The sequence below is a fragment of the Pseudomonas sp. S3_G06 genome, from assembly GCF_054667565.1.
The window spans coordinates 349,347-463,741 of the sequence record NZ_CP162738.1; the positions used below are offsets into that span (position 1 = coordinate 349,347).

Annotated in this window: 104 protein-coding genes, 1 tRNA gene and 1 pseudogene (2 of these 106 cut by a window edge); 65 read left to right on the forward strand and 41 right to left on the reverse strand. The window is 58.9% G+C overall.

Annotated elements, in window-relative coordinates:
• The 8 genes from ftsW to lpxC all read left to right on the forward strand — a co-directional run.
• A protein-coding gene (gene ftsW / locus AB4N47_RS01645) for a putative lipid II flippase FtsW (RefSeq protein WP_016773276.1) crosses the window boundary here: on the forward strand, positions 1–521 show its final stretch. The gene continues 697 nt to the left of window position 1, outside the view; 521 of the gene's 1,218 nt are visible here — the last part of the coding sequence; the start codon falls outside the window, past its left edge; it ends in the stop codon at positions 519–521.
• The gene (murG, locus tag AB4N47_RS01650; RefSeq protein ID WP_122611820.1) at positions 511–1,581 is read left to right on the forward strand and encodes an undecaprenyldiphospho-muramoylpentapeptide beta-N-acetylglucosaminyltransferase; all 1,071 of its coding nucleotides are present in this window, start codon (positions 511–513) and stop codon (positions 1,579–1,581) included. Before ftsW ends, murG begins: the two co-directional genes overlap by 11 nt.
• Positions 1,574–3,034: a UDP-N-acetylmuramate--L-alanine ligase gene (gene murC, locus AB4N47_RS01655; protein ID WP_024014243.1), complete on the forward strand. Its 1,461-nt coding sequence runs from the start codon at positions 1,574–1,576 to the stop codon at positions 3,032–3,034. The genes murG and murC overlap by 8 nt, the downstream gene beginning before the upstream one ends.
• Positions 3,031–4,005, forward strand: a complete 975-nt coding sequence (locus AB4N47_RS01660) for a D-alanine--D-alanine ligase (RefSeq protein ID WP_016773280.1) — start codon at positions 3,031–3,033, stop codon at positions 4,003–4,005. Before murC ends, AB4N47_RS01660 begins: the two co-directional genes overlap by 4 nt.
• 4 nt (positions 4,006–4,009) lie before the next feature.
• Entirely contained in the window at positions 4,010–4,876 is an 867-nt protein-coding gene (locus tag AB4N47_RS01665; RefSeq protein WP_039761388.1) for a cell division protein FtsQ/DivIB, read from the forward strand.
• 15 nt (positions 4,877–4,891) lie between these two features.
• Positions 4,892–6,151 (forward strand): cell division protein FtsA, encoded by a 1,260-nt coding sequence (gene ftsA, locus AB4N47_RS01670; RefSeq protein WP_016773282.1) that lies wholly within the window; start codon positions 4,892–4,894, stop codon positions 6,149–6,151.
• A 103-nt stretch (positions 6,152–6,254) separates the two neighbouring features.
• Positions 6,255–7,451, forward strand: coding sequence for a cell division protein FtsZ (gene ftsZ / locus AB4N47_RS01675; protein WP_016773283.1), 1,197 nt, complete (start codon positions 6,255–6,257; stop codon positions 7,449–7,451).
• Positions 7,452–7,563: 112 nt separating this feature from the next.
• On the forward strand, positions 7,564–8,475 hold the full coding sequence (gene lpxC / locus AB4N47_RS01680) for a UDP-3-O-acyl-N-acetylglucosamine deacetylase (RefSeq protein ID WP_007916984.1): 912 nt from the start codon (positions 7,564–7,566) through the stop codon (positions 8,473–8,475).
• 148 nt (positions 8,476–8,623) lie between these two features.
• Here lpxC and AB4N47_RS01685 read toward each other — a convergent pair whose 3' ends face one another.
• From AB4N47_RS01685 to AB4N47_RS01715, 7 genes are all read right to left on the reverse strand, one after another.
• A complete protein-coding gene (locus AB4N47_RS01685) occupies positions 8,624–10,132 on the reverse strand; it encodes a sensor domain-containing diguanylate cyclase (protein WP_341639451.1) in 1,509 nt (502 codons plus the stop codon).
• A 181-nt stretch (positions 10,133–10,313) separates the two neighbouring features.
• A complete protein-coding gene (locus AB4N47_RS01690) occupies positions 10,314–11,630 on the reverse strand; it encodes an OprD family porin (RefSeq protein WP_341638837.1) in 1,317 nt (438 codons plus the stop codon).
• A gap of 195 nt (positions 11,631–11,825) precedes the next feature.
• Positions 11,826–12,047 carry a hypothetical protein gene (locus AB4N47_RS01695; RefSeq protein WP_016773285.1) on the reverse strand — a complete coding sequence of 74 codons (222 nt, stop codon included), beginning with the start codon at positions 12,045–12,047 and terminating at the stop codon, positions 11,826–11,828.
• 299 nt (positions 12,048–12,346) lie between these two features.
• Entirely contained in the window at positions 12,347–13,711 is a 1,365-nt protein-coding gene (locus AB4N47_RS01700) for a heavy metal sensor histidine kinase (RefSeq protein ID WP_341638838.1), read from the reverse strand.
• On the reverse strand, positions 13,701–14,378 hold the full coding sequence (locus AB4N47_RS01705) for a heavy metal response regulator transcription factor (RefSeq protein ID WP_016773287.1): 678 nt from the start codon (positions 14,376–14,378) through the stop codon (positions 13,701–13,703). Before AB4N47_RS01705 ends, AB4N47_RS01700 begins: the two co-directional genes overlap by 11 nt.
• Positions 14,379–14,385: 7 nt before the next feature.
• Positions 14,386–17,499, reverse strand: a complete 3,114-nt coding sequence (locus AB4N47_RS01710) for a multidrug efflux RND transporter permease subunit (RefSeq protein ID WP_341638839.1) — start codon at positions 17,497–17,499, stop codon at positions 14,386–14,388.
• Positions 17,496–18,656 carry an efflux RND transporter periplasmic adaptor subunit gene (locus tag AB4N47_RS01715; protein ID WP_341638840.1) on the reverse strand — a complete coding sequence of 387 codons (1,161 nt, stop codon included), beginning with the start codon at positions 18,654–18,656 and terminating at the stop codon, positions 17,496–17,498. The genes AB4N47_RS01710 and AB4N47_RS01715 overlap by 4 nt, the downstream gene beginning before the upstream one ends.
• A 409-nt stretch (positions 18,657–19,065) precedes the next feature.
• Between AB4N47_RS01715 and AB4N47_RS01720 the strand changes: the two genes are divergently transcribed.
• Complete coding sequence (locus AB4N47_RS01720; RefSeq protein ID WP_016773292.1) at positions 19,066–19,305, forward strand: hypothetical protein; 240 nt, start codon at positions 19,066–19,068, stop codon at positions 19,303–19,305.
• Positions 19,306–19,433: 128 nt separating this feature from the next.
• Here the strand turns inward: AB4N47_RS01720 and AB4N47_RS01725 are convergent, their stop codons facing one another.
• From AB4N47_RS01725 to norR, 5 genes are all read right to left on the reverse strand, one after another.
• Complete coding sequence (locus AB4N47_RS01725) at positions 19,434–20,183, reverse strand: YkgJ family cysteine cluster protein (protein ID WP_341638841.1); 750 nt, start codon at positions 20,181–20,183, stop codon at positions 19,434–19,436.
• Positions 20,184–20,266: 83 nt separating this feature from the next.
• Positions 20,267–20,593 carry a hypothetical protein gene (locus tag AB4N47_RS01730; RefSeq protein ID WP_341638842.1) on the reverse strand — a complete coding sequence of 109 codons (327 nt, stop codon included), beginning with the start codon at positions 20,591–20,593 and terminating at the stop codon, positions 20,267–20,269.
• Positions 20,594–20,746: 153 nt separating this feature from the next.
• Positions 20,747–21,229 (reverse strand): GNAT family N-acetyltransferase, encoded by a 483-nt coding sequence (locus AB4N47_RS01735; protein ID WP_341638843.1) that lies wholly within the window; start codon positions 21,227–21,229, stop codon positions 20,747–20,749.
• A gap of 3 nt (positions 21,230–21,232) precedes the next feature.
• Positions 21,233–22,135, reverse strand: a complete 903-nt coding sequence (locus AB4N47_RS01740; protein ID WP_016773296.1) for a chemotaxis protein CheV — start codon at positions 22,133–22,135, stop codon at positions 21,233–21,235.
• Between the two features lie 229 nt (positions 22,136–22,364).
• On the reverse strand, positions 22,365–23,924 hold the full coding sequence (gene norR, locus AB4N47_RS01745) for a nitric oxide reductase transcriptional regulator NorR (RefSeq protein WP_341638844.1): 1,560 nt from the start codon (positions 23,922–23,924) through the stop codon (positions 22,365–22,367).
• 163 nt (positions 23,925–24,087) lie between these two features.
• Here norR and hmpA point away from each other — a divergent pair, with 163 nt between their 5' ends.
• The 10 genes from hmpA to AB4N47_RS01795 all read left to right on the forward strand — a co-directional run bounded on the left by hmpA (position 24,088) and on the right by AB4N47_RS01795 (position 33,113).
• The gene (hmpA, locus tag AB4N47_RS01750) at positions 24,088–25,269 is read left to right on the forward strand and encodes an NO-inducible flavohemoprotein (RefSeq protein WP_341638845.1); all 1,182 of its coding nucleotides are present in this window, start codon (positions 24,088–24,090) and stop codon (positions 25,267–25,269) included.
• 222 nt (positions 25,270–25,491) lie between these two features.
• Positions 25,492–26,001, forward strand: a complete 510-nt coding sequence (locus tag AB4N47_RS01755) for a disulfide bond formation protein B (RefSeq protein WP_016773299.1) — start codon at positions 25,492–25,494, stop codon at positions 25,999–26,001.
• A gap of 827 nt (positions 26,002–26,828) precedes the next feature.
• Complete coding sequence (gene cyoA, locus AB4N47_RS01760; protein ID WP_024014231.1) at positions 26,829–27,770, forward strand: ubiquinol oxidase subunit II; 942 nt, start codon at positions 26,829–26,831, stop codon at positions 27,768–27,770.
• Between the two features lie 3 nt (positions 27,771–27,773).
• Entirely contained in the window at positions 27,774–29,804 is a 2,031-nt protein-coding gene (cyoB, locus tag AB4N47_RS01765) for a cytochrome o ubiquinol oxidase subunit I (RefSeq protein ID WP_039761405.1), read from the forward strand.
• A 3-nt stretch (positions 29,805–29,807) separates the two neighbouring features.
• A complete protein-coding gene (gene cyoC, locus AB4N47_RS01770) occupies positions 29,808–30,431 on the forward strand; it encodes a cytochrome o ubiquinol oxidase subunit III (RefSeq protein ID WP_016773303.1) in 624 nt (207 codons plus the stop codon).
• Complete coding sequence (cyoD, locus tag AB4N47_RS01775; protein WP_011335842.1) at positions 30,431–30,766, forward strand: cytochrome o ubiquinol oxidase subunit IV; 336 nt, start codon at positions 30,431–30,433, stop codon at positions 30,764–30,766. The genes cyoC and cyoD overlap by 1 nt, the downstream gene beginning before the upstream one ends.
• A gap of 10 nt (positions 30,767–30,776) precedes the next feature.
• A complete protein-coding gene (gene cyoE, locus AB4N47_RS01780; protein ID WP_016773305.1) occupies positions 30,777–31,664 on the forward strand; it encodes a heme o synthase in 888 nt (295 codons plus the stop codon).
• A 115-nt stretch (positions 31,665–31,779) separates the two neighbouring features.
• Positions 31,780–32,124 (forward strand): toxin, encoded by a 345-nt coding sequence (locus AB4N47_RS01785; protein WP_130888210.1) that lies wholly within the window; start codon positions 31,780–31,782, stop codon positions 32,122–32,124.
• On the forward strand, positions 32,121–32,435 hold the full coding sequence (locus AB4N47_RS01790) for a helix-turn-helix domain-containing protein (protein ID WP_041479944.1): 315 nt from the start codon (positions 32,121–32,123) through the stop codon (positions 32,433–32,435). The genes AB4N47_RS01785 and AB4N47_RS01790 overlap by 4 nt, the downstream gene beginning before the upstream one ends.
• 186 nt (positions 32,436–32,621) lie before the next feature.
• Positions 32,622–33,113 carry a RidA family protein gene (locus AB4N47_RS01795; RefSeq protein WP_341638846.1) on the forward strand — a complete coding sequence of 164 codons (492 nt, stop codon included), beginning with the start codon at positions 32,622–32,624 and terminating at the stop codon, positions 33,111–33,113.
• A 70-nt stretch (positions 33,114–33,183) separates the two neighbouring features.
• Here AB4N47_RS01795 and AB4N47_RS01800 read toward each other — a convergent pair whose 3' ends face one another.
• The 3 genes from AB4N47_RS01800 to AB4N47_RS01810 all read right to left on the reverse strand — a co-directional run bounded on the left by AB4N47_RS01800 (position 33,184) and on the right by AB4N47_RS01810 (position 35,382).
• Positions 33,184–33,885: a hypothetical protein gene (locus tag AB4N47_RS01800; protein ID WP_016773307.1), complete on the reverse strand. Its 702-nt coding sequence runs from the start codon at positions 33,883–33,885 to the stop codon at positions 33,184–33,186.
• Positions 33,886–34,018: 133 nt separating this feature from the next.
• The gene (locus AB4N47_RS01805) at positions 34,019–34,423 is read right to left on the reverse strand and encodes a GNAT family N-acetyltransferase (RefSeq protein ID WP_341638847.1); all 405 of its coding nucleotides are present in this window, start codon (positions 34,421–34,423) and stop codon (positions 34,019–34,021) included.
• A gap of 38 nt (positions 34,424–34,461) precedes the next feature.
• On the reverse strand, positions 34,462–35,382 hold the full coding sequence (locus AB4N47_RS01810; RefSeq protein WP_122611838.1) for a LysR family transcriptional regulator: 921 nt from the start codon (positions 35,380–35,382) through the stop codon (positions 34,462–34,464).
• A gap of 102 nt (positions 35,383–35,484) precedes the next feature.
• Here AB4N47_RS01810 and AB4N47_RS01815 point away from each other — a divergent pair, with 102 nt between their 5' ends.
• Positions 35,485–36,666: an aspartate aminotransferase family protein gene (locus tag AB4N47_RS01815; protein WP_341638848.1), complete on the forward strand. Its 1,182-nt coding sequence runs from the start codon at positions 35,485–35,487 to the stop codon at positions 36,664–36,666.
• Here AB4N47_RS01815 and AB4N47_RS01820 read toward each other — a convergent pair whose 3' ends face one another.
• The 4 genes from AB4N47_RS01820 to AB4N47_RS01835 all read right to left on the reverse strand — a co-directional run bounded on the left by AB4N47_RS01820 (position 36,667) and on the right by AB4N47_RS01835 (position 40,222).
• The gene (locus tag AB4N47_RS01820; RefSeq protein WP_016770565.1) at positions 36,667–36,858 is read right to left on the reverse strand and encodes a type II toxin-antitoxin system Phd/YefM family antitoxin; all 192 of its coding nucleotides are present in this window, start codon (positions 36,856–36,858) and stop codon (positions 36,667–36,669) included.
• A gap of 169 nt (positions 36,859–37,027) precedes the next feature.
• Positions 37,028–38,947, reverse strand: a complete 1,920-nt coding sequence (locus tag AB4N47_RS01825) for an alkaline phosphatase D family protein (RefSeq protein WP_341638849.1) — start codon at positions 38,945–38,947, stop codon at positions 37,028–37,030.
• A 71-nt stretch (positions 38,948–39,018) separates the two neighbouring features.
• On the reverse strand, positions 39,019–39,756 hold the full coding sequence (locus AB4N47_RS01830; RefSeq protein ID WP_341638850.1) for a hypothetical protein: 738 nt from the start codon (positions 39,754–39,756) through the stop codon (positions 39,019–39,021).
• Positions 39,757–39,856: 100 nt separating this feature from the next.
• The gene (locus tag AB4N47_RS01835; RefSeq protein ID WP_041479936.1) at positions 39,857–40,222 is read right to left on the reverse strand and encodes a hypothetical protein; all 366 of its coding nucleotides are present in this window, start codon (positions 40,220–40,222) and stop codon (positions 39,857–39,859) included.
• Between the two features lie 115 nt (positions 40,223–40,337).
• Between AB4N47_RS01835 and AB4N47_RS01840 the strand changes: the two genes are divergently transcribed.
• Positions 40,338–41,087 carry a hypothetical protein gene (locus tag AB4N47_RS01840; protein ID WP_122699551.1) on the forward strand — a complete coding sequence of 250 codons (750 nt, stop codon included), beginning with the start codon at positions 40,338–40,340 and terminating at the stop codon, positions 41,085–41,087.
• Between the two features lie 35 nt (positions 41,088–41,122).
• On the opposite strand, the gene AB4N47_RS01845 is transcribed toward AB4N47_RS01840, so the two are convergent.
• The gene (locus tag AB4N47_RS01845; RefSeq protein WP_016773313.1) at positions 41,123–41,452 is read right to left on the reverse strand and encodes a hypothetical protein; all 330 of its coding nucleotides are present in this window, start codon (positions 41,450–41,452) and stop codon (positions 41,123–41,125) included.
• Between the two features lie 221 nt (positions 41,453–41,673).
• On the opposite strand from AB4N47_RS01845, the gene AB4N47_RS01850 reads away from it, so the two are divergent.
• The 3 genes and pseudogenes from AB4N47_RS01850 to AB4N47_RS01860 all read left to right on the forward strand — a co-directional run bounded on the left by AB4N47_RS01850 (position 41,674) and on the right by AB4N47_RS01860 (position 42,636).
• A complete protein-coding gene (locus AB4N47_RS01850) occupies positions 41,674–41,892 on the forward strand; it encodes a DUF6429 family protein (protein ID WP_341638851.1) in 219 nt (72 codons plus the stop codon).
• 200 nt (positions 41,893–42,092) lie between these two features.
• Positions 42,093–42,212, forward strand: a pseudogene (locus tag AB4N47_RS01855) (PAAR domain-containing protein); the annotation flags it as partial.
• Positions 42,213–42,279: 67 nt separating this feature from the next.
• Positions 42,280–42,636, forward strand: coding sequence for a DUF7079 family protein (locus AB4N47_RS01860; protein WP_122611845.1), 357 nt, complete (start codon positions 42,280–42,282; stop codon positions 42,634–42,636).
• A gap of 458 nt (positions 42,637–43,094) precedes the next feature.
• On the opposite strand, the gene AB4N47_RS01865 is transcribed toward AB4N47_RS01860, so the two are convergent.
• On the reverse strand, positions 43,095–43,505 hold the full coding sequence (locus AB4N47_RS01865) for a response regulator (protein WP_336353726.1): 411 nt from the start codon (positions 43,503–43,505) through the stop codon (positions 43,095–43,097).
• Between the two features lie 1,228 nt (positions 43,506–44,733).
• Here AB4N47_RS01865 and AB4N47_RS01870 point away from each other — a divergent pair.
• On the forward strand, positions 44,734–45,912 hold the full coding sequence (locus AB4N47_RS01870) for a GNAT family N-acetyltransferase (RefSeq protein ID WP_460154389.1): 1,179 nt from the start codon (positions 44,734–44,736) through the stop codon (positions 45,910–45,912).
• A gap of 397 nt (positions 45,913–46,309) precedes the next feature.
• On the forward strand, positions 46,310–47,728 hold the full coding sequence (locus tag AB4N47_RS01875) for a DUF4062 domain-containing protein (protein WP_460154390.1): 1,419 nt from the start codon (positions 46,310–46,312) through the stop codon (positions 47,726–47,728).
• Positions 47,729–47,878: 150 nt separating this feature from the next.
• On the opposite strand, the gene AB4N47_RS01880 is transcribed toward AB4N47_RS01875, so the two are convergent.
• From AB4N47_RS01880 to AB4N47_RS01925, 10 genes are all read right to left on the reverse strand, one after another.
• Complete coding sequence (locus tag AB4N47_RS01880) at positions 47,879–50,158, reverse strand: GGDEF domain-containing protein (protein WP_460154391.1); 2,280 nt, start codon at positions 50,156–50,158, stop codon at positions 47,879–47,881.
• A 930-nt stretch (positions 50,159–51,088) separates the two neighbouring features.
• The gene (locus tag AB4N47_RS01885) at positions 51,089–51,454 is read right to left on the reverse strand and encodes a histone-like nucleoid-structuring protein, MvaT/MvaU family (protein ID WP_460154392.1); all 366 of its coding nucleotides are present in this window, start codon (positions 51,452–51,454) and stop codon (positions 51,089–51,091) included.
• 307 nt (positions 51,455–51,761) lie between these two features.
• The gene (locus tag AB4N47_RS01890; protein ID WP_460154393.1) at positions 51,762–52,643 is read right to left on the reverse strand and encodes a hypothetical protein; all 882 of its coding nucleotides are present in this window, start codon (positions 52,641–52,643) and stop codon (positions 51,762–51,764) included.
• Positions 52,644–52,732: 89 nt separating this feature from the next.
• Positions 52,733–55,639 carry a DUF927 domain-containing protein gene (locus AB4N47_RS01895; protein WP_460154394.1) on the reverse strand — a complete coding sequence of 969 codons (2,907 nt, stop codon included), beginning with the start codon at positions 55,637–55,639 and terminating at the stop codon, positions 52,733–52,735.
• On the reverse strand, positions 55,636–55,920 hold the full coding sequence (locus tag AB4N47_RS01900) for a hypothetical protein (RefSeq protein WP_460154395.1): 285 nt from the start codon (positions 55,918–55,920) through the stop codon (positions 55,636–55,638). The genes AB4N47_RS01895 and AB4N47_RS01900 overlap by 4 nt, the downstream gene beginning before the upstream one ends.
• Positions 55,921–56,448: 528 nt before the next feature.
• On the reverse strand, positions 56,449–56,754 hold the full coding sequence (locus AB4N47_RS01905; protein ID WP_201136657.1) for a hypothetical protein: 306 nt from the start codon (positions 56,752–56,754) through the stop codon (positions 56,449–56,451).
• Entirely contained in the window at positions 56,751–57,032 is a 282-nt protein-coding gene (locus tag AB4N47_RS01910; RefSeq protein ID WP_460154396.1) for a helix-turn-helix transcriptional regulator, read from the reverse strand. The genes AB4N47_RS01905 and AB4N47_RS01910 overlap by 4 nt, the downstream gene beginning before the upstream one ends.
• 100 nt (positions 57,033–57,132) lie before the next feature.
• Entirely contained in the window at positions 57,133–57,972 is an 840-nt protein-coding gene (locus tag AB4N47_RS01915; RefSeq protein WP_460154397.1) for a hypothetical protein, read from the reverse strand.
• A gap of 280 nt (positions 57,973–58,252) precedes the next feature.
• Positions 58,253–59,494: a tyrosine-type recombinase/integrase gene (locus AB4N47_RS01920; RefSeq protein WP_460154398.1), complete on the reverse strand. Its 1,242-nt coding sequence runs from the start codon at positions 59,492–59,494 to the stop codon at positions 58,253–58,255.
• Positions 59,495–59,658: 164 nt separating this feature from the next.
• A tRNA-Leu gene (locus AB4N47_RS01925) sits at positions 59,659–59,743 on the reverse strand.
• Positions 59,744–59,851: 108 nt separating this feature from the next.
• Between AB4N47_RS01925 and queA the strand changes: the two genes are divergently transcribed.
• From queA to AB4N47_RS01955, 6 genes are all read left to right on the forward strand, one after another.
• On the forward strand, positions 59,852–60,916 hold the full coding sequence (gene queA, locus AB4N47_RS01930) for a tRNA preQ1(34) S-adenosylmethionine ribosyltransferase-isomerase QueA (protein ID WP_016773315.1): 1,065 nt from the start codon (positions 59,852–59,854) through the stop codon (positions 60,914–60,916).
• Positions 60,917–60,930: 14 nt separating this feature from the next.
• Positions 60,931–62,046 (forward strand): tRNA guanosine(34) transglycosylase Tgt, encoded by a 1,116-nt coding sequence (gene tgt, locus AB4N47_RS01935; protein ID WP_160768392.1) that lies wholly within the window; start codon positions 60,931–60,933, stop codon positions 62,044–62,046.
• Positions 62,047–62,089: 43 nt separating this feature from the next.
• Positions 62,090–62,428 carry a preprotein translocase subunit YajC gene (yajC, locus tag AB4N47_RS01940; protein ID WP_016773317.1) on the forward strand — a complete coding sequence of 113 codons (339 nt, stop codon included), beginning with the start codon at positions 62,090–62,092 and terminating at the stop codon, positions 62,426–62,428.
• A gap of 65 nt (positions 62,429–62,493) precedes the next feature.
• On the forward strand, positions 62,494–64,362 hold the full coding sequence (secD, locus tag AB4N47_RS01945) for a protein translocase subunit SecD (protein WP_460154399.1): 1,869 nt from the start codon (positions 62,494–62,496) through the stop codon (positions 64,360–64,362).
• Between the two features lie 9 nt (positions 64,363–64,371).
• Entirely contained in the window at positions 64,372–65,286 is a 915-nt protein-coding gene (gene secF, locus AB4N47_RS01950; RefSeq protein WP_110603668.1) for a protein translocase subunit SecF, read from the forward strand.
• Between the two features lie 122 nt (positions 65,287–65,408).
• Complete coding sequence (locus AB4N47_RS01955) at positions 65,409–65,957, forward strand: glycine zipper 2TM domain-containing protein (protein WP_007916907.1); 549 nt, start codon at positions 65,409–65,411, stop codon at positions 65,955–65,957.
• 240 nt (positions 65,958–66,197) lie between these two features.
• Here AB4N47_RS01955 and suhB read toward each other — a convergent pair whose 3' ends face one another.
• Positions 66,198–67,016, reverse strand: a complete 819-nt coding sequence (gene suhB, locus AB4N47_RS01960) for a type III secretion system regulator SuhB (protein WP_016773320.1) — start codon at positions 67,014–67,016, stop codon at positions 66,198–66,200.
• Positions 67,017–67,161: 145 nt separating this feature from the next.
• Here suhB and trmJ point away from each other — a divergent pair, with 145 nt between their 5' ends.
• The 21 genes from trmJ to AB4N47_RS02065 all read left to right on the forward strand — a co-directional run bounded on the left by trmJ (position 67,162) and on the right by AB4N47_RS02065 (position 85,975).
• Complete coding sequence (gene trmJ / locus AB4N47_RS01965) at positions 67,162–67,932, forward strand: tRNA (cytosine(32)/uridine(32)-2'-O)-methyltransferase TrmJ (protein WP_341638852.1); 771 nt, start codon at positions 67,162–67,164, stop codon at positions 67,930–67,932.
• Between the two features lie 3 nt (positions 67,933–67,935).
• On the forward strand, positions 67,936–68,712 hold the full coding sequence (gene cysE, locus AB4N47_RS01970) for a serine O-acetyltransferase (RefSeq protein ID WP_130911731.1): 777 nt from the start codon (positions 67,936–67,938) through the stop codon (positions 68,710–68,712).
• Positions 68,713–68,952: 240 nt separating this feature from the next.
• Complete coding sequence (gene iscR, locus AB4N47_RS01975; protein WP_016773323.1) at positions 68,953–69,444, forward strand: Fe-S cluster assembly transcriptional regulator IscR; 492 nt, start codon at positions 68,953–68,955, stop codon at positions 69,442–69,444.
• 50 nt (positions 69,445–69,494) lie between these two features.
• Positions 69,495–70,709, forward strand: a complete 1,215-nt coding sequence (locus AB4N47_RS01980; protein ID WP_016773324.1) for an IscS subfamily cysteine desulfurase — start codon at positions 69,495–69,497, stop codon at positions 70,707–70,709.
• Positions 70,710–70,809: 100 nt separating this feature from the next.
• A complete protein-coding gene (iscU, locus tag AB4N47_RS01985; RefSeq protein WP_003227907.1) occupies positions 70,810–71,196 on the forward strand; it encodes a Fe-S cluster assembly scaffold IscU in 387 nt (128 codons plus the stop codon).
• A gap of 34 nt (positions 71,197–71,230) precedes the next feature.
• Positions 71,231–71,554 carry an iron-sulfur cluster assembly protein IscA gene (gene iscA, locus AB4N47_RS01990; RefSeq protein ID WP_003227904.1) on the forward strand — a complete coding sequence of 108 codons (324 nt, stop codon included), beginning with the start codon at positions 71,231–71,233 and terminating at the stop codon, positions 71,552–71,554.
• An 8-nt stretch (positions 71,555–71,562) separates the two neighbouring features.
• The gene (hscB, locus tag AB4N47_RS01995) at positions 71,563–72,084 is read left to right on the forward strand and encodes a co-chaperone HscB (protein WP_016773325.1); all 522 of its coding nucleotides are present in this window, start codon (positions 71,563–71,565) and stop codon (positions 72,082–72,084) included.
• Between the two features lie 50 nt (positions 72,085–72,134).
• Positions 72,135–74,000 (forward strand): Fe-S protein assembly chaperone HscA, encoded by a 1,866-nt coding sequence (gene hscA / locus AB4N47_RS02000; protein WP_073473310.1) that lies wholly within the window; start codon positions 72,135–72,137, stop codon positions 73,998–74,000.
• The gene (fdx, locus tag AB4N47_RS02005; RefSeq protein WP_016773327.1) at positions 74,000–74,341 is read left to right on the forward strand and encodes an ISC system 2Fe-2S type ferredoxin; all 342 of its coding nucleotides are present in this window, start codon (positions 74,000–74,002) and stop codon (positions 74,339–74,341) included. Before hscA ends, fdx begins: the two co-directional genes overlap by 1 nt.
• Positions 74,342–74,355: 14 nt before the next feature.
• Positions 74,356–74,556 carry a Fe-S cluster assembly protein IscX gene (gene iscX / locus AB4N47_RS02010; RefSeq protein ID WP_016773328.1) on the forward strand — a complete coding sequence of 67 codons (201 nt, stop codon included), beginning with the start codon at positions 74,356–74,358 and terminating at the stop codon, positions 74,554–74,556.
• Positions 74,557–74,643: 87 nt separating this feature from the next.
• Positions 74,644–75,069 carry a nucleoside-diphosphate kinase gene (gene ndk, locus AB4N47_RS02015; RefSeq protein ID WP_024014216.1) on the forward strand — a complete coding sequence of 142 codons (426 nt, stop codon included), beginning with the start codon at positions 74,644–74,646 and terminating at the stop codon, positions 75,067–75,069.
• A 28-nt stretch (positions 75,070–75,097) separates the two neighbouring features.
• Complete coding sequence (gene rlmN / locus AB4N47_RS02020) at positions 75,098–76,246, forward strand: dual-specificity RNA methyltransferase RlmN (protein ID WP_024014215.1); 1,149 nt, start codon at positions 75,098–75,100, stop codon at positions 76,244–76,246.
• 12 nt (positions 76,247–76,258) lie between these two features.
• Positions 76,259–77,017 carry a type IV pilus biogenesis/stability protein PilW gene (gene pilW / locus AB4N47_RS02025; protein ID WP_341638853.1) on the forward strand — a complete coding sequence of 253 codons (759 nt, stop codon included), beginning with the start codon at positions 76,259–76,261 and terminating at the stop codon, positions 77,015–77,017.
• The gene (locus AB4N47_RS02030; RefSeq protein ID WP_341638854.1) at positions 77,017–78,036 is read left to right on the forward strand and encodes a RodZ family helix-turn-helix domain-containing protein; all 1,020 of its coding nucleotides are present in this window, start codon (positions 77,017–77,019) and stop codon (positions 78,034–78,036) included. The genes pilW and AB4N47_RS02030 overlap by 1 nt, the downstream gene beginning before the upstream one ends.
• Positions 78,037–78,039: 3 nt before the next feature.
• On the forward strand, positions 78,040–79,149 hold the full coding sequence (ispG, locus tag AB4N47_RS02035; protein ID WP_016773332.1) for a flavodoxin-dependent (E)-4-hydroxy-3-methylbut-2-enyl-diphosphate synthase: 1,110 nt from the start codon (positions 78,040–78,042) through the stop codon (positions 79,147–79,149).
• Positions 79,150–79,171: 22 nt separating this feature from the next.
• Positions 79,172–80,461: a histidine--tRNA ligase gene (gene hisS, locus AB4N47_RS02040; protein ID WP_016773333.1), complete on the forward strand. Its 1,290-nt coding sequence runs from the start codon at positions 79,172–79,174 to the stop codon at positions 80,459–80,461.
• A 41-nt stretch (positions 80,462–80,502) separates the two neighbouring features.
• The gene (locus AB4N47_RS02045; RefSeq protein ID WP_016773334.1) at positions 80,503–81,144 is read left to right on the forward strand and encodes a tetratricopeptide repeat protein; all 642 of its coding nucleotides are present in this window, start codon (positions 80,503–80,505) and stop codon (positions 81,142–81,144) included.
• Positions 81,137–82,288, forward strand: coding sequence for an outer membrane protein assembly factor BamB (gene bamB, locus AB4N47_RS02050; protein WP_341638855.1), 1,152 nt, complete (start codon positions 81,137–81,139; stop codon positions 82,286–82,288). The genes AB4N47_RS02045 and bamB overlap by 8 nt, the downstream gene beginning before the upstream one ends.
• Positions 82,289–82,423: 135 nt before the next feature.
• Positions 82,424–83,896: a ribosome biogenesis GTPase Der gene (der, locus tag AB4N47_RS02055; protein ID WP_024014210.1), complete on the forward strand. Its 1,473-nt coding sequence runs from the start codon at positions 82,424–82,426 to the stop codon at positions 83,894–83,896.
• Positions 83,897–84,047: 151 nt separating this feature from the next.
• Entirely contained in the window at positions 84,048–85,196 is a 1,149-nt protein-coding gene (locus tag AB4N47_RS02060; protein ID WP_460154400.1) for a pyridoxal phosphate-dependent aminotransferase, read from the forward strand.
• The gene (locus AB4N47_RS02065; protein ID WP_341638857.1) at positions 85,184–85,975 is read left to right on the forward strand and encodes an amidohydrolase; all 792 of its coding nucleotides are present in this window, start codon (positions 85,184–85,186) and stop codon (positions 85,973–85,975) included. The genes AB4N47_RS02060 and AB4N47_RS02065 overlap by 13 nt, the downstream gene beginning before the upstream one ends.
• Positions 85,976–86,151: 176 nt before the next feature.
• On the opposite strand, the gene leuA is transcribed toward AB4N47_RS02065, so the two are convergent.
• From leuA to xseA, 3 genes are all read right to left on the reverse strand, one after another.
• Positions 86,152–87,831: a 2-isopropylmalate synthase gene (gene leuA / locus AB4N47_RS02070; protein WP_133338429.1), complete on the reverse strand. Its 1,680-nt coding sequence runs from the start codon at positions 87,829–87,831 to the stop codon at positions 86,152–86,154.
• Positions 87,832–88,295: 464 nt separating this feature from the next.
• Entirely contained in the window at positions 88,296–89,117 is an 822-nt protein-coding gene (locus tag AB4N47_RS02075; RefSeq protein WP_217878787.1) for a peptidoglycan DD-metalloendopeptidase family protein, read from the reverse strand.
• A gap of 3 nt (positions 89,118–89,120) precedes the next feature.
• Complete coding sequence (xseA, locus tag AB4N47_RS02080; protein WP_024014206.1) at positions 89,121–90,500, reverse strand: exodeoxyribonuclease VII large subunit; 1,380 nt, start codon at positions 90,498–90,500, stop codon at positions 89,121–89,123.
• Between the two features lie 187 nt (positions 90,501–90,687).
• Here xseA and AB4N47_RS02085 point away from each other — a divergent pair, with 187 nt between their 5' ends.
• The 4 genes from AB4N47_RS02085 (at position 90,688) to guaA (ending at position 95,417) form a co-directional block, all read left to right on the forward strand.
• Entirely contained in the window at positions 90,688–91,455 is a 768-nt protein-coding gene (locus tag AB4N47_RS02085; RefSeq protein WP_341638858.1) for a sulfite exporter TauE/SafE family protein, read from the forward strand.
• Positions 91,456–91,590: 135 nt separating this feature from the next.
• A complete protein-coding gene (locus tag AB4N47_RS02090) occupies positions 91,591–92,139 on the forward strand; it encodes a hypothetical protein (RefSeq protein ID WP_016773342.1) in 549 nt (182 codons plus the stop codon).
• Between the two features lie 105 nt (positions 92,140–92,244).
• Positions 92,245–93,714 carry an IMP dehydrogenase gene (gene guaB, locus AB4N47_RS02095; RefSeq protein WP_341638859.1) on the forward strand — a complete coding sequence of 490 codons (1,470 nt, stop codon included), beginning with the start codon at positions 92,245–92,247 and terminating at the stop codon, positions 93,712–93,714.
• Between the two features lie 125 nt (positions 93,715–93,839).
• A complete protein-coding gene (guaA, locus tag AB4N47_RS02100; protein ID WP_016773344.1) occupies positions 93,840–95,417 on the forward strand; it encodes a glutamine-hydrolyzing GMP synthase in 1,578 nt (525 codons plus the stop codon).
• Positions 95,418–95,494: 77 nt separating this feature from the next.
• On the opposite strand, the gene AB4N47_RS02105 is transcribed toward guaA, so the two are convergent.
• Positions 95,495–98,623, reverse strand: coding sequence for a membrane-targeted effector domain-containing toxin (locus AB4N47_RS02105; protein ID WP_341638860.1), 3,129 nt, complete (start codon positions 98,621–98,623; stop codon positions 95,495–95,497).
• Between the two features lie 101 nt (positions 98,624–98,724).
• Positions 98,725–99,429, reverse strand: coding sequence for a trehalose operon repressor (treR, locus tag AB4N47_RS02110; protein ID WP_110647051.1), 705 nt, complete (start codon positions 99,427–99,429; stop codon positions 98,725–98,727).
• A 235-nt stretch (positions 99,430–99,664) separates the two neighbouring features.
• Between treR and treP the strand changes: the two genes are divergently transcribed.
• The 7 genes from treP (at position 99,665) to tadA (ending at position 109,065) form a co-directional block, all read left to right on the forward strand.
• A complete protein-coding gene (treP, locus tag AB4N47_RS02115) occupies positions 99,665–101,107 on the forward strand; it encodes a PTS system trehalose-specific EIIBC component (protein ID WP_460154401.1) in 1,443 nt (480 codons plus the stop codon).
• Positions 101,108–101,223: 116 nt separating this feature from the next.
• Entirely contained in the window at positions 101,224–102,870 is a 1,647-nt protein-coding gene (treC, locus tag AB4N47_RS02120; protein WP_122507793.1) for an alpha,alpha-phosphotrehalase, read from the forward strand.
• 107 nt (positions 102,871–102,977) lie between these two features.
• Positions 102,978–104,201 (forward strand): maltoporin, encoded by a 1,224-nt coding sequence (locus AB4N47_RS02125; protein ID WP_341638861.1) that lies wholly within the window; start codon positions 102,978–102,980, stop codon positions 104,199–104,201.
• Positions 104,202–104,251: 50 nt separating this feature from the next.
• Entirely contained in the window at positions 104,252–106,780 is a 2,529-nt protein-coding gene (ptsP, locus tag AB4N47_RS02130; protein WP_341638862.1) for a phosphoenolpyruvate--protein phosphotransferase, read from the forward strand.
• A 2-nt stretch (positions 106,781–106,782) separates the two neighbouring features.
• A complete protein-coding gene (locus tag AB4N47_RS02135) occupies positions 106,783–107,073 on the forward strand; it encodes a PTS transporter subunit EIIB (RefSeq protein ID WP_024014197.1) in 291 nt (96 codons plus the stop codon).
• A 118-nt stretch (positions 107,074–107,191) separates the two neighbouring features.
• On the forward strand, positions 107,192–108,568 hold the full coding sequence (locus AB4N47_RS02140; protein WP_341638863.1) for a multicopper oxidase family protein: 1,377 nt from the start codon (positions 107,192–107,194) through the stop codon (positions 108,566–108,568).
• Positions 108,568–109,065 carry a tRNA adenosine(34) deaminase TadA gene (gene tadA, locus AB4N47_RS02145; protein ID WP_341638864.1) on the forward strand — a complete coding sequence of 166 codons (498 nt, stop codon included), beginning with the start codon at positions 108,568–108,570 and terminating at the stop codon, positions 109,063–109,065. Before AB4N47_RS02140 ends, tadA begins: the two co-directional genes overlap by 1 nt.
• Before the next feature lie 131 nt (positions 109,066–109,196).
• Here tadA and cmoB read toward each other — a convergent pair whose 3' ends face one another.
• The 4 genes from cmoB to lon all read right to left on the reverse strand — a co-directional run bounded on the left by cmoB (position 109,197) and on the right by lon (position 114,126).
• On the reverse strand, positions 109,197–110,153 hold the full coding sequence (cmoB, locus tag AB4N47_RS02150; protein WP_122507787.1) for a tRNA 5-methoxyuridine(34)/uridine 5-oxyacetic acid(34) synthase CmoB: 957 nt from the start codon (positions 110,151–110,153) through the stop codon (positions 109,197–109,199).
• Positions 110,150–110,893, reverse strand: coding sequence for a carboxy-S-adenosyl-L-methionine synthase CmoA (gene cmoA, locus AB4N47_RS02155; protein ID WP_341638865.1), 744 nt, complete (start codon positions 110,891–110,893; stop codon positions 110,150–110,152). Before cmoA ends, cmoB begins: the two co-directional genes overlap by 4 nt.
• 208 nt (positions 110,894–111,101) lie before the next feature.
• Positions 111,102–111,494, reverse strand: coding sequence for a protease inhibitor I42 family protein (locus tag AB4N47_RS02160; protein WP_071173473.1), 393 nt, complete (start codon positions 111,492–111,494; stop codon positions 111,102–111,104).
• Between the two features lie 217 nt (positions 111,495–111,711).
• Positions 111,712–114,126, reverse strand: a complete 2,415-nt coding sequence (gene lon / locus AB4N47_RS02165; protein ID WP_024014191.1) for an endopeptidase La — start codon at positions 114,124–114,126, stop codon at positions 111,712–111,714.
• A 248-nt stretch (positions 114,127–114,374) separates the two neighbouring features.
• Between lon and AB4N47_RS02170 the strand changes: the two genes are divergently transcribed.
• Positions 114,375–114,395: the 5' portion of an ATP-binding protein gene (locus AB4N47_RS02170; protein WP_217865324.1), read on the forward strand. 1,149 nt of this gene lie beyond the right edge of the window; the window shows 21 of its 1,170 coding nt (coding positions 1–21); its start codon is at positions 114,375–114,377; the stop codon falls past the right edge of the window.

The window sequence follows — 114,395 nt, forward strand, 5'->3', positions numbered from 1 at the left end:
CATGGGCCGACCAGTTCGGCGCCGGTTATCAGTTGTCGCAGGCCTTGATCGCGTTTGGTCGCGGCGAGTGGCTGGGCGTCGGCCTGGGCAACAGCGTGCAGAAGCAGTTCTACCTGCCGGAAGCGCATACCGACTTCGTGTTCTCGGTACTCGCCGAAGAACTCGGTGCGGTCGGTTCGCTCTGCACCGTCGCGCTGTTCGTGTTCGTGTGTATTCGCGGCATGTACATCGGCTTGTGGGCGGAGAAGGCCAAGCAGTTCTTTGCCGCTTACGTGGCTTACGGCTTGTCCTTCCTGTGGATTGGTCAGTTCCTGATCAACATCGGCGTGAACGTCGGCCTGCTGCCAACCAAGGGTCTGACCTTGCCGTTCCTCAGTTACGGCGGCAGCTCGCTGGTGATCTGCTGCGCCTGTCTGGGGCTGTTGCTGCGCATCGAATGGGAGAGTCGAACCCACCTGGGCAGCGAAGAGATGGAATTCCAGGAGAGCGACTTCGCCGAGGAGCCGACTCATGGGCGCTAACGTATTGATCATGGCCGGCGGTACCGGCGGCCACGTGTTTCCGGCGCTGGCCTGTGCCCGCGAGTTTCAGGCGCGCGGCTACACCGTGCACTGGCTCGGCACGCCACGCGGGATCGAAAATGAACTGGTTCCGGCGGCAGGGCTTGAACTGCACCGGATCAACGCCAGCGGTCTGCGCGGCAAGGGCAAGCTGTCGCTGCTCAAGGCGCCGCTGATGCTGCTGAAATCGGTGTGGCAGGCGCGGGCGATCATGCGCCGTCTGAAGCCGGTGTGCGTGGTTGGCTTTGGCGGATATGTGACCGGCCCAGGTGGTCTTGCCGCGAAACTGGCTGGCGTGCCGGTGATCGTTCACGAGCAGAACGCTGTCGCCGGCACCGCCAATCGGTTGCTGGTGCCGTTCGCCGCCCGAGTGTGTGAAGCGTTCCCCGACACCTTTACTCTGTCGGACAGCCGCCGTACCACCGGTAATCCGGTGCGCAGCGAGCTGTTCCTCGAAACATCGCGACCGGCGCTGGCCGGGCGCAAAGCGCGTTTGCTGATCCTTGGCGGCAGCCTGGGCGCAGAACCGTTGAACAAATTGCTGCCTGAAGCCCTGGCCCAAGTCGCTGCCGACCTGCGCCCGGAAGTGTTTCATCAGGCCGGCAAAAATCACGATGAAGTGACTGCCGAGCGTTACCGCGCCGTGGGTGTGGAAGCGCAGGTGCAGCCGTTCATCAAAGACATGGCCCAGGCCTATGGCTGGGCTGACCTGGTGGTGTGCCGCGCCGGTGCGTTGACCATCAGTGAGCTGGCGGCCGCCGGTCTGCCCTCGATGCTGGTGCCTTTGCCCCACGCGATCGACGATCACCAGACCCGCAACGCCGATTATTTGGCCCGCGAAGGCGCTGCCTTCCTGATGCCGCAAAGAACGACTGGTGCCGCGGATCTTGCCGCGCGCCTGACAGAGGTCTTAATGCAACCGCAACGACTTGAAGCAATGGCCCAAGCGGCCCGCCGACTGGCCAAACCCGATGCCACCCGTAGCGTGGTCGATACCTGTCTGGAGGTGGCCCATGGTTGAGAATCAGAAAGCCATGCCACAACCGGAAATGCGCCGCATCCGTCGCATCCACTTCGTCGGCATCGGCGGCGTGGGCATGTGCGGCATTGCTGAAGTGTTGCTGAACCTGGGCTACCAAGTCTCCGGTTCCGACCTGAAGGCGTCGCCGGTCACCGAGCGTCTGGAAACCTTCGGCGCGCAGATCTTCATCGGTCACCGTGCCGAGAACGCCGCTACCGCCGACGTGCTGGTGGTGTCGAGCGCAGTGAACACGTCCAACCCGGAAGTGGCGACTGCCCTTGAGCGCCGCATCCCCGTAGTGCCGCGTGCAGAAATGCTCGCCGAGCTGATGCGCTATCGCCACGGCATCGCCGTCGCCGGTACCCATGGCAAAACCACCACCACCAGCCTGATCGCTTCGGTGTTCGCGGCCGGTGGTCTGGACCCGACATTCGTGATTGGTGGTCGCCTGAATGCGGCGGGCACCAATGCCCAGCTCGGCACCAGCCGTTACCTGATCGCCGAAGCCGACGAAAGCGATGCGAGTTTCCTGCATCTGCAGCCGCTGGTGGCCGTGGTCACCAACATCGACGCCGACCACATGGCGACCTACGACGGTGACTTCAACAAACTGAAGAAAACCTTCGTCGAATTCCTGCACAACCTGCCGTTCTACGGTCTGGCGGTGATGTGCCTGGACGATCCGGTGGTGCGCGAAATCCTGCCGCTGGTGAAACGTCCGACCGTGACCTACGGCTTCAGCGAAGACGCCGACGTACGCGCAATCAATGTCCGTCAGCAGGGCATGCAGACCTTCTTCACCGTGCTGCGCCCGGATCGCGAGCCGCTGGATGTGTCGGTGAACATGCCCGGCAACCACAACGTGCTCAACTCGCTGGCGACCATCTGCATCGCCACCGACGAAGGCGTCAGCGATGAAGCCATCGTTCAGGGCCTGTCAGGCTTCCAGGGTGTTGGTCGACGTTTCCAGGTCTACGGCGAACTGCCGGTGGATGGCGGCAACGTGATGCTGGTCGACGACTACGGTCACCACCCGACCGAAGTCGCTGCCGTGATCAAAGCCGTGCGCGGTGGCTGGCCGGAGCGTCGTCTGGTGATGGTCTACCAGCCGCACCGCTACAGCCGCACCCGTGATTTGTACGACGACTTCGTCAACGTACTGGCCGACGCCAACGTGCTGCTGCTGATGGAAGTCTATCCGGCCGGCGAAGAGCCGATCCCGGGCGCCGACAGCCGCAAGCTGTGCAACAGCATCCGCCAGCGCGGTCAGCTCGACCCGATCTACATCGAGCGTGGCGTTGACCTGGCGCCGTTGGTCAAGCCGCTGCTGCGCGCCGGCGACATTCTGCTGTGCCAGGGCGCGGGTGATATCGGCGGTCTCGCGCCGAAGCTGTTGAAAAGTGAATTGTTCGCCGGCGCCGTGGCGGCGCCGGTCGAGGGGAAGTTGAAATGACTGCTGCCTACGCCAAGCTGTTCTCCACCATCGCGCCGAAAGACTTCGGCCGCGTCGCCGTGCTCTTCGGCGGCCTGAGTGCCGAGCGTGAGGTTTCGCTGAAATCCGGCAACGCCGTGCTCGAAGCGCTGCAAAGCGCTGGCGTCGACGCGTTCGGCATCGATGTGGGCGAAGACTTCCTGCAGCGTCTGCTCAGCGAAAAGATCGACCGCGCGTTCATCATTCTCCACGGTCGCGGCGGGGAAGACGGCAGCATGCAGGGCCTGCTCGAGTGCGCCGGTATCCCTTACACCGGCAGCGGCATTCTTGCTTCCGCACTGGCGATGGACAAGCTGCGCACCAAGCAGGTCTGGCACAGCCTCGGGATTCCGACGCCGCGTCACGCCGTGCTGTGCAGCGAAGCCGATTGTATTTCCGCAGCGACGGAACTGGGCTTGCCTTTGATCGTCAAACCGGCGCATGAAGGTTCAAGTATCGGGATGGCCAAAGTGAATTCTGCGTCCGAGTTGATCGACGCATGGAAAGCGGCCAGTACCTACGATTCGCAAGTGTTGGTCGAGCAATGGATTCAAGGTCCGGAGTTCACCATCGCCACCCTGCGTGACCAGGTGTTGCCTCCAATCGCCCTGGGTACACCGCACACATTTTACGACTACGACGCCAAGTACATCGCCAACGATACCCAGTACCGCATTCCGTGCGGACTGGACGCGGCCAAGGAACAGGAACTCATGGAACTCACGGCCAAGGCCTGTGAGGCGCTGGGTATCGCCGGTTGGGGCCGGGCGGACGTGATGCAGGACGCCGACGGGCAGTTCTGGTTCCTCGAAGTCAATACCGCACCGGGCATGACCGATCACAGCCTGGTGCCGATGGCGGCGCGGGCTGCCGGTCTGGATTTCCAGCAACTGGTTCTGGCCATTCTGGCCGCCAGCGTTGAAGACGCAGGCGCAACAGAGGCGCGAGGTTAAGACCATGCAAGGCGCTCATCTCAGACATCAGCCACCCGCACCCGGCCGCAAGCCGGTGCCGCGGGGTGCCAGCCGAATGGTGGCGAAAGAGCCGATGTCCGCGCGCCTGCCGAAAGCCAATTTCAGCTTTCTGAAAAGCCTGTTCTGGCCGGTGCTGCTGGTGGCGCTGGGCTTTGGTACTTACGAAGGCGCGCAGCGTTTGCTGCCGTACGCTGACCGGCCGATCAGCAAGATCGCGGTGCAGGGCGACTTGAGCTACATCAGCCAGCAGGCGGTGCAGCAGCGGATCGCGCCGTTCGTGGCGTCGAGCTTCTTCACCATCGACCTCGCCGGTATGCGTACCGAGCTCGAGCAGATGCCCTGGATCGCCCACGCCGAAGTGCGTCGGGTGTGGCCGGATCAGGTGGTGATCCGCCTCGAAGAACAATTGCCGGTGGCGCGTTGGGGCGACGAGTCGTTGCTCAACAACCAGGGCCAGGCGTTCACGCCCAAGGAACTGGCGAATTACGAACACCTGCCGCAGCTGTTCGGCCCACAACGGGCTCAGCAGCAGGTGATGCAGCAGTATCAGGTGCTGAGCCAGATGCTGCGGCCGCTGGGTTTTTCGATTGCACGCCTGGAATTGCGTGAACGCGGCAGCTGGTTCCTGACCACCGGTGCCGGCAGTTCCGGCCCCGGCATCGAGTTGCTGCTGGGACGCGGCAACCTGGTGGAAAAGATGCGCCGCTTCATCGCCATCTATGACAAGACGCTGAAAGAGCAGATTACGAACATTGCGCGCATCGATCTGCGCTACGCCAACGGCCTCGCTGTTGGCTGGCGGGAACCCGTAGCGCCGACGACAGCCCAACCCGCTGTCGCAAAGAATTAAGAAGAGGCAGGACCCATGGCAAACGTGCAAAGCGGCAAAATGATCGTCGGTCTGGATATCGGCACCTCCAAAGTGGTGGCGCTGGTAGGCGAGGTCGCGGACGACGGCCAGCTGGAAATCGTCGGGATCGGCACGCATCCGTCCCGCGGCCTGAAGAAGGGCGTGGTGGTCAACATCGAATCCACCGTGCAGTCGATCCAGCGCGCGATCGAAGAAGCCCAGCTGATGGCCGGCTGCCGCATTCACTCGGCGTTCGTCGGCGTGGCTGGCAATCACATCCGCAGCCTGAACTCCCACGGCATCGTCGCGATCCGTGATCGCGAAGTCAGCTCGGCGGACCTTGAGCGTGTACTCGACGCCGCCCAGGCCGTGGCGATCCCGGCTGACCAGCGCGTGCTGCACACCCTGCCGCAGGATTACGTGATCGATAACCAGGAAGGCGTGCGTGAGCCATTGGGCATGTCCGGCGTGCGTCTGGAAGCCAAGGTTCACGTGGTCACCTGCGCCGTCAACGCTGCTCAGAACATTGAAAAATGCGTGCGTCGCTGCGGTCTGGAAATCGACGACATCATTCTCGAGCAACTGGCCTCGGCCTACTCGGTGCTGACCGACGACGAGAAAGAACTGGGCGTGTGCCTGGTCGACATCGGCGGCGGCACCACCGACATCGCGATCTTCACTGAAGGCGCGATCCGTCACACCGCGGTGATCCCGATTGCCGGTGATCAAGTGACCAACGACATCGCCATGGCGTTGCGCACCCCGACCCAGTACGCCGAAGAGATCAAGATCCGTTACGCCTGCGCCCTGGCCAAACTGGCCGGTGCCGGCGAAACCATCAAGGTGCCGAGCGTTGGCGACCGTCCACCGCGTGAGCTGTCGCGTCAGGCCCTGGCCGAAGTGGTCGAGCCGCGTTACGACGAACTGTTCACCCTGATCCAGGCCGAGCTGCGTCGCAGCGGCTACGAAGACCTGATCCCGGCGGGCATCGTGCTCACCGGCGGTACCTCGAAAATGGAAGGCGCCACTGAACTGGCCGAAGAGATCTTCCACATGCCGGTGCGCCTTGGTGTGCCGCATGGCGTGAAAGGTCTGGATGACGTGGTGCGCAACCCGATTTATTCCACTGGCGTCGGTTTGTTGATGTACGGCCTGCAGAAGCAGTCCGACGGAGTTTCGTTCTCCGGCATCGGCAGCCGCGACAGCTACAGCAGCGAAGAGCCTCAGGCGCCGCTGCTGGACCGACTGAAAAAGTGGGTTCAGGGCAATTTTTAAAAGCAGCCTGGAGCGACAAGCTTCAAGCGGCAAGCAACTGCAGTAGATACACCGCTACAAACAGCAGTAGGCGAAAAAACTAGAGAATGTAAGGAGAGGGAAAATGTTCGAACTCGTAGACAACATCCCCGCAAGCCCGGTAATCAAAGTTATCGGTGTCGGCGGTGGCGGCGGCAACGCAGTCAATCACATGGTCAAGAGCAACATCGAAGGCGTTGAGTTCATCTGCGCCAACACCGATGCTCAAGCGCTGAAAAACATCGGCGCGCGGACCATCCTGCAACTGGGCACCGGCGTGACCAAGGGCCTGGGTGCCGGCGCCAATCCTGAAGTCGGCCGTCAAGCCGCTCTGGAAGACCGCGAGCGCATCGCTGAAGTGCTGGCCGGCACCAACATGGTGTTCATCACCACCGGCATGGGCGGCGGTACCGGTACCGGTGCAGCGCCGATCATCGCCGAAGTGGCCAAGGAAATGGGCATCCTGACCGTTGCGGTCGTGACCCGTCCGTTCCCGTTCGAAGGCCGCAAGCGTATGCAGATCGCCGACGAAGGCATCCGCATGCTTTCGGAAAGCGTCGACTCGCTGATCACCATTCCGAACGAAAAACTGCTGACCATCCTCGGTAAAGACGCAAGCCTGCTGTCGGCTTTCGCCAAGGCTGACGATGTACTGGCCGGTGCCGTTCGCGGTATCTCCGACATCATCAAGCGTCCGGGCATGATCAACGTCGACTTCGCCGACGTGCGCACCGTGATGAGCGAAATGGGCATGGCGATGATGGGCACTGGCTGCGCCAGCGGTCCGAACCGTGCACGTGAAGCCACCGAAGCGGCAATCCGCAACCCGCTGCTGGAAGACGTCAACCTGCAAGGCGCGCGCGGCATTCTGGTGAACATCACCGCCGGTCCTGACCTGTCCCTGGGTGAGTATTCCGACGTGGGTTCGATCATCGAAGCCTTTGCTTCCGAGCACGCGATGGTCAAGGTCGGTACTGTTATCGATCCGGACATGCGCGACGAGCTGCACGTAACCGTGGTTGCCACCGGTCTGGGCGCGAAAATCGAGAAGCCTGTAAAGGTCATCGACAACACCGTTCACACCTCGATGGCTTCGGCGCAGGTGCAACAACCGGCTCCGGCCCGTCAGGAGCAGCCAGCGGTGAACTACCGTGATCTGGACCGTCCGACCGTCATGCGCAACCAGGCCCAGGCCGGTGCCGCGGCTGCCGCGAAGATGAATCCGCAGGATGACCTGGATTACCTGGACATTCCGGCCTTCCTGCGTCGTCAGGCCGATTGATGGAATGTATCAGGGCTATGAAGGTGATTGGTGTTCAGCAAAGGCATGGTCTGCTATCATCGCCAGCCTTTGTTGATACCAGTTCGCAATTTGCGCTGAAGCGGCCCAAGCCATGATTAAACAACGCACACTGAAAAATATTATCCGTGCCACAGGTGTAGGCCTGCATTCCGGCGAGAAGGTCTATCTGACCCTCAAGCCTGCGCCTGTCGACACTGGCATTGTGTTTTGTCGCGCTGACCTCGACCCTGTGGTGCAGATTCCTGCCCGCGCGGAAAACGTCGGTGAAACCACTATGTCGACGACGCTGATCAATGGCGACGTCAAAGTGGACACGGTAGAGCACTTGCTCTCGGCCATGGCTGGCCTGGGCATCGATAACGCCTACGTCGAGCTCTCCGCGTCCGAAGTCCCGATCATGGATGGCAGCGCTGGACCCTTCGTATTCCTGATTCAATCGGCAGGCCTGGAAGAACAGGACGCCGCCAAGAAATTCATCCGCATCCTGCGTGAAGTGACAGTGGAAGATGGCGACAAGCGCGCCACTTTCGTCCCTTTCGAAGGCTTCAAGGTGAGCTTCGAGATCGATTTCGATCACCCGGTATTCCGGGACCGCACCCAGAGTGCAAGCGTGGATTTTTCCAGCACTTCGTTCGTAAAAGAAGTCAGCCGCGCTCGTACCTTTGGTTTCATGAGTGACATCGAGTACCTGCGCAAGCACAACCTCGCACTCGGCGGCAGCGTGGAAAACGCGATCGTGGTCGACGCTGATGGCGTGTTGAACGAAGACGGTCTTCGTTATGAAGACGAATTCGTCAAACACAAGATCCTCGACGCGATTGGCGACCTGTACCTGCTGGGCAACAGCCTGATTGGTGAGTTCAAAGGCTTCAAGTCCGGTCATGCACTGAACAATCAGCTGCTGCGCAAATTGATTGAGCAGACAGACGCTTGGGAAGTGGTGACGTTCGAAGACGCCAGCACCGCACCAATCTCTTACATGCGCCCGGTTGCGGCGGTGTAAGTAAAAAACCTCTCTAGTTTTTTGAAGGCCATCCTCGGATGGCCTTTTTTTATGCCCTTTCAAAAGCAAAAGATCGCAGCCTTCGGCAGCTCCTACAGGGGAACGCATTCCATATGTAGGAGCTGCCGAAGGCTGCGATCTTTTGACTTTAAACTGGCACTACAACGCGATTACGCCCGCCTTCCTTGGCCTGATACAGCGCTTTGTCCGCCGCAAACAGCAGCTGCTCCAGGGTCATCTCGCTCGCCGATGTCCACGTAGCAATGCCGATACTCACGGTCATCGCCCGCTCAGCGCCTTCAACCCAGGGCAAGTTTTCCACAGCCTGGCGAATCTGCTCGGCGATCTGCTGCGCCCCGGCGCTGTCGGTCTCGGCGAGAATCACCGAAAACTCTTCACCGCCATACCGCGCGACCAGATCCGCCGGGCGTCGCACGTTCGCCGTGATCACTTTGGCCAGTTCACGCAAGACCTGATCCCCAGCCTGATGGCCATGGCGATCATTGAAGGCCTTGAAGTGGTCGGCATCGATCATCATCACCGACAGCGGCTGGCCCGAGCGCTGGGCGCGGAACCATTCGTGGCGCAGGGTCTGATCGAGCATGCGCCGGTTGGCTACTCCGGTCAGATCATCGGTGGCAGCCAGTTGCGCCAGTTCGCGTTCGGCGCGATGGCGCAAACGCAGTTCCCGAGCGAGCAGCCAGGTCAGCCACAACAGCCCCAGGCACAACACGCCGGTGGCGCCGCTGATCAGGATCGCCGTGCGCCGCCAGGTGCCGAACACCTCCTCGCTGGACAGCGCCACCATCACCGTCAACGGCAGGTTGCCGACCCGCGAGTAGGTGTAGAGCCGCCGTTGTTTATCCATGGTCGAGGTACTGGTGAAACTGCCGCTGCCATCGCGGTCGTTGAGAATCCGCACGACGTTGGGCCGGTTGCCGAAACTCTTGCCGACCGAATCGCTCTGCAGATACGGCTTCTGCGCGAGCAGCACGCCATCGCTGTTGATGATGTTCAACGTGCTGTCGGTGCCGATGTCGAGGCTTTTGAACAGGTCGTCGAAGTAGTCGAGTTTCAGCGACGCCACCGCCACGCCGAGAAATCCGCCGGTCTGGGAGGAGATGCGTCGGCTGAAGCTGATGCGCCACTGATCGGCCTCTTCGCAATCGCAGCGGGTCTTGAACGGGCGGCTGATGAACATGCCGATGTCGCGGTTGAATGCGTGGGCGAGAAAATAATCGCGGTCGGCGAAATTGCCCGGTTTCGCTTCGATGCGCGAGAAGTCGGCGATCACCTCGCCATGCTTGTCGAGCAGCAGGATGTCGCCCTTGAAGCGCGCGGTGGCAGAGCGATCGAACAGCGCCAGATGACGGATCTGCGGCGAGACGTTCTGCAGGTCGTCACGCTGAGCGGCGGCGATCAGCCCTTGCAGCGTCAGGTCGTACAGCTCGACGGTGCGCAGCACATCGGCGTCGATCAATTGCGCGATGGTCGTGGCGCGGCGCGTGGCGACTTCCTGCGCACTGGCGTACTCGCGGATCAGCAGGAAGGTGACGATGCACACCATCGCAATCACGGTCAGCAGGCTGCCGAGGATCAGCAGGCGCTCGGGGCGACCGGTAAGGCCTGTGATGGAAGGCGTGCGGCTGGTGATCATGATGGGGGTTCGGGTTGGGGGATTCTAACAAGCGTAGTTGCACTATGAGCCTGCTCACACCTGTAGGAGCTGCCGAAGGCTGCGATCTTTTGATTTTCAAGAGCAAGATCAAAAGATCGCAGCCTTCGGCAGCTCCTACCAATAGGTTCAATGTTGATTGGGCTTCAGCCTGGTAGCGATCTTAGAAGACGTTGACCGGGTAGTCGATGATCACGCGGTATTCATCTGTATCCGAATCAATCGCGCCGTAGCCGTTGCCGCCCCGGTTGGTGGCCCATTGCAGGCGCACCGCGAGATCCTTGGCCTGGCCGCTTTGTACGACGTACTGCAAATCGATGTCGCGTTCCCAATGCTTGGCGTTGCGGCCATCGGCGCTGTACCAGCTCGAATAGCCTGCGCTGTTAGGGTCGGCTTTGGTCAGGTCGACCGTGCCGCGCGAGTAGGACAGCGCCGAAGTCAGGCCGGGCATGCCGACACCGGTGAAGTCATAGGCGTACTTGAGCTTCCAGGAGCGTTCGTTCGGGCCGTTGAAGTCCGAATACTGCTGCGAGTTGTCCAGATAAACGCTGTCGCCCTGGCTGATGTAGTCGAACGGCGTGTTGCCGTTGACCCGCTGATACGCGGCAGTGACGCTGTGGTTGCCGATGCCGACGGTGAGATGCGTGCTCCAGGTGTTGTTGTCGATGTTGCCCAGCAGCGCATCACCGGAGTCTTGCGTGTGATAGAAGTGCACGCCCGGGTTGAGGCTGACCAGATCGTTCAGTTGCCAGGTGTAGTCGAGGTCGTAGTAGTACTGGTTCCAGATGTCCTTGAGCTCGGACGCGTAAAGGCTGCTGGTCAGGCCCTCAACGCCGCTCCAGGCCACACCGGCCCAGTTCAGGTGCTGGCTTTCGTCGCCGTCGGCGAGGGTGCCGTATGACGTCCCGATGCGGGTATGACCACTCTGGTTATAGGGTTTGGTGAAACTGGCCTGGCCACCTTCGATCAGCCAGCCGTCGAAGCTGTGGTTGCTCAGGCTGATGCCACGGAAGGTCTGCGGCAGCATCCGCGTGTCACCGCCGGCGATGACCGGGTTGGTGAGGAACAGATCACCGGCCTTCAACTCGGTATCGAAGGCGCGCAGCTTCAACGTCCCGCCTGCGGTGGAGAACGAGCCCGGCGCTTTGCCGTTGCCATCGCTGATCGGCAGGATGCTCGAACCGTCGGTACCGCCACCACCGTCGAGTTTCAAGCCGAGCATGGCGTGGGCATCGAAGCCGAAGCCGACCGTGCCTTCGGTGTAGCCAGACTGGAACACGCCGAGAAAACCCTGACCCCACTCGATATTGTCGTCGGCCTTCTGCAAGCGGTTGCGATTCATGTAGTAGTTGCGGGCGTTGAGGTTGAGGCTCGAGCCTGCGACGAAGCCCTGTTGGGCAGACTCATCGGCGTGGACAGCGGGGGCAATCGTTGCGGCAATTGCAATGAACAGCGGGGTGAGGCGGGCAGGGTAAAACACGTGCGGTGGAGCTCCTTGGGTCAGCGGGCCGCTCTGGTTCTTGAGCGGCTTGATGTTTCTTGTTGTTACAGACGCGCCAGACGACTTTCAGACCACAACGAAAAAAAGGCCGCTGAATGGCAGCGGCCTGGAGTGACGACGGTTGAACGGGAAGAGCCAAACAACCGCGTCGAGGGAAACCTTTCGCGGTGAGACTCAGCTGTCTTTCTCGAGCGCTTGAGCCTGGGAAGTAGCGGCCTGCGGGGATTGCGTCGCGTCTTGAGCCTTGGCCATCACTTCGGCCTGATGCTGATCGAATGCCTGCGCACGAGCGACGTTGTGCGCCACGAACGCTTGCGATTCTTCAGCCATCGCCATCGGCGACAGAATCAATGAGGACAAAACGAATGCGCTGGCAATACCCATACTGTTGGACATCTTGAAAACCTTCTCGCTTGGCGAGTGCTGTTTGGTGCGGGCAAAGATAAGGTTGCCGGCAGTCGGGAAACAGCGTGATTTTCATAAATGACTGTTACAGCAAAAGCAAAGATCGGCACGGGTAACAACCCGCTCTGTGCGTGATGGTGGCCTGCGGTGAGGGGATTTATCCCCGTTGGGCTGCGAAGCGGCCCCAAGAATTCCAGCCTCAAAGATTCTTGGACCTTGTGCACAGGATTTGCGACTGCTGCGCAGCCGAGCGGGGATAAATCCCCTCGCCACAGGGCTTGGCTGAGCATTCAGACCGGGAGGTTGATGCCGAAGGTGTTCATCCCCCGATCACTGCGCACAAACACATCTCCGCCATGCATCAGCGCAATCGCCTTGACGATGGCCAGCCCCAGCCCGTGGTTATTGCCGCTGTTGCTACGCGAGGCATCAACCCGATAAAACCGCTCGAACAACCTCGGCAGATGCTCGCTGGCAATCGGCGTCCCGGGATTGGCCACGCCAATGCTCACCTGATGTTCTTCAACTTCGATGCGCACTTCGATCACTTGACCCGGTTCGGTGTGCTGCACCGCATTGCTGAGCAAATTGATCAACGCCCGGCGCAAATGCGCGACCTCGATCTGCACCTGCGCATCGCCGCTGACCTGCACTTCAACCCGCGCGTCTTCAAGGATGAAATCCAGATAGTCCAGCGTCGTCGCCACTTCATCAGCCAATGACGTCGAGGTCAGTTTGGTCGCCTTGTTGCCCTGATCGGCGCTGGCCAGAAACAGCATGTCGTTGATGATCGAGCGCAGCCGTTCCAGCTCTTCGAGGTTCGATTGCAGCACTTCGAAATAGTGTTCGGCCGAGCGCCCGCGAGTCAGCGCGACCTGGGTCTGGCCGATCAGGTTGGTCAGCGGCGAACGCAGTTCATGGGCGACGTCGGCGTTGAACGATTCCAGCCGTGAATAGGCCAGTTCTACCCGTTCCAGGGTCGAGTTGAACGACTCGACAAACTGTTCCAGTTCCGGCGGCAGCGGCGACAGGCGCAAGCGTCCGGCGCGCAGTGGTGGGGCCAGACGCTGGGCTTCCTGCGATAGTTTGATCAACGGCTTCAGACCGATTCTTGCGACCCAATAGCCCAATGCAGAGGCCAGCAGCACCCCGACAATCGCCAGACTGATCAGGGCGATGAGCAAGTGATGCTGGGTCTGATGCAGCGTCTCGGTGTCGATGCCGATCATGAAACGCAACGGCGGGCGCTGATCCTTGGCGGGGAACTGACTGACCAGCACTTTCAGTGGGTAGGGTTGATCGGGCAGTTGCAGATCGTGCATGCCCAACGGGCCATTGATGGCGGCACGAATCTGCGGGGTGAGATTGCCGTATTCGTAGCGCGGATCACCGCTGCTGATCCAGAAGCTGATGCGCTTGTCTTCCTCACCGAGCAGTTTGAGCTTGTTGTTGATCTTCACCCAATGCTCCGGCGTGCCGTAACGCCCGACGGTGGATTCGAGCACGCTGTACCGCGCATCCAGCTCGGCTTCGGGCAACAATCCCAAGCCCTTGTCGACCTGCTGATACAGCGCGCCGCCAATCAGCAGAAACACCAATAGCGCCACCAGCGTGAACATGCCGCTCAGGCGCAAGGCGATCGAGTTACTGGACACCACGGCTCTCCAGCACATAACCCATACCGCGAATGGTGTGCAGCAGCTTTTCGTTGAACGGCCCGTCGAGCTTGGCGCGCAGGCGTTTGATCGCGACTTCGACGACGTTGGCGTCACTGTCGAAATTGATGTCCCAGACCATTTCCGCGATTGCGGTCTTCGAAAGGATTTCGCCCTGGCGACGGGCGAGCACGCTGAGCAGGGAAAACTCTTTCGCGGTCAGATCCAGGCGCGTGCCGGCGCGGGTGGCCTTGCGGCTGATCAGGTCGATCCACAGGTCGGCGATGGTCACTTGCACCGGCTCATGGCCGCCGCTGCGGCGGGTCAGCGCTTGCAGGCGGGCGACCAGTTCGAGAAAGGAAAACGGTTTGCCGAGGTAATCGTCGGCGCCGTCGCGCAGGCCCTTGATGCGGTCTTCGACGCGCTCGCGGGCGGTGAGCATGATCACCGGGGTCTGCTTGCGCGCACGCAATGCGCGCAGTACGCCGAAGCCATCGAGCCCCGGCAGCATGACGTCGAGGACGATCACGGCGTAGTCGCATTCCAGCGCCAGATGCAGGCCTTCGACACCGTCGCGGGCAAGGTCGACGGTGTAGCCCTGTTCGGTCAGGCCTCGGTGCAGATAGTCCGCGGTTTTTTCTTCGTCTTCGATAATCAGAACGCGCATGACCGCCTCAGTCTGTGGTCGCCAGTGCCGTTGCGGGCGTTGGGGCTGGTGGGTGTGAGTGCCGGTGAAACAGCCGCTCGAGCCATAAGTATATGACCGGCGTGGTGAACAGCGTCAGCATCTGGCTGACCAGCAAACCGCCGACCACGGCAATGCCCAACGGCTGGCGCAGTTCAGCGCCGGTGCCGTAACCGAGCATCAGCGGCAACGCACCGAGCAGGGCGGCGAGGGTGGTCATGATGATCGGCCGGAACCGGGTGATGCACGCTTCGAAAATCGCCTCCTGCGGCGTCAAACCACGCTGGCGCTGCGCCTCGAGCGCGAAGTCGATCATCAGAATGCCGTTCTTCTTGACGATACCGATCAGCAGCACCAGGCCGATCAACGCCATGATCGAAAAGTCCTGGCCGCAGATCCACAGCATGATCACCGCGCCGAGGCCTGCCGCCGGCAGGGTCGAAATGATCGTCAGCGGATGCACGAAGCTTTCATAAAGCACGCCGAGAATGATGTACACCGCCACCAGCGCCGCCAGAATCAGCCACGGCTGGCTGGCCAGCGAACTCTGGAACGCCTGCGCTGCACCCTGGAAATTGCCGCTGATCGCGGTGGGCATGCCGATCTCGGCCTTGGCCTGGTTGAGCTGAATCACCGCATCGCCCAATGCCACGCCAGGGGCGAGGTTGAATGACATGTTGGCGGCGGGGAACATGCCGTCGTGAGCAATCGACAGCGGGCCGATGGTTGGCGCGTCAAACCTTGCCAGCGCCGACAGCGGCACCATCTCGCCGCTCAGTGGCGAGCGCAGGTAGAAATAGTTGAGGCTTTCGGCCTTGCCGCGCTGTTTGGTATCCAGTTCCAGAATCACGTTGTACTGGTTGACCTGGGTCTGGAATTCATTGATCTGCCGTTGGCCGAATGCATCGTACAGCGCCTCGTCGACATCGCTGGCGGTCAGGCCGAAACGCGCGGCGGCGCTGCGGTCGATGCTGATGTGAGTGATGCTGCCGCCCAGTTGCAGGTCATTGGATATGTCGCGGAATGCCGGATTGCTGCGCAGTTTTTCGGTCAGGCGCTGGGTCCAGGTGGCGAGGGTCGCGCCGTCGTTGCTCTTGAGTACGTATTGGTACTGCGCACGGCTGGGGCCGGAGCTTAGGTTGATGTCCTGCCCGGCGCGCAGATACAGGACGATGCCGGGGACTTTCATCAGTTGCGGGCGGATGCGGTCGATGAACTGGCTGGCGCTGACATCGCGATCGCCACGTTTTTTCAGGGCGATCCAGAAGCGCCCGTTGGCGATGGTCTGGTTGCTGCCGGAAACCCCGACCGAGTGCGAGAACGCCTGCACCGCCGGATCGGCTGCAACGATTTCGGCCATCGCCAAGTGTTTTTTCACCATGTCGCCGTAGGAGATATCCGCAGCGGCTTCGGTGGTGCCGAGGACAAAACCGGTGTCCTGCACCGGAAAGAAACCCTTGGGAATAAAGATGTAACCGGCAACAGCCAGCGCCAAAGATAAGCCGAACACACCAATCATCAATTTCTGATGATCGAGGGCGCGGCGCAGGCCCTTTTCGTACCAGCCGAGCAGGCGTTCGCTGAAACCGGGTTTGGCGTTGGCGTGATGTACCGGCTTACGCATAAACAGCGCGGCAAGGGTTGGCGCCAGGGTCAGCGACACCACCACGGAAATCATGATCGTCGAAGTCGCGGTCAGGGCGAATTCCTTGAACAGCCGCCCGACTACACCGCCCATGAACAGCAGCGGAATGAACGCCGCCACCAGTGAGAAACTGATCGAAACGACGGTGAAGCCAATCTCGCCGGCCCCCTTGATCGCCGCCTCGCGCATGTCATCGCCGGCCTCGAGATGGCGATGGATGTTTTCCACCACCACGATCGCATCGTCCACGACGAAGCCGACCGCGACGACGATCGCCACCAGCGTCAGGTTGTTCAGGCTGAAGCCGAGGATGTACATCAGGGCGAAACTGGCGATCAGCGAGACGCCGAGCACCGCCGAAACAATCAGCGTCGCCGATAACTGCCGCAGGAACAGCGCCATCACCGCGACCACCAGCAGGATCGCGATCAGCAAAGTGATTTCCACCTCATGCAGCGAGGCGCGAATGGTCTGCGTGCGGTCAATCAGGGTTTTCACCTGCACCGAGGCCGGCAGCATCGCTTCGAGGCCGGGCAGGGCGGCCTGAATGCGGTCGACGGTTTCAACAATGTTGGCGCCGGGCTGGCGGAAAATCACCAGATTCACGCCGGGGCGATCTCCGGCCCACGCCTGCACGTAGGCATCTTCCGCACCGTTGACGACTTTGGCGACATCGCGCAGGTGAACCGGGGCGCCATCCTTGTAGGAAACGATGAGCTCGCTGTAGTCCTCGGGGTGGAACAGCTGGTCGTTGGTCGACAGCGTCGAGATGCTCGATTCGCCGTACAGCGCACCTTTGGCCAGATTAAGACTGGTTTGCTGGATCGCCAGCCGAATGTCGGCCAGCGTCAGGCCGATGGCCGCGAGTTTGTCCGCCGAGGCTTGTACGCGAATCGCCGGGCGTTGCTGACCGGTGATGTTGATCTGGCCGACGCCGTCGACCTGACTGATCTGACGCGAGAGCAGGGTTTCCACCAGGTCGCTGAGTTCGGTGCCGGGCATCTGTGTCGAGCTGACACTGAGGATCAGCACCGGGCTGTCGGCCGGGTTAACCTTCTTCCACGTTGGCAGCGTCGGCATGTCTTTGGGCAACTTACCGGCGGCGGTGTTGATTGCCGCCTGTACTTCCTGAGCGGCGGTGTCGATGCTTTTATCGAGGGTAAATTGCAGGGTCAGCAGAGTTGAGCCCAGCGCGCTGCTGGAGGTCATCTGGGTCATGCCGGGGATGGCGCTGAATTGCACCTCCAGCGGCGTCGCCACCGAGGACGCCATGGTGTCGGGACTGGCGCCGGGTAACTGCGCCGACACTTGAATCGTAGGAAATTCCGCTTCCGGCAGTGGCGCAATCGGCAAACGCGGGAAGGCAATTACGCCGACCAGTACCAGAGCGAACGTCAGCAAAATCGTCGCCACCGGGTGATCGATGCACCAGGTCGAGATGCCCTTGTGCGAGTTCATGGCTTCGGCTCCGCCTGCACCACTTGCGCTGGCTCGCTCATGACTTGCACGCTCGAGCCCGGTTTGAGTCGCGACTGGCCGTCGGTCACCAGCACGTCACCAGCGTTGACACCTTTGATGATGTCCTGGCCGCTGCCCTGATAAACCATTTGCACCGGCACCGCCTCGACCTTGTCGTCCTTCACGCGGTAAACAAAGTGTTGTTCGAGGCCACGCTGTACGACGGTGGGCGGAACCACCAGCGCATCTTTATCCACAGCGGTCTGAATTTTTACCGTCACCAGCAAACCCGGCCAGAGCTTCTGGCTGGCATTGGCGAATTCGGCCTTGGCGCGGATGGTGCCAGTGTTGGCGTTGATCTGATTGTCGATCAGGGTCAGCTGACCTTCGCCGAGCAGATTGCCGGTTTCGCCATCAGTATCGGCTCCGATGTAGGCCTTGACCGGGGCGCGTTGCGGATCGCTGATCAGACTCTGCAGGGTCGGCAGCATCTGCTGCGGCAGGGAGAACTCGACGGCGATCGGGTCGATCTGCGTGACGGTGAACAGGCCCTGGGTGTCGGTCATGCGCAGGAAGTTGCCTTCATCGACCGTACGAATACCGACGCGCCCGGTGACCGGGGAGCGAATCTGCGTGTAGGACAGTTGCACCTGCGCCGCATCGATCGAGGCCTGATTGCCTTGCGCGGTGGCTTTGAGCTGATTGACCAAGGCCTGTTGCTGGTCGAAGGTCTGTTTCGATACGCCGTCATCGACGCTGAGCAGTTTGTAGCGCTTGAGATTGACCAGCGCGACCTGCAACTGCGCCTGACTCTCCCCCAACTGCGCCCGGGCCTGATCGAGGCTGGCGCGGATCGAGCGGTCGTCGATGGTCGCGAGCAGGTCGCCTGCTTTGACCACTTGACCTTCCTTGACCAAGATCTTCGTCAGGATCCCGTCGATCTGCGGGCGCACCACCACGCTGTGCAGCGACAGCACCGAGCCGATGCCGCTGGTGTAACGCGGCACGTCTTTGGCGCTGACCGTTACGACGCGTACCGGGATGGCGGTCGGACTGGCCAGTTTGGTCGGCGCTGGCTTGAGCGCGAACCACAGGCCGGCGGCTGCCAGCAGAATCAGGAGAGTGGCCAGCAGGATTTTAGTTTTCTGGATGGACATGCGCGGCGCCGAAGTCTGGAGTTTGGGCAGATTGACCAGTTATAAACCGGTCAGGCGGTCGGCAGGGTGACGGCTGGCTGTCAGGATTGTCAGTTTCGTTTGGATAGATGGGGAGTAGCAATGTGCGGCGATGGTCTTGTGTTGGATTCGCCCCTCACCCCAGCCCTCTCCCCAAGGAGAGGGAGCCGATTTGTGGGCTTTTCGAACCTGAGTTCGACTCGGTATCCCGTGTCGGCGAACCTCGAGTAAACACCTCGGTCTGTCCCCTCTCCCTCGGGAGTGGGTTAGGGTGAGGGGAAAACCGTTCAGCGCATCGCGCAAATCTTCAGATGCCGAGCCAGAGCGCACAGGTATACTGCGCGCCTTTGCGGCTCACTGATCGGGCCGACTTTTTGTTCCCGGAGCTTTTATGACTTCCCCGACCCAACCGCCGGTTGACGACGCTGTGAGCGACGTCCCGGCTGAAGTGGCTGACGCCAGCGAAACCAAGGCCGAGATTCCGGCGTTCAAGTTCCCGTTCAAGCCGGGCGAGCTGGCTTCGGCGAAAGGCTCGAATCAGCCGTGGTACAAGAATGGCGCGAAGAATGGCCATACCAAAACCCCGGGCATGGCGCCGCCGGGTACGCGTCGGTCGATGGGCAAGCGCTGACATCGGAAAGTGATGGTGGCGGCCTCTTCGCGAGCAGGCTCGCTCCCACATTGGATTTGTGTAGAACCCAAACCTGTGGGAGCGAGCCTGCTCGCGAAAGCGACAGCCGCTACAGCACAAATATCAGATCAAGCCGCGCGCAATGAAATGAACGCATAAGTCTGCGCCGGTTCCGTCACTACTTGCCCGCCCGCAGCCAGCACTTGCCCGGCGACATCATCGCCGGACAAATGAAACAGCCATTCACTGGTTCGCGCCGCCAGCGGTTGCGCGCTCACCTGGTCGATCACTGCCGCAAAGGCATCCATGTTCGGCAAGTACGCGGTGAACCCGTCGCCCTTGAGCGCCGTGGTGCGAATCCCCAACGTTGCGCAGATCGCATCTTTGAGTTTGATGTCATCCCGATCCGCCTGACGCGAACGCTGGATCAGCTCAACCAGTTCCCGATCAACCAACTCACCGCCCACAATCAGCTCCGGCCCCTGCTCCCAGGACTCTGGCGGGCAATCCTTGGCAGCTGGATTGAGCGGGATGTGCGGATTGATTTCCGCCGGGTAAATCCGGCACACCAGCGGGCGCCGCTCGTAGATTCGGCAGCGCTTGTCGTCGTCAAGATTCCGGCAGGGGCCGACGTTGTAGGCGGCAAAGGTGATCGCCACATGAGCATCGGCAGTGCCACTGCGGACCACTGCCGAACGGCGCTCGGCATGTTCGCGCTGCTGCGCCGGCAGGCCCAGGCCATTGCCGAGAAACGCCTCGACCAGCACGATCACCTGACCGCCATCCGCCGCCCACATGCGGGCCTCGGCGAGCGTCAGCGGGACATGGTGATCGGTACAGCATTTGCCGCAACCTACGCAGGAAAACGTCGTATTCATTGAGCGATCTGTCTTCAATCAGGGTGTGAAACGACGGCAGAAAACCATCGCACAGAACCGGATCGAAGCAAGGACTGCGCCACTCAGTGGGTTTTCGTGACCGGGCGAATCGCATCCCACTCGGTGACGTACGCGGTTTTCGACTGTTTGTTGTACAGGCACAGCTCGCTGCCTTGCTGGCCTTTCATGTGTTTTTGCGGGTATTGGCCTTGCAGCAGAACGGCGGTGTAACCGACGCGGTCGTCGAATTGCGCAGGTGTGCCGACCGGTTTGACGTTTTTCAGACCGCTGGCCTTGGTGCAACTGGCGAGCACGGTCTTGTCGTAAGCGGCCCAGGCGTCGGGGCTGGAGGCGTGGGCCTGGGAGGCCAGGGCGGTGAGGCTGAGCAGGGCCAGGGTGAAGGCTTTCATGGTTGGGCATCCTTGGTTATGGCCAAGGTTTGAGTCTGCCTGAAGAGTTTTGTTGCCTGGGGCACCGCTAAAAGATCGCAGCCTTCGGCAGCTCCTACATGGAAATGCGGTTTCCTGTAGGAGCTGCCGGAGGCTGCGATCTTTTGACTTTGATCAGTCCGGCACCAATTCCCGGCGGACCACATACATCCCGACACTCTCATACAACCGCCGCGCCCGCAGGTTGTCCTCCAGAACCCGCAAATCGACAAACCCCTCGCCTCGCTGTTGAAAGACGCTGAAGGCATGCAGCAACAACGCCCGCCCAAGGCCCCGGCCCTGCATTCGTGGATGCACCACCAGACTCTTGATATACGCACTGGTCCAGCACTGCGCCACGCCCACCACGCCCTCGGCATCGCAGGCCACGAAACACAATGCTGGATCGTATTCAGGGTCGCTGGCAAAGCGCTGACGCCAGTCGTGCAGTGACGGCACTCGACCGCCACCTTCCAGCTGTCCGAGCTGCATCAGCTGATGCACTGCCGGCGCCAGCTCCTCGCGGTAGACGGACAACTCAATCCCCTCCGGCCACTGCGCATCCGGCAGAACCCCACTCAAGTCGCGGCGCAGCAGAAAGCAAAAAGTCTCGGCCAAGACTCAGTGCCCGTTGGCCGCGACGTGCTTGGCGGCTTCGATCAGGCGTTGGGTCAGCTCCGGTGAGGAGAACTTGGTCAGCACCGCATTGGCACCGGCCAGCCGGGCCTTTTCACTGTTCATCGCGCTGTCGAGGGAGGTGTGCAGCAGCACGTACAGGTGAGCAAAGTCCGGGGTCTCGCGCAGGGTTCGGGTGAAGGCGTAGCCGTCCATTTCCGACATTTCGATGTCGGAGACGATCAGGTTGATCTGCTGCGCGGTGCCTTGCAGGTCGAGCAGGCAGTCGATGGCTTCCTTGGCACTGCGCGCGGTGTGGCATTGCAGGCCCAGATTGCGCAGGGTGTGCACCGATTGCTGCAGGGCCACCTGGCTGTCGTCGACCACCAGAATGCGCGCGTTGCCGAGCACTTCGGCGTCTTCCATGGTCAGGTCGGTGGGCGCCATTTCGATCTGCGCCGGGGCGATGCTGTGGATGACTTTTTCGATATCCAGCACCTGCACCAGCGTACCGTCCACCGAGGTCACGCCGGTGATGTAGGCGCGCGAGCCGCCGGAGCCGAACGGTGGCGGCTTGATGTCGGTGGTCAGGCAATGGACGATCTTGCTCACCGCCTGCACATGCAGACCCTGCTTGGAACGGCTGACATCGGTGACGATCAGGCAGCCACCGTTGGGATCTTCCAGCGGCCGCTCGCCGATCGCGCGGCTGAGGTCGATCACCGACAGCGATGCACCGCGCAGGGAGGCGATGCCTTTGACGTGCGGGTGCGACTCCGGCAGCTTGGTCAGCGGCGGGCAGGGGATGATTTCACTGACTTTCAGCAGGTTGATCGCCATCAGCTTGCCGCTGCGCAAGGTAAACAGCAGAAGCGAAAGTGAATCTGCGCGGGCTTTGGTGGAGGACATAAGAACCTTCTGTGGGGCGAGAGTGTAAATCGCCAGAAACCTTTGATGCCGTGTTATCGGCGTCAGAAGGTTGGGCTTTAGCTCAGTTGTTGGCTGGACAAAAAACATCTGTGGCGAGGGGATTCATCCCCGTTGGGTCGCGTAGCGGCCGCAAAAGACGGGACCGCTGCGCAGTCCAACGGGGATAAATCCCCTCGCCACAGGTCATCAAGCAAGCTACATGGCGCGGTTATTTCATGCCCAAACGCTTGGCCATCCGCCCAAGATTCGCCCGATCCACCCCCAACTCCCGCGCCGCACTCGCCCAGTTATCCTGGTGACGCTCCAGCGCTGCAATGATCAGGCGCCGCTGAAACTCATCGGTGGCACTGCGCAGATCCCCGCTGATTATCGGCAGCACGTTGACCAAGTCAGGGTTGGCAGGCGCAATCACGTTATCCACAACCTCACGGGGCAAATCCAGATCCGCCGCGCTCAGACTCAAAATCTTCGGCCGCACTTTGCAGTTACCCAGCGCCTTCAGCGCACTGCGCCCGATCAAATGCTCCAGCTCCCGGACATTCCCCGGCCAGGTGTAGGCCAGCAGCGCTTCCTGAGCATCACTGTTCAAACGCAGGCTATTGAGGCCCATGCGCGAGCGGTTCTGCTCGAGAAAGAAACCACTGAGCAGCAACACGTCGCGCCCGCGATCGCGTAGGGCCGGCACCCGCAGCGGGTACACGCTCAAGCGGTGATAAAAGTCGGCACGGTAGCGACCGCTGCGCACTTCTTCGGCCAGATCGCGATTGGTCGCGGCAATCAGACGCACGTCGACCTGGTGCTCCTTGTCCGAGCCCAGGCGCTGCAATTGACCGCTCTGCAATACGCGCAGCAACTTCGCCTGGACTGTCAGCGACAGCTCGCCGACTTCATCAAGAAACAGCGTGCCGCCATTGGCCAGTTCGAACTTGCCACGCCGGTCGCTGGTGGCGCCGGTGAAGGCGCCGCGCACGTGGCCGAACAGTTCGCTTTCCACCAGCGTGTCGGGCAGGGCGGCGCAATTGAGGCTGATGATCGGTTTGTCGGCGCGCGCGGAGGCGGCGTGGATGGCCTGGGCGACCAGTTCTTTACCGACGCCGGTTTCGCCGGTGATCAGAACAGTCAGATCACTGCCGCCGACCAGATTGATTTCTTCCACCAAACGTTTATGCGCCTTGCTCTGGCCGATCATTTCGCGGTGCTGCTGACCGCTGGCCTGACGGTAGACCTCGGCGCGCTGATGCTCGTCTTCGGCGCGGGTGGCTAGACGTTCGATGCGTTCGGCGGCGTTGACCGTGGCCGAGGCGAGGCTGGCGAAGGCTTGCAGGGCGTCGAGTTCGATCGGCTCGAAACGCTCCGGGTCCAGTGCGTCGAGGGTGATCAGGCCCCAGAGTTTTTCATCGACGAATAAAGGACAGCCGAGGCAGTCGTGAACTTCAAGATGATCGTCGAGGCCATCGACCAAACCGTCGTAAGGATCGGGCAAGTCGCTGTCGGCAGCGAAGCGCGTCGGCCCGGCGCCGGCCAGCAGGATTTCAAAACGCGGATGCTCGCTGACCTTGAAGCGCCGGCCGAGGGTGTCGGTACTCAAGCCATCCACCGCCAGCGGCACCAATGATTCGCCATCCAGACGCAACAACGCGGCGGCATCGCAGGGCAACAAGGCGCGCATGGCCTCGAGCAAACGCCGATAGCGCTCACCTTCGGGCAGTTCGCGGGAGAGGTCGGCGACCAGAGGCAGCAGGGCGGTAAGCAAGGATTTGGCGGTCATGGGTATGTAGTCAAAGAGACAAGGTGTAGTCGCGATGACTATACGTTCATTTGTGTCTAAATGACTACTAATGCCTCAAGTCGTTGAATTTAATGGATTAATTAGTTGGCACGAAAGCTGATATGCCTAAGGCAATCTTTCAAGAAAGCGCAGGAGTCACCTTATGCTTAGCGTCCAGGATCGTGCCATCATCAAATCCACCGTGCCTCTGCTGGAAAGCGGCGGCGAGGCGTTGATCACGCATTTCTACCGCATGATGCTCTCCGAATACCCGCAAGTGCGCCCGCTGTTCAACCAAGCGCATCAGGCCAGTGGCGATCAGCCGCGTGCCTTGGCCAACGGCGTGCTGATGTACGCCCGGCACATCGATCAGCTCGACCAGTTGGGCGATCTGGTGGCGAAGATCATCAACAAACACGTCGCCCTGCAGATTCTGCCGGAGCATTACCCGATCGTCGGCACCTGCCTGCTGCGCGCCATTTCCGAAGTGCTCGGCGAAGAGATCGCCACGCCTGAGGTGATGAGTGCCTGGGGCGCTGCGTACGGGCAACTGGCCGACATCCTGATCGGCGCCGAAACCGCGATCTATGACCAGAAGGAACACGCTGTCGGCGGCTGGCGCGGTGCGCGGGAATTCATCGTCGCAGCGAAGGTGCAGGAGAGCGCCGAAATCACCTCGTTCTACTTCGAACCAGCAGACAAAGGGCAGATTCTTGCGGCCGAACCGGGTCAGTACATCGGCATGAAGCTGACCCTAGACGGCGAAGAAATCCGTCGCAACTATTCGCTCTCGGCACTGGCCAATAACGGTCAGTACCGCATCAGCGTCAAGCGTGAACCGAATGGCCGCGCATCCAACTACCTGCATGATCAACTGCACGTCGGCTCAAGCATCCAACTGTTCCCGCCGTCGGGCGAATTCACCCTGGCGGCCAGCGACAAACCACTGGTGCTGATCAGTGGCGGCGTCGGTATCACCCCGACGCTGGCGATGCTGGAAGCCGCGCTGGCCACCGAACGTCCTGTGCACTTTATCCACTGCGCACGCAATGGCAGCGTCCACGCATTCCGTGACTGGGTCGATGGGCTGGCGGCGCGTCATCCGCAACTCAAGCGCTTCTATTGCTACGCCGAAGAAGATGGCGTCAGCCCGGCGGCGGACAAGGTTGGCCTGCTCAACGAAGAACTGCTCGGCGAGTGGCTGCCGGCGCAGCGTGATGTCGATGCGTACTTCCTCGGGCCTAAAGGGTTCATGGGCGCGATCAAGCGGCATCTGAAAGCGTTGGGCGTTCCGGAGAAACAGAGCCGTTACGAGTTCTTCGGCCCGGCTGCTGCTCTCGAGTGAGCTGAAACCGAGTTGTCTCGTTCGCGAGCAGGCTCGCTCCCACCGGATTTGCGTTCGACGCAGTTCCATTGTGGGAGCGAGCCTGCTCGCGAATCTTCTGCGCGCCGCAAAGCCATGTTGGTTAATCATTCCTTAACCGCTCTATCGTTTATTGCCCCGGTGTAGACTTGCGACAATTTCAGCCGCCGGCCGGCTGGACCATGGACTTACAAAGGAAAGGCAATGAGCGAGGAAACGATGCGGTTGGGGCGTGAGCGGCGCTATCTGGTGTTGCTGGGGATCATCTGCCTGGCGTTGATCGGCGGCGCACTTTACATGCAGGTCGTGCTCGGCGAAGCACCTTGCCCACTGTGCATTCTGCAGCGCTATGCATTGTTGCTGATTGCACTGTTCGCCTTTATCGGTGCGGGCATGCGCAGCCGTCGCAGCATCACCGTGTTCGAGACGCTGGTGGTGATCTGTGCGATCGCCGGGGCTGGTGTGGCCGGGCATCACGTCTATACGCAGTTCTATCCGGCGGTGAGCTGTGGCGTCGATGTGCTGCAGCCGATTGTCGATGATCTGCCGCTGGCGAAGATCTTCCCGCTGGGCTTCCAGGTTGACGGTTTCTGCTCGACGCCGTATCCGCCGATCCTCGGCCTGTCGCTCGCGCAATGGGCGCTGGTGGCGTTCGTGCTGGTGGTCATTCTGGTGCCGTTGCTGACCTCGCGTAATCGAAAAGCGCTGCGCTGAGTCAACTTCTCGGCAGAGCTGCCGATAAACAAAACGCCCCGGTTTTCGCTGCTGAAAATCGGGGCGTTTTGCATTTCAGAGCGTTTGTGAAAACACCGTGACGAACGGCAATGAAGCGTGCGGCAAATGTGCGACATGTTGTCACACAGGGGCTGTCGCAGGGACTCGGGATGCGGCGGATTGGCCGCCTGTTACATAAAAACATTGGCCAGTTTTAGTGTTTTCGGGCTTGAGCACGGACGTACTAGAGCAGGCAGTTTTAACAGGCGCCGGCAGATGGGCGAAGCCCTTGGAACATCGGGCTTTGCGCCGCTCCAGCGTTTGTAGATCGGGTGCAGAGCTGTCTGATTTGAGGCGGTTACGCTGGCGGATTTTGCCGCTTTTATTGAGAAACGCTTTCGATAACTTGCGCAACTTTTGCAAAAATGGCGATGGATTGTTGCTCTGAGTGATAAAAATTATTTCGGGATAAGACATGGTGTATAGGGCGCTACCTATCTACAATCGCCCGCACTGAATTCCCGACGCTGTTCAGCCTTTATCAAGGAACTGATCAGGAGGTCGGGTGTCGAGCGAGCCGCGAGGTTTTCGAGACACCCTGGTGTCGGTGCCTTTCCAATTTTCCGCACCAAATGGAATTGGTCTGTAACAAGGCCTTTGACCACGAATTCGAATAAGAACTGAACGCTGTCCCAAGGTTTTGTCGAGCGTGTGACGCGCGACGGGCGGCCCTTATTCAATCCAAAGAAAATGCCAACCCTTGGCAGGGTGAAGTGTTGGCGATCAAAACCCAACTGCATTGCGCAAGCTGCTTTAGAGGTCGTGAGATGAGTAAAAACAGGTACCCCAGATTACTAGGCCTAGTGCCGCTGCTCGGCACGTTGTTGCTGGGAGGCTGCAACATGACCTTGCTCAATCCAACGGGCCAGGTCGGCCTGGAACAGCGCAACCTGATCATCACCGCCACGCTGCTGATGCTGTTGGTCGTCGTGCCGGTCATCGTCATGACCTTCCTGTTTGCCTGGAAGTACCGCGCTTCGAACAAGAACGCCGTGTACACGCCGAAGTGGTCGCACTCGACCAAGATCGAAGTGGCCGTATGGACCATCCCGGTGCTGATCATCATCGCCCTGGGCTACATCACTTACATCTCGACTCACGAGCTGGACCCGTATCGTCCGATCGAGTCTGACGTCAAGCCTGTGACCATCGAAGTCGTCGCGCTGGACTGGAAGTGGCTGTTCATCTACCCGGAACAAGGCATTGCCACGGTCAACAAGATCGTGTTCCCGGCGCACACGCCAATCAACTTCAAGATCACCTCCGATGCCGTGATGAACTCGTTCTTCATCCCGGGCCTGGGCGGCCAGATCTACGCGATGGCGGGCATGCAGACCAAGCTGCACCTGATCGCTGACCGCAACGCTGAAATGGACGGTATCTCCGCCAACTACAGCGGTGCCGGTTTCACCGGTATGAAATTCAAGGCTATCTCCACCACTCAGGAAGATTTCGACGCCTGGGTAAGTGAAGTCAAGAAGTCGCCTAAACAGCTTGATCAGGCTGAATACGCGGCCCTGGCCAAACCGAGCCAGAACAACCCAGTCGAACTCTACTCGTCGGTCACGCCGAACCAGTTCCAGATCATCGTCGACAAGTACGAAGGTATGAAGCCGGGCAAGCCGCTGAAGCACGAGAAGAAAGAGAAAGAAGTGGCGGCCACGGATATTGACGCGGGTTCGCATTCAGCTGCCGGGGCAGAGGAGTAAACGATGTTTGGTAAATTAAGTTGGGAAGCAGTCCCATTCCACGAGCCGATCGTGATGGTGACCATCGCCATGATCGCCCTCGGTGGTCTGGCGCTGTTCGCTGCGATCACTTACTTCAAGAAGTGGACGTACCTGTGGACCGAGTGGCTGACTTCGGTCGACCACAAGAAAATCGGCGTGATGTACATCATCGTCGCCATGGTCATGCTGCTGCGCGGCTTTGCCGATGCGATCATGATGCGTACCCAGCTGGCCATGGCCACCGAGGGTTCGCCTGGCTACCTGCCACCTGAACACTATGACCAGATCTTCACCGCTCACGGTGTGATCATGATCATCTTCATGGCGATGCCATTCTTCACCGGCCTGATGAACCTTGCAGTGCCGCTGCAGATCGGCGCGCGTGACGTTGCGTTCCCGTTCCTGAACTCCCTGAGCTTCTGGCTGCTGGTGTCCGGCGTTGTGCTGATCAACCTGTCGCTGGGTATAGGTGAATTCGCCAAGACCGGTTGGGTTGCGTATCCGCCGCTGTCGGGTCTGCAATACAGTCCTGGCGTGGGTATGGATTACTACATCTGGGCGCTACAGCTATCCGGATTGGGTACGACGTTAACCGGGGTCAACTTCCTCGCGACCGTACTGAAGATGCGTACCCCTGGCATGAAACTGATGGACATGCCGATCTTCACCTGGACCTGCACCTGGGCAAACGTTCTGATCGTGGCTTCCTTCCCGATCCTGACCGCTACCCTGGCACTGCTGACCCTTGACCGTTACATGGATTTCCACATTTTCACCAATGAACTTGGTGGCAATCCGATGATGTACGTCAACCTGTTCTGGGCGTGGGGCCACCCTGAGGTTTACATCCTGATCCTGCCGGCCTTCGGCATCTTCTCGGAAGTGATCTCGGCCTTCACCGGCAAGAAACTGTTCGGCCACCACTCGATGATCTACGCCTCGGGCGCGATCTCGGTACTGGGCTTCATGGTCTGGCTGCACCACTTCTTCACCATGGGTTCGGGTGCGAGCGTCAACGCCTTCTTCGGTCTGGCGACGATGCTGATTTCCATCCCGACGGGTGTGAAGCTGTTCAACTGGCTGTTCACCATCTACCAGGGCCGTCTGCGCTTCACCAGCCAGGTAATGTGGACTCTGGGCTTCATGGTGACCTTCGCCATCGGCGGCATGACCGGCGTACTGCTGGCCATCCCGGGTGCTGACTTCGTGCTGCACAACAGCCTGTTCGTGATCGCGCACTTCCACAACGTGATCATCGGCGGTGCGGTATTCGGTTACATCGCTGGCTTCGCGTTCTACTTCCCGAAAGCGTTCGGCTTCAAGCTGCACGAAGGCTGGGGTAAAGCAGCGTTCTGGTTCTGGATCTCGGGCTTCTTCGTCGCGTTCATGCCGCTCTATGCACTGGGCTTCATGGGCATGACCCGTCGTCTGAACGCTACCACCAACCCTGAGTGGGTACCGTACCTTTACGTTGCCATGTTCGGTGCGGTGATGATTGCTGCCGGTATCGCCTGCCAACTGATTCAGCTGTACGTCAGTGTGCGTGACCGCAACAAGCCAGAGAACGTTTGCGATCACGGTGACCCGTGGAATGCACACACCCTGGAATGGTCGACCTCGTCGCCACCACCGTTCTACAACTTCGCTGTGCTGCCTAAGGCTGACTGCATCGACCCGTTCACCGAAGCCAAGGAAAACGGTACTGCGTACCAGCGTCCGGCCAAGTACGAGCCGATCCACATGCCGAACAACACCGCCACTGGCGTGGTGATGGGCGCGCTGTTGACCGTCTTCGGTTTCGCGATGATCTGGCACATCTGGTGGCTGGCGATCGCGAGCCTGGTGGGCACCGTCGTTTACTTCGTGATCCACGCTGCACGTGACGACCAGGGCTATATGGTTCCGGTTGAAACGATCGAGCGTATCGAAGCCGAGCAGCACAAGCGTCTGGTCGCGGCAGGGAAAATCCCGGCCAATGCCACCCGTGTTGAAACCTCGTTGGAACAGGCTTAAACCATGTCGAACTTAGTGACCAATGTTGGACACGCCCATGGTGACCATGGGCACGATGACCATCACCACGACTCGGGCGAGATGACCGTATACGGTTTCTGGCTCTACCTGATGACCGACTGCATTCTGTTTGCGTCGATCTTCGCGGTGTACGCAGTACTGGTAAACAACGTTGCCGGTGGCCCGTCGGGCCACGACATCTTCGAACTGCCATACGTGCTGGGCGAAACCGCTCTGCTGTTGTTCAGTTCGATCACCTACGGCTTCGCCATGCTGGCGTTGTACAAGGGCAAGAAGCAGGCAGTCCTGGGCTGGTTGTTCATGACCTTCCTGCTCGGCGCGGGCTTCATCGCCATGGAGATCAACGAGTTCCACCTGCTGATCTCCGAGGGCTTCGGTCCTAGCCGTTCGGGCTTCCTGTCGGCGTTCTTCACCCTGGTCGGTACCCACGGTCTGCACGTTTCGGCCGGTCTGATCTGGATGGGCATCATGATGTATCAGGTCAACAAGCATGGCCTGACGTCGACCAACAAGACCCGTCTGAGCTGCCTGAGCCTGTTCTGGCACTTCCTGGACGTGGTCTGGATCTGCGTCTTCACCGTTGTTTACCTGATGGGGACTCTGTAATGGCTAACGCACACTCCCATGACAGCCACGATGCTGGCCACGGCAGCGTCAAGTCGTACGCCATCGGCTTCATCCTGTCGGTAATCCTGACCGTCATTCCGTTCGGTCTGGTGATGTACCCGACCCTGCCGAAGTCGACGACGCTGGCAATCGTTCTGCTGTTCGCAGTGATCCAGGTGATCGTTCACCTGTATTACTTCCTGCATCTGGACCGTTCCATTGCACAGCGTAACAACGTGATCGCATTCGTCTTTACGGCGATCGTGATCGTGCTGCTGGTTGGCCTGTCGCTGTGGATCATGTTCAGCATCCACACGTACATGATGGCGAAGTGAGGTAGACCCGATGTCGCTCAAGCACTTTATCCAAATCACCAAACCGGGGATCATTTTCGGTAACGTGCTTTCTGTGGCAGGCGGGTTCTTCCTGGCCTCGAAAGGGCATGTCGATCTGGCGGTGTTTCTGGCCGCCATGATCGGTACTTCCCTGGTCGTGGCCTCCGGTTGCGTGTTCAACAACTGCATCGACCGCGACATCGACCTGAAGATGGAACGCACCAAGAACCGTGTGCTGGTCCAGGGCCTCATCTCCCTGAAACTGGCCCTGGTTTACGCGACCATTCTGGGTGTTCTCGGCGTTGCCTTGTTGTACAAGGTGGCCAACCCGTTGGCTGCCTTGTTCGCAGTAATCGGCTTCATCATCTACGTCGGCTTCTACAGCCTGTACCTCAAGCGCAAGTCGGTTCACGGCACGCTGGTGGGCAGTCTGTCGGGCGCCATGCCGCCAGTGATCGGTTACGTTGCCGTGACCAACAGCTTCGACATGGCCGCACTGACCCTGCTGGTGATGTTCAGCCTGTGGCAGATGCCGCATTCCTACGCCATCGCGATCTTCCGTTTCAACGATTACCTGGCCGCATCGATTCCGGTGCTGCCAGTGAAACGCGGCATTCAAGTGGCGAAGAAGCACATCCTGCTCTACATCCTGGCGTTCCTCGTGGCGACCTTGATGCTGACCTTCAGCGGCTACGCCGGCATGAGCTACCTCGCCGTCGCCGCCGCCATGGGCATGTACTGGCTGTACATGGCCTGGACCGGCTACAAGGCAGTCGATGACACCGTCTGGGCACGCAAGCTGTTCGTGTTCTCGATCTTCACCATCACTGCGTTGAGCGTCATGATGTCCCTGGACTTCAAGGTGCCGACAGAGCTGTTGCTGACGTACGCGCCGTAAGGTTTGCAAGCTTCAGAAAAAACCCCGCACGTTGAGAGATGTGCGGGGTTTTTTGTTTATTCGAGCAGCAATTTGTTGATAGGCTATCTATAGTCAAGCTGCTTATAGTTTGACTATGCGAACAATCTTTTTTGAAACCACGATATTTACCACAAGCGTTGGCCGCTATCTGACGGACGACGAATATCGAACAATGCAGAACTACCTTCAGAGCAATCCGCTTGCGGGCGATGTAATGCCTCGAACGGGTGGCTTCCGTAAGCTGCGCTGGGCTGATTCTCGCCGTGGCAAGGGAAGACGGGGCGGCTTGCGGGTTCTCTACTATTGGCTTATGAATGATGGTCAGTTCTGGATGTTCGCCATTTACGACAAAGATGAGGTTGAGAAGCTGACTGCCGAGCAGGAGAGGGCACTCAGGACAGCCATTGATAAAGAGTTGAAAAAACGAGGTACCCCATGAAAAAACGCGACCTGTTTGCAGAGTTAATGCAGGGCGTTGATGAGATGGCGGCTCAACGCGAGGGCAAGATCACACTGCGCAATACAGTGCTTGAGGACAAGCCTGTACCTGAAGTGGGCGCACAGGAAATTGTGGCTCTTCGAGAAAAACTGCATATGTCTCAAGCTGTTTTTGCCAGTCGAATCAGGACAAGTCCAAACACCCTTCGAAATTGGGAGCAGGAAAAGTCGAAGCCCAATGCTCAAGCAGCCTTATTGATACGACTGGTTGAAAAATTTCCAGATATGGTTGAGCGCTTGAACACTGTTTGAGCGCCGCTGAAGATCAGCTTGTGGTCCGGGGCATCCGAAGGTTTGGGGCTTTTTGTTCCATCTACGCTGGTTGCACAACTTACGCAAACACCCTAGATTTGGATCCAACCCCGACAGTAGTAGCTCCACGCCATCCCCCGGTGGTCGACTGTCCTAACCCGTGCATTGATCAAAAGGCTGGGCGCAATGACCGAACGGATGACCTGCGATGAGCGCTTTATCGCCCTGGCCGAAGAACTCAACTACGACATCTATGGCGAGAACACCGCCGGTGGCAATTACGCGCCGCTGATCCGTCATCACGATGAGCTGTACATCAGCGGCATGGTGCCGCGGGTCAATGGCAAGATCCTGTATCCCGGTCGCGTGGGGCTGGAATTGAACCTCAAGGATGCGCAAGCCGCGGCGAGCATCAGCGCCATGCGTTGCCTGGCGCTGATTGTCGATGCGGTCGGTTCGCTGGACAAGATTCGCGCGTTGTTGCGTGTCACGGTGTATGTGAAGTCGACTGCTGACTTTGTCGACCTGAGCGAAGTGGCCAACGGCGCTTCGGACGTGTTCAGCCATGTGCTGGGCGATGCCGGACGGCATACGCGCACGACCATCGGCGTGTATCAGTTGCCGAAGAATGCGGCGGTTGAAGTGGACATGATTGCGGCGTTGCATCCTTCGGCTTGAGGTTCCCGCCTCAAACAAAAAGCCCCGCCTGATCAATCAGCGCGGGGCTTTTTCACAAGTGCTTGGCAGATTACTGCGCCGCGATGCTGTAACCATCAAACGCCGTTTGCTGCTGCAGGGCGGTGATGATGTTTTTGCGGTTCACCGCCTGTTCCGTACCGGCGTTATCGACGAAGGTTTCGCTCTCCAGCTCGGCTTCATCGCCTTCACCGACGAAGGTGAAACCGAGGAATTCCAGTGCCTCACGATCAACATTCAGACGCGAACGCGGCGTGCGCATTGGCAGGGTCACGCTGGCGCCGTCCTTGCTGATGGTGAAGATTTCCACTTCTTTCTTCTTCGCAGCTTTGCTCTTGCCGCCGCTCGGATTGCTGATCGCCTGATGGGTCTGATTCAGCACCTTCAGCGCCAGACCATAAACGATTTCCTGAAACGCCGGATCGTCCTTGAAGCTGGACAGAATGCGCCCGATCGAGAACTTGCTGCTCAGGTCTTCCAGCGCGGCGATGTCGGCTGCCTCGGCGTCTTTCAGGCGCTTGAGTTCGCCCATCAGCTCGTACGCCTTGTCGTCATCAAAACTGTCATGCGCCTGACGGATCGCCGCACGCAATTCGCGGATCTGGTCGCTCTCGCGGGTCGACTGGAACGCGTCGAGGACCATCTCGCTGATGATTTTGGCTTGAGGCAGGTGTTGTGAAAGATTGATGGAGTTTTCGTATTCCGCTTTGGACGACTGGGTGACTACGGATTCAGCGGTGTTGAAATCGGACATTGAAATTTCACTACTTTTTAACTTGAGTTGAGGCGAGAAAGCACGAGGTCTTTTTCAGGCCGACTAATTTAGGGGAGCGGGGCGGCGTTGTCACGGAGCAACGGTCTGGTGGTCGGGATTTTTCCACTGCGCGCTATTTGCGGCGCTGACGTTCCATGGCAATCACGGACTTCTCGAAGCCCAGGCCGGCGAAAAAAGCTTCAGCGCCTTCGCGTCCAGCGCGCAGCACCCAGGTGATGTCCGGGTTGTCACCCATGACGTACTCCACCAGTGCCCGCCCGATTCCTTTGCGCCGATGCTGGTCATCGACCACCACCATAGACAGATAGCCGTTGGAGACCTCATCGGTAATTGCTCGAGCGAAACCGACAATTTGCTCGCCCAAGAGCGCAACAGCTGTACGCTGCGAATTGTGAATCAAGCGAGCAAAAGATTCGGCATCGCCAATGCGATGGCCCCAGCCATGCTGGCTGAGAAACAGCCTCGCCGATTCTGTTTCGCCGGGATGCAAGTCGCGCACGGTAAGGCTGTCGTTCATGGGATATTCAAGTCCTTATCAATTTCCATCGTGATTGATTACGGCCGGCCGACGTCAGGTTTCCCCCAAGTACGCATCGCAAACTCGACAAACCGTCTCAGCTTGGGCAATCGATAGCGATCCTGCGCATACAACAGATGCATCGGCCTGCTCGGCGGTTGGTAGTCCGTCATTACCCTGACCAGTTTGCCGTCGCGCAGATCCTGCTCCACCAGCGCGTCGGGCAGCATCATGATGCCCATGCCGTTGCGCGCCGCCTGGTGCAGACCGGCGGAGCTGTTGATCAGCATCGGCCCGCTGACGTCGACGAGGACTTCACCTTCCGGGCCGCTCAGACGCCAGCGTTTTTCCACCGATTGCCAGTCATCCCCAGCCGGGTAGGCGAAGGACAGGCAATCGTGTTGCTGCAAATCCTGTGGCGTGTGCGGCATGCCGCGCCGCGCGATGTAGTCGGGGGAGGCGCAGACCGTCAGGGTGTAGTCGATCAGGGGGCGGGCGATCAGGTTGGATTGGTCGAAATTGCCCAGGCGGAATGCGACATCGAGGCCGTTCTCCAGCAGATCCGGACGGCTGTTGGTCAGTACCACGTCGAGCTTCACTTGCGGATACAGCAAGGAGTATTCGCTGAGGGCCGGGGTCAGTCGTTCGACGCCGAAGGTCAGTGGCGCAGTGATACGCAGCAAGCCGCGCGGCTCGTCCGACGCTTGTTCGGCAAGGCGTTCGGAGTCGGCCACCAGGCCGAGCACTTCCAGGCAGCGCTGATAATAGACGCTGCCGAATTCGGTCAGGCGCTGGCGGCGCGTGGTGCGTTGCAGCAGTTGCACGCCGAGCCGTTGCTCCAGCGCGCGCAGATGATTGCCCACCATCGTCGTCGACATTTCGCACTTCGCAGCGGCGGCCGTCATGCTCCCGGTTTCGACCACTTTGACGTAGACGCCCATCGACTGAAACAAATCCATTATCAAGCTCGGCTTTTAAATGATTGAAGTTTTTCCGGGTTTATCCAGCTCAGGTGGCTAACCATACTGCAAAAACACCGACCTGCAATGGAGTTTCACGTCATGACCGCCGCCCTGATGAACACCTACCAACCACTGGCCCTGAGTTTCACCAAGGGCCTGGGCACGCGCCTGTGGGATCAGGCGGGGCGCGAATATCTGGACGCTGTTGCCGGTGTGGCAGTGACCAATGTCGGCCACTCGCATCCGCGCATCGTCGCGGCGATCAGCGAGCAAGCGGGGCTGCTGCTGCACACCTCAAACCTGTACAGCATCGACTGGCAACTACAGCTGGCCAAACGGCTGACGGCGTTGTCGGGGATGGAGCGCGCGTTTTTCAACAACTCCGGCGCTGAAGCGAACGAGACGGCACTGAAACTGGCGCGCCTGTACGGCTGGCGCAAAGGCGTCGAGCAGCCGCTGGTGGTGGTCATGGCCAACGCTTTCCATGGCCGCACCCTCGGCACGCTGTCTGCCAGCGATGGCCCGGCAGTGCGCCTGGGATTCAACGAACTGCCGGGGGACTTCGTCAAAGTGCCGTTCGGCGATCTCGCCGCGCTGGAGCAAATACAGCGCAAACACGGCGCGCGCATCGGGGCGATTCTGGTCGAACCGATCCAGGGCGAAGGTGGCGTACAAGTCGCACCGCCGGGTTATCTCAAAGCCCTGCGCGACCTGTGCAATCGCCACGCGTGGCTGCTGATGCTCGATGAAATCCAGACCGGCATCGGCCGCACCGGGCAATGGTTCGCCTGTCAACACGAAGGCATCGTGCCCGACGTCATGACCCTGGCCAAAGGCCTCGGCAATGGCGTGCCGATTGGCGCCTGCCTGGCCCGTGGCCGCGCGGCGGACCTGTTTACCCCAGGCAGCCACGGCAGCACCTTCGGCGGCAATCCACTGGCCTGCCGGGTCGGCTGCACGGTGCTGGACATCATCGAGGAACAAGGTTTGCTGGAGAATGCGCGGGTGCAGGGCGCACGGCTGCTGGAACGCTTGCGCGCCGAATTGGCAGACAACCCGAACGTGCTGGCAATCCGGGGGCAGGGCCTGATGATCGGCATCGAGCTGAAACAACCGGTGCGCGACCTGCCGCTGATCGCTGCGCGGGATCACGGCTTGTTGATCAACGTGACTCGTGGCAAGACCATCAGGTTGCTGCCGCCGTTGACGATTGATGAGCGCGAGGTGGGGATGATTGTCAGAGGGGTCGGGCGGACGTTGTCGTCAGCCCTATCTGCATAATCACTGCTGCGGAGTGTCTGGTAAGGACAGCGAATTGACTGTCCGCAAAAGTGACTCATAGTCAGTCAGACCTATCATCACAACCGGTTCGGCACCGCGCCTGGTAATCAGCAACGGTTCGCGATCATTGGTTGCTTGGTCCATCGACAAGGCCAGGTGAGCTGTGGTTTTGCTGAAGGTGATGGTTTGCATGATGTGGGCCTGCGAGTGGTTGGTACACAGCGAGGTCGACTGTGATTGCGCCCAGTATCACTTAAGCACTTCGGAGACGTTTCCGAGAGGCTTGTAATCCTTATCTGCTGTAATTGTCAGCAGGTGGAGTGCCCGTTGCCGGGCCCTCCACCTATACTCAGATCTGGTTTCAGTCTGGCCCATCTCCCAACTCCGGCGCCAGCATTCTCGTCTTCTCCGCCCCATTCGAGTTGTGCTGAACAATCTCGCTCGGCTGCCCCTGTTCATTGAAAAACACCTGTCCGATCCCCGCCGAATTCCACAGCCGCTCCCCGGCCTCGGCATGTTCCGGCGTATATGGGACGATGCGCATCAAGCGGCGTTTGGTGAACCAGTTCAGCGGCGAGCGCGGTGAGTAGAGCCAGCGGTTGAGGCGGTCGAACCATTCCAGCAGCGTCGGTGGGAATTCGTTCTTGATGCCGCTGCTGGTGATCTGCCAGATCCGTGGGCCGGCCTTGCGGTGGCGGATCAGGACTTCGTAGACGAAGGAATAATGCACATCGCCGGACAGCACCACGTAGTTTCCGGGTGTGCGCGAGTGTCGGAAAATGTTCAGGATCACCTGTGCCGCGCCGCGATGGGCCATCCAGTTTTCCGCGTCGACCAGCAGCGGATAACCGCACCAGCTGAACACCTTTTGCACGGTTTCAATCAGCTTCACGCCAAAGATCGGCGCCGGCGACACGATGATTGCCGAAGGGTGATCGAGCAGTTCCTGTTGCAGTTCGCTCAAGGCTTCCCAGTCGAGCAGGCCCGACGGTTGCTTGAGCGCCATCTCGCTGCGCCAGCGCCGGGTGCGCGTGTCGATCACCACCAGTGCCGGACTGCTCGGCAATACGAAATGCCACTGCTGAAAACGCAGCAACTGATCAATCAGATTGTCCTGCACTGGCATGTCCAGATAGCCGTCATCACCGCTGGCGCTCAGTTGCGCGGTCTGTTCCAGCATTCCTTTGAAAGCGTCCGGATTGTTGCCCCAGCCCTGACACAACAGATAAGCAATCAGCGCATTGCCAATGATGCGTTTGGAGAACGGATGGCCGTAGGCCGTTTCCTCCCATTGCGCTGAGAGATTCCAGTCATCGGTGATGTCGTGATCATCGAAAATCATCAGGCTCGGCAGATGCGCCAGTGCCCGCGCGACGTTGCCCAGGCCAGCCTTGAAGGCATCGATGCGCGTCTGCTCGAGGTTGTAGCGCTTGCGGCGTTCCGGCGTCAGCGTCGGCGCGCTCGGATTGATCAGCGACCACGGCGTCGGCGACCACACCAGCATATACATGGCCATGACTTCGGCGAATGTCACCAGGTGATTGTCGGCGCTACTGCTGGTGAAAATCGGCTTACGCGCGCCACCGAAAAATCGCTCGCGCAAGGTCTCGTTGCTCTCCAGCGCCGGTAACAAATCCGCACGGTGGTAGTAGCTGGCCGGGTGCTCATAGAGCTTGGCGCTGTCGCTGACCACGGCACCGTCAAGGTGCTCATCGAACAGACCCAGACGCTCGATCAAGGCATGAATCGCCCGCAGCATCGGCCCGGCGACGTCGTCGGCATAGACCTGATCACCACTCATCATCAGCAGCGCCGGGCGCCGTTGCGCATCGGTTTCGTCGGCCAGCAATTGATCGACGCAGAGCAAACCGTCGGTTGCCGGATGATGCGGCTTGCGGCAGGAGCCGTGGAGCAATTGATCGATCCGCGAACGCACGACGAGGTTCGCGCAGGTAGCGCCGGGGTAAAGCAGATGAGGCGCCCACTCAGCCATACCGATGGCGTCATCGATCAGCAGGTCGTAAGCGATAAACGTGTCGCAGGGCAGGGCGCATTCAAGTTGGACGTCGATCAGATGCACGAACGCATGACGGCCTACGGCAATGACCGTGCATTTCGCTGAGTCGAGCGGGATATCTCCTACACCTTGCAGGCGCAAGGTCAGCGTCAGTTTACGCGAGCCCACCAGCCACAGCACCACGCGCGTCGGCTCCAGCCGCCGCAGCAGCGGGCCGGCCAGTACAGGAGGCAGCGAGGTGAGGTCATCAGGTGTTGAAAACATCGAGGGCAAAGCTCAAGGCGCACAGGCCGGCGATGATAGCGCAGCCGGCGCCTTGATCCCTTAAATCAGCCTTAAGAGTCGGCTTTTTGCAGTTTCAGCGCCAGCAAACGCCATTCCCCGGCCGTCGCGTCAACTCTCGGCAGCTCTTGCACAGAGCAATCGAAACGGTAGGTGACATCGTCGCCATTCATGTTGCGCGCGGTGACGCTGTTGCTGAAGCTGTAGACCTGATCCTTGTAGCGATGGCTGACCAGCGCTTTGCTGTCGGCAAAACGCGCCGACGCGGGATAGCGCAGGGTGCTGGTGACAAACGGGCTGCACATGACATACGCGATCATCGACTTGTCGGCCTGTGCGTCGCCGCGCAACTTCTTGTTCAGCGCGGCCAGGGCCATGCGACCCTCGTAGTCGCTTTGATTCAGCACCGTCTGTACCGCCATTGATTTCGGCGCTCGGCTGACGTTATTCGGCAACAGTGCGGAGTCCGGGGGGGAAGGCTTGTCGTCCGCTTCGATGGCAGCAAAAACCGGCGCATCTTTCAGTTCAGTGGCGGGCGTGACTGCCTCGGCTTCAGGCAACACAGAGGTCGACTCGACGACTGGCGTGTTTTGCGCCTGCGCCGCCTCGTGATCGAACGACGAGGGAAACAGCGAGAACGTGATCGACAACATCACCAGCCCGACAATGAACCCACCCGCTGCGCCAACGATGTTGCCGTAGAAAATGTTCCAGCTGCCGCGGTTCTTCACCACCCAGCGCCACATGAAACCCCAGACAGCAACGAACGCCAGAAGACGCAAAAACTCCATTTGATCCTTTCCTTACCTTTCAACAATCCAAGCGCGGCGCGAGACGATCAGCGAGCCCCGACGATGCGCGGCAAGATAGCAAAATAGACGCGCCGTCCGGCTACGGCTGCGGAAAATAATTCGCCGCCAGAAAAATCAACGTGACCATGCCTGCGGCAACGCCACAGACCCCCGCGAGCAGTTGACGTGCAACCGGATGCGCCGGCTGTCGACGCTTGGCGATCCACAACCACACACCCGCCAGAACGCCCGCGCTGGTCATGAACACCACCAGGCTGTTATGCAGTCCCGGCGCTGCCATGGTGGTGCCGAACAGCCCGTCATAAAGCAGTGTGAAGACAATGCCCGCCACCACAGCGCTACCCGCTCCGGCGAGGTTTGCCAACAACAGATTCCAATGCCCGCGCTGTCGCACCACCCAGAACCACATTGCCGCCATGACCACCAAACACAACACAGCATCCATCGGATTTCTTTCCTTGCCACGAAACAGAGGCGACAACTTGGTCGCCTGTTGAGAGTGGACGGCACGATAGCAAAATAGTAGCGTCGCGCCATGCCTTCTCTGTAATGGACTACCCATGTTTTCCACAACTCGTTTGCTGCAACTGCTCGGCGCTCTCACCCTTGCCATCTCCATTACCCCAGCCTTCTGCTTCGCGAAAGAACACCCGCAAGCCAGCTGGAATTACTACCTCGCCAATTGCCAGCGGATGCAGGAGACAATCGCCGACGTCCAGAGCGGTCGCGTCTCCGCTGCCTATGCAGCCACGTCGGGCCTGCAAGACAGCCTCGCCTCCATGAACGAGCGCCGCCTCAACCTGCTACCGCAACACCTCGACTCCAGCGAGTATGCCCACTGCGAAAACGTCGCCGCCCACGCCGAGGCAACCCTGGCCCAAGGCAAAGCCGAGTTCGCCGCGCAAATGCAACGGGGTGTGGAGGAGGGCCGTATTGCGCACCAGAACTCCCCCGCCTACCAACGTGCCCGTTCCCTCGGCTACAGCGACGTCGGCGACATCTCCTTCCTGAAACTGCACGAAGACACCGACGGCGAAGCCCGCCTGAAAACCATGCTCATCACCGTCGACGAAATCTGCGGCCAATACTTCCGCGCCACGCAATACGTGAAGCCCTATGTGATCTACACGGTGCGACCGTCGGATGGCGGCTGTGGCGAAGTGAAGCGTGTTGCGATAGTTGGCGGCGGGCAACCAGAGAAGGGCGACTACATCGATCCCAATGGTGAGTTTCAATACATGGGCTGGAAACAACTGGTTGGCGCTGACGGCTTTCCAACGGATATTCGAGTACTGAAAGCGCGTCGCTGATCGGACGAGATAGCGGCATGGCTGTAGCGCGGCACTCAAAGAATGTCGCGCAAATACCCCTTCAGCGCGAGCAGCGGCTGACCCAGCTGCTCCACCGACCGCGCCTGAGCCAACTCCGCCGACAACTTGCGCAACTCCCGCCCCAACGGCTTCTCGACCCCACCCAAGGCATCCAGCGCCAGGTTCAGGCATTCGTTCATCTTGAACTGAATGGCCTCGACATCGCCGCGTTTCACCAGTAGCTCGAAAACATCTTTCTGGTAATCGCCCATGACCATGTCATCGCGCAGGATCGGGCTCAGGCCTTCTTCTTCGTAGGCGAGTTTGAGGGAGAAGAGGGCGACGGTTTCCAGTGAGGTTTCCATGGGGATGTCTGTCAGTGAAGTGAAGGGTTTGAAACCAATGCGCGAAACGCCAGAGGAAGTTTGACGTGCGGGCGTGATTATACGGGCGGGGATCGCATGCGAGGCAACCAGCAATCGGGCATCTAAAACCTACAAACTCGCGCAGCATTGACATCCACTTTGATACGACGCTTTGATTACTAACACTGAACATCAGCGGAGTGACCATCATGGAATACGACATGAAACTGATCGACGACGCCGTCCTTGCTCTCCTGGCAGCCTATAGCTCCGACGACGGCAATGCGTGGAAGGGCTATGACTTCGAGATCATGAACCGCTTGCACGAGCAGGGTTTGATCAGTAATCCGGTTAACAGGAACAAGTCGATATGGTTGACGAAGGAAGGGGTGGAGCGGGGGCGGGAGATTGCTGAGCGGATGTTTGCAGTCAAGGAGTAGGGAGGAGCCGCGTCCCATTCTGAAACTTGAGTTGATGGCAAGGTAGAAAACGCCAGCGAAGTACCAACCGCGTTAACCCAAGCAACAGGTAGCGCGGTCTGGTGATCGAGCACTTTTTTGAATGATCGGATGCGGCCGTCCAGGCTGAATTTCGTGATAGGTTTACCTCTCGAAAAGGATTTTTTTGACAGGAGTCATCCATGGCTAACCCAGCCGCTCGTAAAAGCGATCCCTCCAGCTGTCCTGTTCCAGGGCACGGAACGAACCCCATCGCGACAGGTTCGCCCGACGTGTTCTTCGATGGTTTGCCCGCAGCTCGCCTGCCGGTGGTATTGCAGGCGAAGCGGTAGCGAGTTCACTGGATGAAGAGTTAGAGGAGCTCACACATTGGGATATCTTCTGACCGAGCCACAACTGACAAAAGTTAGAGCCGCTCTTTCCGAGCCATTCAATGATTTTCCCGTGGAATATGATTATTTGGCGAATAAGGTGAGAGGTGTCGACCCTGAAATCCTTTACTCAATTCTTTATTCAGAGGTCGCGCCGGTGTGCTTTACCAATCTCGTTGCACCTGTGCCTCCGATATGGACGGGTTTCGACCCCGACATACTGAGAGAGTCGATTGAGGAAAGGCTGGCAGCTAGAGAGCGAAACTGGTTTCGTCGCCAGTTCGATAAAGTGCTGGTTCGTTGGTTGAAGTACCACTACGCGTACATCTGGGAGGAAATCGAAAGTAGGCTTTGAGCTCGAACTAGCCGGGATCAGGCGATTATGACAGGGCGTTTGGCAAAACCTGCGGCACGTAACCGATCCGGCCAGTTCCCCAGCGTCAGGACATGGAGTCAGAGCAATTACTGCAGGTTCGATTGAGGTTTTTTGATGGGCTTGTTGCCCTAGACGGTTGGGCATTAGGCTAGCCGGTGGCGCGTTGGCCCCGGCGCCGCAAGAGTGAAAAGCTGGTTGCCCTGATTGTTTTGGAAAAAAGACAAAAACAACCCTCCACTTTCCACCAGACGAAAAAAAAGGCCCTGCTTTCGCAAGACCTTTTTCTCTGTGTTGGTGCCCCGAGGGAGACTCGCTTGTTCCAGATATCCTGTGGTCTGTAGAGGATTCCGAAAGTTTGGGATACAAGCTGGGATACACGGTGTGCTCTGTTAGCCTTCTCATCCTTTCGCCGGGCTGTATCGACGACTGATTGCGACCTAAAGTTTCTGTATAGGGAAGTCGGGTTGTAGCAAATCAGCTATCGAAACCAAGAGCTCATCGATCGTCCACGGTTTCTGAAGGTAGACCGTAGGAGCAGACACTGTTGCAGGCAATAGTTCGTAACCGGACATCAATAATGTTTTGACGAACGGCCACTTTTCTCTGACCAGTCGAATAAGCTCCATCCCGTTGAGCTGCCCCGGCACGCCGTAGTCAGCGATCACAAGGCAGCAGTGCTTGCTTGATTGCAAGAGATACACCAGCGCGTCATCGGCTGACTCAAACGTGACGGCCTCCGCGCCTAACTCCTCCACGATGTGTTGGGTAATCCTACGCAGAGTCGGATCGTCCTCGATGATCAATATCTCACCATCGATTCGTCTCATTCCTTCCCAGTTTGCGATCATAGATGGCCTTATCATCGCCTTAGGCGGACGAACGTGAAGGTGAAGTCTAGCGCCAAACTGCCTCGCTTGTTTTCCGAACTTTTGGCAACGAGCAAAACGGGTCCGGATCGCCTGGCGATTGAAAAATAGCCGGGGGCCCCTGGCGATATTGAGTAGACACGGGGTCGGAAACCCGCGGGACTTCGTTAGTGGAAGGTTTTCAAAGTTACTGAAATTTCAGTCATTGAAATCGAAAGAATTCTGCTGAAAAGAGGCCATCGTTACCGCATTGGTAACGATGGCCTTTTGTGTCGATGATTATGGACACCTTGGGCCGTCAACCGAGTCAACCTGTCAACCAATGGAGAAACATCAGCCACTACCAAGGTCGCGCGGGTTTTGTGCCCCGTGTCATTCAGAAATGCTCAGGGTCCCCGGCGACCTCCCATCATCTTGCGCAATTGCACTGGTGAACTGTGTGTTCACCCGGTTTACCTGTTCACTAAGCTGGGCACCTGTCCGCTAACAAAGTCCGGCGGGTTTCCGACCCCGTGTCTCAATGAAGACCTGCGGGGCCCCTTGGCTGACCGCAGGAGATGCACCTGAAGTTCGCTGGAGGGATTGATGCTACCGGGGAGCGGGGCTAGTATCTATTGAAAATGCGGTGTAACTGGTGTAACTGGTGTAACGAGAATTTATAACCTATTGTATTTATTGAATATTATTGGTGTTACATCGATTTGGCACACCTGTTTTCAAGCGTGTAACTGAGTCAAGTGGTGTAACCGTTTCAGGTGAGTACATTAGGGAAGACGAGAATATGTAGCAAGCTGAAGGCAGGGCGCTCCAACTGGCTGACCGCCCGTTTGTAGTGGTAGCCATCGGAAATCATCTGGCATCAGGCCGTCAGTTGTATCAGCAATTTGCATGCAGTCTCAAAAGATTGCTATCGGCCAAATACAGCCATTCGTCGTAGTCAGTTCTACGCCACACAGCCAACACAGGCCACAGCTCCTCTTGGGGTGAAGGGCTTACCGGTACTCTGCCGGTGTACTTACTCGCCCGTCAGTTCCCCCCGATTTGTTATTTGCCACATCAAGCTCTGCGATTTCTATACCCGGTTATGATCAAGGCATTAGACCTCAACAGTGAGCACCTCAATGATCGAGCAAGCATCAGAGATACCATCGCCAGCATACTTTCGCGCTGTTTGCCTAGACGGGGCGCCAGCGGCAGCATTGGAGCTCCTATGACCGGCGAAGAGTCCAGCGAAATGCTGGAAGGCCTGTTTGAATTGGTCAAAGAGATCCGATCGGCGCCCACACCTAGAACTCGGCTTTCACTCTACGAAACGAAAATGCTTCGGGACAAAGGCGTGACGATCACTGACCTTGGCGACTACGCACTGTTGACCGAAGGCCGCAATTACGGACGGATCGAGCGTTACATCGAATGGCTCGCCGAACAGGCGGATATCCCTGCCCGCAGTCTGCTGTACAGGCCGCAGCACATCGGTGATGACACGTGCGGCTTCTTCGGTTTCCAAGTGACTGACGCAGTTGGCTTACTCATTTACATGGAACAGCTAGGAATTATGGTCTCCGCCGCGTTGTTGGTGGATGAACTTCTTCCAGGGCTTGAGGTGCGAACGCTGCTCACAGAAGCCGAGCATTCGATTCTGACCTACAAGCTGTGGACTGGCAGGCGGCTTATGGTCATCAGGTCAACTGCCAAGCGCGTTCCGGGCTCCGAATCGGTGGAGACCTTCCGAAGTCCTGCGGGGTACCGCTACAAGATGGTTAGGCAGGACGGTCAAGCCCTATCCTTGGAAGTGAGGGGGCCCAAGCACCGCCAGCTCAAACAGGAAAGCATTGAGTGTGACTACTGCGGCTTGTCATATCTTTCCAACACGCCGGCGGAGACAAGGATACATCGGCAAGTCCATCGCCGAGCCGCACAATTGCTGGATCCAGTTCCGAACACCAGATTCGCCAAACGTCTGGCAGAGACAGATCAGCCCATAATTGTCGACTCCAAGGCTCCCATGTGGATGCAAAAGGAGATGTACCGACGTGCTGTCAAATTCAAGCGCGAATTCCGGTACGACTTCGTTCAATGGGCCGGGGACGATGTAAACCCGGTAAAACTTGGCTGGCATGGACACTTGTTCCCGGCCGGACCAGACGGCACCATCGCTGGTGCATGTGCATTCTCGAATGAGCATCCAGGGCCGGGCGGCGTAGAGTGGACGCTTGCGTGGGTATGGGTCGCACCCAAATACCGGGGGCAAGGACTGCTTAAAGCGCATTGGTCTGGCTTCGTAGAGCGGTACGGAAATTTCTTCATCGAACCCCCACTGTCCGAAGCCATGCAGGGATTTGTCCGTTCGCACGGTACTGAGAGCCAAATAGCACTTCTAGACGCGTAGGCTAGTTTGAGGAGTAACTGACTTCGCCGGACGGGCAAGTGCTCCCACAGACCAAAGTGCGTTTGAGGCCCTAAAGCCAACGGCCCATACCGGCCAGAAGCGGCCCTTCGTGCCCGGCATCACATGCATCAATCGGCCGCTAGCGAAGATTGTGCAGTTGTCCGAGTGCTGCCGTCTGCCTAATGGCTGTGCAGGTCGCTGGCACAATTGGAATCGCTCTCTGGAAGCATTCGTCGAAATTAAAACTATAATCTGTAGCCAATTTAGATTGGTTACAGATTATTCGAAAGATTAGAAACGAATGAAACGAACCTATCCACGCTCCGAATCATTGGATACTCTGTCAACAAAACAAGCCGATGATGGCACCTAACTCGCTTCTTCAAAAGGATATCGTGTGGCAAGCCTAAAGGTTTTTATATCGTCAACCTGCTACGACCTCCACTCCTTGAGAGGGCAGTTGCGAAGCGTGATGTTAGGGTTTGGTCATGAGCCTATTATGAGTGATCAAGCTGAAGTTATTTTTGACCCCCAAGTTCATACTCATACCAGCTGTCTTCGAGAAGTGAAAAACTGTGACGTAGTCGTTCTCGTTGTGGGCTCTCGGTTCGGCGGAACCATCATCCCCAAAGCACTCGAGCAAATAGATCTTGAAAAAATCAATGACATGAGTCGGTCGGATAGATTCGGGGAGGGCGGATACAAAATCTCAATAACTCAAGCGGAAATTTTACAAGCTATACAGCATGGGATTCCCGTATTTGCTTTTGTTGATTCAGGGATAATGAGGGATCATTTGACCTATGAGAAAAACAAAAACAAAGACATAATTAAAGAGATTGAATTTTCATCGATAGATAAGCCAGAAACGGCCGCTTATATATTTGAATTCATAAATTTCTTACGTTTACGGAATGAGAATAACAGTATTTTTGAGTTTTCAAGATTCGAAGATATTGAAATGCAGTTAAAAAAACAATGGTCGGGTCTTTTTCAAAGATTGCTGAGCGAGCAGCGTTTAAAAACAACCGATGGAAGAAGCCTTGACTTGCTAAGTAGTCAAATCGCGGATCTGAAAGCCGCCGTGCTCGGCTCTATCTCTAGTGGTGAACTGAAAGAAACTGCGAAAGGCGCTATCCGCTTTCGCACCCTTGTGGACTTTACCTATAGTCTGATAAACGAAATAGCCCCTGAAAAATTTGACACTCTAATTAAGTCTACCGACTCGCTGAAGCAGATATTGTCTGAACTGGGAATTGCAAATTTTGTTCAGCCGGATCGCACTAGGGATAGATATTCAGCTAGCAGTTCTATTCTTATTAATGCAAATGGCACGTATTTCAGAGTAAGAATCCCTTTGCATCGAATTTATCGACTTCAGGAAGAATGGAATGACTTTAAGGAGTTGGGGGAGGAGGCAAAATCCGCGATCATTAATGCAATACTTGACAGTCGCGCTGGAAGGCCGGCATCACTTATCACGCATTTTAATGAGCCTTATATTGAGGATAGCTCCGAACCATCTGATGGCGTAGTTGAAGTTCGTGATGAAGAGGTATCTTTTCTAGAGTACATTGACACCCAACAAGCTCGAAAACACCAAATTCATAGTTTATTGATGGCGTTTATTGATTCTGATCCTGTTATGTCGAAACTCAATTTGGAAATACAAGTCAGAGCGGAAGAAGTTCTTGTTGTTAAAAGAACGGGTGAGGAGGAGATGAGATTTACATTTCCTTATAAAGCAAATCGTGGAGCTGACACCTCCTCTGTTGTAGGTTCCATAATAAGTCGAATGAAAGTCGCCATTTTATAATGTTAAGCTAGCTTTTTCCTTAGTTCGTCAAGAGCGATTGGCTAAGGGCACTCTAAAATTCATGAAGGCGAAAATCAGTCTGATAGGCTTTCGGCCTGAAGCATGCCCCTCTTAGAGAGAGGGGCGGGCAGAATATATACGAATAAAACATTAAGGCATTGAAAGCGCTTCGAGGATATTTTGAGTGACGTATTCAAGTACGTCTGGCATCTCTAGTGCGATGGGAGCCATAGCAATGAAGCGTTCATGATTGTATGAGTGATATCCGTTTAGTTTAGCTGTCGCCAAAAGAGAAGCATAGGACATGTAGCCGTAAGAGTGCACACTTCTAGCTTTTTCAACCTCTTCATCTGTAAGAGTGTTGAGTACCTCAAGGCCAACCTCAACTTCATGTAGCGCGTAGGCGGCAGTGCCAACATTCGTTTTATATATATAGTCACCCGGAGACATTTTCGTAGCGGTTAGATAGTGCTTTAATGCCCTTTGTCGATCACCTAGGCCGCTCGAAATTAGCCCTCCATGATTATAAACATCGGCGAGTTTTACTCCAAAGCTAATTAGTTTTTCAAAGTCGGCGTAAGCTATTTCATAAGAGCGTGTTTCTCTGAGTGCACTAAAAACCTGGCCAGGTGTTCGCGTATTGAAATGCCTCACTTTCAATTCCGGATCCCTCCCCAGCTCTGATGATGCGAAACGAGCCAGCTCTATGGTGTGCACAGGATCTAATGTCACGTCTTTTTTTGCAAACAAACTCAGATCTTCATTGCAAAAAACTCCACCGAGAACGCCCAACTCCGGAAGCTCATCTGCAAGCTTATCAACAAAGTCATTTATAGACTCTTCGTTGTAGCTTTTTTCTGTTCCTACTACGCATATTGACGATCTATCCAAAACTTCAACATTGCGAGAGCTTTGAAACTCAGTTTGTGCAGCACGGTAGAGTCTGGCCAAAGCATTGTTTAATGATGCTGTTCCATATTTCCTTAAGTATTCAGGCTCCCGTGTAAAGCGCACAACAAGGGCGTAAGGTTTATTGGTTTCCGGGTTGGATTTCAAGAAGTCTTGGATTGCCTCTGCTCCGCCGGTACGCAAATTATCATTAATTACTGGGAAGTACCTAGATGAGTTTGGAAGTAGATGGCCAATGCTTCCCGCAGGGATAGCTTCCAAAATTGATCCAACCTCAAGGCTAACATTTAAATCGTCAATTGAATCGATGGAGGCGAAAGAGATTTCAGGCTGGCAGTCAAAAACCACAATTCTGGCGCTTTCAACTCGGGGATACGTTCCTAAGGTTCGAGTGGTGCGACCATCGTTCACTGAAAACTTTTTATAACCTGAAAATTTCGGGTTGAAAACTTTGAACTCTTGCCCTGTTGAAACTCCTACATTGGACCCTATGTCAATGGCTATCACGCCAGTATTTAAATCTTGTTCTATAACTCGGCCGCACGAGGAAAGTATCTCGTCATAAAATATCGCTTGATTTCGACCTGCGGCTTTAGCCCGATATAGCGCGGTATCGGCTCGGTCAAGTAAAGCTGCAGAGGGGTCTGATGCAGAGTCTGATGAGGGGGAGTGGCTATGTAACGCCACTCCAATGCTAGTGGTAACGGTTCTGTCTTGTGTTTGAGGAAGATTAAGGGCTGTAGTATCGCTACTTTCGGATAGCCAATCCCACTCTTTCTGGGTAGGAAGTACTTCTTCGGAAATACTAGACCTAAATTCATCCGCCCAAATTTTGAATTGCTCCTTAGTGGCGTTCGCACTAACCAAGATCAAAAATTCTTCTCCGGACGGATGCCCTACATATATATTTGGGTCGTATGAGGAGATGCTCTCAATTTTGAGGGCGGTTTCCTCTAGTCTTTTGCCAAATGTTTTCAGTACTTGGTCTCCATATAGGTGCCCCCAAGTGTCGTTAACCTGTTTGAAATAGTCTATATCTAATGCCATTACAGCAAGTTTTCTTGGGTGTTTGCTTTCTTGTGCTGCTACATAAGATGAAGGTAGCTCTGATATCTTTTGCATTTCAGCTATCAATGTGTTTCTAAAAGCATCTTTGGCAAGTAAGTGTGTGAGCGGGTGGTGTGACACCTTGTACGCATTCGAAGCACTCTCATGAATTCTTTCAATTCGTGCTCTATATTTTCGTCTTTTTTCTATTTGTGGTGATTTTGCAAATGTTAGAGACACGGTTACATTTGTGTCGGCCAAATGGAACCAAGCTGTCAAGCTGTTAGGTGCATGATAAGAAACTAACTCGGTCTTGGACCTCTCCAAGGCTGGCACCTCAGTGGACTCGGCGGGCTTGGAAGTGAATATGTTTATCCAACTTTTATTTTTGCTAAAGTGAAGCTCGCACTCACAGTCATCACGAAACTCGAATATTAGCTCATCATAAAAGATTCTAAGTTTGTCAATTTTCATATGGCCACATTAGTTTTTGTTGGATAATACGCAACCACAGAGTGCGCGGTGAATTCAGCAACTGTCCTGTCTGATTTACTCAGAGGCTGAAACGGAGGCATCGGTCAGCTCGTATAGTCATGATTTGAGGGGTGGGCACGGCCTTGAAAAGCCGGCTTGTTAAATTGCACCTTAATGCTATAGAGATTAGCCCTGTTTTGCCGCTAAGGAAGGAGCGTATTGACGAGTAGTAACTCCCACACGTCGTAGGTTTAATATTTAATCGCTCACGTACCCGCGAGGCGATGTATTCCCGAATAAGGTTTTTCCCGGTTAGAAGCTCGAACAAAACCGAGAGGCTTTCACACGTGGCCTGCAGAGTGTTGTCCGGTTTCCCATTGAATCGGCCAACCGACGCAGTTACCAATTTCGTCATGGTGCGTTCCTTATCGTCAAACTCTAAGCAATCCTTGGAACAAAACGCCATCATACTATCTGAATTTCACTATCACTCCAGGCCAAAATGATTGCGCTTTCAAGCGAGACTTGCCTGTGTGGTTTGGTCGATAGAAGAGGTTCGTGAAGAACGGTTATCAGCCGATCTGTGCTCCGGGTCAAATTCCAGGTTATGCCAGTCACGCAGAGGGCGTCGCCAAGGCTGCAACGGTTGTTAAATACTTAGGCTGGATCCGCGCAGCCTTAGGAGGGGGAACATCCTGTAAGAAGGTCAAGCAGTCTAGGCATCAGGCAACATAGAAGCCTGTGAAAAGATCAAAAACACCGAGGGCGGTAGCTTCATTGGTAGAGTGGCCGGTGGTGGTGCTACAGACGTGGTTATGCAGCGGAGCGCCATAGTGCTGCTTTCCAGCACGACCGTGCTGTTGTAGGTAAACCAGGAATACTAAAATGACAAAAAGGGCCCTTCTGGACCCTTTTTCAGATGCAACGACCTTACTTTTTCAACCAGCTTTCAACCTCATCGGAACCGTGCTTGCTTTTCCATTCCTTCAGCGTCTTGTGATTACCGCCTTTGGTTTCGACCACTTCGCCAGTGTGAGGGTTTTTATACGTCTTCAGCTCGCGAGGTTTACGCGTGCCTGGCGCCTGAACATGAGCTTTGCCGCGTGCGCTGCTCTGTGGGTCTAGTAGGTTGATGATGTGCTTGAGGCTGAAACCGTACTGGGAGAGCAATTCACGAAGCTTGGTTTCAAATTCGATTTCTTTTTTCAGTGCACCGTCGCTCTTCAGAGCTTCCAGCGCCTGAAGCTGTTCGGCCAAGTGTTTTTCTAGCTGACGGTATTCGGCAAGTTTTGACATTATTGCTTCCTTATTTATTTTTGAAGATATCTATCTGAATAGCATTGCAGCATAGAGTTCAGGTTACTTTCGACCTTTTAACTGGCTTTCGATGAGGCTCATTTCGTTCTTGATTAAGTTGACGGTTAGTGTCTGGACTTTAGAAGCTTTGCCGGCTTTGATATCCACGACCTTCATTAGCGCCGTCAAATAACTTTTGCGCGCTTTCAGGGTGTCAGTCCAGCTGGCGATGTTTTGTATGGGTGTAAACATGATTTATTTAATCCGAGGGTCACTAACCAGCCCGCGTCGGCGGGCTATTTCGGGGTCATGCTGCCAGCAAATCTTCCAATGAAATATCACGGGCTGCAGCGGCCAGTTCTGAGTTATCAAGGTCCGAATGAAAAGGGCCGAATCGAGGTACATCCAGCTTGGAGAAACCGTATCCCGAGCCCCCCTTTTGGTAGCTCACGGCAATTATCCGTGCGCCTATAGCTATGAGTTGATCTGTAACGGCATTCCACTCTTCGTCTAACGTAAGCCCTACTGCGCTCAGGGCCGCGTTTTTCGCTTCGTTTGCTCGCTGCTTGGCGTTTGAGATTTGCGTTTCAAGGGAGTCAAGTTCCGCCTGTAAAGCCACGAGGATGAGCTCCTGCCTTCTAACGTGCTCATCTGTGGTTGCGAGTTGCTTGGCCGCCTTCTGAATTTCGCCGTTGGCAGCTTTCTCGCCTTCGCTGTCGCCACTGGCGAGACTTCTGGCATACAGACTCGCAGCGTCTCTTTCTGCTTGCTGCGCTTTTTCCAGGGATTGCTCCGCATCCGTCTGAATCGTCAGAAGGCGCTCATTCAAGTGCGACTGTGTCCGTTGCAACGCTTCAACCTCAGCAGCAGTTTCGGACATGGCTTGGATCGACTTCGTTTTGATCTCGTCAACCTGCTCCATGCGTTCCAAATACGCGATCTTTGTTTCAGTGCGTTCAAGCTCGTATGGGATAGCTCGCAAGCGGCTGTTGGCAGATGATAGCCGCTCCATAGCTTCACGCCCCTCAGGGCTTCCTATCATGTTGCCGTTCGGGCTGTAGTTGCTGGGGGCGTTGCGCCACTCGGCCTCCAGAACAGGAAGACTGTTTTCGATAGTTTCGCGCTCAGCGACCAGAGCGGCTCGTTGCTGTTTCAATTCATTCATTTTCATTTTCATTTTCATTTTCATGTTCATGGTCCTTGATGAGTTTTGATTACATTGATCTGGCTGGCGAGGCCGGGAGTGCGCCGGCGTTACCTCGATCAGCTGAGATGCCCTCAGGCAGCCCGAGCCTCGCTGTCATCCGTTCCCGGAATAGCCTTCACGATGTAGCAGCGCTGTTGGCCTAAGCCGGGCAATCGCACCAGACTTGATGCCTTGCCGTCGCTGCTCGGCTCCAGCACACCGCGTTGCAAGAGTTCCTTGTTTACTGCGGTAAGGTTCATGCCCCGGAAGATCTCCGAGCGCCAAGCCTCGGTCAGCACGTAGTAGGTATTTGTGGTGTGCAGGGTGTCGCCCATGCCGTGCTCCAGCGTCTTGCGAAAGCCGAGGCGGTCGATCGTGCGCGGGCCGTGTTCGTCGATCTTGGCTGCAGTCGATTCCCAGCGGGTGAAGCGGCTTTCGCCGAAGCGCTCAATGAACTGTCGCAGCCTCGCCGATATTGCATCGCCCTCGAAATTACCGGCGCCGCCACGTTCGTTTAGCCAAGCACTCAGGCACACGCGAGCGGCCGTGGTGGCGGTCCCGTCCGGCCAGCCGGTGATACCCATGGCGGTGGCCAGCTCGCCTGCGGCTGCCGCGAGACCGAAACGCGCGGCAGCACGGTGCGCCTGCCCACTCGCGGATGCAGGAAGCGATTTAGCAATAAAGCTTTCCAGCGTGCGGCGCAGGATCGCCGCCCAGCCGTGGCGTCTGCCGGGTTCGCACAGCGCCGTCAGAAATGCAGTGAGCGGGGTGCCGTAGTATTTCGCTACGCGGGCTTTGAGCGCATCGGAGAGCGCTGCCGCATCCTCGAAACCGTTGAGCGTGTCGAACATACCGAGGCCTTTGCTCGCATCGGCCGGAACGGCGAGCATGCGCACCTCCATGCCCGCTTTCAGTTCCTTGTTGGCTTCGGCCATGTGCTGCGCCAAAGTCTTCTCGCCTGTGGAGAGGAACAGCAGGCGCCACTCTTGTACCTGTCGGCCTGCTTGGCCTCGGTCATTGGCGCGAGCCTTCCCCGTGCCGTTGCCGAGCATGTAGACCGTTTCGCCAATGATGCGTGGATCACACATGCCGATTTCATCCAGTACCAGGAGTCCATCAGAATGCGCGGCAGCGATGGACTCCAGCGCGTTGTCAGTCGAGCGCCACGAACGCACCAAGCGCGGTCCGCCATAGATCGAGGTGGCAACTTGCAGGTGAGTGGTCTTGCCGCCGGAGCTGTCGCCGTATAGGTGGAAGCCGCCCGACTCATGGCCGAGCATGTGTAGCAGCGGACCCGCGAACGCCACCCCGACGACAAAAGCTAGGCGATGATTGCCAACGCACAGTGCGCCGATCTGCTGTTGCCATTGTTCGAGCGTGCCCGCTTCGCTGATCGGTGGAAGCTGTGCACCGGCGTCATAGAAGTGCAGATGTTCGCTGTGCGTGCCAACCTGGTGCTCGGGCAGGAGAAAGGCGCTGTCATGCCAGCCTAAACGAGTGACCAGACGCGCGCGTTGTGCACTGTCGAAACCACCGAGGTAACTCTGCAGGTCGTTACGTGCGTTGCGTCCCGAACGACTGCCGGCGAGGCGCAAACCCATGTCTACCAATGGACCGAGCACGTCCTTGCCGAAGTCACCGGTCATGGTGCGCGCCGGGATGTTCCAGCGCTTTTTGGTGCCATCGGGATCGTCGAACTCGACCAGCAAGCCCCAGTTGTGTCCCTTCTCGTCACGGGTGCGGGCGAGAATGGCCAGAGGCGAACACACCGGGCGTGCCTCTCCATCATCACCTGCATAAAACACGCCCTCGGACGTCAGGCGAAAGCCACCCGGCATCAGATCGTTTTTCGATTTGGTAGGGCGTTTTGCCGCTGCTTTAGGCTTCGCTTCTGGCTCGGATTCAACTGGAGCAGCAACCACCTTCTGCTCGATCACGCCGAACAGCTCGCCGCTGCTTTCCAGTTCGGCGAAGTGGGCGGCTGTCCAGCCTTTGGCGAGGGCATCGGCGGCATCATCACCGTCATCCCATTGACCACCTTTGGCAAACGCGGCGCGGTCATTCTTCAGCGTGGGCTTGCGTTTGAACACGTCCAGCGCGACGACCCGAACCGAGCCGGCGCCGATATCGCGTAGCTTCTCGGCAACGGTGGCCATGCAGGTTTTGCCGCTATCGTCGTTGTCCGGCCACAACACAACATCGCGGCCTTGGAGCGGCGTCAGGTCGGCTTTGTGCCATGAGTTGGAACCGTTCGGCCAGCAGGTGGCCACGTAGTCCGGCAACAGCTCGCAGGCCGCATCGGCCGCTTTCTCGCCTTCGCACAGAATTACAGGTGCATCACCGCGCTGGGCCAGTTCATCAAGGCGCAGCAGCGGGCGCGGATCCGCGAGACCCTGCCAGCGCCATTGTTTGTTTTGGCTGTCGGCGCGCTGACACCACGTCAGGGGTGCAAAGACCTTCTTCGGCTCGCCGTCTTCATCGGCGCCGAGGTCGAAGCGATACAGCGCCATGAGGGGCTGACCCTGCGCGTCGCGATAGATCCATATATTGGACGGAACACCATGATCCCGGTGTTTAGCCGGACACTTGTTCATAGCCTCTGTCGGGATCGGCAGGATCGCATTCCATGTCGGCGCCTTGGGCTTGCTCGGTGCGGCCTTCGTCTTGGCGGCGCCGGGCGCAACGTTCAGCCAGCCCGCCAGCTTGTTGCAAGCTTCGACATCGGTGCCGCCTTCTAGATAGCGCACCAGATCGATCAGGTCGCCGCCCTTGTCGCTCGTGGCGAAGTCGGCCCAAGTGCCCTTGCTCAAATTGACCTTGAGCGATCCGGCGCGCTTGTCGCTGCGGGTTGGATTTGGTGCGGTATATTCCTTGCCGCCGTCCACGCGCTTGCCATTGGGCAGCCAGTGCGACAAGACACGATCAATGTCTTTCAGAGCAGCGGCTTTTACGTCAGCAAAGCTCGGGCGCTTCACGGAGTTGTTCTGGCGGTGGTTCATAGCGCACCGCCTTTCTGCGCAGCAGGCGTCGAGGTGTTGTCACCGTGCATGGCGAGCGTCTTGATCAGCCCGAGGGTGCCGCGCACATCCCAGAGGACGGCGGCAATGATGTGATTGGCAAGGCGCGAGGATTCGTTTTCGAAGTGATCTTCAAGCAGGGTCAGCACTGAGTCAGCACGGTCGATGGCACAGGTGATAGCGTCGATCGGTACGCCGGCTTCTGCTTTTGGATTCACGCAAAGCAGGTCTTCAGGCAGCGAGAAACTCAGGGCGTTGTTCATTGGGCGCCACCTGCGATTTCGAGTGCGCGGGCTTTGGCCATGTGAGCGTTGTAACGGGAGAGACGTGTAGCGAGGCTGGAGTTCGCGTGTAAAGCGGCGAGAGCCATTGCACGGTGTGCAGCGGCGCGAATTTTGGGCGGATTGAGTGCAGGCATGGGTGACGCTCCAAGTTTGAGGATGGAGCTGCCACTGATCGTCGCCAAACGATTTAAGGTGGCAGCTGTGCGCAGGTTGGCGAACCGGGAACTTGGAACCCGGCAGACCCGAAGGTCTCCCACGCACAGCTGCCATAACACGAAACGGCGGGCACAAAAAAAGCGCCTGCTGTCGGTTGGGGCGCCTGTGCGCCAAGTATCTCGGGTCGCCAAACCCGGTCGCTGAATTTGCAGCGACGATCAGAGAGTAACGTCCGTTTTTCCAAAGTGCAACTGCGCTGATGGCTTGCGGTTTTTTCAGGTGCGGCATAAATTGTTCGTGCATGTAGATTGACCTCAACGCCTCCGGATCGCCCCCGGAGGCGTTTTCATTTCAGGCATGGGCTTCCCAGCGCAGGGAGAGAAGGGGCAGAAATCCGCCGCTGAGCATGGAGCGGGCGTCTTCGTAAGCGTCAACCTGCTGGCCTTCGTCGACGACAACGGCCCCGGTCTTTTCGCAGTGGAGGGAGAGGGCGCACCAGGTGCCGTCGGCCCAGCTGAGCACGCTGACAACGCGACCTTGCCTGTCCTGCTGGCTGCGGTAGCGTTCAAGACGCTGCATGATGCGAGACGAGAAACCGATCCGACGCAACACGGAAAAGGGGTGCATCAAAGCGTTGTTTGCAGTCTTGTGGCTCATGCAGCCACCTGATCACGTGCCTCGATGCGGCTGCGCGCCCACGCTTGAACTTCGGAAAGGACCCAGGCGACAGGGGCGCCGCGTGCGTTGCTGTTGCTCAGTTTGACGGGCTGCGGAAAGCCGCAGTCGGTGCGCTGCATCAGTTTGTAGATGGTCGAACGCTTCATCCCCACGATGCTTTCCACTTCCCGCATGCGGATTAAGGTTGAAGCGGCATCAAAAAGTGAGGCGGCGTTGGCGGGAGTATTGCGGGGAAAATCGGTGACAGAGGTGTTCATAGGTATTGCTCTCGATTGATTTGGACAACGAGAGCAATGGTCTAGAAATTGGTCGGCGGTGAGCAGTTCACTTCCATTTGAAATGAAATTGAAATATCGGTCACACCACAAAATTGCGCTTGAGGATTCCTTCCACGCTTTTGCGGGTTAGCGCTTTTTCTGTTTCCATTGTCACCCACTCAGCGCGCTGTTTGAGTGGTTTGGACACCTCCCGTTCCAGCCAGGCGTGAACCGCCGTGGTCACGTTTCGCCGTGACATTCCGCTAGACACGTAGTGTCGACCTTGCCTAATGATTGCTGTATCCCGTGCGCCTATTTCTTCGTTACGCTCTATTCCGCTGATGATGCCCCCCTTAGTGCGGATAGCGTTCTCGATTGCCCTGTAAGCGATTGGGGTCAGCTCGTCACTGATCAAGCAGGGTAGGGATGTTATGGGCTCCAAAAACAGCACGTACTGGTCCAATGCCTCAATACGTTCGTTAGGATCGACCTGTCTTTCCACAACCTGACAATAAAGGTCCCACGGCCAATCCGTCGGAGGCTCGGCAACATGCGACCAAGCCTCTTGTTCGGTGGAGCGCATCCAATCAGCTAAGGCGCTCAGCGCTTTTACTGCGCAGGCCATGACGTAGGCTGCATATGCCTCGCGTTCCGAGGCTGAATGACACTTGCTGTATTGGCGAACCCAATGAGCGAGACGGTTTTTTTTGTCGGTTGAGGCGTACTGAAAAATAGCCTCCTCATGCATCGTTGTCTGGATGCACATGCTGCTCATGTCGCTGCTAATGTCGCCGGTCTGGATGCGAATGCAGCACTGATTGATCAGATCGCACACGTCAGTGATCTGTTCATTGCAGAACTCGTAGAGTGGCTGCTCTGAGAGATATTGGATCAGGCCAGCGGTTAGCGCCGAGTGCAAGATCGGGTGGGTATCAATCATGCGAATGGCTCTCGACGTGCAACGCGCTGTCCCGCGCCCTGCGGGTTGGAAGCGTAGCCAGCGAGCTTTGCGCCATGGGCAAGTGTTAGGGAGTGTCTGCCCGTAGCAGGCAAGGGGCGTGATGTAGCGTTACACAATCGGCGTGCGTTACATCGAGTGTGCGGAATGGCGTGCTGGAGTGTAACGGGATTGAAAGCCAATGAATCCGGGGGGTTGGCCGGCATCGTTACACGAGTAACACTTGTTACACGGATTTTGAAGGTGGTATGGATAAGTGCATTCATACCGATCTTCCAAATTGTCCCTTGATCACCTTTTCGCTTGCCAACGCATCAAGGTGATCTGCATACCACTGCATCATCTTCACCCGGTGCTCAAGGTATTGAGCCTTGTTGTATACCCCGGATATTCCCTCTTCTTTGTGAGCAAGCTGCGCTTCGACATGCTCTTTCGGCCAGCCGTGTTCCCTGAGCAGAGTGCTGGCGGTGTGACGAGTACCATGACCAACCAAGCGACCTTTGTAACCAACCGTCGCGAAGACTTTATTGATGGTGTTTTCGCTAATCGTTGGATTCTTAGCGCCCACACCAGGGAACAGCCAGCGACTACGACCTGTGAGGCTATGAAGTTCTTTGAGAGCGGAAAGCGCTTGCTTAGGGAGTGGACACACAAAGTCTCTTCGCATCTTCATCTTGGCGGCAGGTGTCGTCCATAGCGCTTTATCAAGGTCGAACTCTTTCCATTCAGCTAACCGAACCATGCCCGGTCTAGATGCGGTCCAGATACAGAGCCATGCTGCAGTCCGGGCCGTCAGCCTGCTGGGAGTGTTTTTGAGTGCTCGAAGGAATTCTGCCAACTCAGGCTCAAGCAAATGAGGATGCTGCTGAGTCTTCGGGGCTTGGGCTGCAATATCTCGTAGGCGACTGCCCGGATCGTTTTCCGTGAGGCCCAAACCGATGGCTCGCCCGAATATCTGATTGATCCAAGTGCGACACTTTTCCGCCACGTTGTGTGCGTCCCGGGCTTCGATGGATGCTTGGAGTTCCGCGCAATCGGTACGGGTGATTTCGTCTAGAGGCTTATCTCCCAGTGCCGGGAGTATGTCTTTGTCGAGGTAGGTGCGGATTTTATTGAGAGTGGAGGGTGCGAGACCCTTTTCCTCTTTTGCCTTCAGCCAGGCATCAGCGGCAGCTCGAAAGGTTCGGGTCTTGGCCGCATCGATAGCAGCTTTCGCGGATCGCTTTTGTTCAAGGGGATCGGCACCGCTACTCACTACTTTGCGTAGATCGGCAGCTTTGTCCCTTGCCAACGCGCCACTAACTTCCGGGTAACCCCCGAGCCCCATCCAAGCCCAATTGCCCGCCGGACGTTTGTAGCGGAGCTGCCAGGATTTACCACCATCAGGTTTAACCCTGAAGTAGAGGCCGTTTCCGTCCAGCTCCCTGTATTCCTTTGATTCCGGCTCCAATCCCGCAAGTGTAGTGTCAGCGAGAGGGCGGCGCTTGATGTCTGCGCGCTTCATCCTTGTATCCCAAAGTTCGGTATTTTTCTCAGGATACAAGCAGGGATACAGGGATACAACGGATAAGGGGAGACAGGGATAAACAGACAGGCACAAAAAAACCGGCCAAGTGGCCGGTTTCTCTGGGTCTGAGAGGCTGGTAGAGACTCTCAGATACTGCTATGTGGTGCCCCGAGGGAGACTCGAACTCCCACTCCTTTCGAAAACGGATTTTGAATCCGCCGCGTCTACCAATTCCGCCATCAGGGCTCAATGGCGGCGAAGTATAGAGAGGTGATTACCGTTGGTCAATCACGTTTCATGGTCAATTTTTGATATTTCCGCTAGACTTTCCGGCCCTGCTAGACGAACCCCATCATGCGCGTTGCTGACTTTACTTTCGAGCTTCCTGATTCGCTGATCGCCCGCCATCCGTTGGCCGAGCGTCGCGGTAGTCGCCTGCTGACCCTTGATGGGCCGAGCGGCGCCCTGGCACACCGTCAATTCACTGATTTGCTTGAGCATTTGCGCCCGGGCGATTTGATGGTGTTCAACAATACCCGGGTGATTCCGGCGCGGCTGTTCGGGCAGAAAGCGTCCGGCGGCAAGCTGGAAATTCTCATCGAGCGCGTGCTCGATGCGCACCGCGTGCTGGCGCATGTGCGCTCCAGCAAGTCGCCGAAACCGGGTTCGAAGATCCTTATCGACGGCGGTGGCGAAGCCGAGATGCTGGCGCGTCATGATGCGTTGTTCGAGCTGGGTTTCGCCGAGGAAGTCTTGCCGCTGCTCGACCGCGTCGGGCACATGCCGTTGCCTCCTTATATAGACCGCCCGGATGAAGGCTCGGATCGCGAGCGTTACCAGACCGTGTACGCCCAGCGTCTGGGTGCGGTCGCAGCGCCGACGGCGGGGCTGCATTTCGATGAGCCGCTTATGCAGGCGATTGCTGCCAAGGGCGTCGAGACTGCATTCGTGACGTTGCACGTGGGCGCGGGGACGTTCCAGCCGGTGCGTGTCGAGAAGATCGAAGATCACCACATGCACAGCGAGTGGCTGGAAGTCGGCCAGGATGTGGTCGATGCGGTCGCTGCGTGCCGTGCGCGGGGCGGTCGGGTGATTGCGGTCGGCACCACCAGCGTGCGTTCGCTGGAAAGCGCGGCGCGCGATGGTGTGCTCAAGCCGTTCAGTGGCGACACCGACATCTTTATCTATCCGGGCCGGCCGTTTCATGTGGTCGATGCCCTGGTGACCAATTTCCATTTGCCGGAATCCACGCTGTTGATGCTGGTTTCCGCGTTTGCCGGTTATCCCGAAACCATGGCCGCCTATAAGGCCGCCGTGGAAAACGGCTACCGCTTTTTCAGTTACGGGGATGCGATGTTCATCACCCGCAATCCCGCTCCAACTGCCCCTGAACAGACAGGCCCAGAGGAAACAGAATGAGTCGCGAATGTCGAATGTCCTTTGAGCTGCTGGCCACCGATGGCAAGGCTCGTCGTGGTCGCCTGACCTTCCCCCGTGGCACCGTCGAGACCCCGGCGTTCATGCCGGTCGGCACGTACGGCACGGTCAAGGGCATGCTGCCGCGCGACATCGTCGCCACGGGCGCGGAAATCATTCTGGGCAACACCTTTCACCTGTGGCTGCGTCCCGGCACTCAAGTGATCAAGGAACATGGCGACCTGCACGATTTCATGCAGTGGAAAGGCCCGATCCTCACCGACTCCGGCGGCTTCCAGGTGTTTAGCCTCGGCGCGATGCGCAAGATCAAGGAGGAGGGCGTGACCTTCGCTTCTCCGGTCGACGGCGCCAAAGTGTTCATGGGTCCGGAAGAATCGATGCAGGTGCAGCGCGATCTCGGTTCCGACATTGTGATGATCTTCGACGAATGCACGCCGTATCCGGCTGACGAAGACGTCGCGCGGGTATCGATGGAGTTGTCGCTGCGCTGGGCGCAGCGTTCGAAGAATGCCCACGGCGACAACACCGCAGCGCTGTTCGGTATCGTCCAGGGCGGCATGCATGAAAACCTGCGCATGCGCTCGCTCGAAGGCCTCGACAAGATCGGCTTCGACGGCCTCGCCATTGGCGGTCTGTCGGTGGGCGAACCGAAGCACGAAATGATCAAGGTGCTGGATTATCTGCCGGGCCAGATGCCCGCTGACAAACCTCGTTACCTTATGGGCGTTGGCAAACCGGAAGATCTGGTTGAGGGTGTGCGCCGCGGGGTGGACATGTTCGATTGCGTGATGCCAACCCGTAATGCCCGCAATGGGCATCTGTTCATCGATACCGGTGTGCTGAAGATCCGTAACGCGTTCCATCGCCATGATGAATCGCCGCTGGATCCGACCTGCGATTGCTACACCTGCCAGAACTTCTCGCGCGCTTATCTGCATCACCTGGACAAGTGCGGCGAAATGCTCGGCAGCATGCTCAATACCATCCATAACTTGCGCCATTATCAGGTGCTGATGGCTGGTTTGCGCGAGGCTATTCAACAGGGTACATTGGCCGCCTTTGTCGATGCCTTCTACGCCAAACGCGGACTTCCCGTCCCGCCTTTGGACTGAGTTTTCTGACCCCAAGATTCAACATTTGCAACTGGAGTGCTAAATGAGCTTTTTTATCTCTAACGCCATGGCTGACGCAGCTGCACCGGCTGCTGCAAGCCCAATGGGCGGCGGCTTCGAGTGGATTTTCCTGGTCGGCTTCCTGGTCATCTTCTACCTGATGATCTGGCGTCCACAGGCCAAGCGCGCCAAAGAGCAGAAGAACCTGCTGAGCAGCCTGCAGAAGGGCGACGAAGTCGTGACCACTGGCGGCATCGCCGGCAAGATCACCAAGGTTGCCGATGACTTCGTGGTTCTGGAAGTGTCCGACACCGTGGAAATGAAGTTCCAGAAAGGCGCCATCGCCGCCACGCTGCCAAAAGGCACGCTGAAAGCGATCTAAGAGCAACAACTTCTACTCAATCGACGGGGCGCGCAAGGCGCCCCGCGTTCATAACGGGCGGCGTGATGCTGAACAAATACCCTCTGTGGAAATACATTCTGATCCTGGCGGTGCTGGCGATCGGTCTGATTTATTCCGCTCCCAATCTTTACCCCGATGACCCGGCCATTCAGATCAGCGGCGCCAGCACGGCTCTGCAGGTCAATGACGCCGATCTGGCTCGCGTCAGCACAGCGCTGAAAGAGTCCGGCATCAACGTCAAGGCGGCAACGCTGACGGCGGGCGGCAAGGGCGGTCTGATCCGTCTGAGCAAGGCTGAAGACCAGCTGCCGGCCAAAGACGTTGTACGTAAGGCATTGGGTGATGACTACGTCGTCGCGCTGAACCTGGCACAGACCACCCCGCAATGGCTGCGCAACCTCGGTGCGCACCCGATGAAGCTGGGTCTGGACTTGTCCGGTGGTGTGCACTTCCTGCTCGAAGTGGACATGGACAAAGCTCTCGATGCGCGCCTGAAAGTCTACGAAGGCGACGTCAAAAGCCTGCTGCGCAAAGAGAAGCTGCGCTATCGCAGCCTGCCGCAACTGGGCGGTGCCATTCAGTTGGGCTTCAGCGATGAAGACTTCCGCGAACAGGCCCGTGCGCTGATCCGCAAGAACTTCAACGATTTCGACATTGTTCCGGCCGACCTCAACGGTCAACCGGTGCTGCGTCTGGCGATGACCCCGGCCAAGCTGGCGGAAATCCGTGAATACTCCATCAAGCAGAACCTGACCACGGTACGTAACCGCGTCAACGAGTTGGGTGTTGCCGAACCGATCGTGCAGCGTCAGGGCGCCAACCGCATCGTGGTTGAGCTGCCGGGCGTGCAGGACACTGCCGAAGCCAAGCGTATTCTCGGCAAGACGGCCAACCTTGAGTTCCGTCTGGCCGCCGAGCCGGGCGCTTCGAAAGCCACTTCCGAATCGTTCGAATTCCGCGAGGGCAACCGTCCGCCAGCACAGATCGAGCGTGGTCTGATCATCACCGGTGACCAGGTCACCGACGCCAAGGCCGGTTTCGGCGAGCACGGCACGCCTGAAGTGAACATCCGTCTGGATGGCCACGGTGGCGAGCTGATGAGCCGCGCGACCCGTTCCAACGTCGGCCGCAGCATGGCGGTGATCTTCATCGAACAGCGTCCGGTCACCACTTACACCAAACAAGTGGTTGATGGCGTCGAGAAAGACGTTGCGGTGCAGACGTTCAAGGAAGAGAAGAAGATCATCAGCCTGGCGACCATTCAGTCGCCGCTGGGTGCGCAATTCCGCATCACTGGCCTGAACGGTCAGGGCGAGTCGTCCGAGCTGGCACTGCTGCTGCGTGCCGGTGGTCTGGCTGCACCGATGTACTTCGCTGAAGAGCGCACAATCGGTCCGAGCCTGGGTGCTGACAACATCACCAAAGGTATCGACGCTTCCCTGTGGGGCATGCTGTTCGTATCGCTGTTCATCATCGCCATCTACCGCTTCTTCGGCGTCATCGCCACCGTCGCGCTGGCGGTGAACATGGTGCTGCTGCTGGCGTTGATGTCGTTGCTGGGCGCCACGCTGACCCTGCCGGGTATCGCCGGTATCGTCCTGACCATGGGTATGGCGGTCGACGCCAACGTACTGATCTTCTCGCGGATTCGTGAAGAGATCGCCGCCGGCATGACTGTGCAGCGGGCAATCAACGAAGGCTTCGGCCGGGCATTCACCGCGATTCTCGACGCCAACCTGACCACCTTGCTGGTCGGCGGCATTCTCTTCGCCATGGGCACCGGCCCGGTGAAGGGTTTCGCAGTGACGATGTCCCTCGGGATCTTTACCTCGATGTTCACGGCCATCATGGTGACCCGCGCAATGGTCAACCTGATCTTTGGCGGACGTGACTTCAAGAAGTTGTGGATTTAAGGGGCTGCCATGTTACGTACAATCAACTTCATGGGCGTTCGCAACTTCGCGTTCGGCGTCACATTGCTGCTTACCGTCATTGCCTTGTTCAGTGTCGCCACCAAGGGCATGAACTGGGGCCTGGACTTCACCGGCGGTACGCTCATCGAGCTGACCTACGAGCGTCCGGCCGATGTCACCAAGGTGCGCGAGCAACTGGCGACCTCCGGTTATCACGAAGCCGTGGTGCAGAACTTCGGTGCGACGACCGATCTGTTGGTGCGCATGCCGGGTGAAGACCCGCAGTTGGGCCATCAGGTCGCAGACGCATTGCAGAAAGTCGGCGGCGACAACCCGGCGACGGTCAAGCGTGTCGAGTTCGTCGGCCCGCAGGTCGGTGAAGAGCTGCGCGACCAGGGCGGCCTCGGCATGCTGCTGGCGCTCGGCGGCATCCTGATCTACCTGGCCTTCCGCTTTCAGTGGAAGTTTGCGGTCGGCGCCATTGTCTCGCTGATCCACGACGTCATCGTGACCGTGGGTATCCTCTCGTACTTCCAGATCACCTTCGATCTGACGGTGCTGGCAGCGGTGCTGGCGATCATCGGTTACTCGCTGAACGACACCATCGTGGTTTTCGACCGGGTGCGTGAGAACTTCCGCGTGCTGCGCAAGGCGACGCTGATCGAGAACATCAACATCTCGACCACCCAGACCCTGCTGCGCACCATGGCGACGTCGATCTCCACTCTGCTGGCGATCGCGGCGCTGCTGTTCTTCGGTGGCGACAACCTGTTCGGTTTCTCCATCGCACTGTTCATCGGTGTACTGGCGGGTACCTACTCGTCGATCTACATCGCCAACGTGGTGCTGATCTGGCTGAACCTGACCACCGAGGATCTGATTCCTCCGGCTAACACCGACAAGGAAGTCGACGACCGTCCATAACGGCCAGCGATTTTTCCGGCTGTCAGCCAACAAAAGGCGCGAGTTGAACTCGCGCCTTTTTTTGTGCTCCAAGGCTGGGAGAAGCGCGGGCGCGTCCCGCATGTGATGGTCAGGAGGTTCATGTGAACAAGTCGTTGCTGGTTGGTGCGGTATTGGGTGCTGTCGGTGTCACAGCCGGGGGTGCTGTTGCCACCTACAGCCTGGTTAAAAGCGGCCCTGAGTATGCGCAAGTATTAGCCGTTGAGCCGGTCAAGACACAGATCAAGACTCCACGTGAAGTATGCAAGGATGTAACGGTGACCCGTCAGGCACCGGTAAAAGATCAACACCAGATCGCCGGTACCGTGGTCGGCGCGCTGGCCGGTGGTTTGCTGGGTAACCAGATTGGCGGCGGTACCGGCAAGAAGATTGCCACGGTGGCCGGTGCGGTCGGTGGCGGTTATGCGGGCAACAAGGTGCAGGAGGGCATGCAGGAGCGTGACACCTACACCACCACGCAAACTCGCTGCAACACGGTCAATGACATCAGCGACAAGGTCGTCGGTTACGACGTGCGTTACTCGCTTGATGGCAAGGAAGGCAAAGTGCGGATGGATCGCGATCCGGGCAACCAGATTCCGGTCGACAAGGAAGGCAAGCTGATCCTGTCGCAGAATGAGCCGGCTCAGTAAGGATTTACGGTTGTGAAAAGAAGCACCCTGCGGGGTGCTTTTTTTATACCCGCGATTCAGGGCAGCGCGCGATTCTCACCTGTGGGAGCGAGCCTGCTCGCGAATGCGGTCCAACAGTTGATATTTCCTTTGTTGACACGCCCATTCGCGAGCAGGCTCGCTCCCACAGGGAATTGTGCTGTTTGGAATTGCAGGCATAAAAAAGCACCCCGAAGGGTGCTTTTTGGTTTCGCGTAAAGCTTAGCGCTTCAGCGAGGCCGGCAGATGCGGCTGGATCGCCGTCAGAACTGCCTTGAAGCATTTGGTGTTGCCGGCAACGATGTGGCCTTTCTCAAGGAAATCGTGGCCGCCGGTGAAGTCGCTCACCAGGCCGCCGGCTTCTTGAATCAGCAGGGCGCCTGCAGCCATGTCCCACTCGGACAGGCCCGATTCCCAGAACGCATCGAAACGACCGGCAGCTACGTAAGCCAAGTCCAGGCTCGCCGAACCGGCGCGGCGGATGCCGGCAGTTTGGCCAACCAGGGCGCGGAACATGCCGAGGTAGTTGTCGAGGTTGTCCATCTGGTCGTCACGGAACGGGAAGCCAGTGCCGAGCAGAGCGCCGTCGAGGCTGGTGCGACCACTGACGCGCAGGCGACGACCGTTCAGTTGAGCGCCGCGACCACGGCTGGCGGTGAATTCTTCCTGGCGGACCGGGTCCAGAACTACTGCGTGTTCCAGGCGACCACGATATTTGCAGGCAATGCTCACTGCAAAGTGCGGAATGCCACGGAGGAAGTTGGTGGTGCCGTCCAGCGGATCGATGATCCACAGGTACTCTTCGCCTTCGATGCCGGTGCCAGCGTGCAGGCCGGTTTCTTCACCCTGAATCGAGTGATTCGGGTAAGCCTTGCGCAGGGCATCGATGATTTTCTGTTCAGCGGCGCGATCGACCTCGGATACGTAATCCTTGGCGTCTTTTTCGTCGACCTTGATGGTATCCAGGCGCTCGATGGAGCGGAAGATCAGTTCACTGGCGCTGCGGGCGGCGCGCAGCGCGATATTCAGCATGGGCTGCATGGATGTGTCACCTAAGGTTGTTAAAGAAAGCCGCGCATTCTATCAGAACTTTTCTTCAGGTGAAGGACGCTGTTCGCTTTCATAGCTTAACGGTAGGCTGTTCTGTAAGATTTGCCCCCCTTTCCTGTGTCCGAGAGCGCCTCCCTTGCTGCAGAACATTCGTGTCGTCCTGGTCAACACCAGTCACCCCGGCAACATCGGCGGGGCCGCGCGCGCCATGAAAAACATGGGTCTGTCGCGACTGGTGCTGGTCGAACCGCGGGTCTTCCCGCACCATGAGGCCGACGCCCGCGCCTCCGGTGCTGGTGACATCCTTGAAAACGCGCAAATCGTCGCCACCTTGGAAGATGCTCTGGTCGGCTGCAATCTGGTGCTCGGCACCAGCGCCCGCGACCGGCGCATTCCCTGGCCCCTGCTCGATCCGCGCGAATGCGGCAACAAAGTGGTTGAGGAAGCCGGGCAGGGCGCCGAGATTGCTTTGGTGTTCGGCCGTGAAGATTCCGGCCTGACCAACGAAGAGCTGCAGCGATGTCATTTTCACGTGCACATCCCTTCCGACCCGACCTTCAGTTCGCTGAATCTCGGGGCGGCGGTGCAGGTATTGAGTTATGAAGTGCGCATGGCCTGGCTGGCCGCACAGGGTCAGCCGAGCAAGGTCGAGAAAGAAGAAGTGGCCTCGGTGAAAAGCGCCGAGCTGGCGACCATGGATGAGCTGGAGCGATTCTATGAGCACCTGGAGCAGACACTGGTTGCCATCGAATTCCTCGACCCGGAAAAGCCACGCCACTTGATGGCGCGCCTGCGCCGGTTGTACGGACGCAGCTCGGTCAGCCGGGCGGAAATGAATATTTTGCGTGGCATCTTCACGGAAACCCAGAAAGCGGCCCGTGGCGAGCTTCTAAAGCGGAAGGATTGAATGATGTTTGAGCGTTTGCGTGAAGATATCCAAAGCGTATTCCATCGAGACCCGGCGGCGCGTAACGCTTTTGAAGTCCTGACCTGCTACCCCGGCATGCATGCGATCTGGATTCATCGTTTGGCCGGCATGCTCTGGCGCAACGAGTTGAAGTGGCTGGCGCGACTGGTGTCGAACTTCGGTCGCTGGCTGACCGGGATCGAGATTCATCCGGGCGCCAAGGTCGGTCGGCGGTTCTTCATTGACCACGGCATGGGCATCGTTATTGGTGAAACCGCCGAGATCGGCGACGACGTCACCATCTATCAAGGCGTGACCCTCGGCGGCACCAGCTGGAACAAAGGCAAGCGCCACCCGACTCTCGGAGACGGCGTTGTAGTCGGTGCCGGGGCCAAGGTTCTCGGTCCGTTCATGGTGGGTGCCGGCGCCAAAGTCGGCTCCAACGCTGTGGTCACCAAGGAAGTGCCGCCGGGCGCCACGGTGGTGGGGATTCCGGGGCGGATCATCATCAAGACCGACGAAGAGCAGGACGCCAAGCGCAAAGCCATGGCGGAAAAGATCGGTTTCGACGCCTACGGTGTCAGCGAAGACATGCCTGACCCGGTGGCCCGGGCCATCGGCCAATTGCTCGATCATCTGCAAGCAGTGGACGGGCGCCTGGAAGGCATGTGCGGCGCGCTGAAGGATCTGGGCAGCAATTACTGTGCGAAAGATCTGCCTGAGCTGCGCGAAGAAGACTTCGCTTGCGTCAAGGGCAAGGACGAATCGAAAGCCGGCTGAACTGCGGCGCTGCTTTTCGCGAGCAGGCTCGCTCCCACAAGAGCAATGCATTCCAATGTGGGAGCGAGCCTGCTCGCGAAGAACGATCACGCGGTTGCGCTGGCTGTCCGCGCCCCGTCTTTGCTATAGTGCGCGCGCTCTTTTGCGGGTAAACCCGACTACAGCACTAGGTCTTATAGTTGACTTAAATGCTCGGGAATTGCATACTCCCGCCCATTCCGAACTCCGTGGTAACTGTCCATGCGACTGACTACAAAAGGCCGATACGCCGTGACCGCCATGCTTGACCTGGCGTTGCACGCGCAGCACGGGCCGGTGTCTCTGGCCGATATCTCCGAGCGCCAAGGCATCTCCCTGTCCTACCTCGAACAGCTGTTCGCCAAGCTGCGCCGCAGCAACCTGGTTTCCAGCGTTCGCGGTCCGGGTGGTGGCTACCAGTTGTCCCGCGACATGCAGGGCATCCAGGTCGCCCAGGTGATCGATGCGGTGAACGAATCGGTCGATGCCACCAAGTGCCAGGGCCAGGGCGATTGCCATTCCGGCGATACCTGCCTGACCCATCATCTGTGGTGCGATTTGAGCCTGCAGATTCACGAATTTCTGAGCGGTATCAGCTTGGCCGACCTTGTGACTCGCCGTGAGGTACAAGAAGTGGCCCAGCGTCAGGACCAGCGCCGTTGCAGCAGCAAGGCGCCACGCCTGGACAAGATTGAAGCGTCCGCCGTCGAATGACAGCCGAAGAGCTACCCGCGGCACGCCAGCCCTGATTTAGGAGATAGTCCATGAAATTGCCGATTTACCTTGATTACTCTGCAACCACCCCGGTTGATCCGCGCGTTGCGCAGAAAATGAGTGAATGCCTGCTGGTCGACGGAAACTTCGGTAACCCGGCGTCCCGTTCCCACGTGTTCGGCTGGAAGGCTGAAGAGTCTGTCGAAAACGCTCGTCGTCAGGTGGCCGATCTGGTCAATGCCGACCCGCGCGAAATCGTCTGGACCTCCGGTGCCACCGAATCCGACAACCTGGCGATCAAGGGCGCGGCACATTTCTACGCCTCCAAGGGCAAGCACCTGATCACCAGCAAGATCGAGCACAAGGCTGTCCTCGACACCATGCGCCAACTGGAGCGTGAAGGCTTCGAAGTGACGTACCTCGAGCCGACCGAAGACGGTCTGATCACCCCGGCAATGATTGACGCCGCACTGCGCGAAGACACCATTCTGGTGTCGGTGATGCACGTCAACAACGAAATCGGCACCATCAACGACATCGCCGCCATCGGCGAGATGCTGCGCGCCAAAGGCGTGCTGTTCCATGTCGACGCGGCTCAGTCCACCGGCAAGGTCGAAATCGATCTGCAGAAGCTGAAAGTCGACATGATGTCGTTCTCCGCCCACAAGACTTATGGCCCTAAAGGCATCGGCGCGCTGTACGTCAGCCGCAAGCCGCGTGTGCGCATCGAAGCGACCATGCACGGCGGCGGTCACGAGCGTGGCATGCGTTCCGGCACCCTGGCGACCCACCAGATCGTCGGCATGGGCGAAGCGTTCCGCGTAGCCAAGGAAGACATGGCCGCTGAAAACGTGCGCATCAAAGCCTTGAGCGATCGCTTCTACAAGCAGGTCGAGCATCTGGAAGAGCTGTACGTCAACGGCAGCCTGACCGCCCGCGTTCCGCACAACCTGAACCTGAGCTTCAACTACGTTGAAGGCGAGTCGCTGATCATGGCGCTCAAGGATCTGGCGGTATCGTCCGGTTCGGCCTGCACCTCGGCTTCGCTGGAGCCTTCGTACGTACTGCGCGCCCTGGGCCGCAACGACGAACTGGCACACAGCTCGATCCGCTTTACCTTCGGCCGTTTCACCACCGAAGAAGAAATCGACTACGCCGCGCAGAAAGTCTGCGAGGCCGTTACCAAGCTGCGCGCTCTGTCGCCGCTGTGGGACATGTACAAAGACGGCGTCGATATCTCGAAAATCGAGTGGGCGGCACACTAACTATAGAAGCCGCCGGATACAGATCCTGTAGCGACGCGGCGTTAACGCAGCGCAGTTGCAGGGTCTCAAGAGCGGCCCTGATGAGTGAGGATTGAGAATCATGGCTTACAGCGAAAAGGTCATCGACCACTACGAAAACCCGCGCAACGTCGGCAAGATGAACGCGGAAGATCCTGATGTCGGCACCGGCATGGTCGGCGCTCCGGCGTGCGGCGACGTGATGCGTCTGCAGATCAAGGTCAACGATCAGGGCGTTATCGAAGACGCCAAGTTCAAGACCTACGGTTGCGGTTCGGCAATCGCCTCCAGCTCCCTCGCCACCGAGTGGATGAAGGGCAAGACCCTGGACGAAGCCGAAACCATCAAGAACACTCAGCTGGCCGAAGAACTGGCTTTGCCGCCAGTGAAAATCCACTGCTCCGTGCTCGCTGAAGACGCTATCAAGGCGGCAGTTCGCGATTACAAGCAGAAGAAAGGCTTGATCTGAATTTCAAGATTCGGCGACGAGTAAGGAGTCAACGATGGCTATCAGCATGACAGAAGCGGCTGCTCGACACGTGCGGCGCTCCCTCGACGGGCGCGGCAAAGGTGAAGGGATTCGTCTGGGTGTTCGCACCACAGGCTGTTCCGGCCTTGCCTACGTGCTGGAGTTTGTCGACGAGGTAGTGGCGGAAGATCAGGTGTTCGAGAGTCACGGCGAAAAAGTGATCATCGACCCGAAAAGCCTGGCCTACCTGGACGGCACCGAGCTCGACTTCGTCAAGGAAGGGTTGAACGAAGGCTTCAAGTTCAATAACCCCAACGTGCGCGGTGAATGTGGCTGCGGCGAAAGCTTCAACATCTGAGGCTGGTCGTGGGTATTCCTTGTCATTTCGCTTTATTCGAGCTGCAACCGAGCTTCCGCCTGGATCTCGAGCAGTTGGCCACGCGCTACCGTGAGTTGGCGCGCGGCGTCCATCCTGACCGTTTTGCCGATGCATCCGAACGCGAGCAGCGCTCGGCGCTCGAGCAATCGGCGCGGCTCAACGACGCCTACCAGACGCTCAAGAGTCCGGCCCAGCGCGCACGCTACCTGCTGAAAATCAGCGGGCATGAAGTGCCGATGGAAGTCACCGTCCACGATCCCGAGTTTCTTCTGCAGCAGATGCAATGGCGCGAAGAACTCGAAGATCTGCAGGACAGTGCCGATCTCGACGGTGTTGCGGTATTCAAGCGGCGTTTGAAGGCAGCTCAGGAACAGCTCAACGAAAGCTTCGCAGCCTGTTGGGATGATGCAGCGCAACGTGAACAGGCCGAACGCCTGATGCGGCGCATGCAGTTCCTCGACAAGCTCACCTACGAAGTGCGCCAGCTGGAAGAGCGCCTCGACGATTAACCCAGTGCTGCCCTGATTGCACGCTGACAGACAGACAAGACCTGATCACCATGGCTCTACTGCAGATCGCCGAACCCGGCCAAAGTCCTCAACCGCACCAGCGTCGCCTGGCTGTGGGCATCGACTTGGGTACTACCAATTCGCTGGTCGCTGCGCTGCGCAGTGGTCTTTCCGAACCGCTGGCCGACGCCAACGGGCAGGTCATCCTGCCGTCCGCCGTGCGTTATCACGCCGACCGCGTCGAAGTCGGTGAGTCCGCCAAGCTGGCAGCAGCCTCCGATCCCCTGAACACCGTGCTCTCGGTCAAGCGCTTGATGGGTCGTGGTCTGTCCGACGTCAAGCAATTGGGCGAGCAGTTGCCGTATCGCTTTGTCGGCGGCGAATCGCACATGCCGTTCATCGACACCGTGCAAGGCCCGAAAAGCCCGGTCGAAGTTTCCGCCGATATCCTCAAGGTCCTGCGTCAGCGCGCTGAGGCGACCTTGGGTGGCGAGCTGGTTGGCGCGGTGATCACCGTTCCTGCCTACTTCGACGATGCGCAGCGTCAGGCCACCAAAGATGCGGCCAAGCTCGCCGGTCTTAACGTGTTGCGTCTGCTCAACGAGCCGACTGCGGCTGCGGTGGCTTACGGTCTGGATCAGCACGCTGAAGGTCTGGTGGCGATATATGACCTGGGCGGCGGTACTTTCGATATTTCCATTCTGCGTCTGACTGGCGGCGTCTTTGAGGTTCTGGCCACTGGCGGCGACAGCGCGCTGGGCGGCGATGATTTCGATCACGCGATTGCCGGCTGGATCATCGAGAGCGCTGGCCTGTCCGCCGATCTCGATCCGGGCGCACAGCGCAATCTGCTGCAAACCGCCTGCGCTGCCAAAGAAGCCCTGACCGATGCGGCCAGTGTGGAAGTGGCTTACGGCGACTGGAAAGCCCAGTTGACCCGCGAAGCCTTCGATGCGTTGATCGAGCCAATGGTCGCACGCAGCCTGAAAGCCTGCCGCCGCGCCGTTCGCGATTCCGGTATTGAACTGGAAGACGTCCACGCCGTGGTCATGGTCGGCGGTTCGACCCGAGTGCCACGTGTGCGTGAAGCCGTTGCCGAAGCCTTCGGTCGTCAGCCTTTGACGGAAATCGACCCGGATCAAGTGGTGGCCATCGGGGCCGCGATCCAGGCTGACACCCTGGCTGGCAACAAGCGCGATGGCGGCGAACTGCTGCTGCTCGACGTGATTCCGCTATCCCTGGGGCTGGAAACCATGGGCGGTCTGATGGAAAAGGTGATTCCGCGCAACACTACCATTCCCGTCGCCCGCGCTCAGGATTTCACCACCTATAAAGACGGCCAGTCGGCCATGGCGATCCACGTGTTGCAGGGTGAGCGCGAGCTGATCAGCGATTGCCGCTCTCTGGCACGTTTCGAATTGCGTGGCATTCCGGCAATGGTGGCGGGCGCGGCGAAAATTCGCGTGACCTTCCAGGTCGATGCCGACGGTCTGCTCAGCGTGTCTGCCCGTGAATTGGGCTCGGGCGTTGAGGCGAGCATTCAGGTCAAACCTTCCTATGGTCTGACCGATGGCGAAATCGCCAAGATGCTCAAGGATTCGTTCCAGCACGCCAATGACGACAAGGTCGCCCGCGTTCTGCGTGAGCAGCAAGTCGATGCCCAACGCCTGCTCGAAGCGGTGCAGGGCGCGCTGGAGGCCGATGGCGAGCGTTTGCTCGACGCCGAAGAGCGCATGGTCATCGAACTGCAAATGCAGGAACTGGCCGAACTGATGAAAGGTACTGATGGTTACGCCATCGAGCAGCAGACCAAACGTCTGTCGCAAGTGACCGATGCTTTTGCTGCCCGCCGCATGGATCTGACGGTGAAAGCCGCTCTGTCGGGGCGCAACCTGAATGAAATCGAGGATATCTGATGCCGCAGGTCATTTTTCTGCCCCACGAGAAGTTCTGCCCTGAAGGCATGGTGGTCGAGGCTGCGCCCGGCACATCGATTCTCGAACTGGCCCACGAACACCATATCGAGATGGAAAGCGCATGCGGCGGCGTCTGCGCCTGCACCACGTGCCATTGCATCATCCGCGAGGGTTTCGACTCGCTGGAAGAGGCCGACGAGCTGGAAGAAGACTTCCTCGACCGTGCCTGGGGCCTTGAGGCGCAATCGCGTCTGGCTTGCCAGGCCATCGTCGGTGAGGAAGACCTCACCGTCGAGATTCCGAAATATTCGCTTAACCATGCGGCTGAAGCGCCGCACTGACTGGTAAGACTGTCATGAGCTACGGTTGGAATGATGTTCAACGCATTGCAGAAGAGCTGGCCGAGGCCCACGAGGGACTCGACCCGTACTCTGTAGGTTTTGTCCGTTTGCAGCAGATGATTCTTGAACTGCCTGACTTCGATGCTACTTCCGGCCGGGTCGGCGAGAAGGTGCTCGAAGCGGTTCAGGAGCTCTGGGCCGCAGAATTGGACTGATCGTCTCGCAGGTTAGGCAATACCCAAGAACCCGCGTATAATTCGCGGGTTTAATTTTTCGCAAATTACCGTTTCTGGAGTTACATCATGGCTGTTCAACGTACTTTCTCCATCATCAAGCCTGACGCCGTTGCTAAAAACGTGATCGGCAAGATCACCACTCGCTTCGAAGACGCTGGCCTGCGCGTTGTAGCTTCGAAACTGAAGCAACTGTCCAAAGCCGAAGCCGAAGGCTTCTACGCTGAGCACAGCGAGCGCGGTTTCTTCGGTGACCTGGTTGCATTCATGACTTCCGGCCCGGTTGTCGTTCAGGTTCTGGAAGGCGAAAACGCTATCGCTCGCAACCGTGAGCTGATGGGCGCTACCAACCCTAAAGAAGCTGCTGCCGGCACCATCCGTGCTGACTTCGCTGAATCGATCGACGCCAACGCCGTTCACGGTTCGGACTCCGAAGCTGCTGCCGCTCGCGAAATCGCTTACTTCTTCGCAGCTACTGAAGTAACCACTCGCTAAGCATTGCTTGCAGAGTGAAGGTGAATCCATGACTACATCGACTGTTAAAACAAACCTGCTGGGTCTGACCCAGCCGGAAATGGAAAAATTCTTCGACTCAATCGGGGAGAAGCGTTTCCGTGCCGGTCAGGTAATGAAATGGATTCACCACTTTGGCGTCGATGATTTCGACGCCATGACGAACGTCAGCAAAGCCTTGCGCGACAAGCTCAAGGCCATTGCTGAAGTGCGTGGTCCGGAAGTGGTCAGCGAGGACATCTCCAGCGACGGCACCCGTAAATGGGTGGTGCGCGTGGCGTCCGGCAGCTGCGTCGAGACCGTGTACATTCCCCAGGGCAAGCGCGGCACCTTGTGCGTTTCGTCCCAGGCAGGCTGTGCCCTGGATTGCAGTTTCTGCTCCACCGGCAAGCAAGGCTTCAACAGCAACCTCACCGCCGCCGAAGTCATCGGTCAGGTGTGGATTGCCAACAAATCTTTCGGCAGCGTCCCGGCCACCGTCGACCGCGCCATCACCAACGTGGTGATGATGGGCATGGGCGAGCCGTTGCTGAACTTCGACAACGTCGTCGCCGCCATGCATCTGATGATGGATGACCTCGGCTACGGGATCTCCAAGCGCCGCGTGACCCTGTCCACCTCGGGTGTGGTGCCGATGATCGATGAGCTGGCCAAGCACATCGACGTGTCCCTGGCGTTGTCCCTGCACGCACCAAATGACGCATTGCGTAACCAATTGGTGCCGATCAACAAGAAATATCCGCTTAAGATGCTGCTCGAGTCGTGCCAGCGCTACATGTCCGCCCTTGGCGAGAAACGTGTGCTGACCATCGAGTACACCTTGCTCAAGGACGTCAACGACAAGCTTGAGCACGCGGTGGAAATGATCGAGTTGCTTAAAGATATTCCGTGCAAGATCAACCTGATCCCGTTCAACCCGTTCCCGCACTCCGGGTACGAGCGGCCGAGCAACAATGCCATCCGCCGCTTCCAGGATCAGTTGCATCAGGCCGGTTTCAACGTCACTGTGCGCACCACCCGTGGTGAAGACATCGATGCCGCATGTGGTCAATTGGTAGGGCAGGTGCTGGATCGCACCCGTCGCAGCGAACGTTACATCGCCGTGCGCGAGTTGAGCGCCGACAGCGATCTGGCACAGAACGCCGCGAACACTAACTAAGAGAGGATCTCTATGTCCCTGCGCTTTGCGCTGCTGTTGCTGTTGGCCAGCCTGTGTGCTGGTTGTGTCCTGTCGGGTGACTACAACCCGATGAAGACCAGCAAGGGCCGCGATGAAGCGCGGGCTGCCTACGTGCAGCTGGGGCTGGGCTATCTGCAGCAAGGCATGACCGAGCGCGCCAAGGTGCCATTGAAGAAAGCGCTGGAGCTGGACGGTTCCGACCCCGATGCCAATGCGGCCCTCGGTCTTGTATTCCAGGCTGAAATGGAGCCCGCGCTTGCCGACGAGCACTTTCGCAAGGCCCTGTCCTCACGTCCCGCCGATGCGCGCATCCTCAACAACTACGGCAGTTTTCTCTACGAAGAACAGCGCTACAAGGAAGCCTACGAGCGTTTTGAACAAGCGGCCGCCGATACCCTGTATCCTGAGCGCTCGCGGGTCTTCGAAAACCTCGGCATGACCGCCGCCAAGCTTGGCCAGCGTGATCTGGCCCAGCAACAGCTGGAAAAATCCCTGCGCCTGAATCGCCAACAACCACGCGCATTGCTGGAAATGGCTGAGTTGTCCTTCGAAGACAGGCATTATGTGCCCGCGCGTGACTATTACGACCGTTTCAGCCAGCTCACCGAACAGAATGCACGTAGTCTATTGCTCGGCGTTCGGCTGGCAAAAGTGTTTGAAGATCGCGACAAGGCAGCCAGTTACGGTCTGCAATTAAAACGACTCTATCCCGGTACGCCGGAATATCAGCAATACCTGTCGGAGCAATGATGAAAGCGGCGCATCCCGAAGTTGTAGCAGCGAATCGCGTAAATCCCGGTGAGACCCTGCGCCAGGCCCGCGAAAGCAATGGCTGGTCGCTGGCCGAAGTGGCCCTCAAGCTCAACCTCACCGTGACATCCCTGAGCAATCTTGAAGCCGGCGCTTTCGACAAGCTGCCGGGGCATACCTTCGCTCGCGGTTACATTCGCGCCTATGCCAAATTGCTCGGCATGGACCAGACCGTTCTGGTTCAGCAGTTCGACCAGTCCACCGGCACCGACTCCCAGGGCAGCAACGTTCACGCCCTCGGTCGTATCGAAGAGCCGGTGCGGGTTTCCCACACCATTTTGCGTATCGTCAGCCTGTTGTTGCTGATCGCGGTCATCGGCGGCGGATTCGTCTGGTGGCAGGATCAGACCTCCCAGCGCACCCGCGATCTGACCAGCCTCGCACCGGAGCACGTCGAAGTCGAAGGCGCTGACGGCACCACGCAGATCCACCCGATCGACGAGCCGGAAGACCAGGCTGTCGCCGAAAATCAGGCTGACAATTCGACATCGCTGGCCTTGCCGCAGTCGGAAACCAGTGCCGAATCGACCGGCGCCGAATCTGCTGCGCCAGCGACCGAGCCAACTGCGCCGGCAGTTGCGCCAAGCGCTCCGGCACAGACGCCTGCGCCAGTGGTGGCGGCTCCGGCCACTCCAGCGCCGAATGTCCCAGCGACACCTGCCCCGACCGCGCCGGTTGCTCAAGCGCCAAGCGCTGAAGCAGCCGCTCCGGTTGCCGGCGAAGGCCAGGTGCAACTGCAGTTCACCGGCGATTGCTGGGCACAGGTGACCGATGGCCGTGGCAAAGTGATTTTCAGTGGTCTGAAGCATAAAGGCGACAGCGTGAGTGTTTCCGGAAAACCGCCGCTTGCCGTACGTCTGGGCGTCGCCCGTGCAGCACAGGTCAGCTACAACGGCCAACCGGTCGATATCGCTCCGTTCACCAGTGGCGAGACTGCTCGCCTGAAGTTGGGTCAATAAGTCATGCACGGCGAATCTCCAATCAAACGTCGCGAATCGCGCAAGATCTGGGTCGGCAACGTACCGGTGGGCGGCGACGCGCCGATCGCTGTGCAGAGCATGACCAACAGCGATACCAATGATGTCGCCGCGACCGTGGCGCAGATCAATCGTCTGGAAGCCGCCGGCGTCGACATCGTTCGCGTCTCGGTGCCGGACATGGACGCCGCCGAGGCGTTCGGCAAGATCAAGCAACTGGTCAAAGTGCCGTTGGTGGCTGACATCCACTTCGACTACAAAATCGCCTTGCGCGTGGCCGAACTGGGTGTGGATTGCCTGCGCATCAATCCGGGCAACATCGGTCGTGAAGACCGTGTGCGTGCCGTGGTCGATGCGGCGCGTGATCGCGGCATTCCGATCCGCATCGGCGTCAACGCCGGTTCGCTGGAAAAAGACCTGCAAAAGAAATACGGCGAGCCGACCCCGGCGGCGCTGGTCGAATCCGCGCTGCGCCACGTTGAACACCTCGAACGCCTGAATTTCCAAGACTTCAAGGTCAGCGTTAAGGCCTCCGACGTGTTCATGGCCGTCGAAGCCTACCGCTTGCTGGCGAAAGAAATCGTTCAGCCGCTGCACTTGGGTATCACCGAAGCTGGTGGTTTGCGTTCGGGCACGGTGAAATCCGCCGTGGGCCTAGGTATGCTGCTCGCCGAAGGGATTGGCGATACTATCCGCATCTCGCTGGCGGCCGACCCGGTCGAGGAAGTGAAGGTCGGTTACGACATTCTCAAGTCTTTGCATCTGCGTTCCCGTGGCATCAACTTCATCGCCTGCCCGAGCTGCTCGCGGCAGAACTTCGATGTGGTGAAAACCATGAACGAGCTGGAAGGGCGCCTTGAAGACCTGCTGGTGCCGCTGGATGTCGCGGTCATCGGTTGCGTGGTCAACGGCCCCGGCGAAGCCAAGGAAGCCCATATCGGCTTGACCGGCGGCACGCCCAACCTGATTTACATCGACGGCAAGCCGTCGCAGAAGCTGACGAATGACAATCTGGTGGACGAGCTGGAAAAGCTGATCCGCCAGAAAGCGGCCGAAAAGGTCGAAGCTGACGCTGCCGTTATCGCGCGCGGCTGATCGAACGAATTAAGGAAATTTTGTGAGCAAGTCTCTGCAAGCCATTCGTGGCATGAACGACATCCTGCCCGAACAGACCCCGCTGTGGCGTTATTTCGAAGGCACCGTGGCGCGTCTGCTGGATAACTACGGTTACAAGCAGATCCGCATGCCGATCGTCGAGTTCACCGAGCTGTTCAAGCGCTCGATCGGCGAAGTCACCGATATCGTCGAAAAAGAGATGTACACCTTCGAAGACCGCAACGGTGATTCCCTGACCCTGCGTCCGGAAGGCACTGCGGCCTGTGTGCGCGCAGTGCTCGAACACGGCATCACCGGCGGTGGTCAGGTGCAGAAACTCTGGTACATCGGCCCGATGTTCCGCCACGAGCGTCCGCAGAAAGGCCGTTATCGCCAGTTCCACCAGATCGGTCTGGAAGTGTTCAACCTCGACGGTCCGGACATCGACGCCGAGCTGATCATCATGACCTGGCGCCTGTGGGGCGAGCTGGGCATCCGTGATGCGGTCAAGCTCGAACTCAACAGCCTCGGTACCAGCGAATCCCGTGGTCGCTATCGTGAAGCGCTGGTCGAGTACCTCTCGGCGCACCACGACAAGCTCGACGAAGACAGCCAGCGTCGTCTGAAAACCAACCCGCTGCGCGTGCTCGACACGAAAAATGCCGACACCCAGGCCGTGCTGGTCGATGCGCCGAAAATGGCCGACTACCTCGACGACGAGTCCCGCGCTCACTTCGAAGGCCTGAAGGCGCGTCTGGATGCCGTTGGCATTCCTTACGTGCTCAATCCGAAACTGGTGCGTGGCCTCGATTACTACAGCAAAACCGTTTTCGAATGGGTCACCGACAAGCTCGGCGCCCAGGGCACCGTGTGCGCGGGCGGCCGTTACGACGGTCTGGTCGAGCAGATGGGCGGCAAGCCAACCCCGGGCGTCGGTTTCGCCATGGGCATCGAGCGTCTGGTATTGATGCTCGAAACCCTTGAGCAGATCCCGCAGGAAATTGCCCGTCAGGTCGACGTCTACCTCTGCGCCTTCGGTGAAGAAGCCGAGCTGGCCGGTCTGGCCCTGGCCGAACGGGTTCGCGATGAACTTCCAAACCTGCGCCTGCAAGTCAATGCCGGCGCCGGCAGTTTCAAAAGCCAGTTCAAGAAGGCCGACAAGAGCGGTGCGCTGTACGCATTGATCCTCGGTGACGACGAAATGGCCCAGCAAGTGGTAGGTTTCAAACCCCTGCGTGGCCAGGGCGAACAACAAAGCATTGCCTGGGATGCGCTCGCCGCTCACCTGGCCACCTGCGTCGTGCAGGGTTGAAGCTGTCTTAACAGCCGATTTAGCGATTAAGGAGTATTGGGGTGTCGAGTACCGAAGACGAACAGTTGGCGGATTTGAAGGACTGGTGGACACGCAACGGCAAACCTCTGGTCACCGGCGGCCTGTTGGCGCTGGTCATCGTGTTCGGCTGGCAGGCATATCACAAATACCAGAGCAACCAGTCGCAAGGCGCCTCGGTGCTCTATCAGCAATTGCTGGAAACCACGCTGACGCCTGACGGCAAGCCTGATGCCGCCCGCGTTGCGGATCTGGCCGGCAAGCTCAACAGCGAATACGGCGGTTCGGCCTACGCGCAGTACGGCAGCCTGTTCGTCGCCAAAGTAGCGGTCGACAGCGGCAAGCTGGACGACGCGGCAACCGAACTCAAAGCCATCGTCGACAAGCCGGCCAACCCGGCGCTGGGCGAAATCGCCCGTCAGCGTCTGGCGCAGGTACTGGGCGCGCAGGACAAGGCCGAAGACGCCCTGAAACTGCTCGACGGCGATGCCGACAAAGCGTTCCTGGCCACTCGCGAAGAACTCAAGGGCGACCTGCTGGTGCGCTTGGGCCGTACCGATGACGCGAACAAGGCGTATCAAAAAGCCAAGGCGGCACTGTCGGATGAAGCGGCGGTCGGTGGCCTTCAAATCAAGCTCGACGACCTGGCCAAAGGGGATGCGTGACGTGATCCGTTGGAAGCATGCAGCATTGCTGGCTCTGGCCCTTCTGGCCGCGGGTTGCAGCAGCAACAGCAAGAAAGAATTGCCACCGGCCGAACTGACCGACTTCAAAGAAGAAGTGGTTCTGCAGAAGCAGTGGAGCCGCTCGATCGGTGACGGTCAGGGCGAAACCTACAACATGCTGGTGCCGGCGATCGACGGTGACACCATCTACGCCGCCGATGTGACCGGTGTGGTGATGGCGCTGGATCGCAGCAACGGCGAGGTGAAGTGGGACCAGGATCTGGAACTGCCTGTCTCCGGCGCCGTTGGCGTGGGTTACGGTCTGGTACTGATCGGTACCCTGCGTGGCGAAGTCGTCGCTCTGGACACTAGCAATGGTGAAGAGAAGTGGCGTGCCCGCGTCAACAGTGAAGTCCTCGCGCCGCCGGCCAACAACGGCGACGTAGTGGTCGTGCAGACCCAGGACGATCGTCTGATCGGTCTGGATGCTGCCACCGGCAATCAGCGTTGGGTGTATGACAGCACCCCCGCGGTCCTGACCCTGCGTGGCACCAGTGCTCCGCTGGTCACCAACCGTCTGGCCGTAGCTGGCCTGTCGACCGGTAAAGTGGTCGCGCTGGACATCTCCAACGGCGTGCCGGTGTGGGAACAACGCATTGCCATTCCACAGGGTCGTTCGGAACTGGAGCGCGTGGTCGACATCGACGGCGGTCTGCTGCTGTCCGGCGGCACGCTGTACGTGGCCAGCTATCAGGGTCGCGTTGCGGCACTGGACCTGGAAAGCGGTCGTCAACTGTGGCAGCGCGATGCGTCGAGCTATGCCGGTATCGCTCAAGGTTTCGGCAGCGTCTACGTGAGCCTGTCTTCGGGCACCGTTGAAGGCGTCGACGAGCGTTCCACCACCGCACTGTGGAGCAACGACTCGCTGGCTCGCCGTCAACTGTCGGCACCGGAAGTGTTCTCCAGCTATGTAGCTGTGGGTGACCTGGAAGGTTATCTGCATCTGCTGAGTCAGGTCGACGGTCGTTTCGTCGGCCGTGAGCGCATCGACAGCGACGGCCTGCGTGCCCGTCCGCTGGTGGTGGGCGACACGATTTATGTGTATGGCAACAGCGGCAAACTGGAAGCCCTGACCATCAAGTAACAACTATGCTTGGGGTTCATCCCCAAGCGGCCCTGCATCAGCAGGGTTTGCAGCGCCCCCGGGTGTTGCCCCGAGCACCAGCCGCTGCCTCGCAGCGGCTTTTGTATTTTCTGAAATAACGAAGTGGAGAGCCGCATGGTTCCCGTAATCGCCCTGGTGGGCCGACCGAACGTCGGCAAGTCCACCTTGTTCAACCGCCTGACCAGGACGCGTGACGCCATCGTCGGCGACCTGTCCGGTCTGACCCGTGATCGCCAGTACGGTGAGGCCAAGTGGCAAGGGCGTTCCTACATTCTGATCGACACCGGCGGTATCTCCGGTGACGAACATGGTATGGACGAAAAAATGGCCGAGCAGTCGCTGCTGGCCATCGAAGAAGCCGATGTGGTGCTGTTTCTGGTAGATGCCAAGGCCGGTTTTACCGCTGCCGACCAGATGATCGCCGAGCATTTGCGCAAACGTAACAAGCGTTCCCACGTGGTGGCCAACAAGGTCGACAACATCGACCCGGAAATGGCCCGCGCCGAATTCGCCCCGCTGGGCATGGGCCACGCGATCCCGATCGCCGGCGCCCACGGCCGTGGCATCACGCAACTGCTGGAAGCCGCTCTGAGCGAATTCCCGCGTGATGATGACGAGCCGGCTGAAGGCGAAGAGGAAGAAGTCGTTGCCGAAGGCGAGGAAGCCAAGCGTATTCCTGGTCCGAGCGAAAAAGACGGGATCAAGATCGCCATCATCGGTCGTCCGAACGTCGGCAAGTCGACCCTGGTCAACCGCATGCTCGGTGAAGACCGGGTCATCGTGTATGACCAGCCGGGCACCACCCGCGACAGCATCTACATTCCGTTCGAGCGCAATGAAGAGAAGTACACGCTGATCGACACCGCCGGTGTGCGCAAGCGCGGCAAGATCCACGAAGAAGTCGAAAAATTCTCCGTGGTCAAAACCCTGCAGGCGATCAAAGACGCCAACGTGGTGATCTTCGTCATGGACGCCCGCGAGGGTGTGGTCGATCACGACTTGAACCTGCTGGGCTTCGCGATCGAATCCGGTCGTGCGCTGGTCATCGCGATCAACAAGTGGGACGGCATGACGCCGAGCGAGCGCGACTTCGTCAAAGTCGAGCTGCAACGCCGGCTGTTCTTCGTCGACTACGCCGACATCCACTTCATCTCGGCCCTGCACGGCACGGGCGTGGGCAACCTCTACGCCTCGGTGCAGAACTCGTTCAAGTCCGCTGTGACCCGCTGGCCGACCAACCGCCTCACCCAGATTCTCGAAGATGCGGTGGGCGAGCACGCGCCACCGATGGTCAACAACCGCCGGATCAAGCTGCGCTACGCCCACTTGGGTGGCGCCAACCCGCCGATCATCGTGATCCACGGTAACCAGATCGAGAAAGTGCCGAAGTCGTATGTGCGCTATCTGGAGAACACTTACCGTCGTGTGCTTAAGCTGGTTGGTACGCCGATCCGCATCGAGTTCAAGGGCGGCGAGAACCCGTACGAAGGCAACAAGAACACGCTGACCGACCGCCAGGTCAACAAGAAGCGTCGCCTGATGTCGCACAACAAGAAAGCCAGCAAGAAGCGCCGCGACAAGAAGTAGAAGCAGCTGCGAGTTTCAAGCTGCAAGCTGCAAGTAAAAGCGGTAAAGCAGAGAGGGCTTCGTATGAAGCCCTTTTTTGTGGGCGCGGGTTTTTGCTTGCAGCTTGCAGCTTGACGCTTGAAACTTGCAGCTCACCTGCAAGGGGCCTCCGATGATCACCAGCAAGCTGCCGAATGTCGGCATCACTATTTTCACGCAGATGTCTCAGCTCGCGGCGCAGACCGGCGCGATCAACCTGTCCCAGGGTTTCCCGGATTTCGACGGCCCGCAGTCGTTGCGTGATGCGGTCGGGCGGCATATCGCCAGTGGCCATAACCAGTATTCGCCGATGACCGGTTTGCCGGCGTTGCGTCAGCAGATCGCGGCCAAGATCGCCCGCAGCTATGGTGTGACAGTCGATGCCGATCATGAAGTGACGGTAACGCCCGGCGCGACCCAGGCGATCTTCTGCGCGATTCAGGCCGTTATCCACAGCGGCGATGAAGTCATCGTGTTTGATCCGTGCTACGACAGTTACGCACCGGCAACGCAGCTGGCGGGTGGTCGTTGCGTGCATGTGCAGCTGAATCCGGTCGATTTCTCCATCGACTTCGACCAGCTCGCTGCGGCCCTGAGCCTGCGGACGAAAATGATCGTCATCAACACCCCGCACAACCCTAGCGGCGCATTGATCAGCCGCGCCGAGCTCGATCAACTGGCGGCGTTGATCCGTGATCGCGACATCTATCTGATCAGCGACGAAGTCTACGAGCACTTGGTTTTCGACGGCGTGCCGCATGTCAGCGTGCTGGCCCATGAAGAGCTGTATCACCGCGCGTTCGTGGTCAGCTCGTTCGGCAAGACGTACCACGTCACTGGCTGGAAAACCGGCTACGTCGTCGCCCCGCCAGCGCTGACAGCCGAATTGCGCAAGGTGCATCAGTACGTCAGTTTCTGTGGTGTCACGCCGCTGCAATACGCGCTGGCCGATTACATGGCCGAGCACCCGGAGCACGTTGAAGAGCTGCCGGGTTTCTATCAGGCCAAGCGCGACCTGTTCTGCGATCTGCTCGCGCCGTCGCGCTTCAGCTTTACCCGAGTCACCGGCACCTATTTCCAGTTGGTCGATTATTCGCAGATCCGCCCTGATCTCAACGATGTCGACATGGCCATGTGGATGACCCGCGAGCACGGTGTCGCGAGCATTCCGGTGTCGGTGTTCTACAAGACTCCACCGCAAGGCCAGCGCCTGATACGCCTGTGCTTTGCCAAACGCGAGGAGACGCTGCGTGAAGCAGCGGAAAAGCTATGCGTGATCTGAGTGCATTGCCGGACCTGACCCTGGCGCTGATCCAGACCAGCCTGGCCTGGCATGACCGCCAGGCCAACCTCGAGCATTTCGAGCTGTTGCTTGAGCAGGCGCAGGGCGCCGATCTGATCATCCTGCCGGAGATGTTCACCACCGGGTTTTCCATGGAGTCCGAAACCCTCGCCGAAGCGGAAAACGGCCCGACCAGCAAATGGCTGCGGGCGCAGGCGGCCAAGTTCGATGCGGTGATTACTGGCAGCGTGATCATTCAGGCGGCTGACGGCAGCCATCGCAACCGCTTGCTGTGGGCGCGGCCGGACGGCGAAGTGCTGCATTACGACAAGCGTCACCTGTTCCGCATGGCCGGCGAGCACAACCATTACACGCCGGGCGAGCGGCAGGTGCAGTTCGAGCTCAAGGGGTGGCGGATTCGTCCGCTGATCTGCTACGACCTGCGCTTCCCGGTGTGGAGCAGGGACGCGCAGGACACCGATCTGCTGCTGTACACCGCCAATTGGCCGGGCGCACGGCGTCAGCACTGGAACCGCCTGCTGCCGGCACGAGCGATTGAAAATCTCTGCTACGTGGCAGCGGTCAATCGGGTGGGCAGCGATGGCAAAGGCTTCGCCTATACCGGCGACAGTCAGGTGCTGGATTTCCAGGGCGAGACGTTGCTGGCGGCGGGGGAGGCGGATGGCGTGTTCAAGGTGATTCTGGAAGCGGCGCCGTTGGCGGCGTATCGCGAGCGCTTTCCGGCGAACCTGGATGCCGACACGTTTGAGTTCACCTGATACTCCCAGCGCCTGTCAGGACGCCTTCGCGAGCAGGCTCGCTCCCACAGGGAAATGTGTTCCAAATGTGGGAGCGAGCCTGCTCGCGAAGGGGCCATAAAAGTCAGCCAGAAACCTGTAGGCAAAAAAAGGCCCCGGAGTTTGCACTCCGGGGCCTTTCGCATTTCAGCGGTCGATTACGCTGCTTTTGCCTCTGGCTGGCTCAGCGAACGGTTCAGTGCGCTGAACAATGCCTTGAAGCTGGCGGTGGTGATGTTTTCATCGATACCCACGCCGTGCACCGCACGTTCACCGTTCACCCGCAGTTCGATATAGGCCGCCGCTTTGGCATTGGTGCCGGCGCCGATCGCGTGTTCGTTGTAGTCCATGATTTCCACCGGAATCGGCAGGCCGGCGACCAGTGCTTCCAGCGCGCCGTTGCCCTTGCCGCGCCAGTGCAGGTTGGTTTCGCCCTGACCTTTGCTCGCCACTTCGACTTCGACGGCGCTGTTGCCGTTCTCTTCCTGCAAACGATGGCTGACCAGTGCGTAAGGAGTGTTGGCCTGCAGGTATTCGCTGATCAACAGCGAGTGAATCTGCTTGGCGGTCATTTCCAGGCCCAGGCGATCGGTCTCACGCTGCACCACCTGGCTGAATTCGATCTGCATGCGCCGTGGCAGGCTGATGCCGTATTCCTGCTCCAGCAGGTAAGCGATGCCGCCCTTGCCCGACTGGCTGTTGACACGGATCACCGCCTCGTAGCTGCGACCGATGTCGGCCGGGTCGATCGGCAGATACGGCACTTCCCACAGGGTGTCCGGTTTCTGCTGGGCGAAGCCTTTGCGGATCGCGTCCTGGTGCGAGCCGGAGAACGCGGTGTGCACCAGATCGCCAACGTATGGATGACGAGGGTGCACCTGAATCTGGTTGCACTCTTCGACAACTTTGCGCACGCCGTCGATGTCGGAGAAGTCCAGCTCAGGGTCTACGCCCTGGGTGTACATGTTCAGCGCGACGGTGACGAGGTCGACGTTACCGGTGCGCTCGCCGTTGCCGAACAGGCAGCCTTCGACGCGATCGGCCCCAGCCATCAGGCCCAGCTCGGTGGCCGCGACGCCGGTGCCACGGTCGTTGTGGGTGTGCAGGCTGATGATCACGCTGTCACGACGGTTGATATTGCGGCCGAACCACTCGATCTGGTCGGCATAGATGTTCGGGGTCGCGCACTCAACGGTGGCCGGCAGGTTGAGGATCATCTTGTGCTCAGGCGTCGGGTTCCACACCTCGATCACGGCGTCACATACTTCTTTGGCGAATTCCAGCTCGGTAGCGCTGAAGGTTTCCGGCGAGTATTCGAAGGTCCACTCGGTTTCCGGCTGCATGGCCGCATATTTGACGAACAGCTTGGCGGCGTTAACCGCGATGGCCTTGATGCCGTCCTTGTCCTGGTTGAAGACGATGCGACGGAAAGAAGGCGAGGTGGCGTTGTACAGGTGAACGATGGCTTTCTTCGCCCCGCGCAGGGATTCGAAGGTGCGCTCGATCAGGTCTTCACGGCCCTGGGTCAGCACCTGAATGGTGGTGTCGTCGGGGATGTGGCCTTCTTCGATCAGGGTACGCACGAAGTCGAAGTCGGTTTGCGACGCGGCGGGGAACGACGCTTCGATTTCCTTCACGCCCACCTGCACCAGGGTTTTCCAGAAGCGCAGCTTCTTCGCCGCGTCCATCGGTTCGATCAGCGACTGGTTGCCGTCACGCAGGTCGGAGCTGCACCAGATCGGCGCGGCGTCGATGGTTTTCGACGGCCAGGTGCGATCCGGCAGGTTGATGACGGGAAACGCGCGGTATTTCGAAGACGGGTCTTTGAGCATGCTCATCGGGAAATTCCTTGTTGTCTGGGCCGAAAAGAGGCGGCCTGCCGGTTGAACGAATGTTCTTGGAAAAGCGTGGGACGAGGCGCAGCGATTCAGCCTGGCAGTCGTGCACTGACGAGGCACAGGCTGCGGTGCTGGCGAAGCTGAATGAGGGTGTGAGAGGTTTTCATGGCTTCAACCCTAACCGCGAGGGGAAAGGATGGCAAGCAGTCGTAAAAAATTGAGAGGAATACTCGGGAAGAGAGTTTTTGCGGGATTTTATTGCGCTTAAGGCGGTGGAAGTTGTTGATGTTTGCGTAAGGCTAGAGTGGGGCGCAATTGAGTTTTTGGAGATTCATTGAGTATGGCGGTGTTTTATAGGCGGCCTTCGCGAGCAGGCTCGCTCCCACGCAGGATCTTATTGACATCAAAGATACCCCTGTGGGAGCGAGCCTGCTCGCGAAGGCGCCGGTAGCCCAACCAATGATTCAGGGTTGAAAAGCCCCAATGAAAATCGCCGGATCCACCCGCGCATCATTCAGGCTGACGTTCCAGTGCATATGCGGCCCGGTCGCGCGGCCGGTCGCGCCGACCTTGCCCACCACCGCGCCACGGGCCAGTTGCTGGCCGTTCTTCACGTCGATCTTCGACATGTGGCAGAACATGCTGATAAAGCCCTGGCCATGGTCAACGAACACCGTGTTGCCGTTGAAGAAGTAATTGCCGATCAGAATCACCTTGCCCGCCGCCGGGGTCTTGATCGGCGTGCCCGCGGGCACTGCGAAATCGAGACCGGCATGAGGATTACGTTCTTCGCCATTGAAGAAACGACGCACGCCAAACTTGCTCGACAGCGGCCCGTTGACCGGTTTGTCCAGCAGCAGATTGCTCGGCGTGTTCGGGCTGAAACTGCGGTAAGCCGCGATCTGTTCCGCCAGTTCACCCTCAATGCGCTTGAGGTTGTCGGCGTTCGGATTGACCTGCTGTTTGTTCTTCAGGGTGATGTGCTGTTCCGGGTATTTCTTGCTGCCCACGGTGAATGGCAGATTGCGCCCGCCACTGCTGATCTGCTGCGCGCCAGGCTTGACCGTCAGCGGCACGCCAACGATTGCCAACCAGTTGTTCTGCTCTTTGACCACCAGCACCGGTTTGCCCTGATAAGAAGCTTTCGGCGCCTGCGCGGCAGTGCCCAGATCCACCACGGCGACGCCGCCCGGCACCGGTTTGTTCAGCAGCCGGGTGATGTAACTGTCGGCGTGGGCGTTGAAGGTCAGGCAGAGCAACAGCAGCGAAGCGAGAAAACGCGGCATGGATCAGTCCAGTAAAGAGAGGGTGACGGGCGTCAGGTGATTGTCCTCGACGCGCACTTGCAGTTCGCCTTCGCCGAGCTTGGCTTTCAGACGCTGGCCGGTGTGGGTCTGCGCAGCGTTGCGAATCGCGTGGCCGCGCTCGTCGAGCAGAATGCTGTAACCGCGACCGAGAGTCGCCAATGGGCTGACCACGTGCAGGGTCTGCATCTGACTGTGCAATTGCTGCCGACGCTGTTTCAAAGCATCGCGCATGGCCCGGGGCAGGCGTTCGGCAAGACTGTCGAGGCGCTGGCGAAGCATGGCCAGTTGGCGCCCCGGATGTTGCCCGGCGAGACGGGTTTCCAGGCGGATCAGGCGTTCGCGGCGGGTATTGAGGCTGCGTTCGAAAGCCCGGCGCATGCGCATGTCCAGATCATCCAGACGCTGCGCCTGCTGGCGCAGACGTTCGCCGGGATGGCGCAACCGTCGCGCCATGCCTTCCAGACGCAGGCGATCACGCATCAAGCGATCACGCATGCGCATCACCAGACGCCGGTGCAGGCTCTCGACCTGACGAATCAGATGGCTGGAATCCGGGGCGAGCAGTTCGGCGGCGGCCGAGGGCGTGGGGGCGCGAACGTCGGCGACAAAATCGCTGATCGAAACATCGGTTTCATGGCCGACGGCACTGACGATCGGCGTGACACAGGCATCGACCGCGCGCGCCACCGCTTCCTCGTTGAAGCACCAGAGGTCTTCCAGCGAGCCGCCGCCACGGGCGAGGATCAGCGCGTCGAAGCCGCGGGCATCGGCCATTTTCAGCGCGCGGACGATTTGCGCGGTGGCCTCGCGGCCCTGTACGGCGGTCGGAATCAGGGTCAGTTGCACCTGCGGCGCACGGCGGCGGAATACGCTGATGATGTCGCGAATCACCGCGCCGGTTGGCGAACTGATGATGCCGATGCGCTGCGGATGCGCGGGCAGCGGCACTTTGCGTTCGGCACTGAACAGGCCTTCGGCGCTGAGCTTTTCCTTCAGCGCATCGAAGGCCAGACGTAGCGCGCCGTCACCGGCCGGCTCCACGGTGTCGAGGATCAGCTGATAGTCGCCACGGCCTTCGAACAGCGAAACCTTGCCGCGCACCTTGACCGCCAGACCGTCCTTCAACGCTTGGCGCACGCGGGCCGCGTTCTGCCGGAACAACGCGCAACGCACCTGCGCGCCGCTGTCCTTGAGGGTGAAGTAGACGTGGCCGGACGCCGGACGTGCGAGGTTGGAAATTTCGCCTTCGACCCAGATGTTGCTGAACACGTCTTCAAGCAACACCCGCGCGCGGCCGTTGAGCTGGCTGACGGTCAGGACTTCACGGTCTAGGCCAAGTCTTGCAAAGGGATCTTTAATCATGGGGCGCAGTTTAAAGGCATTCTTCTGCTCATTGCACGAACCCTGTAGGAGCTGTCGAGTGCAACGAGGCTGCGAGCTTTTGATCTTGCTTTTTCAACATCAAGATCAAAAGATCGCAGCCTTCGGCAGCTCCTACAGGGCGAGTGTCAGTCGTAACCGTCGGCGGTCTTATAAAGGAAACGCGTTGATGAGCGTGATGGAGCTGTTGGGGGCGTGGTCGTGGGGCGCTGGCGGTTGGGCGGTCATCGGGGTGGCCATCGCCCTGGCCTACATCGTCTTCGGCATCGCCGGTTTCGGCACGGCGCTGGTTGCGGGGCCGATGCTGATTCTGTTCATGCCGCTGTCGAAAATCGTGCCGTTGCTGGTGCTGCTGGATTTCGTCGCGGCATTCGGCAATCTGCTGCCCTCGCGCCGGGACGTCGCCAAGCCGGAATTGCTCTGGCTGCTGCCGTGCATGGCGATCGGCTGCACGTTGGGGGTGATCTTCCTGCTGAATCTGAAATCCGATCTGTTACTGCTTTTGATGGGGCTGTTTATCAGCGCCTATGCGGTTTACAGCCTGTGGGTGAAAGCGCGGCCGGCACAGTTGTCGGCAGCGTGGGCGGTGCCGATGGGCACAGTGGGCGGGTTGTTCGGCGCGTTGTTTGGCAGTGGCGGCTTTCTTTACGCGATCTATCTGAACAGCCGTTTACCCAAGGAGGCAGCGCGGGCCACGCAAAGTGCGTTGATCAGTTGCAGCACCGTGGTGCGCTTGAGTCTGTTTGTCATCGCCGGTGTGTATGCCGAGCTACCCTTGTTGATGCTGGCGCTGTGTCTGTTGCCGGCCATGGCGCTGGGCTTGTGGATCGGCAGGCGGCTGAGCATGAGATTGTCGCGCGAGGCGTTTGTGCGGCTGGTGACTTGGCTGGTGCTGGCCAGCGGCATCGCGTTGATCGTGCGCTATTTCAGCACTTGACCGGATTTCTTCAGGGATTAAGCTGCCGGCCTTCAGGGCCTCTTCGCGAGCAAGCTCGCTCCCACATTGGCATGCAATCTCTGTGGGAGCGAGCTTGCTCGCGAAGGCGTCAGAAGTCACACCGCAGGATTTCCCATGAACTCGCAAAGCATCATCGTCCCGAAAATCTCCACCCTGCCGGTGCACGAGCCCCGGGCGCGGGCGATCGTGCGCTGGCTGGTGCGCAAGAACATCATCGAAGAACAGCTGACCACCTGCGGCCGCACCGGCAACCGTATGGCGCACGCCATCGCTGATGGTGCTCGCGCTGTGGTGCTGTACCCCGAAGCGCTGCCGTTCGGCGAGCCGATCAATGGCCTGGAGATCGTCACCAAACGCTGCATCTATACACCGGCCAAGGGCTTTCTCGAGGAGGCTGGTTGCGCCGAGTGCCGCCGCGAAGTGGGCGAGGCGCTGTTCGAAAGTCTTGAAGACTGGTTTCCAGGGCGCACCGACAATTTCACCTGCCCCGAATGCGGGCATGAGGACGACATCAACGGCTTCCTGTTTTTGCAGGAGTGCGCGTTTTCCAACCTCGGCTTCATTTTCAACAATTGGCTGGAGGCGGGGTTCAAGCAGAGCTTTATCGACGAGTTCGCCGATTGGCTCGATCAACCTGTCTCTTGGGTCAAGGTGGAGCTGTAGGGCCGGGCTTTTCCATCTATCAATTAGGCTGAGTTTTACATTGAACAGCAGGGGGTGTCTGACTATAATGGCGCGCTTCCATTTTCCCGCTCGGGAGCCCCCGCGATGCTGCGTATCAGCCAAGAAGCTCTGACATTCGACGACATTCTCCTAGTGCCCGGTTATTCCGAGGTGCTTCCCAACGAAGTCAGTCTCAAGACCCGTCTTACCCGTGGCATCGAACTGAATATTCCTCTGGTTTCTGCCGCCATGGACACCGTTACTGAAGCCCGTCTGGCAATCGCCATGGCTCAGGAAGGTGGCATCGGCATTATCCACAAGAACATGACCATCGAGCAGCAAGCTGCCGAAGTGCGCAAGGTCAAGAAGTTCGAAGCCGGTGTGGTCAAGGATCCCATCACCATCGAGGCCGATGCCACGGTGCGTGATCTGTTCGAACTGACCCGTCTGCACAATATCTCCGGCGTTCCGGTCTTGCACGATGGCGACCTGGTCGGCATCGTCACCTCCCGCGACGTACGTTTCGAAAACCGTCTGGAAGCCACTGTCCGCGAAGTGATGACGCCTAAAGAGCGTCTGGTCACGGTCAAGGAAGGCGCCGACAAGAACGACGTACGCGAACTGCTGCACAAGCACCGCATCGAGCGCGTGTTGATCGTCGACGACAAATTCGCCCTCAAAGGCATGATGACCGTCAACGACATCGAAAAAGCCAAGGCCTACCCGCTGGCCAGCAAGGACGATCAAGGTCGTCTGCGCGTTGGCGCTGCGGTCGGCACCGGTAAAGACACCGGTGATCGCGTTACTGCACTGGTCAACGCCGGCGTGGACGTGGTGGTGGTCGACACCGCACACGGTCACTCCAAAGGCGTGATCGACCGCGTACGCTGGGTCAAAGAGAACTTCCCTGAAGTGCAGGTGATCGGCGGCAACATCGCCACCGGCGCTGCCGCCAAGGCCCTGGCCGAAGCGGGCGCCGACGCAGTCAAGGTCGGTATCGGCCCTGGCTCGATCTGCACCACCCGTATCGTCGCCGGTGTCGGCGTGCCGCAAATCAGCGCCATCGCCAACGTTGCCGCCGCCCTTGAAGGCGCTGGCGTGCCGTTGATCGCCGACGGTGGTATCCGTTTCTCCGGTGACCTGTCCAAGGCCATCGTGGCCGGTGCGTCCTGCGTGATGATGGGCTCGATGTTCGCCGGTACCGAAGAGGCCCCGGGCGAGATCGAACTGTTCCAGGGCCGTTCGTACAAGGCTTATCGCGGCATGGGTTCGCTGGGCGCCATGTCCCAGGCTCAAGGTTCGTCCGACCGTTACTTCCAGGACTCCTCGGCAGGCGCCGAGAAACTGGTTCCGGAAGGCATCGAAGGCCGTGTGCCGTACAAAGGCACCCTGAGCGCGATCATTCACCAGTTGATGGGCGGCCTGCGTTCCTCGATGGGTTACACCGGCAGCGCCAACATCGAAGAAATGCGTACCAGGCCCGAGTTCGTGCGGATCACCGGTGCCGGCATGGCCGAGTCCCACGTTCACGACGTGCAGATCACCAAGGAAGCGCCGAACTACCGGGTCGGCTGACGCCGACAGCTCTAAGCCACAAGTTACAAGCTGCAAGCGGTGCTGCGTCAGAGCAGTGCCGCTCGGCTTCCGATTACTTGCAGCTTGCAGCTTGAAGCTTGCAACTGCTTTTCAGAGTTTCTTTCATGGCCCTCGACATTCACGCTCACCGCATCCTGATCCTCGACTTCGGTTCGCAATACACCCAGCTGATTGCCCGCCGCGTGCGCGAGATCGGCGTGTACTGCGAACTGCACCCGTTCGACATGGACGAAGATGCGATCCGCGAATTCGCCCCTAAAGGCGTCATCCTCGCCGGCGGCCCCGAGTCCGTGCACGAAGCCAACAGCCCGCGCTGCCCGCAGGCAGTGTTCGACCTCGGCGTTCCGGTGTTCGGCATCTGCTACGGCATGCAGACCATGGCCGAGCAACTGGGCGGCAAGGTTGAAGGTTCCGAACTGCGTGAGTTCGGTTACGCCCGCGTTGACGTGGTCGGCAAGAGCCGCCTGCTCGACGGCATCGAAGATCACATCGACGCCGACGGCCTGTTCGGCCTCGACGTGTGGATGAGCCACGGTGACAAAGTCACCAAGATGCCGGAAGACTTCCACATCCTCGCCAGCACCCCAAGCTGCCCGATCGCCGGGATGTTCAACGACGACCGCGCTTACTACGGCGTGCAGTTCCACCCGGAAGTGACCCACACCAAACAGGGCGGTCGCATCCTGTCGCGCTTCGTGCTCGACATCTGCGGTTGTGAAGCCCTGTGGACGCCGTCGAAGATCGCTGAAGACGCCATCGCCAACATCCGCGCCCAGGTTGGCACCGACAACGTGCTGCTGGGCCTGTCCGGCGGCGTTGACTCCTCGGTGGTTGCCGCGCTGCTGCACAAGGCCATCGGCGATCAGCTGACCTGCGTCTTCGTCGACAACGGCCTGCTGCGTCTGCACGAAGGCGAGCAAGTGATGGCCATGTTCGCCGAGAACATGGGCGTCAAGGTAATCCGCGCCAACGCTGAGGAGCAGTTCCTCAACAACCTGGCCGGCGAAGCCGACCCGGAAAAGAAGCGCAAGATCATCGGCCGCACCTTCATCGACGTGTTCGATGCCGAATCCTGCAAGCTGGACAACATCAAGTACCTGGCTCAGGGCACCATCTACCCGGACGTGATCGAGTCGGCAGGCGCGAAAAGCGGCAAGGCCCACGTGATCAAGTCGCACCACAACGTGGGCGGCCTGCCGGAAGAAATGAACCTGAAACTGGTCGAGCCACTGCGCGAGTTGTTCAAGGACGAAGTCCGTCGTCTGGGCCTGGAACTCGGCCTGCCGTACGACATGGTCTACCGTCACCCGTTCCCGGGCCCGGGCCTGGGCGTGCGCATCCTCGGTGAAGTGAAGAAGGAATACGCCGACCTGCTGCGTCGCGCCGACCACATCTTCATCGAAGAACTGCGCAAGGCCGACTGGTACCACAAGGTCAGCCAGGCGTTCGTAGTATTCCAGCCAGTCAAATCGGTCGGCGTGGTCGGCGATGGCCGTCGTTACGCCTGGGTCGTGGCCCTGCGCGCCGTGGAAACCATCGACTTCATGACTGCACGTTGGGCGCACCTGCCTTACGAACTGCTGGAAACCGTTTCCGGCCGCATCATCAACGAAATCGAAGGCATCTCCCGCGTCACTTACGACGTGTCGAGCAAGCCGCCGGCGACGATTGAGTGGGAATGATCCCGCTGCGGTTCGAATAACGAAAAACCCTTGGTGTGAAGCCAAGGGTTTTTTCGTTTCAGGCCCCTGCAAACAGGTCAGGCGGGTAAACGACTTTGCAGGGTCATGCCGAGCTCGATCAGGCGCTCGGCTACTGCGGCGATGTCGCGGAATATCATGCCGGTGATGCGGCGCATCGACTGGTCCCAGATATAAAACCGGCCATCTGCGGTGCAATGCACCCTTGTTTGCACGATGTTGCTGGCGCTGTTGCGCCGCACGAGTGTGTATGTGCCGGGTTCTGTTTTCCGTATCACGAACATGCCATTGCGATGCAGAAGCTTTTCCAGCGTAGCGTCATTCCATGGCGGCACGGGGGCCTTGACCTGCAATCGCAGGTCAGCGAACAGAGGGTCGAAGGCGTTGCTTGTCGTCGCCCCGTTGTGAAACGGACCGCGAGCGACTTCCACTCCCGGGTCAATCCTGACGTCGGCTGCCTCGTCGGGCCAGACTTCTTCGATGCGCAAACCGATACCGCCCCTGAGTTCGCTTATGCCTGGCAGGTCCCTGAAGGTATTGGTGTTCGTGGCATCGACCAGAGCCACCCACTTGCCGGGTCTGTTGAGGAGCTTGTCACGCTCCATGATCTGCGTTGCCAGGCGGGTCTTGATCATCTGCTCTTCGATCGAAGTGAGTGGGACTTTCAGCGTGCAGGTTTGTGCTGCGTCCAGTCCATGGACGCGGACGCCATTGGCTTGGGCAGACCTGATCAATTCGAGCATGTTGAACCGGTTCTCAGGGTCGGTACCCAGGCTGGACAAATAGGTAGTGAGGTCCTCTGACATGTCTCCAGAGAGGTAGAAATGGTTGAGGTCCTCTTGGGCGAAATCACTCAGCAATCCACGCACGTAGAGCGTTCTGATATGCCGCGCGAACGTTGGCATGTTCTCGATCATGAAGCGCATGCTGGCGATGCGATCGAGGGTTTCTCCGACCGCCAGTCCATCGGTATTGGCAAACATCAGATCTATCAGCTCTTCGGTTTGCATCAAGGGATCAATTTGCGGAATGAGCGGCCGTCCCGGCAGATTTGTCCATTTCAGCTCTCGAAAGAATTCTCCGGCGTTGTTCAGCAGTGCTGTTCGTTGTTCGCTGAAATGCGCCTGATAACGATCGGTAGCCAGTAAATAACGGCGTCCAGCGCTTGTTGACTCGGCAGAAGCGTTGGGCAAGTTCATTGCCCATCTCCTCATTCCGGGTTTTTCCGTCTCTGAAATATCTTTGAGCGCCGTAACCAGGCGCAGCGGGCACGGAACGCCTGGAAGCGGTTCGACGCGTGGCAGATCCACCGATGGTGTTGCCTCAGAAGGGCTCAAATCTGTCTCCGGCGCACACGCCTTGCCCACGCATTGGCCGCCTCCGCGCAGCCGCAGCGCAGGCATGCGCTCCCACTTGCCAGCGCTTCCCAGGCGGACCGGCAACGAATAAGCGAACTGGTTGGGGCGCTCGGGATCGATGATTGCCCAGTTGCCGCTGTCCTGCGAGTCGGCGAAGTAGCGCACGTAATAGGCATCGCCATCCATTTCGATGGCATGACCGGGCTCGTTGTCGAGGCGGTAAATGCCTTCGTATTTCCCCGGCGTCGCCTCTACGGAATGTTGCGCAAGTAACTCGTTGCATCGATAGCTGGCAGGTACTTGTGGAAATGTCGAACCTTGCCGTGTAGCAGGCGTATTCAAGGGCTCAGTGACGTCGACGTATGTCGCCCCGCTGGGGATCTCGTTTGCCAACTCGCTGCTTGCTTCTTCAGCCGCTGTGACGGGTGGCGGATCCACAGGTGGCAATAATCGCGTGTCAGCCGAGGCAAGCTCGACCAGACCACGCATCTCTTCAGCCTCGGCATACTCGACCTGTGGGCCAACTTCCAGCTGCGCGCCAGTACCGATCAGGAACGGCACATTGAATACGGTTTCGATCGCGCTGAGCACTGCACCGATAACCCCGGCTCTACGCTCGGCTGCCGTAATGCCGTTGATCGCCTGATCGATGTTCAGCCCCATGTTCGCGATACCGGCGCCAATCAACGGCAAAGCCACCGGCCAGCCCACGGCCGCCATCGGGCCGAACACCTTCAGGCCGGCGCTGAGATAACCGGTCCAGAGTTTCTTGCGCAGGTCACTGTTGGATGTGAGCACCAGATGCGCCTCGGCAGCCATGCCCGCACGGGTCGACTCGCTTAACCAAGTGAAGGCGTCACCGCTGATCGCAACGTTGCTGCGGTTGATCATCCGGTGATCGCTGTGGCCCCAGGTGTTCACCAGGCGGTTCATCAGATCAGTGATGTTCTCAGTGATATGATTGCTGTCATCCAGCGAGAAGTGCTTGAGAAACAAAGGGCGTTTCTGCTCTGAATTCATCTGTTCGAGCAACCACCAGTGCAGATCCGCCGCAGTGTCCATCAGCCGAAAGGCCTGGGCTTGTCCCGGCAGGTAAAGGGTCTGCCGGCCACTGTCTTCGACCAGACGCAGCACGTTAGTGGCGACGTGACCGTCCAGATCCAGCGTGCGCACTTGCGCGCCGACCGGGTACGTCGATCGGAGCATTTGCAGGGTTACCGGCCAGGTCACGGGGCCGATCAGCGAGGTGACGATGCGTTGAAAATCATTGCCGTCAACGTCCCCCTGTTGCAGCGCCTGCACCGCCTGACCGAGGAAGTTGCACTTGGCCAGGGCGCGGAAGTCTTCCGACGAGGTTTGCCAGAATTTGGCCAATTGATCGCTGTAACGCGTGCTGAAATCGACGGCCCAGAATGCCTTCAGCACATCGCTGCCAAGCAGTCGCACTTCGTTGTCCTGATTGAAATTCTCCGCGTCCGGGCCATCCGAGTAGAAGCCACAGTAAAGGCCCAGCAAATCTGCGTTGTCTTGATCGGTCGCACGAAATCGATGGATCACCAACTGCGTGAGGGTGAGCGTTTCATAAGGCTTTTCCAGCAAGTGTTCCCAACCGGTAAAGGTCAGCGTGCTGCTTTGCGCCGTTTTGAATCGATGGAAATAAACCTGGTCGGGATCGAGGCCGGATAGCCCTTTGTCGGTCAGCAGTTCGATCGCAACTTGCCTGGCCGCATCGAGCAGACTTGGGCAGTTCTGCACAATGGTAGTGGCGATGGCTTTGAGGGCGGTTTTGTCCGCTGCGTTTGGCAGCAGACGACGTTCGGGAGCGGTCATGCAGGCGTTCATCCTTGAGACACAAAGGCTGAAGATGACCCAAGTGCTCAAGGGGAGGGTGTTACTCGGCTATTGCGTGTTGCGTATCGAAAGATATTGCCTCAGCGCCGCGCCACATCCGAAAAATAGAACTTGTCCAGCGTATGTCGCGATTCGGTGTATTCGAACTGGCGGCCGTCCTGCAGGAAGGTCTGGTTGCTGACCACGATGACATGGCTCTGGCCGTCGAGGTCCAGGTGTTGTTGGTCGTCCTTGCTGCACGGCACGGCTTCGATGGTGCGCTGGGCGTAGGCGATCTGCAGTTGCAGGGTCTGTTCGATGTGGGCGTAGATCGAATGTTCGGCGATGTCTGCTGACAGATCGGGGATGACGTCGCTGACGAAGTGGTTGATGTCGAGGATGACGCGTTTGCCGTCGATGCGCCGTACCCGCTTGATGCGGGTGATCGGGCTGCCGGGTTCGGCATTGATATGTTCAAGCAATGCACCTTCAAGCGGCACCTGACACATCTCGACCACTTCGGTGCTGACGTCGTTGCCCAGTCGCGGGTGGGTCTCCTGGAAGCTGACGATGCCGCCGAGCTGGAATTCGATCGGGTTGGTCGACAGCACGAACGCGCCTTTGCCGTGAATCTTCTGAGCGAAACCGCGCTCCTGCAACTGGTCGATGGCCTTGCGCACCGTGCCACGGCTGGCCTGATAGGTGTCCATCAGTTCGGTTTCGGAAGGCAGCCGGGCGCCACGCTCCAGGCGCTGGGTGGTGATGCTGGCAAGCAAATCGCTGTAGATCTGGTTGTATTTGCTCATGGCTGGACTCTGTGCCGACGGTGCTCAAAAGCCCGAACCTTAAGGGCAGGGTAGGGGTTTGTCCATGCGGACGAAGGAAAACATCTTAGGTCAGAGTAGGAAGAATCCGCGTTTTTCTGACGTTCATCCACGGATGCAAACTCGTACAGACGAGTTGTTGCATTAACTCGTACAGACGAGTATTTTTCGTTTCGGCGTGCTGCCAATAACAACAATCCACGACGGAAGAACAAGCATGAGCCATGACTATCCGAACATCGCCAAGGAGCTGCTGGAAAGCCTTGGTGGCCGTGACAACATCGAGCAGGCGGCGCATTGCGTGACGCGTTTGCGCCTGGCGCTGAAGAACCCCGCGCTGGTGAATGTGGCCGCGCTCAATGGCGTCGATCTGGTCAAGGGTTCGTTCTTCACCGGCGGGTTGTATCAAGTGGTCATCGGCCCGGGTGATGTTGAAAAGGTTTATGCCGAACTGCGCCAGCAGACTGGCCTTGCGGCATCGACCATCGCCGACGTTAAACAGAAAAGCGCCGAGAAGATCAACGCCATGCAGCGGCTGGTGCGGGTGTTTTCCGATGTGTTCATGCCGATCCTGCCGGCGCTGATCATTGCCGGCCTGTTGATGGGCATCAACAACCTGCTCGGCGCCAAGGGCATGTTCATCGAGGGCCAGACCCTGCTCGATGCCTATCCCAACCTCGACGGGTTGTGGAGCCTGATCAATCTGATGGCCAACACCTCGTTCGTGTTCCTTCCGGCGCTGGTCGGCTGGTCGGCAGCCAAGCGTTTCGGCGGCAGCGAAATCCTCGGCATCGTCCTCGGTCTGATGCTGGTGCACCCGGACCTGCTCAACGCCTGGAATTACGGCAAGGCGGTGGCCGGGCTGGACGGGCAGCAACTGCCGTACTTCGACATCCTCGGCCTGTTCCAGGTGGAAAAGGTCGGTTACCAGGGGCAGATCCTGCCGATCCTGCTGGCGGCGTACGTAATGAGCGTGATCGAAAAATGGCTGCGTGCACGCGTGCCCAACGCGGTGCAGTTGCTGGTGGTACCGATCACCACCATCGTTGTCACCGGCGTGCTGGCGTTGGCGATCATCGGCCCGGTGACCCGGCATATCGGCATCTCCATCACCGAAGGGCTGGTGATGCTGTTCGATCTGGCGCCGCTGGTGGGCGGTCTGATTTTCGGCCTGTTATATGCGCCGCTGGTGATCACCGGCATGCACCACATGTTCCTCGCCGTGGACCTGCAATTGATTTCGAGCCAGGGCGGCACGTTCATCTGGCCGATGATTGTCATGTCCAATCTGGCGCAGGGCAGTGCGGCATTGGCGGTGTTCTGGATGACGCGCAATGCGCGGGACAAGAGCATGGCCTCGACCTCGGCGATTTCTGCGTATTTCGGCATCACCGAGCCGGCGATGTTCGGCGTCAACCTGCGCTACAAATTCCCGTTTTACGCCGCGCTGGCCGGTTCCGCGCTGGGCTGCATGTTCCTCTCGCTGAACAAGATCCAGGCCTCGGCCATCGGCGTCGGTGGCCTGCCCGGTTTCATCTCGATCGTTCCGCAGTTCATCCCGATGTTCGTCATCGGGATGCTGATCGCCATGCTCGTGCCGTTTGCCCTGACCTGCGTGCTGAGCATGAAGATCGTCCGTCCGGGTTACCGGGTTGCCTGAAACTCAACTGTAGGAGCTGCCGGAGGCTGCGATCTTTTGATCTTGCCATTCAAAATCAAAAGATCGCCGCCTTCGGCAGCTACTACACGGCTCCAAAATTCAAGAGGAAATCCGCCATGCAAGACTGGCAACGTTCGGTGATCTACCAGATCTACCCGAAGAGCTTTCACAGCCATGCGGGCAATGCCACTGGCGATCTGCTCGGCATCGTCGCCAAGCTCGATTATCTGCAATGGCTGGGGGTCGATTACCTGTGGATCACGCCGTTCCTGCGCTCGCCGCAACGCGATAACGGCTACGACATCAGCGACTACTACGCGGTTGATCCGAGCTACGGCAGCATGGCCGACTGTGAACTGCTGATCGCCGAAGCGGGCAAACGCGGGATCAAGCTGATGCTCGACATCGTGGTCAACCACACCTCGATCGAGCACGTCTGGTTCCAGCAGGCGCGCAGCAGCCTCGACAACCCTTACCGCGACTTCTATATCTGGCGCGACCAGCCGAACAACTGGGAATCCAAGTTCGGCGGTTCGGCCTGGGAATACGAAGCGCAGACCGGCCAATATTATCTGCACCTGTTCGACCACACCCAGGCGGATCTCAATTGGGACAACCCCAAGGTCCGCGACGAAGTGTTCAAGATGATGCGTTTCTGGCGCGACAAGGGTGTCGGTGGCTTTCGTCTGGACGTGATCAATCTGATCTCGAAACCGGCGGACTTCCCCGAGGACGACAGCGACGGTCGGCGCTTCTACACCGATGGGCCTAACGTGCATGCGTACTTGCAGCAAATGCACCGCGAAGTCTTCGAAGGGCATGAGCTGATCAACGTCGGCGAGATGTCATCAACCCGCCTCGAACACTGCATCCGCTACTCCAATCCGCAGTCGAAAGAATTGTCGATGACCTTCAACTTTCATCACTTGAAGGTCGATTACCCGAACCTTCAGAAGTGGGTGCGCGCCGATTTCGACTTCCTCCAGCTCAAGCAGATCCTGTCCGACTGGCAGACCGGCATGCAGGCGGGCGGTGGCTGGAATGCGCTGTTCTGGTGTAACCACGATCAGCCTCGCGTGGTCTCGCGGTTCGGCAATGACGGCGAATACCGCGAGCTGTCGGCGAAGATGCTCGGCACTGCGCTGCACTTTCTGCAGGGCACGCCCTTCGTTTATCAGGGCGAAGAATTGGGAATGACCAATCCGGGGTTCGAGAGCATCGAGCAATACCGTGACGTCGAAACCCTGAATATCTTTCGCCTCAAGCGTGAAGCCGGCACCAGCGACCTCGACAACATGGCGGCGATCATGCAGAAGTCCCGCGACAACGGGCGCACGCCGATGCACTGGCACGCCGGGCACAACGCCGGCTTCACTCGCAGCGAACCATGGATTGGTGTGTCGGCCAATGCCGCACAGATCAATGTCGCGCATCAACTGCACGACCCGGAATCGGTGCTGCATCACTATCGGCGCCTGATCGCTTTACGCCGCACTGAAGCGTTGATCTCCGATGGCATCTATCGCCAGTTGTTGCCCGAGCATCCACAGGTCTGGGCGTACCTGCGCGAGGGGACGGGAGAACGCTTGTTAGTGGTGAACAACTTCTATGGCACTGCCTGTGAGGTCGAGCTACCGGCGCTGCTCGACGAAGCCCAGGAGCAGCGCTTGTTGATCAGCAATTACCCGGACTGCCCGCAACGCACGAGTTTGCTGCAGTTGCGACCTTACGAATCCTTCGTGCTGCACCTGACCGACCCCTGATTTTTTAACTGAATAACAACCTTTGAAAAAACACGCAGAACGCTGCGCGGGGGATTTGTGCGCGCTGAATTCCTGCAACCACACAATAAAAACAACGGGTGGCATATATGAGAGCAACCATAAATTACAGTCTGGCAGTCGCGGGGATTTGTCTGGCAATGCCCACGTCATCACATGCGCTGGAGTTCGGCGGCTATCTGCGCAGCGGGGTCGGTACATCGGTCAACAGCAGCAGCCAGTCGTGTTTCCAGTTGCCCGGCGCGCAGACCAAATATCGCCTCGGTAACGAGTGCGAGCAGTACGGTGAGCTCGAGCTGCGCCAGGATCTGTACACCCTCGACGACGGCTCGGTGCTGAGCGTCGACGGCATGGCCTCGCTGTATAACCGCTATGACCGCAGCCTGACGTTCAAGGAAGACAACGGCTCGATTCGTTTGCCGCAGGCGTATGCGCAATGGTCGGCGATGCCCGCGCTCAACGGCGGCTCGCTGTGGGCAGGGCGGCGTTACTACAAACGTAACGACATCCATATTTCCGATTTCTATTACTGGAACCAGAGCGCCACCGGTGCAGGCATTGAAGACGTGTTGCTCGGTGGCCTGAAATACAGCTACGCCTTTTCGCGCAAGGACAATCTTTACCAAAAGGATTACATCAACCGCCATGACTTCAATGTCGGCGGTTTCAACAGTAACCCGGGCGGTGAACTGGAGTTCGGCCTGAGTTACATCGACAAGCCCGACAGCCGCGATGCCCACCGTGGCTGGGCGATCACCACCCAGCACGTGCAGCAGGACTTTTTCGGTGGCAAGAACAAACTGGCGCTGCAATACGGCGAAGGGCCGGGCACCGGATTGGGCTATACCGGTAACGTCAGGCTCGATGACCGCAACAAGAGCTATCGCATCGTCGAATTCTTCGACTGGCAACTGACGCCGCGTTTTGGCGGACAATTCCAGGCGGTGTATCAGAAAGATATTCGTCAGGGCGGCGCTGACCAGAACTGGCTGTCACTCGGCGTGCGCCCGGCCTATGCGCTGAGCGAGCAGTTCAAACTGGTGACCGAACTGGGGCACGATCAGGTCGAGGCGGCGGGCGGCACGCGCAAGCTGAGCAAGTTCACCTTCGCGCCGACCTGGTCACCGAAAGGCCCGGAATTCTGGGCGCGGCCCGAAGTACGTCTGTATTACACCTATGCCAGCTGGAACCAGGCAGCCAAGCGTGCCGCTAACCTGTTGGCCAAAGGCTCGGCACTCTCCGACACGGGCGCCTTCGGCAACGCGCGGCACGGCGCCAATGTCGGCTTGCAGGTTGAGTACTGGTGGAAATAAGCAAAGCGGCTGCGACCGCTCATTCAATCAATACAAGCTCAGGTGATGTCATGGCCACACCCCAACAATTGCAGCTGCTGGCTCCTTTATCCGGCGTGCTGATGGCGCTGGACCAGGTGCCCGATCCGGTGTTTGCCGGGCGGATCATCGGCGACGGTTTGTGCATCGACCCGACTTCGTCAACGCTCTGCGCACCGTTGGCCGGTGTGGTCAGCGATGTGCAGGCCAGCGGGCACGCGCTCACCATCACCAGTGATGCGGGTGTGCAGGTGTTGATGCACATCGGCCTGGACACGGTGAATCTCGCCGGCGAAGGATTCACCCGCCGCGTTGAAGCGGGGCAGCGGGTCGAAGCGGGGCAGGCGCTGATCGACTTCGATGCTGACTACATTGCCCTGCACGCGCGCAGTTTGTTGACCTTGATGCTGGTGGTCAGCGGCGAGCCGTTCGATTCACTCGTTGGCTCAACCGGGTTGGTCGAGGTGGGCCAGCCAGTGCTGGACGTCGTCGTCGGGGCAGCCGTCGGCGAACACCCAGCGCCGGTGCCGGGCGACGCGGTGTTCTCGCAGCCGATCAACCTGCCCAATCCCAATGGCCTGCACGCGCGGCCGGCGGCAGTATTTGCCCAAGCGGCCAAAGCATTTTCAGCGACCATTCATCTGCACAAGTTGCAAGCCCAAGCCAACGGCAAATCCCTGGTGGCAATCATGGCGTTGCAGACGGCCCATGGCGACAGCGTGCAGGTCAGCGCCGAAGGTGAAGATGCCGTAGCCGCCGTCGATGCGCTGACACGCTTGCTGAGCGAAGGCTGCGGCGAAGCGGTGACAGCGCCCGCACCGGTCGAAGCCGACGCAGCAGAAATGCCGAACATCCTGCGCGGTGTCTGCGCCTCGCCCGGTTCGGCGTTGGGGCAAGTCATGCAGATCGTCGAAGCGTCGCTTCTGGTCAACGAGTTCGGCGCCGAGCCGCCAGTTGAACGGGAGGCGTTGAGCCAGGCCCTGATCGAAGCCGACATGGCCCTGCAACATCTGCGCGACACCGCCAGCGGCCAGGCGCAAGCGGAGATCTTCAAGGCGCATCAGGAACTGCTGGCCGACCCGAGCCTGCTGGATCAGGCCCGGGCGCTGATCGACGCGGGCAATAGCGCGGCGTTTGCCTGGAAGACCAGCACCGACGCAACGGTGGCGATGTTTCGCTCGCTGGGCAATGCCTTGCTGGCCGAGCGCGCGGCGGATCTGGATGATGTCGGCCAGCGCGTACTGAAGCTGATCCTCGGTGTTCACGAGCAGACGCTGGAGTTGCCGGACGACACCATTCTGATCGCCGATCAGTTGACTCCTTCACAAACTGCCGGGCTCGATACGCGCAAAGTGCTCGGGTTTGCCACCGTTGGCGGCGGCGCCACCAGCCATGTCGCGATCCTCGCGCGAGCCTGCGGTTTGCCGGCGATTTGCGGCATGCCGCTGCAAATGCTCGGGCTCGGCAACGGCACGCGAGTGCTGCTCGATGCCGACAAAGGCGAATTGCAGTTGCACCCGGACGCCGAGTCCATCGATCAATTGCGCACGCGGCATGAGCGCCAGCGCCAGCGTCATCAGCAGGAACTGGCCCAGGCCAGCGCGGCGGCCTGCACCCGTGACGGTCAGCACATCGAAGTCACCGCCAACGTTGCCTCGCAAGAAGAAACCGCCCAGGCCATGGAGCTGGGCGCCAATGGTGTGGGGCTGCTGCGTTCGGAGTTTCTCTACCTCGGCCGTCAGCAAGCGCCGAGCCATGACGAACAGCTGGCCACCTACAGCGCCATCGCGCGCACCATCGGGCCGGCACACAATCTGGTGGTGCGTACCCTCGATGTCGGTGGCGACAAACCGCTGGCTTATGTGCCGATGGACAGCGAAACCAATCCATTCCTCGGTTTGCGTGGCATTCGTCTGTGTCTTGAGCGACCGCAACTGTTGCGCGAGCAGTTCCGTGCAATCCTCGCCTGCTGTGAACTGACGCGTTTGCACATCATGTTGCCGATGGTCACGAATTTGGCCGAACTGCGTCTGGCGCGGCAGATTCTTGAGCAAGAAGCGCGGGCGCTGGGCCTGGCGCATCTGCCAAAGCTGGGAATCATGATCGAAGTGCCCGCCGCTGCGCTGATGGCCGATGTGCTGGCGCCGCACGTGGATTTCTTTTCCATCGGCACCAACGATCTCACCCAATACACCCTGGCCATGGATCGTGATCATCCGCGTCTGGCCAGTCAGGCGGACAGCTTTCACCCTTCGGTGCTGCGCCTGATTGCCATGACGGTGAAGGCTGCGCATGCCCACGGCAAATGGGTCGGCGTCTGCGGTGCGATGGCGTCTGAACGCCTTGCGGTGCCGTTGCTGCTGGGGCTGGGTGTGGATGAGCTGTCGGTGAGCGTGCCGTTGATTCCGGCGATCAAGTCGGCGGTGCGCGAAGTGAACCTGGCCGACTGTCGAATCATCGCGGAACAGGTTTCGAATCTGGAAAGCGCCACTGATGTCCGTGAAGCCTTGCAGCGCTTTCATGAGGCGAACATCGCTGCCTCGCCGGTTATGGAGAATTGAACATGTTCGACAAATTGCAGCAGGCATTCTGGAAAGCACTGACGCCGGATTTGGTACCGGACGAGGCAAACATTACCGCCGATGCGGTTGCCGGCTTGAACGCCGAGATCGTCGCCGCGCTGGGCGGTGTGGATAACCTCAAGTCGCAGCAACCGCTGGCGCTGACCCGGGTGCGCGTGACGCTGCACGACGCGGCCTGTGTCGACCGTCAGGCGTTGAGTATGGCCGGTGTGTCGGGCGTCATGTGCCTTGAGGGCGGCGTGCTGCACCTGATTACCGGGCTGCGCGCATAAGGCCGACAAGACGTGCGGCCGCAGGTCGCCCTTACTGTTTCTCAACTGCGGGTGTATCGTATTCGCCTTTTTGCGGATCCCTCGGGGTCTGTCGCTGATACGTGAGGTAGTTGAGTTCATGTCCTTTACCCGTCGCCAAATCCTCGGTGGCCTGGCCGGTCTTGTTGTCGTTGGCGCGGGCGCGGGAGGCGCGTCGCGTTACTGGCTGGGCAAGATGGCCGACGCCGAGGCCGGCCACGACTATGAACTGATCGCCGCGCCCCTCGACGTCGAGCTGGTGCCGGGGCACAAGACCGAGGCCTGGGCGTTCGGCCCGTCGGCGCCGGGCACCGAGTTGCGTGTACGCCAGGGTGAATGGCTGCGGGTGCGTTTCATCAATCACCTGCCGGTGGCGACCACCATCCACTGGCACGGCATCCGCCTGCCGCTGGAAATGGACGGCGTGCCTTACGTGTCGCAATTACCGGTATTGCCGGGCGAATACTTCGACTACAAATTCCGCGTGCCGGACGCCGGCAGCTACTGGTATCACCCGCATGTCAGCAGCAGCGAGGAACTGGGGCGCGGGCTGGTCGGGCCGCTGATCATCGAAGAACGCGAGCCGACCGGGTTCAAGTACGAGAAAACCCTGAGCCTGAAGAACTGGCACATCGACGAGCAAGGCCAGTTCGTCGAGTTCAGCATCCCCCGCGAAGCGGCCCGTGGCGGTACCGCCGGGCGCCTGTCGACGATCAATGGTGTACCGTTGCCGGTGATTGATCTGCCGGCCGGGCAGATCACCCGGGTGCGTTTGCTCAACCTCGACAACACCCTGACCTATCGCATCAATATTCCTGGGGTCGAAGCGAAGATCTACGCGCTGGATGGCAACCCTGTCGAGCCACGACCATTGGGCAAGGAATACTGGCTCGGCCCTGGCATGCGCATTTGCCTGGCGATCAAGGCCCCGGCGGCCGGTGAAGAGTTGTCGCTGCGTAACGGCCCGGTGCGTCTGGGCACGCTGCGTTCAGTCGCCAATACCGACGCGCCGACGGACTGGCCGAAAGCCCTGCCGGCCAACCCGGTGGCCGAGCCGGATCTGGCCAATGCGGAGAAACTCAACTTCAATTTCGAATGGGTCGGCTCGGTCTCGGTGAACACCGAAAACGGCAAACCGCCGAGCCTGTGGCAGATCAACGGCAAGGCTTGGGACATCACCGACAAGACCTGTGCTGACCGACCGATTGCCAGCCTGAAACTGGGTCAGAGCTATATTTTCGAATTGAAGAACATGACCCAGTACCAGCACCCGATCCACCTGCACGGCATGAGCTTCAAGGTGATCGCGTCGAACCGGCACAAAGTCGTGCCGTACTTCACCGACACTTATCTGCTGGGCAAGAACGAGCGTGCGCAAGTGGCGCTGGTGGCGGATAACCCGGGGGTGTGGATGTTCCACTGCCATGTCATCGACCACATGGAAACCGGCCTGATGGCCGCGATCGAGGTGAAGTGATGCGCCAGATCCGCCCGGCGGCGATCATCGACCGCAGCCGCGACCGCGACTTCATGCGCGAAGCCCTGACCCTCGCCGCACAGGGCGCCGCCCTCGGTGAGGTGCCGGTGGGCGCGGTGCTGGTGCAGGATGGCGTGGTCATCGGTCGCGGCTTCAATTGCCCGATCAGCACCAGCGACCCGAGTGCCCACGCCGAAATGGTCGCGATCCGTGCGGCGGCGCAGGAGGTGGATAACTATCGTCTGCCGGGCAGCACGCTGTATGTAACGCTGGAACCGTGCAGCATGTGCGCCGGGCTGATCGTGCATTCGCGGGTGGCGCGGGTGGTGTACGGCGCGCTGGAACCCAAGGCCGGGATTGTGCAGAGTCAGGGACAGTTTTTTACCCAGGGCTTTTTGAATCACCGGGTGTTGTATGAGGGCGGGGTGCTGGCTGAAGAATGTGGTGCGGTGCTGACCGAGTTTTTCCGCGCCAGACGCGCAAAACCTGCTGAATAAACACAGGTTCAATGTGGGAGCGAGCCTGCTCGCGAAAGCGTCGGTACATTCAAAATGAATGGTGACTGACACACCGCTTTCGCGAGCAGGCTCGCTCCCACAGGTGGATCTCCGTTGTTGGGGAGATTGAGTTATTTCTTCGCGACGATAACTGCCCGCATCGGCGCCGGCAGCCCTTCAATGGTTTTGCTGTGGTCTTCAGGATCCAGAAAATCACTCAGCGACTGATACTTCATCCACTCCGTCCCGCGTTGTTCTTCCACCGTCGTGGTACTGACATCCACACAACGAATATCGCTGAATCCGGCTCTGCGCAGCCACAATTCCAGCGCCGGCACCGACGGCAAAAACCACACGTTGCGCATCTGCGCGTAGCGATCTTCCGGCACCAGCACTTGGTGCTTGTCGCCTTCGACCACGAGGGTTTCCAGCACCAGTTCGCCGCCTTTGACCAGGCAATCCTTCAGCGCCAGCAAATGCTCGATCGGCGAGCGACGGTGATAGAACACGCCCATGGAAAATACTGTGTCGAAGCCTTCCAGATTCGGCGGCAGGTCTTCAAACGGGAACGGCAGGTGCCAGGCATTCGGCTCGGACAGGTAACGCTGCACCGCCTGGAACTGGCAGAAGAACAGCCAGTTCGGGTCGACACCGATCACGCTGTCGGCACCGGCGCCGAGCATGCGCCACATGTAGTAGCCGTTGCCGCAGCCGACATCGAGAATGCGTTTGCCCTTCAGGTCCAGGTGTGGGGAGACGCGCGACCACTTCCAGTCCGAGCGCCATTCGGTGTCGACATGCACACCGAAAAGATCGAACGGCCCCTTGCGCCACGGCGACAAGCCCATCAGCGCGGTGCGCATCTGTGCGCGAGTGTCGTCGTCGCAATCGGTGTCGAGTTTCAGGCCGTTGAGCAGGTCGATTTCGCTTGGCTGGATCTTCGGCAAGGCGTCCAGCGCACTTTGCCAGCGCTCCAGATCGCCATGGCCTTTGTCCATTTTCTTGTCGAGTTGCGCTTGCAGCGTGTTGGCCCATTCGGCCAGCGGAGTACCGGCCAGACGGCGGGCGAGGGGGGACAGATCAATCATGGCAAGGCAATCAACGAGGCAAAGTTAAGACACTGGAACCACGGCACGACTTTCGAGAACCCGGCGGCCAGCAGGCGTTCGCGGTGTTCTTCGAGGCTGTCGGGCTTCATGACGTTTTCGATGGCGCTGCGCTTCTGGGCGATTTCCAGTTCGCTATAGCCGTTGGCGCGTTTGAACGCCACGTGCAGATCGGTGAGCAGCGCATGCTCTTGGCCATCGTTGAAGCGCAGCTTCTCCGAGAGAATCAGCGCGCCGCCGGGCAACAACGATTGGCGAATGCGCGAGAGCAACGCGGTGCGCTGGTCCGGGGCGATGAATTGCAGGGTGAAGTTCAGCGCCACCACCGAGGCCGGTTGAAACTCCAGCGCGAGGATATCGCCCTCGATCACCTCGACTGGCAGCAACTCCTGAAACATCGAATCCTGACCGTTGAGGTACTCGCGGCAACGCTCGACCATCGCCGCCGAGTTATCCACAGCGATGACCCGGCAACCGTCGGTGCGCACATGACGGCGCAGGGCTTGAGTCACTGCGCCGAGCGACGAGCCGAGGTCATAAAGCACGCTCTCTGGCTGAGCGAACTGCGCCGCGAGCACGCCGAGGTTTTCGACGATGGTCGGGTAACCCGGCACCGAGCGCTTGATCATGTCCGGGAACACCCGCACCACGTCTTCATTGAAGGCGAAGTCAGGCACCTGGGCCAAAGGCTGGGCGAATAGGCGATCGGGTTCTTTGCTCACGGCGGCGTCCGGCGGTGTCGGTGGAAAAGGCCGGCATTTTAGCCAAAGTGGCGCGGGGATGCTTGGGTTGTCTGATAAAGCACCGAGAGGGGTGTAATTTCTCGCCGTCAGGGATATGGCTTTCGCGAGCAGGCTCGCTCCCACAGGGGATCGCGGTGTCCTGTGGGAGCGAGGCTGCTCGCGAAGAGGCCAGCGCGGTTTCCCACCGTCAGTTCACCGAAATGGCGCAGTCAAAGGTTTCCACTGGCAGCACTTCCGGAGCCCACGGTTGTTGCGAGGTCAGGCGCAAACGCCCGGTGCCGGCCGCGAAGGCCTGGAAGCGCCAGGTCGAAACCCCCGCTGCGCCCACCACGCCGGCATCTTCCGGATTGCTGTAAACCTCCGGGCTGAGCGCGCGCAACACGCCGCCAGCCGAATCCTGAATCGCCCAGCGGTAGCCGGTGGTCGGGTTGCTTGGCAGGCTGATGATCAGGTTTTGCCCGACGTTGAGCCGTACGGGGCATTCGCTTTGTTTTTCCACGGTCACGTTGTGTTTCGGTTGCGTGGCGCAGGCGGCCAGCAAGGAAAGGGCGAGGGGGACAAACAGGCGAATGGGGGACATAAGGTCAGCAGCTCCGGCGGTTACGACGAACGGCGAGCATAACTGAAGATGAGACGAAGTGTGACAGTCAGGGAGTTCAGTGTTGGCAGCACTGAAGCCATCGCTGGCAAGCCAGCTCCCACAGGTTTCTCGGTTAACCACAAGATTTGTGGGCACCATAGAACATTGGGGGAGCTGGCTTGCCAGCGATAGCGGTACATCAGGCACTACATGATTGTCAGAAGAGGACCTTCGCCACGTCCGCAAACCGCTTGGCAAAGTGCACGGTAATCCCTTCCTTCAGGTAATCCGGCAATTCCTCAAAGTTACCCCGGTTCGGCTCCGGCAGAATCAATTCGAAAATCTTCTGCCGCCGCGCTGCAATTACCTTCTCGCGCACGCCGCCGATCGGCAGTACATGGCCGGTCAGGGTCAATTCGCCGGTCATCGCCACGCCTTTTTTCGGTGGCTGATTACGTGCGAGGGAGAGCAGGGCGCTGGCCATGGTTACGCCGGCGCTCGGGCCGTCCTTCGGCGTTGCGCCTTCCGGTACATGCAGGTGGACGAAGGCTTCGTCGAAGAACTTCGCATCACCTCCAAATTGCTTGAGGTGCGAGCTGACGTAGCTGTAGGCGATCTCTGCCGATTCCTTCATCACATCGCCGAGTTGCCCAGTGAGCTTGAAGCCGCGGTTGAGTGTATGAATTCGCGTGGCCTCGATCGGCAAGGTCGCGCCGCCCATGCTGGTCCAGGCCAGACCAGTGATTACCCCGGTGCCGGACAGCACTTGTTCGTTGCGGAACACAGGATGGCCCAGCGAGGCTTCGAGGTCTTTCGGGCCGAGTTTGATCACCGCTTTCGGATCGTCGATCAGCTTCATCACCGCTTTGCGTACCAGTTTGCCCATCTGCTTTTCCAGCTGCCGCACGCCGGCTTCACGGGCATAGCCGTCGATCAGGGCTTTGAGCGCGGTGTCGCTGATGCTCAGGCTGCCTTTTGATACGCCGGCCTTTTCCAGCAGTTTCGGCCACAGGTGACGCTTGGCGATGGCGACTTTTTCTTCGGTGATGTAGCCGGACAGGCGAATCACTTCCATCCGGTCCAGCAACGGGCCGGGGATCGAGTCGAGGGTGTTGGCTGTGCAGACGAACAGCACCTTCGACAGATCCATGCGCAGGTCGAGGTAGTGGTCGAGGAACTCAACGTTCTGCTCAGGATCGAGGGTTTCCAGCAGCGCCGAGGCCGGGTCGCCCTGGTAGCTCTGGCCCATTTTGTCGATCTCGTCGAGCATGATCACCGGGTTCATCACCTCGACGTCTTTCAACGCCTGCACCAGTTTGCCCGGCTGGGCGCCGATGTAGGTGCGGCGATGGCCCTTGATCTCGGCTTCATCGCGCATGCCGCCGACGCTGAAGCGGTAGAACGGCCGGCCGAGGGATTCGGCGATGGATTTGCCAACGCTGGTCTTACCCACGCCTGGCGGGCCGACCAGCAACACGATCGAGCCGCTGATTTCGCCTTTGTACGCACCAACAGCGAGGAATTCGAGGATGCGATCCTTGATGTCGTCCAGACCGGCGTGATGCTTGTCGAGGATTTTGCGCGCGTGCTTGAGGTCGAGTTTGTCCTCGCCGTACACGCCCCACGGCACCGATGTTGCCCAGTCCAGATAATTACGCGTGACGGCGTATTCCGGCGAGCCGGTTTCGAGGATCGACAGTTTGTGGGTTTCTTCCTCGAGGCGCTTCTGCACCTGGGCCGGCAGGGTTTTGCCTTCGAGACGCTGCTGGAACTGTTCGAGGTCGGCGCTGCGGTCGTCCTTGGTCAGGCCGAGTTCCTGCTGGATGACCTTGAGCTGTTCCTTGAGGAAGAACTCGCGCTGATGCTCGCCGATCTTGCGGTTCACTTCGGCGGAAATCTCTTTTTGCAGACGCGCGACTTCGACTTCCTTGCGCAGCATCGGCAGGACTTTTTCCATGCGCTTGAGCATCGGCACGCAGTCGAGCACTTCTTGCAGCTCGGGACCGGTCGCCGAGGTCAGCGCGGCGGCAAAATCGGTCAGCGGCGACGGGTCGTTGGGGCTGAAGCGATTGAGGTAGTTCTTCAGCTCTTCGCTGTATAGCGGGTTGAGCGGCAGCAGCTCCTTGATCGCGTTGATCAGCGCCATGCCGTAGGCCTTGACCTCGTCGGTCGGCTCGGTGGGCTGGTGCGGGTATTCGACTTCGACCAGGTACGGCGGGCGATGGTGCTTGAGCCACGTCTTGATGCGCACACGGCTCAGGCCCTGGGCGACGAATTGCAGTTTGCCGTTTTCGCGGCTGGCGTGGTGAACCTTGACCAGCGTGCCGTATTCGGGGAGGGCGCCGGTGTCGAAATGGCGCGGGTCTTCCTGGGGCGTGTCCATGAAGAACAGGGCCAGGGAGTGGTGTTCGGATTTGCTGACCAGTTCGAGGGTTTCGGCCCACGGCTCTTCATTGACGATGACCGGCAGGACCTGGGCCGGGAAGAACGGACGGTTGTGGATCGGAATGATGTAGACCTTGTCCGGCAGGTTTTGCCCGGGCAGTGCCAGGCCGGTGCCGGAGGAGGTGTGTTCGATGTGATCGGTTTCGTAATCGTCGTGGTTGTCCGGGCGATCTTGCTGGTCGGTCATGGGGCACCTGCGCAATGGGGTATGGGGTCTTAGATGGGGCAGGGGTGGGGTGGTTTCAATGGGGCGGGTGTGTTTCTGCGTGTGTGTTCAGGTTTGCAAAGTTTTTGACCTTGTTAACCTTGGCGGCCTTTGGGCGGTGGCGAGATCCTTTAGGTCGGCACGGGTGCCTATTGAAATCTAACAATGTCTGCGCACAAATAGCAAAAAGCGCTAGTCTTGGTTAGCTTTAACTATTAAATGGAGTTTTGATGGATCCCTATCGTAATCCG

What these genes read in the sequence shown, in the direction of transcription:
- murG (WP_122611820.1), top strand. Translation starts at nt 511, where the DNA reads ATGGGCGCTAACGTATTGATCATGGCCGGCGGTACCGGCGGCCACGTG.
- murC (WP_024014243.1), top strand. Translation starts at nt 1,574, where the DNA reads ATGGTTGAGAATCAGAAAGCCATGCCACAACCGGAAATGCGCCGCATC.
- AB4N47_RS01660 (WP_016773280.1), top strand. Translation starts at nt 3,031, where the DNA reads ATGACTGCTGCCTACGCCAAGCTGTTCTCCACCATCGCGCCGAAAGAC.
- AB4N47_RS01665 (WP_039761388.1), top strand. Translation starts at nt 4,010, where the DNA reads ATGCAAGGCGCTCATCTCAGACATCAGCCACCCGCACCCGGCCGCAAG.
- ftsA (WP_016773282.1), top strand. Translation starts at nt 4,892, where the DNA reads ATGGCAAACGTGCAAAGCGGCAAAATGATCGTCGGTCTGGATATCGGC.
- ftsZ (WP_016773283.1), top strand. Translation starts at nt 6,255, where the DNA reads ATGTTCGAACTCGTAGACAACATCCCCGCAAGCCCGGTAATCAAAGTT.
- lpxC (WP_007916984.1), top strand. Translation starts at nt 7,564, where the DNA reads ATGATTAAACAACGCACACTGAAAAATATTATCCGTGCCACAGGTGTA.
- AB4N47_RS01685 (WP_341639451.1), bottom strand. Translation starts at nt 10,132, where the DNA reads ATGATCACCAGCCGCACGCCTTCCATCACAGGCCTTACCGGTCGCCCC.
- AB4N47_RS01695 (WP_016773285.1), bottom strand. Translation starts at nt 12,047, where the DNA reads ATGTCCAACAGTATGGGTATTGCCAGCGCATTCGTTTTGTCCTCATTG.
- AB4N47_RS01705 (WP_016773287.1), bottom strand. Translation starts at nt 14,378, where the DNA reads ATGCGCGTTCTGATTATCGAAGACGAAGAAAAAACCGCGGACTATCTG.
- AB4N47_RS01710 (WP_341638839.1), bottom strand. Translation starts at nt 17,499, where the DNA reads ATGAACTCGCACAAGGGCATCTCGACCTGGTGCATCGATCACCCGGTG.
- AB4N47_RS01715 (WP_341638840.1), bottom strand. Translation starts at nt 18,656, where the DNA reads ATGTCCATCCAGAAAACTAAAATCCTGCTGGCCACTCTCCTGATTCTG.
- AB4N47_RS01720 (WP_016773292.1), top strand. Translation starts at nt 19,066, where the DNA reads ATGACTTCCCCGACCCAACCGCCGGTTGACGACGCTGTGAGCGACGTC.
- AB4N47_RS01725 (WP_341638841.1), bottom strand. Translation starts at nt 20,183, where the DNA reads ATGAATACGACGTTTTCCTGCGTAGGTTGCGGCAAATGCTGTACCGAT.
- AB4N47_RS01730 (WP_341638842.1), bottom strand. Translation starts at nt 20,593, where the DNA reads ATGAAAGCCTTCACCCTGGCCCTGCTCAGCCTCACCGCCCTGGCCTCC.
- AB4N47_RS01740 (WP_016773296.1), bottom strand. Translation starts at nt 22,135, where the DNA reads ATGTCCTCCACCAAAGCCCGCGCAGATTCACTTTCGCTTCTGCTGTTT.
- norR (WP_341638844.1), bottom strand. Translation starts at nt 23,924, where the DNA reads ATGACCGCCAAATCCTTGCTTACCGCCCTGCTGCCTCTGGTCGCCGAC.
- hmpA (WP_341638845.1), top strand. Translation starts at nt 24,088, where the DNA reads ATGCTTAGCGTCCAGGATCGTGCCATCATCAAATCCACCGTGCCTCTG.
- AB4N47_RS01755 (WP_016773299.1), top strand. Translation starts at nt 25,492, where the DNA reads ATGAGCGAGGAAACGATGCGGTTGGGGCGTGAGCGGCGCTATCTGGTG.
- cyoA (WP_024014231.1), top strand. Translation starts at nt 26,829, where the DNA reads ATGAGTAAAAACAGGTACCCCAGATTACTAGGCCTAGTGCCGCTGCTC.
- cyoB (WP_039761405.1), top strand. Translation starts at nt 27,774, where the DNA reads ATGTTTGGTAAATTAAGTTGGGAAGCAGTCCCATTCCACGAGCCGATC.
- cyoC (WP_016773303.1), top strand. Translation starts at nt 29,808, where the DNA reads ATGTCGAACTTAGTGACCAATGTTGGACACGCCCATGGTGACCATGGG.
- cyoD (WP_011335842.1), top strand. Translation starts at nt 30,431, where the DNA reads ATGGCTAACGCACACTCCCATGACAGCCACGATGCTGGCCACGGCAGC.
- cyoE (WP_016773305.1), top strand. Translation starts at nt 30,777, where the DNA reads ATGTCGCTCAAGCACTTTATCCAAATCACCAAACCGGGGATCATTTTC.
- AB4N47_RS01785 (WP_130888210.1), top strand. Translation starts at nt 31,780, where the DNA reads ATGCGAACAATCTTTTTTGAAACCACGATATTTACCACAAGCGTTGGC.
- AB4N47_RS01790 (WP_041479944.1), top strand. Translation starts at nt 32,121, where the DNA reads ATGAAAAAACGCGACCTGTTTGCAGAGTTAATGCAGGGCGTTGATGAG.
- AB4N47_RS01795 (WP_341638846.1), top strand. Translation starts at nt 32,622, where the DNA reads ATGACCGAACGGATGACCTGCGATGAGCGCTTTATCGCCCTGGCCGAA.
- AB4N47_RS01800 (WP_016773307.1), bottom strand. Translation starts at nt 33,885, where the DNA reads ATGTCCGATTTCAACACCGCTGAATCCGTAGTCACCCAGTCGTCCAAA.
- AB4N47_RS01805 (WP_341638847.1), bottom strand. Translation starts at nt 34,423, where the DNA reads ATGAACGACAGCCTTACCGTGCGCGACTTGCATCCCGGCGAAACAGAA.
- AB4N47_RS01810 (WP_122611838.1), bottom strand. Translation starts at nt 35,382, where the DNA reads ATGGATTTGTTTCAGTCGATGGGCGTCTACGTCAAAGTGGTCGAAACC.
- AB4N47_RS01815 (WP_341638848.1), top strand. Translation starts at nt 35,485, where the DNA reads ATGACCGCCGCCCTGATGAACACCTACCAACCACTGGCCCTGAGTTTC.
- AB4N47_RS01820 (WP_016770565.1), bottom strand. Translation starts at nt 36,858, where the DNA reads ATGCAAACCATCACCTTCAGCAAAACCACAGCTCACCTGGCCTTGTCG.
- AB4N47_RS01825 (WP_341638849.1), bottom strand. Translation starts at nt 38,947, where the DNA reads ATGTTTTCAACACCTGATGACCTCACCTCGCTGCCTCCTGTACTGGCC.
- AB4N47_RS01830 (WP_341638850.1), bottom strand. Translation starts at nt 39,756, where the DNA reads ATGGAGTTTTTGCGTCTTCTGGCGTTCGTTGCTGTCTGGGGTTTCATG.
- AB4N47_RS01835 (WP_041479936.1), bottom strand. Translation starts at nt 40,222, where the DNA reads ATGGATGCTGTGTTGTGTTTGGTGGTCATGGCGGCAATGTGGTTCTGG.
- AB4N47_RS01840 (WP_122699551.1), top strand. Translation starts at nt 40,338, where the DNA reads ATGTTTTCCACAACTCGTTTGCTGCAACTGCTCGGCGCTCTCACCCTT.
- AB4N47_RS01845 (WP_016773313.1), bottom strand. Translation starts at nt 41,452, where the DNA reads ATGGAAACCTCACTGGAAACCGTCGCCCTCTTCTCCCTCAAACTCGCC.
- AB4N47_RS01850 (WP_341638851.1), top strand. Translation starts at nt 41,674, where the DNA reads ATGAAACTGATCGACGACGCCGTCCTTGCTCTCCTGGCAGCCTATAGC.
- AB4N47_RS01865 (WP_336353726.1), bottom strand. Translation starts at nt 43,505, where the DNA reads ATGATCGCAAACTGGGAAGGAATGAGACGAATCGATGGTGAGATATTG.
- AB4N47_RS01870 (WP_460154389.1), top strand. Translation starts at nt 44,734, where the DNA reads ATGACCGGCGAAGAGTCCAGCGAAATGCTGGAAGGCCTGTTTGAATTG.
- AB4N47_RS01880 (WP_460154391.1), bottom strand. Translation starts at nt 50,158, where the DNA reads ATGAAAATTGACAAACTTAGAATCTTTTATGATGAGCTAATATTCGAG.
- AB4N47_RS01885 (WP_460154392.1), bottom strand. Translation starts at nt 51,454, where the DNA reads ATGTCAAAACTTGCCGAATACCGTCAGCTAGAAAAACACTTGGCCGAA.
- AB4N47_RS01890 (WP_460154393.1), bottom strand. Translation starts at nt 52,643, where the DNA reads ATGAAAATGAAAATGAAAATGAAAATGAATGAATTGAAACAGCAACGA.
- AB4N47_RS01895 (WP_460154394.1), bottom strand. Translation starts at nt 55,639, where the DNA reads ATGAACCACCGCCAGAACAACTCCGTGAAGCGCCCGAGCTTTGCTGAC.
- AB4N47_RS01900 (WP_460154395.1), bottom strand. Translation starts at nt 55,920, where the DNA reads ATGAACAACGCCCTGAGTTTCTCGCTGCCTGAAGACCTGCTTTGCGTG.
- AB4N47_RS01905 (WP_201136657.1), bottom strand. Translation starts at nt 56,754, where the DNA reads ATGAGCCACAAGACTGCAAACAACGCTTTGATGCACCCCTTTTCCGTG.
- AB4N47_RS01910 (WP_460154396.1), bottom strand. Translation starts at nt 57,032, where the DNA reads ATGAACACCTCTGTCACCGATTTTCCCCGCAATACTCCCGCCAACGCC.
- AB4N47_RS01915 (WP_460154397.1), bottom strand. Translation starts at nt 57,972, where the DNA reads ATGATTGATACCCACCCGATCTTGCACTCGGCGCTAACCGCTGGCCTG.
- AB4N47_RS01920 (WP_460154398.1), bottom strand. Translation starts at nt 59,494, where the DNA reads ATGAAGCGCGCAGACATCAAGCGCCGCCCTCTCGCTGACACTACACTT.
- queA (WP_016773315.1), top strand. Translation starts at nt 59,852, where the DNA reads ATGCGCGTTGCTGACTTTACTTTCGAGCTTCCTGATTCGCTGATCGCC.
- tgt (WP_160768392.1), top strand. Translation starts at nt 60,931, where the DNA reads ATGTCCTTTGAGCTGCTGGCCACCGATGGCAAGGCTCGTCGTGGTCGC.
- yajC (WP_016773317.1), top strand. Translation starts at nt 62,090, where the DNA reads ATGAGCTTTTTTATCTCTAACGCCATGGCTGACGCAGCTGCACCGGCT.
- secD (WP_460154399.1), top strand. Translation starts at nt 62,494, where the DNA reads ATGCTGAACAAATACCCTCTGTGGAAATACATTCTGATCCTGGCGGTG.
- secF (WP_110603668.1), top strand. Translation starts at nt 64,372, where the DNA reads ATGTTACGTACAATCAACTTCATGGGCGTTCGCAACTTCGCGTTCGGC.
- suhB (WP_016773320.1), bottom strand. Translation starts at nt 67,016, where the DNA reads ATGCAGCCCATGCTGAATATCGCGCTGCGCGCCGCCCGCAGCGCCAGT.
- cysE (WP_130911731.1), top strand. Translation starts at nt 67,936, where the DNA reads ATGTTTGAGCGTTTGCGTGAAGATATCCAAAGCGTATTCCATCGAGAC.
- iscR (WP_016773323.1), top strand. Translation starts at nt 68,953, where the DNA reads ATGCGACTGACTACAAAAGGCCGATACGCCGTGACCGCCATGCTTGAC.
- AB4N47_RS01980 (WP_016773324.1), top strand. Translation starts at nt 69,495, where the DNA reads ATGAAATTGCCGATTTACCTTGATTACTCTGCAACCACCCCGGTTGAT.
- iscU (WP_003227907.1), top strand. Translation starts at nt 70,810, where the DNA reads ATGGCTTACAGCGAAAAGGTCATCGACCACTACGAAAACCCGCGCAAC.
- iscA (WP_003227904.1), top strand. Translation starts at nt 71,231, where the DNA reads ATGGCTATCAGCATGACAGAAGCGGCTGCTCGACACGTGCGGCGCTCC.
- hscA (WP_073473310.1), top strand. Translation starts at nt 72,135, where the DNA reads ATGGCTCTACTGCAGATCGCCGAACCCGGCCAAAGTCCTCAACCGCAC.
- fdx (WP_016773327.1), top strand. Translation starts at nt 74,000, where the DNA reads ATGCCGCAGGTCATTTTTCTGCCCCACGAGAAGTTCTGCCCTGAAGGC.
- iscX (WP_016773328.1), top strand. Translation starts at nt 74,356, where the DNA reads ATGAGCTACGGTTGGAATGATGTTCAACGCATTGCAGAAGAGCTGGCC.
- ndk (WP_024014216.1), top strand. Translation starts at nt 74,644, where the DNA reads ATGGCTGTTCAACGTACTTTCTCCATCATCAAGCCTGACGCCGTTGCT.
- rlmN (WP_024014215.1), top strand. Translation starts at nt 75,098, where the DNA reads ATGACTACATCGACTGTTAAAACAAACCTGCTGGGTCTGACCCAGCCG.
- pilW (WP_341638853.1), top strand. Translation starts at nt 76,259, where the DNA reads ATGTCCCTGCGCTTTGCGCTGCTGTTGCTGTTGGCCAGCCTGTGTGCT.
- AB4N47_RS02030 (WP_341638854.1), top strand. Translation starts at nt 77,017, where the DNA reads ATGAAAGCGGCGCATCCCGAAGTTGTAGCAGCGAATCGCGTAAATCCC.
- ispG (WP_016773332.1), top strand. Translation starts at nt 78,040, where the DNA reads ATGCACGGCGAATCTCCAATCAAACGTCGCGAATCGCGCAAGATCTGG.
- bamB (WP_341638855.1), top strand. Translation starts at nt 81,137, where the DNA reads ATGCGTGACGTGATCCGTTGGAAGCATGCAGCATTGCTGGCTCTGGCC.
- der (WP_024014210.1), top strand. Translation starts at nt 82,424, where the DNA reads ATGGTTCCCGTAATCGCCCTGGTGGGCCGACCGAACGTCGGCAAGTCC.
- AB4N47_RS02060 (WP_460154400.1), top strand. Translation starts at nt 84,048, where the DNA reads ATGATCACCAGCAAGCTGCCGAATGTCGGCATCACTATTTTCACGCAG.
- AB4N47_RS02065 (WP_341638857.1), top strand. Translation starts at nt 85,184, where the DNA reads ATGCGTGATCTGAGTGCATTGCCGGACCTGACCCTGGCGCTGATCCAG.
- leuA (WP_133338429.1), bottom strand. Translation starts at nt 87,831, where the DNA reads ATGAGCATGCTCAAAGACCCGTCTTCGAAATACCGCGCGTTTCCCGTC.
- AB4N47_RS02075 (WP_217878787.1), bottom strand. Translation starts at nt 89,117, where the DNA reads ATGCCGCGTTTTCTCGCTTCGCTGCTGTTGCTCTGCCTGACCTTCAAC.
- xseA (WP_024014206.1), bottom strand. Translation starts at nt 90,500, where the DNA reads ATGATTAAAGATCCCTTTGCAAGACTTGGCCTAGACCGTGAAGTCCTG.
- AB4N47_RS02085 (WP_341638858.1), top strand. Translation starts at nt 90,688, where the DNA reads ATGAGCGTGATGGAGCTGTTGGGGGCGTGGTCGTGGGGCGCTGGCGGT.
- AB4N47_RS02090 (WP_016773342.1), top strand. Translation starts at nt 91,591, where the DNA reads ATGAACTCGCAAAGCATCATCGTCCCGAAAATCTCCACCCTGCCGGTG.
- guaB (WP_341638859.1), top strand. Translation starts at nt 92,245, where the DNA reads ATGCTGCGTATCAGCCAAGAAGCTCTGACATTCGACGACATTCTCCTA.
- guaA (WP_016773344.1), top strand. Translation starts at nt 93,840, where the DNA reads ATGGCCCTCGACATTCACGCTCACCGCATCCTGATCCTCGACTTCGGT.
- AB4N47_RS02105 (WP_341638860.1), bottom strand. Translation starts at nt 98,623, where the DNA reads ATGACCGCTCCCGAACGTCGTCTGCTGCCAAACGCAGCGGACAAAACC.
- treR (WP_110647051.1), bottom strand. Translation starts at nt 99,429, where the DNA reads ATGAGCAAATACAACCAGATCTACAGCGATTTGCTTGCCAGCATCACC.
- treP (WP_460154401.1), top strand. Translation starts at nt 99,665, where the DNA reads ATGAGCCATGACTATCCGAACATCGCCAAGGAGCTGCTGGAAAGCCTT.
- treC (WP_122507793.1), top strand. Translation starts at nt 101,224, where the DNA reads ATGCAAGACTGGCAACGTTCGGTGATCTACCAGATCTACCCGAAGAGC.
- AB4N47_RS02125 (WP_341638861.1), top strand. Translation starts at nt 102,978, where the DNA reads ATGAGAGCAACCATAAATTACAGTCTGGCAGTCGCGGGGATTTGTCTG.
- ptsP (WP_341638862.1), top strand. Translation starts at nt 104,252, where the DNA reads ATGGCCACACCCCAACAATTGCAGCTGCTGGCTCCTTTATCCGGCGTG.
- AB4N47_RS02135 (WP_024014197.1), top strand. Translation starts at nt 106,783, where the DNA reads ATGTTCGACAAATTGCAGCAGGCATTCTGGAAAGCACTGACGCCGGAT.
- AB4N47_RS02140 (WP_341638863.1), top strand. Translation starts at nt 107,192, where the DNA reads ATGTCCTTTACCCGTCGCCAAATCCTCGGTGGCCTGGCCGGTCTTGTT.
- tadA (WP_341638864.1), top strand. Translation starts at nt 108,568, where the DNA reads ATGCGCCAGATCCGCCCGGCGGCGATCATCGACCGCAGCCGCGACCGC.
- cmoB (WP_122507787.1), bottom strand. Translation starts at nt 110,153, where the DNA reads ATGATTGATCTGTCCCCCCTCGCCCGCCGTCTGGCCGGTACTCCGCTG.
- AB4N47_RS02160 (WP_071173473.1), bottom strand. Translation starts at nt 111,494, where the DNA reads ATGTCCCCCATTCGCCTGTTTGTCCCCCTCGCCCTTTCCTTGCTGGCC.
- lon (WP_024014191.1), bottom strand. Translation starts at nt 114,126, where the DNA reads ATGACCGACCAGCAAGATCGCCCGGACAACCACGACGATTACGAAACC.